The sequence below is a fragment of the Cellulosimicrobium sp. 72-3 genome (assembly GCF_013127315.1).
Classification (GTDB): Bacteria; Actinomycetota; Actinomycetes; order Actinomycetales; family Cellulomonadaceae; genus Cellulosimicrobium; species Cellulosimicrobium funkei.
In genome coordinates this window covers 3,039,219-3,154,561 of record NZ_CP053419.1, presented here as the reverse complement: position 1 = coordinate 3,154,561, position 115,343 = coordinate 3,039,219, and the positions used below count along the sequence as shown (strand labels likewise).

Below are 115,343 nucleotides of genomic sequence, written 5' to 3'. Positions count from 1 at the left end.
CCCTGGTTGACGGAGTAGGTGTCCATGACCCAGGCCATGGTCCGCTCGCTCGTGCCCATGTCGGGCGCCATGATGTCCCGCTCGGGCCCGATGACCGGCATGATCTCCGACGTGTAGCGGCGCGTCACGCGCTCGAGCTCCGCGTCGGAGTAGGAGCGCGGGTCGATCGCGACGCCGCCCTTCGCGCCGCCGTACGGCAGGTCCACGAGGGCGCACTTCCACGTCATCCACATGGCGAGCGCGCGGACCTCGTCGATGTCGACGCTCGGCGCGTACCGCAGGCCGCCCTTGCCCGGACCGCGCGACACGTTGTGCTGCACGCGGTAACCGTGGAAGAGGACGGTGCGGCCGTCGTCGCGCCGCAGCGGCACGGCCACGTTCACCTCGCGGCGCGGGGTCGCGAGCATCTCGTGCAGGCCGTCGTCGTAGCCGAGGAAGCGGACCGCGCCGGCAAGCTGCGCGTGCGCGGTGTCGAGCGCGGACGCCGGGGCGCCGGCGTCGGGGGAGCGGCGCGTGCCGCGGGGGAGATCGGTGCTGTCGGTGGGGGTGGGGCCGTCGCTCGTGGTGGCGGGCGGCACGGACGTCGTCGTCACGGTTCCTCCGGTTCGAGGTTCTCCTCGGTGCCGCGGGGGTGTGCGGCACCGAGGGTCACGCTACCCCCGGCGCGGTCGCTCGCCCCTCACGCGCCCCGGCGGTGCCCGAGGGAGTCGACCGCCGCGAGCTCGTCGGCGGTGAGGGAGAACCCGGTGACCCGGAAGTTCGCCTCGATGCGCTCCGGCGTCACGGACTTCGGGATGACGACGAACCCGTGGTCGAGGTGCCAGCGCAGCACGACCTGCGCAGGGGTGACGCCGTGCGCGGCCGCGACCTCGGCGAGCACCGGCGCGTCGAGGTCGGTGCGCTTGAACGGGCTGTACCCCTCGAGCACGACGCCGCGCTGCGCGAGCTCGTGCACGACCCGGTGGTCGTAGTCGGCCGGGCTCCACGGGATCTGGTCGACGGCGGGCGTCTCGCCGACCTGCTCGGACAGCACGTCGACCTGCTCGACGGAGTAGTTGCTCACCCCGATCGAACGCACCTTGCCCTCGTCGCGCAGCTCGACGAACCGCTCCCACACCCACGGCGACGCCTCGCCCGCCGGCGGCCAGTGGACGAGCCACAGGTCCACGTGGTCCGTGCCGAGGTCGTGCAGCGACGCCTCGAGCGTCTCGCGCTCGCGGCCCGCGGCGTCCGGCGGGAGCTTGGTCGTGACGAACACGTCGGCGCGGTCCACGGACGAGTCGGCGAGCGCGCGCCCGACCTGCGCCTCGTTGCCGTAGCCCGTCGCGGTGTCGACGTGCCGGTAGCCCACGTCGAGCGCGTGGCGCACGGCGCGGTAGGCGTCGTCGCCCTCGGACTGCCAGGTGCCGAGGCCGAGCAGGGGCATCGGGCCGCCGGGCAGCTCGACCGTGGGGACGGGGGCGGTGTCTGCGGAGGTCATGCCGTCAGTCTCCGTGCCCGACGCCGTCTCTCGCCACCGCGGGCGCGCGCGGCACCGCGGGCCCGCCCGTCGTCGCGCGGGCGGGAACGGGTCAGCGCCGCGTGCGGCGCCGGTACTGGGCCGGGGTCTCGCCCGCGAGGCGCGCGAACGTGCGCGTGAACGACGGCTGGTCGTAGAACCCGCTCGCCGCCGCGACGTCGCCGATCGACACGGCGCTCCCCGCGAGCAGGCGCGTCGCGTGGTCGACCCGGGTGCGCAGCACGAGCTGGCGCGGCGTCACGCCGTACACGCGCCGCACGCGCCGGTCGAGCACCGCGGGCGTGCACCCCGCCGCCTCGGCGAGCCGCGCCGTCGTCCAGCGCGCCCCGAGGTCCGCCTCGACCGCGGCGACGAGCGCGGCGAGGGAGTCCATCGTCGCGTCGTCCGCCGCGCCCGCGCGCAGGTCGTGCGAGACCGAGACGATCCCCACGAGGTGACCGGCGTCGTCGTGCACGGGGAGCTTGGAGGTGAGGAACCAGCCCGACGTGCCGCCGAGCCGCCGGATGCGCTCGAGCTCGCCGCGCAGCGCGCGCCCGCGCAGCACCTCGGCGTCCTGCTGCTCGTAGCGCTCGGCGAGCTGCGCGACGAACAGGTCGCGCGCGCGTCGGCCCAGCACCGCGCGGCGCGAGCGCTCGTTCGTCCGCGCGACGAACACCGGGTTGACCGCGACGTACCGGCCCGTGACGTCCTTCGCGCAGAACATCGTGTCCGGCAGCTCGTCCATGAGCGCGACCATGGCGGGGCTGAGGGCGGCGAGGAGCTGGTCCGCCGCGGGCGGCGAGGTCTCGGCGTTGTCGCGGACGGGTGCCATGTCGCCCTGGATCGTACAAGACGAGCCACCGCGACCCGAGGCACCCTGGAGGGATGAGCAACGACGCGCCCGCCCGGCCGCTCCCCACCCCCGGAGCCGTCGGCGACACGAGCCTCACCTCCCCGGACGACCTCGTCGAGGAGGCCGTCGCGCTGGCCCGGCGCTGGCTCGCCGCCAGCGAGGGAGCGGGCGACGCGCGCGCCCGCAAGACCGCCGAGCGGCTCGGTGCGCTCGTCTCCGACCCCGCGGGCCTCGAGCTCGCGGTCCGGTTCGTCGACGACGTCGCGCGCCCCCAGGACGTGCACGTCGCCGCGCGCGCGCTCGGCCGCCTCGGCGAGCTCGCGGGCAGCGCGGGGTCGTTCCTCGGGCCGGTCGACCGGTCGCTCCTGCGCGTCGGGGCGGGCGTCGCACCGGTGCTGCCGCGCGTCGTCGTGCCGGCCGCGCGCGTGCGCCTGCGCCAGCTCGTGGGCCACCTCGTGGCCGACGCCGGCCGCGGCCTCGGCCCGCACCTGGCCCGCACCCGCGCGGAGGGCTACGCGCTCAACGTCAACCTCCTCGGCGAGGCCGTGCTCGGCGAGGCCGAGGCGGACGCTCGCCTCGAGCGCACGCTCGCGCTCGTGCGGCGCCCCGACGTCGACTACGTGTCGGTCAAGGTGTCGTCCGTCGCGTCGCAGCTCGTCACGTGGGACCTCGACGGGTCGTGCGCCCGCGTCGTCGAGCGGCTGCTGCCGCTGTACCGGGCGGCGCGCGACCACGGCGTCTTCCTCAACCTCGACATGGAGGAGTACAAGGACCTCGCGCTCACGACCGCGGTCTTCCGCGAGATCCTCGCGCACGACGACCTGCACGACCTCGAGGCCGGGATCGTGCTCCAGGCGTACCTGCCCGACGCGCTCGGCGCGCTCGACGGGCTCACCCGCTTCGCGACCGAGCGCGTCGCCGCCGGGGGAGCGCCGATCAAGGTGCGTCTCGTCAAGGGTGCGAACCTCGCGATGGAGGCCGTCGAGGCCGAGCTGCACGGCTGGCCGCAGGCGCCCTACCCCACGAAGCCCGACGTCGACGCGAACTACGTCCGCCTCCTCGACCACGCCCTGCGCGCGCCGCGGACCGACGCCGTGCGCATCGGCGTCGCGAGCCACAACCTCTTCCACGTCGCGCTCGCCGTGCTCCTCGGCCGGGCCCGCGGCGTGAGCCACGCGCTCGACGTCGAGATGCTCCAGGGCATGGCCCCCGGCGAGGCGCGCGCCGTGCGCGACGAGGTCGCGGCCGACCGCGTCGAGAGCGGCCCGCACGCCGGCCGCGGCGGCCGCGTCGTGCTGTACACGCCCGTCGTGCGCGACGAGGACTTCGACGTCGCCATCTCCTACCTCGTGCGCCGCCTCGAGGAGAACGCCGCCGAGCAGAACTTCCTGCACGCCATGTTCGCGCCCGACGGGTCGCCCGCGGGCAGCCCCATGGAGCGCCAGGAGGCCGCGTTCCGCGCGTCGGTGCGCCACGGGGTGCACTACGCCGAGACCGACGTCGCGCCGCGCCGCACGCCCCGGCCCGCCGTCGGCGGCGGGACCGACGCCGGGTTCGCGAACGCCCCCGACACCGACCCGGCCGTCGCCGCCTCGCGCGACTGGGCCCGCCACGTCACCGGGACCGGCTCCGGGTACGTCCCCGTCCGCACGCCCGAGCTCACCACGACCGCCCAGGTGGACGACGCCGTCGCGACCGCCGTGCGCGCGACCGCCGCGTGGTCGCAGGTCGCCCCGGCGGCCCGCGCCGCCGCCCTGCGGGCCGTCGCCCGGCGCCTGGAGGAGGCGCGCACCGACCTCGTCGCCGCGATGGTGCACGAACCCGGCAAGACCGTCGCCGAGGCCGACCCCGAGGTGAGCGAGGCCGTCGACTTCGCGCGCTACTACGCGCGCTCCGCCGAGGAGCTGGACCACGTGCCCGGCGCCCGGTTCGCGCCCGACGGCGTCACGCTCGTCACGCCGCCGTGGAACTTCCCCGTCGCGATACCCGTGGGCGGGGTGCTCGCGGCGCTCGCGGCCGGGTCGGCCGTGCTCGCCAAGCCCGCGCCGCCGACGCCGCGCTGCCTCGAGGTCGCCGTCGAGGCGGTCCACGCGGGCCTGCGCGACGCGGTGGCGGCGGCACCCGGTGACTTCCCGGGGCTGGACGCGGGCTCGGTGACCGACGTCGTGCAGTACGTCCGCGTGCCCGACGACGAGCTCGGCACCCGCCTCGTCACGCACGACGACGTCGCGCGCGTCGTGCTCACGGGCTCGATCGAGACCGCGCAGCTCTTCGCGCGGTGGAAGCCGTCGCGCCCGGTGCTCGCCGAGACGTCCGGCAAGAACGCGCTCGTCGTCACGCCGTCGGCGGACCTCGACCTCGCGGTCGCGGACCTCGTGCGGTCGGCGTTCGGGCACGCGGGGCAGAAGTGCTCGGCCGCGTCGCTCGCGATCCTCGTCGGCTCGGCGGGCGACCCGCGGACGGAGACGGGACGCCGGGTGCGGCGCCAGCTCGTGGACGCGGTGCGCTCGCTCGCCGTCGGTCCGGCGACCGACGTCGCGACGACCATGGGCCCGCTCACCGAGCCCGCGTCGGGCAAGCTGCTGCACGCCCTGACGACGCTGGAGCCGGGGGAGTCCTGGCTCGTCCGGCCGCGGCTGCTGGACGGCGGCCCCGACCTGGAAGGCCGTCTCTGGACGCCGGGTCTCAAGGAGGGCGTCGCGCCCGGGTCGCCGTTCCACCTCACCGAGTACTTCGGGCCGGTCCTCGGGATCATGACGGCCGCGACCCTCGACGACGCGATCGCGCTGCAGAACGCGGTGCCGTTCGGCCTCACCGGCGGTATCCACAGCCTCGACGACGCCGAGGTCGAGCGCTGGCTCGACGCCGTCCAGGTGGGCAACGCCTACGTCAACCGGCACATCACCGGCGCGATCGTGCAGCGGCAGTCGTTCGGCGGCTGGAAGCAGTCGGCCGTGGGTCCGGGCGCCAAGGCGGGCGGGCCGAACTACGTCGCGCAGCTCGGGCGCTGGAGCGACGCGCCCGGCACCTCGACGAGCGCGTCGGCGTCGGGTACCGACAGCACGCACGACGCGGCGCCGCCCGCGCGCGAGACCGCGCCCGAGGCGTGGCTCGCGTGGGCGAAGGCCGACGACGCGCGCTGGTGGGAGCGGGAGTTCTCGGTGGGCCACGACCCCTCGGGCCTGCACGTCGAGGCGAACGTCTTCCGCTACCGCCCGGTCGACGTGCTCACCGTGCGCGTCGGCGCGGACGCGCTCCCCGTCGAGGTCGAGCGCGTCCTGCACGCCGCGCGCACCGCGGGCGTGCCGGCCGTCGTCGTGCCGAGCACGGGCGACGCCGCGGTGAGCGACGAGGACTTCGCGCGCCGCGTCGCGTCGGGGGCCGTCCGGGGCCGGGTCCGCGTCGTCGGCTCCGCGCCGGGGCTGCACGAGGCCGCGGCCGAGCGCGTCGGCGAGGTCACGGTGCTCGACCACCCCGTCGTCGCGAGCGGGCGCCGCGAGCTGCTCACCGTGCTCCACGAGCAGGCAGTCAGCCGCACGACGCACCGGTACGGCCACGTGAAGCGCTGACCGCTCCCGGCGCGCGGGAGGGGCTCGGCCACCGCCGGGCCCCTCCCGCGACGACCGCGCCGCACCCCGGTCGCTACCGCGCGTCCGGCACCGGCGAGACGGTCACGGACGCCGCGTCGCGGTACGCGCGCAGGCGCTCCGCCTGCTCGGCGACGGCGTCGGCGAGCCCGGCGTCCCACGGGACCCAGGGGTCGGTGAGGACCCTGAGGCGACGGCCCGACGCGCGGGGCCGCCACGTGCCCACGACCTCGCCGCCCGCGAGCACGGCCCCGGGTCGGCCGAGGACCCGCCACAGGTCCTTGGTGCGCGCGCCGTCCGGGACGAGCGTCGCGCGGTCGCGCAGCTGCAGGAACAGGTCGTAGGGGCCCACGAGGCGCACGGCCGGGGCACCGGGCGCGGGTCGCGCGTCGCGCTCGCGCGCGGCGGCGCCCGTGACGCGACCGAGGTCCTCGGCGAGCACCCAGCGCTCGGTCGGCCGCGGACCCGGCTCGACGTCGGCGACCTCGACGCGGACCGCGTCGTCGGGCCACCGGCTCCGGACGTCCTTGACCGGGGCGTCGAGGAACGCGGCGACGTCCTGGACGCTGGCGCCGGGGAAGAACCGCAGGTAGCCGCGCACGACGTCCAGGTGCGGCGGGGCGTCCCCACCGAGGCGCCCGTAGAGCGGCGGCTCGAGGCCGGGGACGCGCCGGAGCACGGGCGGGGACGAGCCCGGCTCGAGCTCGAGCCCGGCCTGCAGGGCGGCGAGGCGGAACGTCTGCTCGTAGCTGTGGGTGGCGCCGCACGGCCCGCACCAGCGCAGGTGCGGCTCCGGGAGCCGCGCGGTGAGCCGCGTCGAGAGGTCGCCCTTGACGGTCGGGGCCTCGACGAGCTCGCGCTCAAGCCGCGCCTCGGTGCGCAGGGCGTCGAGCACGGCGACACCCGCCGCGCGGAGCGGTCGGCTCGCGTCGTAGACGCGCTTGGCGGCGTCGGCCTCGGAGAACGGCGCGGTCGCCGTCGCGACCTCGGCGAGGTCCGCGCGACGGTAGACGTGCGGGGCCCCGCGCAGCGTCCACGCGAGCGCGAGGTCGGGCGGCAGGGTGCCCGGCGCGACGGGCGGGGCGCCACGGACGGCGAGCGCCCACCCGGCGCCGTCGGACCCCGTGTCCTGGACGCCCAGGTCGAGGACGGCGACGTCCGTCAGCGCGGCCGCCGCGCCCGGCGCCCGGTCGAGCTCGTGGGCGTGCCAGCGTGCGGCGAGGACGTCGGCCCGCGAGAGCGTGGCCACCACCGGTTCCGTGGACGGGTGCACGACGCCAGATTACGAGCGACCGCCCACAGCGTCTCGGCTCCCCACGCCTCGGGTGCCGCGCGGCGCCGCGGACGGTGCGGGGTCAGACGGAGTCGCGCTCGACGAGCTCCGGCGCGAGGACCTGCGACGCGATCTCGTCGCCGCGGCCCCCCACGAGGTCGAGCAGAAGGTCGGTCGCGCCGCGCACCATCTCGACCATGGGGTTCTGGACCGTGGTGAGCGGGGGCGACGTCGTGGCGGCGGTGGCGAGGTTGTCGAAGCCGACGACGGACACGTCGCGCGGCACGTCGCGGCCGTGGGCCGCGAGCACGCGCAGCGCGCCCTCGGCCATGAGGTCGGACGCGACGAACAGGCCGTCGAGGTCCGGGTGCGCGGCGAGGAGGCGCTCCATGGCCGCCGCGCCGCCCGCGACGGCGAAGTCGCCGATCTCGACCGCGTCGTCCGGCAGGCCGGCGTCGCGCAGCACCTCGCGGAACCCCGTGAGCCGGTCCACGCCCGCCGTCATGTCCTGCGGGCCGGCGATCGTCGCGATACGGCGCCGGCCCGCCTCGACGAGACGCCGCGCCGCGAGGCGGCCGCCCTCGACGTTGTCCACGTCGACGTACAGGAGGTCCGGCGTCGGGTGGAACGGCCGCCCCACGAACACGGCGGGCAGGCGCGCCGCGAGGAGCGCTTCTTCGAGGTCGTCGTCGCGGTGGTGCGACGCGACGATCGCGCCGTCGACGTGGCCGCTGCTGAGGTACCGCACGATGCGGCCCGGCTGCTCGTCGGGGCGCGCGAACAGCAGCACGAGCTGCAGGTCCGTGCCGCCGAGCGCGGCGCTCACGCCGCGCATCGTGCCCGCGAGGAACGGGTCGGTGAGGATGCGCTCGTCGGGCTCGGGGACCACGAGGGCGATCGAGTCCGTGCGGCGCGTCACGAGCGAGCGGGCGGCGCGGTTGGGCGTGTAGCCGAGCTGCGCGACGGCGGCGTCGACCGCCGCCTGCGCCTCGGGCGACACCCGCAGGCCGCCGTTGATGGCGCGCGACGCCGTCGAGCGCGAGACACCCGCCGTCTGGGCCACCTCGTCCAGGGTCGGCGCGGAGCGCAGGCTGTTCATCGGGACAGTATGGCGCGCGCGCTCCCCGGTCCGCACCGCCCCGCTCACCGTGCCCTCACCGTCGCCGTCACTCGGCCGGGGCGGCGTCCGCGGCCGGCGTCTCGCGCGCCGGGATCGCGTTGTCGCGCGCGACCTGGGCGTACCAGGCGCCGCTCGCCTTGACGGTGCGCTCCTGCGTCTCGTAGTCGACGCGGACGATGCCGAAGCGCTTCGTGTAGCCGAGCGCCCACTCGAAGTTGTCCATGAGGGACCACGCGAAGTAGCCGCGCACGTCCGCCCCCGCGTCGATCGCGTCGCGCGTCGCGCGCAGGTGCGCGTCGAGGAACTCGAGCCGGTCCTGGTCGTCGACCGAGCCGTCCGGGCCCACCTGGTCCGGGTAGGCGGCGCCGTTCTCGGTGATGTACATCGCGACGCCGCGTGGGCCGGTGAAGTCGCGCTGCAGGCGCGTGAGGAGGCGCGTCAGCCCCTCGGGCTGAACCTCCCAGCCCATGTCCGTGCGCGGCAGGCCGCGCGAGTGGGCGTGCACGCCGTCCGCGGCGGGGTAGGGGGACGACGTCGGGCGCACCGGCGCGGCGTCGGCCTCCTCGTCGCGGACGCCCTCGGGGCGCGTGCCACCGCCGCCGTCGCCCCCGGTGCCGGGCGCCGTCGTCTGCGGGCGGGCCGAGACCGCCCCGCCGTTGTAGTAGTTGACCCCGAGCGTGTCGATCGGGGTGGAGATGATCTCGAGGTCCCCGTCCTTGACGTGGTCGAGCAGACCGTAGGGCGCGACGTCCTCGAGGACGTCGGCCGGGTACTCGCCGTGGAAGACGGGGTCGAGGAAGATCCGGTTGAACTGGCCGTCGATCCGGCGCGCGGCGTCGACGTCGGCCGGGTCCTGCGGGTCGACCGGGTCGGACACCGTGAAGTTCAGCGTGAGCCCGAGGTTCGCCTCCGGCGCGCGCTCGCGCAGCGCCTGGACGGCGAGGCCGTGCCCGAGCAGCAGGTGGTGCGCGGCCGCGAGGCCGTCCTCGCGCGACTGCCGGCCGGGCGCGTGCACGCCCGCGGTGTAGCCGAGGAACGCGGAGCACCACGGCTCGTTGAGCGTCGTCCACACGCCGACGCGGTCGCCCAGCGCCTCGTGCATCGTCACCGCGTACTCGGCGAAGAGGTACGCCGTGTCGCGCGACGTCCAGCCGCCCTTCTCCTCGAGCGCCTGGGGGAGGTCCCAGTGGTAGAGCGTGAGCCACGGCAGGACGTCCGCGGCGAGCAGCTCGTCCACGAGGCGGTCGTAGAACGCGAGCCCGGCGGGGTTGACCGCGCCGCCGTCGGGGCGCACGCGGGCCCACGACGTCGAGAACCGGTACGTCCCCAGGTCGAGGTCGCGCAGGAGCGCGACGTCCTCGCGGTACCGGTGGTAGTGGTCGCACGCGACCATGCCGTCGTCACCGTTCACGACGGCGCCCGGCACGCGGGCGAACGCGTCCCACACGGAGTCCGTGCGCCCGTCGGTGTGCCCCGCGCCCTCGATCTGGAACGCGGCCGTCGCGGCGCCCCAGAGGAAGCCCGGGGGCATCTCGACGCGTCCGGTCGCGGTCGCCGGGTTCGGGGGGAGGGGCGCGGACGGGACGAAGCTGGTCATGGTCGATTGTCCTTCGAGAAGTCGCGGGATGGCACGCGGGCGGGCCGGTCGGGCCCGCCCGCGCGACGGTGGGCGCGCAGCACGGACCGCGCCCACCGGGTGGTGGGCGGGTCGTGCGGCGCGGGGCGCCGGGCGTCAGCCCTTGACGGCGCCCTGCATGATGCCCGCCACGAGCTGGCGGCCGGTGAAGATGAAGATGACGATGAGCGGCAGCGTGACGAGGAAGATCCCGGCCATGACGAGCGAGTAGTCGACGAAGAAGTTCGACTGCAGGGACCGCACCACGAGCGGCAGCGTCGGGTTGTTCTGGTTGAGCACGATGGACGGCCAGAAGAAGTTCGTCCACTGCTGCACGAACGTGAACAGGCCCAGCATCGCGGCGGCCGGGCGGGCCGCCGGCAGCGCGATGGACCAGAACGTGCGGATCATGGACGCGCCGTCGACCCGGGCCGCCTCGATGAGCTCGTAGGGGAGCGCCTCGCCGAGGTACTGCGTCATCCAGAAGACGCCGAACGCCGTGACGAGCGCGGGCACGATGACGGCCTGGAGCTTGCCGATCCACCCGAGGTCCGACATGAGGATGTACATCGGGATGACGCCGAGCTGCGTGGGCACCGCCATCGTCGCGATGACGAACACGAGCAGCGGGCCGCGGCCGCGGAACCGGAGCTTCGCGAACGAGAAGCCGGCGAGCGTCGAGAACAGCACGACCGAGAGGGACGTGAGCACCGCGACGACCACCGAGTTCCAGGCGGCCTTCCAGAAGTTGATCGCGTCCGAGCTCATGACGTCGGCGAACCGGTCGAACAGGCTCGCGTCGGGCAGGAGCTGGGGCAGCGCGCTGCGCGAGATCTCCTCGGGCGTCGAGGAGCCGAGGATCAGCGTGAAGTACAGCGGGAACACCGAGATCAGCAGGACGATCCCGAGGATGGTGTACGTGACCCAGCGCGGGCGGCGCTGCGTGCCGCCGACGTTCTTCCCGGCGCTCCGGCGGCGGGACGCGGCGCGGGCCGCGCCCGGGCCGGCGGTCTGGGCGATGACGGGGACGGAGCTCATCGCTTCCTCCGGTCGGTCGGGCTGGCTGCGGTCGGGACGGACGCCTCGGTCCCCGCGGCGGAACGCTGCGCGGACATGGCGTCCTCGGCGCGCAGGCGCTTGCGCGCCTCCTGGCGGCGACGCACCCAGCGTGGCGGGCGCGGCTGCGCGTTCGACGTGGCGATCCGCCGGGTGACGAGGAAGTTGACGATGCCCACGAGGATGATGAGCAGGAACAGCAGCCACGCGACGGCGGCCGCACGGCCGAAGTTCTTCTGGTTGCCCCACGCGACGTCGTAGAGGTAGAGCACGGTCGTCATCCACTGCCGGTCGGCGCCGCCGAGACCCTGCGCGTCGAACATGCGCGGCTCGTCGAAGATCTGCAGGCCGCCGATCGTCGACGTGATGACGACGAAGATGATCGTGGCGCGGATCTGGGGGACGGTCACGGAGAAGAACTGGCGCACGCGCCCGGCGCCGTCGATGATCGCGGCCTCGTAGAGCTCGCGCGGCACGGCCTGCATCGCGGCGAGGAAGATCAGCGCGTTGTAGCCGGTCCAGCGGAAGTTCACCATCGACGCGATGGCGACGTGGCTCGCGAGGGCGTCGGCGTGCCAGCGGATCGGGTCGACGCCGACGAGGCCGAGCAGCTCGTTGATGAGCCCGTACTGGTCGGCGAACAGGCGGCCGAAGATCATCGAGACCGCGACGGGCGCGACGACGTACGGCAGCAGGACGCCCATGCGCCAGAACGTCGCGGCGCGCAGGTTCTGGTCGAGCAGGGCCGCGATCGCGATCGCGGCGATGACCTGCGGCACGGACGAGAGCACGAAGATCGAGACGGTGTTGCGCAGGGACTTCCAGAACGTCGGCTGCGCGAGGACGTCCGTGTAGTTCTGGAGACCGACGAAGTCGCCCTGGCCGCCGAGCAGGTTCCAGTCGTAGACCGACACCACGGCGGTGTACACGAGCGGGAAGAGTCCCGTGATCGCGAACAGGATGAAGAAGGGCGAGATGTAGAGGTAGGGCGAGACCTTGACGTCCCAGCGGCTGAGGCGCTGGGAGAAGCCGACGCGGCGCGGCGTGCGCGGCGGCGGCCCGCTGAGCCCCGGCGAGGGCTGGGTGGGCGTGAGGACGGCCATGTGGGATTCCTGGGCTGCTCGGTGGCGCTGGGTGGCTGCGGGTGCGGGGCGTCGTCCGCGGGCGGACGCGCGCGGGGCCGGGAGCGGCAGGTCGTGCCGCCCCCGGCCCCGTCAGGTCACAGGCCCAGGTCCTGGAAGGACTGGAGCGTCTTCTGCCACGAGGAGGCGGCGTCGTCCGTCTTCTCGACGTCCACGCGCTTGATGCCGTCCTGGACGGTCGTGTGGATCGAGAAGTAGTTCGCGCCCTTGAACGGCGCGCTGTCGATCGCGAGCGCACGGTTGACGAAGATCGTGCCGACCGGGGCGTCGTTGAAGAAGTCGTTCGTGAAGGACTGCACGGCGTCGGACTCCTGCGCCTCGAGCTGCGACGGGAACGTGCCCGCGTTCTCGAAGGCCGTCGTCTGCTGCGCCGGGTCGGTCAGCCACGCGGCGAGCTCCTTGGCCGCCTCGGCGTTCGGGCCGGAGGCCGGCACCGTGAGGAACGAGCCGCCCCAGTTGAGGCCGCCGCCGGGGAAGACGTCCGCGACGTTCCAGCCGGTGACGCCGCCCGAGCGCTCCTCGACCGGGCCGGTCATCCACGCGGGGCAGATCATCGTCGCGAAGCCGTCGTTCTGGAACGCGGCGTCCCAGTCGCCCGACCACTGCTCGAGGCCGGCGGAGAGCTCGTTCGTCGTCGACTGCTCGAGCACCGTGTCGTAGATGTCGATGATCGGCTGGTTGGACGCGAGGTCCTTCGGCGTGCCGTCGGACTCCTCGTAGGCGTTGTCGATCTGGTTGACCATCGCCTGCGAGATGGACATCGCGGAGTCGTACCAGGCCGCGTCGCTCGCGGCGACGAAGGTCTTGCCCGCGGCGAAGTAGTCGTCCCACGTGGCGTCCTCGCCACCGAGGAGCTCCGCCACGCCTGCCGGGTCGCTCGGGAGGCCCGCAGCCTCGAAGAGGTCCTGGCGGTAGCAGATCGCGCTCGGGCCGATGTCGGTGCCGTAGCCGATGAGCTTGCCGTCGGTCGTCGTCGCCTGCTGGACCTTCCAGTCCACCCAGCGGCCGTCGAGCGACGAGTCGGTGAGGTCGGTGAAGAGGTCGGGGTACTGCATGAGCTCCGGGAGCCAGTCGACCTCGATGGCCTCGATGTCCGCGAGGCCCTCGCCGCCGGCGGCGAGCTTCGTGGTGAGGTTGGTCCGCGCGTCCTCGGACTTGGCGGCCTTCGTCTGCTTGACGGTCACGTTCGGGTGCTCCGCGGTGTACGCGGCGAGGAGCTCGTCCGTGTAGCCGAAGTCGTTGAACGTCGCGACGGTGAGCGTGATCTTGTCTCCGTCGCCGGAGCCCGTCGCGTCGTCGTCCGAGCCGGAGCCGCTCGAGCACGCGGTCAGGGTGAGGGTGATGGCCGCGAGGCCTGCGACGGCGGTGATCGCCTTGCGGGGCCGGCGGGTCGTACGGGTGCTGCTCAGCACGGTGACTCCCTTGTCGGTGGGGCGGGGTCGTGGCAGCGCTCCCACCACCAATGTGGTAGCGCTTCCACACAACGGCCTGATCGTGCGTTCCCGCCCGAACCCGTGTCAAGCCTGGGTCGGGTCCGCACGGGTGTGGTCGCGCTCCCACCGACGTATCGCCGCAGGTCAGGGCGTTACGGCGACCTACCAGTTGGTCGGGTTCTGTGGAAATCGTTACCGGTTCGAGACCGGTCGCCGGGCCGGCGTCGCCGGGTCGCCGATCAGGTCGGGCCGGGCGCCGCTCGGTCGGTGGTCAGCGCGACAGCCACGCGAGACCGGCGGACTCCTCGGCGGCGAGCGCCGTCCGCACGGCCTCCGCCGCGGCCTGCTCGATCGCCCCGCCGAAGAGCGGCACGTTGGCCTTGACCTCGCCGTCGTAGCGCTCGACCGTGCCGTCCCCCTCCGGGGAGAGCGTCACGGTGCCCGTGAGCCGCACCGGTGCGCCCGTGATCTCGAGCGACACCGTGCCCGACCGCTCGCCGTCGCGCTCCGGCTCCCAGGCCTCCGCCTGCCGGATCTCGAGACGACCCCCGACGAACGAGCGGACGTGCGCCGGGATCTGGTCCGTGGGCAGCGTCCGTCGCACCGTGACGGTGAACCCCTCGTCCGGCCCGCCGGTGACGTCCACCTGCTCGACGTGTGCGCCCTCGCCGCCCGAGCGGGCGGCGCGCCAGCGGACGAACTCCTCGTCCGCGAGCATCGCCCCGACGGCGTGGACGGGGGCGGGGTAGCGGAGCTCGACGCTCAGGTGCACGGGACCTCCTCGGGCCCTGCGCCGGCCCGTGACGGACCGGCCGACGGGACGGCTGACGGTTCGGGCGACCGCGCACGCGGGCGCTGAGGGGACTCTACCGGTCGCGCCCCTCTACGCTGGGGTCCGTGTCTGCCATGAGTGACCTCATCTCCCGCCACGCCGACCTCAGCCCGGCGGACAACGAGTGGTTGCACCTGCTCGTGGGCGACTGGCAGGTGATCTCCGACCTCGCGTTCGCCGACCTCGTGCTGTGGCTGCCCACGAGCGACGGCAACTTCGTCGCCGTCTCCCAGTGCCGGCCGTCGACGGGCGCGACCGTCCACTACGACGACATCGTCGGGTCGTTCGCCCCGGAGGGCCAGCGCCCGCAGCTCGAGCGCGCGCTCACCGAGGTGCGGTCGCAGCGCTCGCGCGAGCCACGCTGGTTCGGCGCGTACGCCGTGCGCGAGGAGGCCATCCCGGTCCTGCACTCCGGGAAGGCGATCGCCGTCGTCGCGCGGCAGACCAACCTCGGGAGCGGGCGCACGCCCAGCCGCCTCGAGCTCAACTACGTCGAGGCCGCGGACGACCTCATCGCGATGATCTCGCGCGGGGAGTTCCCCTTCCCGAACGCCGCGACCGGTCCGCGTCGCGGCGCGCCGCGCGTCGGCGACGGCCTCATCCGGCTGAACTCCGAGGGCGAGGTCCTCTACGCGAGCCCCAACGCGCTGAGCTGCTTCCACCGCCTGGGGGTCATCGGCCCGCTCGTCGGGCGGTCGCTCGCCGAGGTGACGGCCGACCTCATCGAGCACCAGACCCCCGTGGACGAGTCGCTCCCGCTCGTCGTCATGGGCCGCGCGCCCTGGCGCACCGAGATCGAGGCGCAGCGCGTCGCGCTGTCGCTGCGCGCGCTCCCGCTCACCGAGTCCGGCCAGCGCATCGGCGCCGTCCTGCTGTGCCGCGACGTCTCGGAGCTGCGCCGCCGGGAGCGCGAGCTCATCACCAAGGACGCGACGATCCGCGAGATCCACCACCGCGTGAAGAACAACCTCCAGACCGTCGCGGCGCTCCTGCGGCTCCAGGCCCGGCGCATGGACGTCCCCGAGGCGCGCGCGGCGCTGGAGGAGGCGATGCGCCGCGTCGCGACGATCGCGCTCGTGCACGAGAGCCTGTCGCAGACGCTCGACGAGGAGGTGGAGTTCGACGACATGGTCGGTCGCGCGCTGCGCCTCGCGGCCGACGTCGCCTCCGCCGACACGAGCGTGCGCACCGTCCGCACGGGGAGCTTCGGGCTCGTGCCCGCGGAGGACGCGACCCCCCTCGCGCTCATCCTCACCGAGCTCGTCACGAACGCCGTCGAGCACGGCCTCGCGAAGCAGGAGACCGGCACGGTCGAGGTCGCGGTCGAGCGCGACGGCTCGGCCCTGCGGATCGTCGTGTCGGACGACGGTGTCGGCATGCCCGACGGCGACGTCGCCCGGGCGGGCAAGGCCGCCAAGAGCGGCCTGGGGTCGCAGATCGTGCAGACCCTCGTGACGAACGAGCTCGGCGGCACCATCGAGTGGTCGCCGCGGCCCGGCGGGGGCACCCAGGTCGTGCTCGCGCTCGTGCTGCGCGACGGCAACCGCCAGGGCTGACCGGCCGGCACGACGGCGGCCGCCGCGCGGAGGTGCGCACGGCACGGGTCGCGGAGCGGAGGCACCGCACGACGACGGGCCGCCACCCCGGAGGGTGACGGCCCGTCGTGCTGCTCGACGCCCGGAGGCGGAGCGGCGTGTCAGCCGGCGCGGCGTGCGCGCGCGGTGCGGCGCTTGAGGGCGCGGCGCTCGTCCTCGGAGAGACCGCCCCAGACGCCGGCGTCCTGGCCGGACTCGATGGCCCACTTGAGGCACGTGTCGACGACGTCGCAGCGGCGGCAGACGGCCTTCGCCTCCTCGATCTGGAGGAGCGCAGGGCCGGTGTTCCCGATGGGGAAGAACAGCTCGGGGTCTTCGTCGAGGCAGGCTGCGCGGTGGCGCCAGTCCATGTTCGTCGTCTCCTTCGGGCAGAGGGGAGCCTGGTCGCGAGGTGATGACTCGTCGCTGGGCGACCCGGCAGGGGGCTGCCCGGGCCAAGGGCTCGAGGCGGGGGGTGATTGATGCTTGAACCAGGTTCACACCTCGTGAAGCACAGCACAAGGGGTTACGAGAAAGTTTCCGTCGCATGAATCGTGAGGCCTTCGTCACACGGGTGTGAAGCCGCAGGTCGGCGCGTACGCTGGGTGATCGTGCCCTCCCGCGAGCCCTCCGGAACCCCGCCCGAGCCCCGCCCGACGCCCCCGGGACCGTCGTCCGACGGGGGGTCGCGGCCGCCCGCGCTGACGGCGCTCGTCGCCGGGGTCGGCATCGAGATCGCCGCGCTCGCGGTGGGCGCCGTGCTGATCCTCGTCGAGCTCCTCCGCGGTGGTTCGCAGTCGTTCGGGGTGAGCGTCTTCCTCGTCGTCTTCGCCCTCGGCGTGGGGGCCGTGCTCGCCGCGAGCGTGCGCGGGCTGCTGCGCGGGCAGCGCTGGGCGCGGTCGCCCGTCGCGACCTGGCAGATCCTCCAGGGGGTCGTCGCGGTCAGCTCGCTCCAGGTGGGCGTGACCCCGTGGGTCGTCGTCGCGCTCGTGCTCGCCGTCGTGGTGCTCGTCCTCCTCATGCTGCGTCCCGTCGTCGAGGCGACCACGCGCGACGTCCGCCCGGCTGCCTGACTCCCGGCGCGCTGCTCGATTCCGGCGCGCACGCCTGCGGCCCGGCCTGTTCGCCTGACGGCCCCGGAGGACCGGCCCTGCCCCCGCCGTGGCCGACGCTGCGCCGGGCGCGGCTCTCGTCCGTCACGGGCGGGCGACCTGGAGCGGCGCCAGCCACGCGCCCTGGACCAGCACCCCTCGGCCCGGTCGGGGTCGGCCGGGTTCGGTGAGCCACTCCAGCCCGTGCCCGAACACCTCGGCGCTCCCACGTTCCCGCGGCGCGAGGACGATCCCGCTGCGCGCCCCGCGCAGGTCCGCGAGCGGACCGCGCAACGCCGAGGCCGCGGCGCCCGTGGTCGCCGACGCGAGCAGCACGAGCCCGTCCCGGCACAGCGCCGCGAGCCGGTCGGCCTCCAGCACGCAGAGCTGGGTCAGCACGTCCAGGTCGTCGACCACCACGACCCGCGGCGCCGTCGCCCTGCTCGGGAACGTCGCAGCGCCCTGACCTGCCTCCAGCGTGTCGAGGAGGCGCGCGACGTCCGCCGGCGTGTACCGCCGCACGACGATCGCCCCGTTCCGGTTCCCGTTTCCGTTCCCGTTTCCGTTCCCGTTCCGGATCCCGTTCCCGCTCTGGTTCCCGTTGCTGCTGCCGCTCGCTCTCCAGTCGGTCGTCCCGCTCCCGTCCCGGTTGCCATGGCTGTTGCTGCTCGCCCTCCCGTCTTTCCTGCCGTTCCCGCTCCTGGCCCGGCCGGTGGTGCGCGCGGTGCGCCCGGGGGCAGGCATCGCCGCGCTCGCCAGCACGTCGTCGCGGCTCACGACCGCGCGGAGCGAACCGGTGGCGGCCGCGTGCCGGGCGAGCAGCGCGAGCGTGCTCGTGCGGCCGCTCCCGGGCGGCCCGACGACGAGCGCGCCCCGCGCAACGTCCATCCACAGCGTCCGGCCGTCGTCGCCGCCCCGGCCGACCGCGACGTCCGCGGCGCCTCGACCGACCGGGCCGCAGGTGGGTCTCGGGCCGGGCGCGACGTCCGTGCCGTCACGGTCAGTCGAGGCGACCGCGAGGCCGGGGTCCGTCACGACGAGGACGGTGCCCGCGTCGATCCCGCCCGGCGCGTGCCCGGCCACGTCGAGATCGGCGGTCCCGACGTCGTCGCGCAGCGGGTGCAGCCGGAACGCGCCCCGCCGGGGCGGCGCCGGGCGTCCTGATCGTCCTCGCGCGACGGTCGGTGGCAGCACGACCTGGCACACGAGCGGGTCGCCAGGCCCGAGCCACACCGCCCGGCCGGGCGGTCCGCCCTGCCCGGCGAGCGCTGCTGGCACGCCCAGCGACACGTCGTCGTGGCGGTCGCGCGAGGCCAGCACCGCTCTGACGCCGACGAGCGACGCCAGGCCGCCGACCGTCGGCCCGCTCGCGCTCACGGCGACCGCCGTGGGGGAGTCGGCGAGCACGTCGGCGAGGGCGTCGGCGCCGGCCCCGCCCGCGACGCCGGCGAGCACGCCCCGCACGGCCTCGACGTCGTCCACGAGGAGGAGGGTGCGTCCGGTCGTGCGGTCGAGCCCCGCGGGTCGGGACTGACCGTCGTCGTGACCGGCCAGGAGCCGGAGAAGGCGGACGACACGGCGCGGGTCGCTCCGGTCCACGACCGTGCCGGTGCCGGGGTGCGCCGCGAGGTCCGCGAGCCCCGACCCGATCGCGTGGACCGCCCAGCCGCGGTCGAGCGCGGCCAGCCCGACGGTGCGCAGGGCCGTGGTGCGGCCCGACCGGGGTCGGCCCTGGACCGCGAGATGACCATCGAGCGGGTCCCAGCGGACCACCGTGCGGCGCTGCAGGGCCGGCAGGTCACCGAGCGCGACGGGCAGCGTGCGGTCGTCGGAGCGCACCGCCTCGCCGTCGACCCTGGCGATCCCGTCGATCCCGTCGACCCCGTCGACCCTGGCGAGCTCGTCGGGCCCGACGCGGGCGGGCAGGGCGGGGAGCCACGGCGCGGGGTGGGCGCGCAGCCCCGACCGCGCCGCGACCTCGCGTGCCGCCGCGACGAGGAGCGGCAGATGGTCGTCCGCCGAGTTCGGCGCGGGCCCGCACGGGCCGCGTCCAGCGCCCCACGGGTCCGCGAGCCGCACGCGCGCCTCCGGCAGGGCGAGCGGCCCGCCGGCTCGTGCGCACTGCACGGCCACCGGTGGCTCTGCGCCGCGGCGCAGGACCAGGCGCCCGGGCGTCGATGCCGGGACGCGAGCCGCGTGCGGCGAGTCCACCACGTCGCGCGAGTCGGCGACGTCCACGACCCGGAGCGCGAGCCGCAGCGTGACGTTCGCCCGCACGTCGGCGCTGACGGCGCCCGCGGGCCGCTGCGTCGCGAGGACCAGGTGCACGCCGAGCGACCGGCCCTGCGCGGCGACGCGCAGCAGCCCGGGCACGAGGTCGGGCAGGTCGTCGGCGAGCGCGCGGAACTCGTCCACCACGACCACGAGCCGCGCGAGCCGTCCCCGGGGGAGGGCGTCGATGCTCGCGACGTCCGCCGCGGCGAGGATCCGCTCGCGCCGGTGCAGCTCGGCCCGGAGGCCGGCCAGCGCCCGTCCCGCGAGCCCCGGGTCGAGGTCGGTCACCTGGCCCACGACGTGCGGCAGCCGGCCGCACGCCCCGAAGCTCGCGCCACCCTTGAAGTCGACGAGCGCGAACGACAGCTCGTCGGGCGAGCGTCCGAGCGCGAGCCCGGCGACGAGGGTCTGCAGGAGCTCGGACTTCCCGGCGCCCGTCGTGCCGGCGACGAGCACGTGCGGGCCGTCGTGGACGAGGTCGATGGCGACCGGCGCGCCCCCGGGTCCGACGCCGAGCACGGTCCGCAGGCCGTGCCCGTCCCGGCGGGCCGCGTCCTGCCAGCGCTCGGCGACCCACGTCGCGAGCCGGTCCGGCGCTCGCGGAGCGCCCAGTAGCGGACCGAGCGCGACCGCCGACGGCAGCGACCGCGCCGTGGGGTCGCCCGGGTCGGGCTCACCCGCACGGTCGCCGTCCCCGGTGCCCAGCCGGCCGAGGTGCTCGGCCGCGGCGAGCCGCCGCGCGAGGCCGAGCGCCCACCCGGCGCTCACGCCGACGTGCTCGCGCGGCGTCCGGGCTCCGTCGGGACCCGTGACGACGGGGACGGCTCCGGTGACGTCGACGAGCGTCCGGCACCACGCCGGGACCTGCGTCCGGTCCCCGAGCACCAGCAGCACGTCCGTGCCCGCGGGTGCGCACCTATCCCACACCCGGGCGAGCTCGCCCGCAGGCACCGGGCCGTCGACGACGACGAGGCCGGGCGGGTCGGCGGCGGCCACGGCGTCGAGCGTCCGGACGGCGCGGGCGTGCGGCAGCCAGCGGCACCACGACCACGCGGGTGCGTCCTGCGCCGCGGGCCGCACCGTCAGTGGCGCCCCCGACGCGAGGACCTCCACGAGCAGGGCCCGGGCCGCGGCGAGCGCGACGTCCCGGGGCCCGACGACGGCCACGCACCCGTCCGGCAGCCGGACCCGCGACGGGCTCGTCCCACCCGGCGCCGCGAGCGGCGCCCCGCCGCCGGCCGCGCCCACGGACCCGCCCGACGTCGTGCCGACGGTCGTTCCCGGCGCCGCCCCCGACGACCCGGCGCGCGCCGAGAGAGCGCCCGCCGCCCCCGCCCCCGCCAGGTCGGCGCCCGGGGCGAGCCGGGCGACCGTCGCCCAGAGCAGGACGTCGGCGGGCCGGGGGTGCAGCGGGTCCACCGGCACGGTGCTGGGGGCGGCCCCGACGTCCGGCGGGGCCCCGGACGGCGCGGCGCGCTGCGCGGCGCGGCGACGGCGTACCTCGGCGAGCGCGGGACCGAGGACCGCGAGCGGCCCCACGAGCGCGAGCAGCGCGAGGAGCGGCTGGCGCAGCGCCACCGCGAGCCCGATCGACGCGACGGCTGGCACGAGCGCGGTCGCGAGCTGCGCCGTCCCGAGGCGGCCGGCCTCGACGGGACGGTCCGGACCCACGGCCGGTCCGGACCGCGGACCGTGCACGAGCGCGGGCCGCGCGCGCAGGGCGTACGCGCCGTCGGGCGTCACCAGGGCGCGACCGTCGCGCCAGCGCACCGCGCGCCACGAGCCCACCCGCCGACCGGCCCGGGCCGGTCGCGCACGGAGGAGGGCCGCGTCGTCGGGCACCCGGCGCGTGCCGCGCGGCACGCGCACCCGTACCCGGGGGCCGCGCCGCGTGGTGCGCCAGCGGACGTCGAGCCGGTCGACGCGGGTGCGTCCCCGGTCGCCGTGCCCGACGGCGACGAGCCGCCCGGCGTCCGGGCCGCCCAGGACCGCGACGTGCCGGGGCGCCGCGAGCACCCCCTCCGGCACCGGCCCGTCGTCGCGGCCCCGGGGGTCCGACCCCGCCCGCACGACCGTGACCGTCGCCCCGGGCAGCAGCGGGCGCGTGCCGCAGCGCTGGTCGTCGTCGACGGGGACGCCGTCCACGGCGAGCGGTGCCGTGCGCAGCTCGGGACGGCACCCGAGGTCGGCGAGAGCGGGTCGCGCGTCGCCGAGGCGCGTGCCCGCGGCGAGCAGGACGTCCGTGCCCGGGTGGACCGTCACGCGCACCCACGCCCCGCCGTCGGTCCCGGGCGCGGGCGTGCCGCCCGGCGGTGCGCCGGGAGCGAGGGGCGGGGCGGGGGAGAGCACCCGGCGATCGTGCCCGACGGCGGTCCGCGCGGGCCGCGCACGACCGCGCCCCTGTGGACGGGGGTCCGTCCACAGGGGCGCGCGTCGGCCGACGGCCGGTGGGGCGTGTCGCTCAGTCCACGGCGAGCGCCGCGACGGGCGACGTCCGGGCCGCGGTGCGGCCGGGGACGACGGAGGCGACGAGCCCCGCGACGAGCGCGACCACGAGCACGAGCGCGATGTCGCGCCACGGTACGGCGAGCGACACGTCACCCATGACGCTCAGCGCCGTGGCCGCTCCGGCCCACCCGTAGAGGACGCCCAGGACGATCCCGAGGACCGCCCCGACGCCCGCGATGAGCATGCCCTCGATCGCGAGCATCCAGCGCAGCTGGGAGCGGCTGAGGCCGATCGCCCGGAGCGTCGCCGACTCGCGCCGCCGCTCGATGACCGAGAGCGAGAGCGTGTTCGCCACGCCGATGAGCGCGATGACGACCGCGACCGCGAGCAGCCCGACGATGACCCCGAGGATCGTGTCGATGACGCTCTGCATCGCCGCGCGCTCGACGGCGATCCCGGCGACCTCCACGGGCGTGTCCGACTCCACGACGGCGTCCTGGATCGCGGGCACCACCTGCGCGGCGGTGCCGGTGTCGTCGAGGCCGACCCACAGCCGGGACATGAGGCTCGTCGGGTCGACGGCGCGCGCGTCGTCGACGGTGAGCAGCCCGCCGGAGCCGATCCCCCCGGTGCGGACGACCACGTCGAGCGTCTCGCCCGTCGGGCCCGTGAGCTCGGCGGTCTCGCCGTCCGCGAGACCGTAGTTCTCCGCCTCGCCCTCCGAGAGGAGGAACGTCCCCGGACCGAAGGCCGCGAGGTCGTCCGGCGTCCGCACCACGGAGCGCGCGGCGTCGGGGTCGACCCCGTGGAACGACGTCTCGGTGCCGTCCGGCATGGTCACCGTCGCGGCGTACAGCTCGACGACGCGGGACACGCCCTCGGTGCCGGACACGGCGCGCACGACGTCCGACGGCACCGGCTCACCGGTCGACCCGTACGCGTCCGTCGCGAGCATGACGTCGACGGGGTACTGGTCGTCGAGCGCGGCGTCGAGCGAGGTGCGGGCGCTCGCGGCGCCGGTCGACATCATCGCGACGAGCGTGACGCCGATGAGCAGCGCGGTGCTCGTCGCGGTGGTGCGGCGCGGGTTGCGCAGCGTGTTCGCGGTGGCGAGGCGCGCCGTCGACCCGGTGCCCGCGAGCAGGCGGCCGACGAACGACACGACGGCGGGCAGCCAGTAGACCGCTCCGACGAGGACGCCCACGAACGACAGCGCGCCGCCGGCGACCCCGGCGAGGAGCCCGATCTCGGGCTTGTCGGTGAGCCCGAGCCAGATCCCGCCCGCGAGGACGGCGACGCCGCCCAGCGTGAGCAGGGACGCGATGACGAGCCGCACGCGGCCGCCGCCGCGCAGGATGCTCGGCGCGTCGGCCGGGCGCAGCGCCTCAAGCGGGGCGACGCGGGTCGCGGCGCGAGCGGGGGCGAGCGACGCGACGACCGTCACGAGCGTGCCGACCACGAGCGGCACGAGCACCACCACGGGCGTGACCGTGATGGTCGCGGGGACCGGGACGCCCAGGTCGGCGCCGCGCGCCACGAGGAGCGCGATCTGCGTGAGCAGGGCGCCCAGGACGATGCCGGCGAGCGACGACACGACGCCGAGGATCGTCGCCTCGGTGAGGACGGACCGGGCGAGCTGCGACTTGTTCGCGCCGACCGCCCGCAGGAGCGCGAGGGTGCGCGTGCGCTGCGCGACGAGGACCTGGAACGTGTTCGCGATGACGAGCGCGGCGACGAGCAGCGCGACGGCGGCGAACGAGAGGATGACGTACGTGAAGACGTCCTGGTCGCCGGTCATCTTGCGCGCCTGCTCCTGCGCGTGCTCGTCCGGCGTGACGGCCTTCGCCCCGTCCGGCGAGGCGGCGACGAGCTCGGCGCGCGCCGTCTCGAGGTCCGTGCCGGGCGCGAGGGCCACCATCGCCGACGAGTAGGTGCGGGCCGGGTCGTCGGGCGTGGCCTGTGCGGCCTCCCAGGCGGCGACGTCCTCGGCCGGGACGACGACGGCGCCGCCCATCTGGGCGTACGCGCCGTACGGGTCGTCGGTCGTCCCGACGACGGTCAGCTCGTCGCGGACCTCCGTGTAGTCGCCGCCGTCGGGCGCGGTCTCGTCCCACACGTTGCGCGAGCTCGTGACGGTGTCGCCGATCCCGACGCCGAGGCGCTCGGCCACGGCGGTGGGCAGCGAGACCTGGCCCGACGCGGTGGGCATCGAGCCCTCGACCACCTCGAGCGCCTCGAAGCGCGGGTCGGACGGCGCCGGGACGCCGAGCTGGAACACGCGCTTCGCGCCGTGCGAGAGGTCGAGGTAGGTGAACGCCGTGGCGTCGACGGCCTCGACGCCGGGCACGGAGCGCAGGGCCTCGACGTCGGGCGCCGTGAGGTCGTCCGGGGCGGACACGACGAGGTCGGCGTCCGCGTACTGCGCGGCGATCGAGTCGTTCGTGGTCTGGGTGATGACGTTGCCCGCGATGAGCGTCGCCGTGACGAAGGCCGTCCCGATGACGATCGCGACGCCGGCCGCGACGAGGCGGCCGATGCTGCGGCGCATCTGCGCCAGGGTGAGCCGGAACATCAGGCGCGCACCGCCTGCGACGCCGTCGGGGCGGGACCGTCGGTGCCGGCGTCGAGCGTGCGGAGCGCGTCGAGCCCCGCGAGCACCGACTCGGGCGTCGGGTCCGTGATGTCGCCCGCGATGCGCCCGTCGGCGATGAGCACGACGCGGTCCGCGTAGGCCGCGGCCGTCGGGTCGTGCGTGACCATGATGATCGTGCGGCCGAGCTCGCGCACCGAGCGGCGCAGGAAGCTCAGCACCTCCGCGCCCGAGCGCGAGTCGAGGTTGCCCGTCGGCTCGTCGGCGAACACGACCTCCGGGCCGGCGATGAGGGCGCGGGCGATGGCGACGCGCTGCTGCTGCCCGCCGGACAGCTCGCTCGGACGGTGGCTCAGGCGCGCCTCGAGGCCGAGCGTGCGCACGAGCGTCTCGAACCACGCACGGTCGACCTTGCCGCCCGCGAGCTCGACGGGGAGCGTGATGTTCTGCTCCGCCGTAAACATCGGCAGGAGGTTGAACGACTGGAACACGAAGCCCACGCGGTCGCGGCGCAGCTGCGTGAGCGCGTTGTCGTTGAGCCCCGTGACTTCGGTGTCCCCGATGAAGGCGTGCCCGCTCGTCGCGGTGTCGAGGCCCGCGAGCAGGTGCATGAGCGTCGACTTGCCCGAGCCCGACGGCCCCATGATGGCCGTGAAGTGCCCGCGCTCGAAGTCCACGTCGACGCCGTCGAGCGCGTGCACCGCCGCCTCGCCCGTGCCGTAGGTCTTGCGCAACGTGCGGGCCCGCACCGCGGGCGGGCCGGCGGGGGCCGGGTCGGTGGGTCGGTACACGGTCGTGTCCACGTCGTCTCCTGGTTCGTCGTGCCGCACGCGGACCGGTGGTCACGGGCGTGCGTCGGGATCGTGGACGACGCTACGGAGAGGGCCCGGCCCGCCGCGTCCGGCGACGGTCGGGTCATGGCCGCGGGCCGGGTCATCCTCTGGTCGTAGGAGTGCCCCGCCCAGGGTGGACACGACGACGCCCCACCGGTCGGGGACCGGTGGGGCGCGGGCGGAGCGGGTCAGGCGCCGGGGCGCACGAGCCCCGTCTCGTAGGCCGTCACGACGGCCTGCACGCGGTCGCGCGCGCCGAGCTTGGCGAGGATGCGCCCGACGTGCGTCTTGACCGTCGCCTCGGCGACGAACAGGTCGCTCGCGATCTCGGTGTTGGAGCGGCCGCGCGCCATGAGCACGAGCACCTCGCGCTCGCGCTCGGTGAGGCCCTCGACGGCCGCGTGCGCGGGCGAGTCCTGGACCTGCTCGGCGGGCAGCGCCGTCACGAGGTGCTCGAGCAGGCGCCGTGTGGACGACGGCGCGATGACCGCGTCGCCACGGTGCACCGTGCGGATCGCGGCCAGCATCTCCTCGGGCGGCGCGTCCTTGAGCAGGAAGCCGCTCGCGCCCGAGCGGATGGCCTCGAGCACGTACTCGTCGAGGTCGAACGTCGTGAGGACGATGACCTTGGGGGCGTGCGCGCCGTCGGCCGCCGCCGCGGTGAGGCGGGCCGTCGTCTGGAGCCCGTCGAGGTGCGGCATGCGCACGTCCATGAGCACGACGTCGACCGGGTGGTCCGCGAGCAGGCGCAGCGCCTGGAGCCCGTCGCCCGCCTCGACGGCGACCGTGAGGTCGGGCTGGGAGTCGATCACCATGCGGAAGCCCGCGCGCACGAGCTGCTGGTCGTCGACGAGCGCGATGCGCACGGGGGCGTGCGGCTCGGTGGCGTACGCGTCGCCGGGCACGGGGAGGGCGTCGGTCATGGTGTCCTGTCGGTCGGTCCGGTCGGAGGGCTCGCGCGCGGGTCAGGGGGGCGGCGGGGGCGGGGCGAACAGGCCCGGCGCCGGTCCGGTGGCCGTCCTGCCCGGTCCCATCCTGCCCGACGGTCCCGACCTGCCCGGCAGCGCGGGCCCCGACGGCACGTGGCCAGACGGCGCGGGGCCCGGCGGCACAGGTCCCGACGGCGCGGGTCCCGACGGCGCGGGGCCGGGCGGCGCGGGCGCGCGACCGGCGACCGGCGGCACGGGCAGGCGCAGGTGCACGCGGAACCCGCCGCCCGCGCGCGGCCCCACCTGGACGGACCCGCCGAAGAGCGCGGCCCGCTCGCGCATCCCGAGCACGCCGTAGCCGCCGGAGCGGGCGTCCTGCCGGGCCTCCGCCGCGCTGGAGGCGCCCCGGCCGTCGTCCTCGACCTCGAGGTCGAGGGTCGTGGCGCCCCAGCGCACGACGACCGTGACCTCCGGGTCCGGGCCCGCGTGCTTGAGGACGTTGGTGAGCGCCTCCTGGCAGACGCGGTAGACCGTGAGCCCGGCCCCGGGCGGCAGGGTGCGTGCCTCGCCCACGCGCACGAACGACACGCGCATCCCGCTGTCGCGCACCTGGGCGACGAGGCTCTCGAGGTCGGCGGCGTCGGGCTGCGGCGCGCGCTCGAGCGCGGCCGGCGGCGGGTTCCCCGGGAGCTGCTGCGTGGCCGCACCGGGTCCGGACGGCGAGCCCGGGCCGGGGACGCCGCCGCGCCCCGCGGGCAGCGCCAGGGTGCCCGCGGGCCCGACGGCGGCCCCCGGCGCGGGCGGGCGCGGCGGCTCGGACCGCAGCACGCCGAGCAGACGGCGCATGTCGGCCAGGGCGGTGCGTCCCGTCTCCGAGACGGTCGCGAGCGCGCGGGCCGCGGCGTCGGGGTCGTTGGCGGCGGCGTACCGGCCGCCGTCGGCCTGGGCGATGATGACGGACAGCGAGTGGGCGACGATGTCGTGCATCTCGCGGGCGATGCGCGCCCGCTCGGCGGCGGTCGCGATCTGGGCCTGCTGGTCGCGCTCGACCTCGAGCCGCTCGGCGCGGTCGACGAGCGCGGCGATCGTCTCGCGCCGGGACCGCCGCACGAGGCCGAACGCCCAGACGGCGAGGAACGTCATCCCGCCGAACGCGGACGTCAGGAAGACCATGAGCGCGAGGTCGGCGAGCCGGCCCGACAGCAGCCCGAGCGCGACGCCCAGGACCACCGCGCCGACGAGCGAGGCGACGATCGCGGTGCGGTGCGCCCAGCGCGGCCCGTAGACCGTGACCGAGTAGAGCGCGACGAGCACGGCGAAGTCGGCGGGGAAGATGAGGAGGTAGCCCGCGAGCAGGTGCACGAGCGCGACCGAGTACACCGTGACCGCCGACGCGAGCGGGTGCGAGCGTCGCCAGGGGAGCGGCGCGAGGAGCAGCACGGCCCAGAACGCGGCCCAGCCGCCGCTCGTGCCGACGCCGCTCGCACCCGACGCGGAGAACGCCGCCGACGCGGGCACGAACACCACCGCGAGGACGAGCGTGACGGTGAGGTCCACACCGAAGCGGTGCTCGTCGGACCACTGCCCGAGGCGCTCGTACCAACCCATGCGTCCAGCCTAGGCAGGGGGCGGTCGCGCGGCGTCCGACCAGGGTCGCAGAGTTCACCGGGCACGATGGGACCGAAGTCGTACTGATGCCCTAGCATGAGCGAATGACCCACGTACTGCTAGCGGAGGACGACCCGGCGATTGCCGAACCTTTGGCGCGCGCACTGACACGTGAGGGTTACAACGTCGTCGTCCAAGGAACTGGTCAAGGGGCGATCGACTCGGCCAGCGGTGCGGACATCGTGGTGCTCGATCTGGGCCTTCCGGACATGGACGGCCTCGACGTCGCACGCGAGATCCGTCACAAGGGCCTGACCACGCCCGTGCTCGTGCTCACCGCGCGCGCCGACGAGGTCGACCTCGTCGTAGGGCTCGACGCGGGCGCCGACGACTACGTCACCAAGCCGTTCCGCCTCGCGGAGCTCCTCGCCCGGGTCCGGGCGCTCCTGCGGCGCTCGCACGGCGAGCAGGTCGACGAGGAGGAGCTCGCGGCGCAGGACGTCCGCATCGACGTCTCCGCGCACCGGGCGTTCCAGGGCGAGCGCGAGCTCCACCTGACCACCAAGGAGTTCGAGCTGCTGCGCGTGCTCGTCGCGAGCGCGGGCTCGGTCGTCGTCCGCGACGCCCTGATGCGCGACGTGTGGGGCTCGGAGCCCGTCGGCTCGACGAAGACGCTCGACATGCACGTGTCGTGGCTGCGCCGCAAGCTCGGTGACGACGCCAACGCGCCGCGCTACATCTCGACCGTCCGGGGCCTCGGCTTCCGCTTCGAGACCGGCGAGAGCTGACCGTCCCCTGACGGGACGAGGGACACGGGGAGCGAGGAGCAGCGTGCGGCGTCGGATGCTGCAGGCGACGGTGGCGGCCGTGGCCGTCGCCGTGATCCTCCTCGGGTTCCCCCTCGCCTTCTACGGCGCCCGGTTCGTGCTCCAGGGCGAGGTCGACGACCTCTCCTCGCGCGTCGAGCGCCTCTCCCGGTCCATCGACGCGCGCCTCGCGACGGGTGACGAGATCCCGGACCACGTCATCGAGGACGCGGTCCAGCCCCGCGCGAGCGACCCTCCGGCGCACGTCTACGTCGCGCTGCCCGACGGCACGGTGCTCACGGCGGGCGACGAGGTCACGGGCCGCGAGATCGAGCAGCCCCTGCACTCCGACTCCGGCGCGCTCGTGACCCTCACCGTCTCCTACTGGGACGCCTACCTCCGGGCCGCGCAGGTCGTGCTGCTCGTCGTGGCCGCGGCGATCGTCGCGTTCGCCGCGGGCATCGGGATGGCCGTGTGGCAGGCGAACCGCATCGCCGCGCCGCTCGTGTACCTCGCGGCGTCGGCGGAGCAGCTCGGCTCGGGGCAGGTGCGCCCACGGCTCGAACCCTCGGGCGTCGAGGAGATCGACCTCGTCGCGGCCGAGCTCGCGCGCAGCTCCGACCGGCTCGCGGGCCGGCTCGCCGCGGAGCGCCAGTTCGCGGCCGACGCGTCGCACCAGCTCCGCACGCCCCTCACGGCCCTGAGCATGCGGCTCGAGGAGATCTCCCTCGCGTCCGACGACCCGGCCGTCCAGGAGGAGGCGCGGATCTCCCTCGAGCAGGTCGAGCGGCTGGTCGGGGTCGTCGACGACCTCCTCGCGTCGTCCCGGCGCGCGCAGGGCGGGACGACGGAGGCGGTGAGCCTGCTCGACGTCGTGCACCAGCAGGAGGAGGAGTGGGTGCCGACGTTCGCGAAGGCGGGGCGCCGGCTCGTCGTCGACGTGCCCCCCGAGTACCAGGTGCTCGCGACGCCCGGCGCGCTCGCGCAGGTCCTGGCCACGCTCATCGAGAACTCCCTCAAGCACGGCGGCGGCACGACGACGGTCCGTGCGCGCCCGTCCGGCACGAGCGGCGCCATCGTCACCGAGGTGTCCGACGAGGGCGCGGGCGTCCCCGACGACCTCGCGCCGCGCATCTTCGAGCGCGAGGTCACCTCGGGCGCGGGGACCGGTCTCGGCCTCGCGCTCGCCCGGGACCTCGCGGCGTCCGACGGCGGTCGCCTGGAGCTCGCGCAGCGTCGGCCCGCGGTCTTCGCGCTCTTCCTCGCGGGGGTGCCGCGACGCCTCGACCCGCGCGTCGTGCTGCCGACCGGGACGGCGGTCGCGGCTGGCGGCCGGCGCAGGCGCCGTCGCGGCTGACACGTCCGGGACGCGCGCGGCTCAGTCGGCCCGCACGTCCGTGGTGGGGCGGGTCGCGCCGTCCGTGGCTCCCGTGGGGGGCTCCACGTCGGGGCGGTCTCCCGTGAACACGAGGTGGCGGTACGCGACGTAGCGGAACGCCGTGCCCAGGGCGAGCCCCACGACGTTCGCCGAGACGTTCTTGGCGAGCGGCGACGTCAGCCCGAGCGCGTACGTCGAGATCGCGAGGCACCCCACCGCGATGAGCATGCCGCCCACGTTGACGACGACGAACGCCGCGAGCTCGCGCCCGCGCGACTGCGTGCGCCGGTCCGAGAACGTCCAGTACCGGTTGCCGACCCACGCCACGAGCGTCGCGACGGCGACGGAGACGATCTTCGCGGTGAGCGGCTTGTGCCCGAGCAGCTCGCCCGGGCCGAAGCTGAGCAGGTTGAACAGGCCCAGGTCGACGACGTACGCGAGCGCGCCGACCGACCCGAACTTCGCGAGCTCGCGGACCCGCGCCAGCACGCGCTCGCGGCGCGACCCGGACGTCGCGGACGTCTCCGCTCGCCGGTCCAGGTCGTTCACCACCCCTCGAGGCTACCGGCCGGTCCTGGGCCCCGCCCGGGTGCCGTCCGCCGTCCGTCCGACGGGCGGTCGGGGGAGGGCCGCCCCGCGGCCAGGCACTAGGGTGGGTGCACGTGGCAGCCCCAGTGATCGCCGTGGTCGGCGGAGGACAGCTCGCACGCATGATGGCCCCCGCGGCCGGAGAGCTCGGCGTGCACCTGCGCGTGCTCGTGGAGGCCGCGGACTCGTCCGCGGCCCAGGTCGTCGTGGACGCGCCCGTCGGCGTCGCGTCCGACGAGGCCGCGGTCCGCTCCCTCATCGCCCCCGCGGGCGCCGCCCCGGCGGACGTCCTGACGTTCGAGCACGAGCACGTCCCGAACGCGCTGCTCACCGACCTGCTCGAGCACGGCACGCCCGTGCGCCCGGGCCCGGACGCGCTCGTTCACGCCCAGGACAAGATCGTCATGCGCCGCCGGCTCACCGAGCTCGGCGTGCCGTGCCCGCGCTGGGCCGCGCTCCCCACGGACCCGGCCGCCGCCCGGGCCGCGCTCACCGACTTCCTCGCCGAGGTCGGGGGCGAGGCCGTCGTGAAGACGGCGCGCGGCGGGTACGACGGCAAGGGCGTCCGCGTGGTCTCGGCCGCGGAGGGTGGCCCCGCGCAGGTGGCGGAGTGGATCGAGGCCGCCGCGACGGACGGCCCCGAGCTCCTCGTCGAGGAGAAGGTCCCGTTCACGCGCGAGCTCGCCGTGCTCGTCGCCCGGCGCCCGAGCGGCGGCGCGGACGGGCGGGGCGAGGTGCGCACCTGGCCCGTCGTGGAGTCGATCCAGCGCGACGGCGTGTGCGCCGAGGTGATCGCGCCCGCGCCCGGCCTCACCGACGCCGAGGCGGAGCGCGCACGCGACGCCGCCGTGCGGATCGCCGAGGGGCTCGGCGTCACGGGGGTGCTCGCGGTCGAGATGTTCGAGGTCGCGGGGGAGGAGGGCCCGCGCGTGCTGGTGAACGAGCTCGCGATGCGCCCCCACAACTCCGGCCACTGGACGATCGACGGCGCGGTGACGAGCCAGTTCGAGCAGCACCTGCGCGCCGTGCTCGACCTCCCGCTCGGCGACACCGCGGCGACCGCGCGCTGGACCGTGATGGCGAACGTCCTCGGCTCGACCCTCGACGAGCTCACCGACGCGCTGCCCGACGTCCTCGCCGCGTTCCCCGACGCCCGGGTCAACCTCTACGGCAAGGGCGTCCGCCCCGGGCGCAAGCTCGGCCACGTCAACGTGAGCGGCGACGACCTGGACGACGTCCGGCGTCGGGCCCTGGCCGCCGCCGCGACCCTGCGGGGCGAGCACCCCGCGACCGACCCGAACGAGGAGCGCGCATGAGCCAGAACCCTGTCGTCGGCATCGTCATGGGGTCGGACTCCGACTGGCCCGTCATGGAGGCCGCCGCCGACGCGCTGGCCGAGTTCGACGTGCCCGTCGAGGTCGACGTCGTCTCCGCCCACCGCATGCCCGTCGAGATGATCGACTACGGCCGCACCGCCGCGGAGCGCGGCCTGCGCGTGATCGTCGCGGGCGCCGGGGGAGCGGCCCACCTGCCGGGCATGCTCGCCGCCGTCACGCCCCTGCCCGTCATCGGCGTCCCCGTGCCGCTGCGCCACCTCGACGGCATGGACTCGCTCCTGTCGATCGTGCAGATGCCCGCGGGCGTCCCCGTCGCGACGGTGTCCGTCGGCGGCGCGCGCAACGCGGGCCTGCTCGCCGCGCGCATCCTCGCCGCGGGCACCGACGACGACGCCGCGCGGCTGCGTGAGCGCATGGTCGCCTTCCAGACGGACCTGGGGGACCAGGCGCGGGCCAAGGGCGCACGGCTGCGCGCGTCGCGTGCCGGCGAGCGGCGCACCGGCTTCGGCGCCTGAGCCACCGGCACGGTCGCGCCTCACGGGGCGCTGATCACGACCGATCCGTTCGCGCGGACCACCACGGACCCTCGCTCGAAGCGCTGGCTGCGGTCCGTCCCGACGCGCACCTCGTCCGCGAGAGGGAACCCGAGGCGGGCCTGGTTGGTCCGCCAGGCCTGCGCGATCTCGGTCCTGAGCCGCAGCACGGTCGCCTGCGGCGTGAACACCAGCACTCCGCGCTCGAAGTCCTGGAGGGTGTGGGAGCCGGACCGGCGCTCCGCCCCCGTCGGGAACCCGAAGGCGCCGGACTCCGCACCCTCCTTCTGCCACGCCGTGTGCAGCGCACCGATGACGTAGATCGTGGGGGTGCCGGGGCGGTAGGTGAGGGTGCCGCGTTCGAAGCGCTGGGCGCACGCGCCGTCGGTGCGGCACTGCTCGGGGCCGAGGGGGAAGCCGAAGTAGCCGGTCTGCCCGCCTTCCTTCTGCCAGGCGGAGTGGAGGCCGCCGATGACGTAGACCGTGGGGGCGCCGGGGCGGTAGGTGAGGGTGCCGCGTTCGAAGCGCTGGGCGCACGCGCCGTCGGTGCGGCACTGCTCGGGGCCGAGGGGGAAGCCGAAGTAGCCGGTCTGCCCGCCTTCCTTCTGCCAGGCGGAGTGGAGGCCGCCGATGACGTAGACCGTGGGGGCGCCGGGGCGGTAGGTGAGGGTGCCGCGTTCGAAGCGCTGGGCGCACGCGCCGTCGGTGCGGCACTGCTCGGGGCCGAGGGGGAAGCCGAAGTAGCCGGTCTGCCCGCCTTCCTTCTGCCAGGCGGAGTGGAGGCCGCCGATGACGTAGACCGTGGGGGCGCCGGGGCGGTAGGTGAGGGTGCCGCGTTCGAAGCGCTGGGCGCACGCGCCGTCGGTGCGGCACTGCTCGGGGCCGAGGGGGAAGCCGAAGTAGCCGGTCTGCCCGCCTTCCTTCTGCCAGGCGGAGTGGAGGCCGCCGATGACGTAGACCGTGGGGGCGCCGGGGCGGTAGGTGAGGGTGCCGCGTTCGAAGCGCTGGGCGCACGCGCCATCGGTGCGGCACTGCTCGGGGCCCAGGGGGAAGCCGAAGTAACCGGTCTGCCCGCCTTCCTTCTGCCAGGACGAGTGCAGCCCGCCGATCACGAGCGTGATACCCGTCCCCGGGCGGTAGGTGATGGTGCCGCGTTCGAAGCGCTGGGCGCACGCGCCGTCGGCGCGGCACTGCTCGTTGCTCGTCGGAGCGCCGAAGTAGCCGTCCCTCCCGCCGTTGCTCGACCACGCCGTCGCGATCGCGCCGAAGACGCTGTAGGACGTCGACCCGAACCAGTCGGTGAAGAGCCGCCAGAAGTTGCGGTTGCCGTAGGCGGAGCACGAGTCGCCCGTGCCGTACAGCCGGGCCAGGGCGGCAGCGTTGGGCTGGTAGGGCGTGTAGATGTACAGGCCGGCGGTGGCCTGGTTCTCGATGTAGACGTTCGACCCGCCGCACGCCTGGTTCGGGTTGTACCGCACGTAGTTGACCCGTCCGGCCTGATACCCGTACCGGGTGGGGTTGGCGCGGTACACCTGGTACTGACGGGCGGCGCGGTAGACCTGGTTGAAGAAGCCGTAGTACTCCGCGTTGCACGGTGCGGTGTCGGGACAGCCGAAGCCCGTCGCCGTCTGGTAGGCCCGCTTCGTCGGCCGGGTGCGGGTGACGAGGCTCTGTTCCTTCTCGAGCAGCACGAGGAGCACCCGCGGGTTGATCCCGCACGCGGCGGAGACGCCGGCGATGATCTGCGCCGCGCTCTCGTTCGCCCTGCCGGTGTAGCCCCGGCACACGTTGGGCTCCACGGGCCAGTTCCGCGTGGTCTCACGGAAGTTCTTCAGGCAGGGCGCCTCGCCTGCCACGCAGGACGCCCCGCGCTGGTTCAGGAAGGTCTGGATCGCCGCGACGGACATCGAGCCCGAGTGGTAGAAGACGGCGTCGGAGACGATGTTCCCGGGTCGGAACTCCGATCCCGACACCGCGGCGGGCACCGCCGTGGTGGCGACGGGCGCCGTCGGGACCTCCGCCGTGCGAGGCTGCGCCGTCCCCTCCGCGGGCATCCAGGCGAGGACGAGCGTCAGGACGGCGGCCAGCGTCGCCGTCACCGTGCGACGGGTCACGGGACCTGCACCTCGACGCTCTCCGACCGTCCCTCGGAGGTCGGCGAGCTGTAGCCCACGACCACCTGCCAGCTGCCGGGCGAGAGATCCGCCACCGCGAAGGTGGCCTCTTCGCACCAGGTGGTGGTCGCGTCAGGCACGGCGACCGACTCCGCCTCGACACGCTCGTCCCCGTTGGTCATCTCGACGACGCACGTCCCGTCGCCCTCGACGATCTCGGCGACGTACGCGTCGACGCGGACCGCCTGGCCGGTGTCGTCGAGCCCCGCGTAGACGACCACGGGCGCAGCGGACGCGAGCGTCGCGGTGCTCTCCGTCGGGTCGTCCGCCGTCGTACCCGGCTGCGCGCACGCCGTGGCCGACGCCAGGATCGCGAGCAGCACCACCGCCCGACGACCTCGTCGCAGCACCGTTCCGTGCACCACACGCACCCCCAGCTCGGAGGCGGGGCCCCCGTCGTCTTGCACTTGTCGCCCCGAGCCTAGGTGAGGGCTCGGCGTGCCGCTCGGCGACCTCGTGTGGCGCGTACCACCGCGCCAGGCCGTCGGCGAGGACACCGTCCCCGTCGCGTCGACCAGGCGTCGCCGCGATTTCATCCGGAGGTCACCGCGCGGATCGTCGTGGCTCGTAGCGTCACGACCCGTCGGCAGGTCCGGTCCCGGACCGCCTCTTCCCCATCCACAGGAGCCGGACGCCACGGTGGTGCTTGTCGAGTCGCGGGACGACGAACTGGTGCGCCGGGCGACCACCGGACGGACGCCTGCGCGCCACGTGCGGCCCCGGCAGGGAGACGGGCGCCGGACGGACCTCGACGGTCTGCGCGCGGTGGCCGTCCTCCTGGTCGTCGTCTACCACGTCTGGGCCGACCGCGTCTCCGGCGGTGTGGACGTCTTCCTGATGCTCTCCGCCTTCTTCCTCACGGGTTCGTTCCTGCGCACCATGACGCGAGGTCGGCCTCTCGCGCTGGGGGCCTACTGGGCGCGGACGTTCGCGCGTCTCGTCCCGACGTCGGCCGTGGTGCTCCTCGCGGTCCTCGTCACGGCGCACGCGGTGTACCCCGCGTCTCGGTGGCCCGGCATCTGGTCCCAGAGCTGGGCGTCGCTCTTCTCCGTCCAGAACTGGCAGCTCGCCCGCGAGGCCGTCGACTACTACGCCCGGGACGCCGCGACCCTGAGCCCGCTGCAGCACTACTGGTCCCTGTCGGTCCAGGGTCAGGTGTTCGTCCTGTGGCCCCTCCTCCTGGCCGGGTGCGCGACGGCGGTCCGGCGCCTCGGCCTGCGCGCGGAGACGGTGCTGCTCGTCGTCTTCGGCGCCGTGCTCGTGGCGTCGCTCGCGTTCTCGGTGGTCGAGACGTCGACGGAGCAGGACGTGGCGTACTTCGACACCCGGGCGAGGCTGTGGGAGTTCGCGCTGGGGTCGGTCGTCGCCGTCGTCCTGCCCCGCGTGCGGCTCCCGCACCGGGCGGCCGGCATCCTGGGCTGGGTCGGCCTGGCGGCGATCGCCGCGTGCGGGCTGGTCCTCGACGTCCGCGGCGGCTTCCCCGGCTACCTCGCGCTCTGGCCCACGGTGGGCGCTGCCGCCGTCATCCTCGCCGGTTCTGCCGGGCCCGGCGTCGGCGCCGCCCGGCTGCTCTCGCACCCCGCCCTCGTCCGGCTCGGCGGCGACGCCTACGCGCTGTACCTGGTCCACTGGCCGCTCCTCGTGACGTGGCGGCTGCTCGACGAAGGGCGGCAGCCGTCGTTCGTCGCCGGGACGGTGGTCGTCGTGGTGTCGCTCGTGCTGGCCCGGGTCCTCACCGCCGCGGTGGAGCGCCCGCTCCGCGAGGCGACCGGGGCGGGTCGGAGCACCGTGCGGAGGACCGTCGTGGTCGCCGTCGCGCTCGTGCTCGTGGCCGTCCCGCTCGCAGGGTGGCAGGGCGTGGAGCGAGAGCGGGCGGCGGAGCTCACGGCGGACACGCCGGTGGACAACCCGGGCGCCGCCGTCCTGCTGGCCGGGTACCGGGCGGAGGGAGATCCCCGCGCTCCGGCCCGGCCCCTCGCCACCGCGCTCGACGAGCAGTGGGTGGTGCTCCCCGAGCCCTGCGCCGACGAGCTGGTGGCCGGAGCGACGGCGGAGGTCGCCGAGCGGTGCCACGAGCTGACGCCGACGTCGGCCCCGGCGCCCACGGTCGTCGTCCTGGGCGACTCGCACAGCGAGCAGTTCATGGGGGCGCTGCTGCCGATCGCCGAGCGCGAGGGGTGGCACCTCGTCTCGTTGCTGAAGGGCGGGTGCTCCCTCGGCCTCGGGGAGCACCCCTGCGCGGCGTGGAACGAGGAGGCGTTGCGCTTCGTCGTCGGTCTGCGGCCCGACGCCGTGCTCACCGTCGTGACGGCGGCCGAGCCCGACGGTCCCGGAGAAGGGTTGGTGACCGGACAGCAGGAGGCGATCGACGCGCTCGCCGCGTCGGGCATCGACCTGATCGGCGTGCGGGACAACCCGCGGTTCTCGTTCGACATGTTCGCGTGCGCGGAGGCTCACGGGCCCGACGCCGGGGAGTGCCGACGCGCGCTCGCGACGGTGAGCGCGCAGAGCGACCCCGCGTCGGACCTGGACCTCACCGACACGTCCGTGCTCGTGGACCTGTCTGCCGAGACGTGCCCCGGCGGGGTCTGCTCACCCGTCGTGGGCAACGTGCACGTCTTCCTCGACGACAACCACCTGACGTGGGACTACGCGCGCACGCTCGCCCCGTTCCTCGAGGAGCGCCTGGCACCGTGGCGGGACGGCCTCGCTCTCGAGCCCTGAGAGGTCGGCCGGCGTGCCTCACGGCCGGGGGAGGCCGCCCACCTGACCGGGCGCGAGGTTGCCGTCCCGGATGTCGACCCAGAACTGGCCGACCGTCTCGGGGTCGAGCTGCACGGTCGACCCCAGGTTGCCGCCGGGGCGGAAGTCCGGGTTCGAGATCGGCGGGGTGCCGGTGATGCCGTCGGGCCCGTTGGCCTTGCGGAAGGCGAGCGCGAGCTTGCCGAGGTCCACGATGCCGGTCTTCTCGTCGACGGTGAGGGCCCCCAGCCCGGAGTCGAGCAGCGAGACCTGGTCGCCCGGGCGGAAGAGGATGCCGGGGTCGGCGGCCTGCGAGCTGATCGCGCCGATGACCTGGCGCTGACGCTCGGCCCGTCCGATGTCGCCCTGCGGGTCCGAGTACCGCATGCGCGAGAACGCGAGCGCGGTGTGCCCGTCGGCCACGTGGCAGCCCGCCGTCCAGACGAGCTCGCTCTTCGGGTCGTCCACGTCGTAGTCGAGGCACAGCTCGACGCCGCCGACGGCGTCCACGATCCCCTCGACACCGCCGAACCCGACCTCGACGTAGTGGTCGACCGTGAGGCCGGTGAGCTGCTCGACGGTCTGCACGAGCAGCGCCGGACCGCCCCAGGAGTACGCCGAGTTGAGCTTGCTCGACCCGTTGCCCGGGATCTCCGCGTACGTGTCGCGCGGCAGGCTGATGAGCGCGACCGGCCCGCTCGGCGGCGCGTGGAGGACCATGATCGTGTCGGTTCGGGCGCCCTCGGTGCCGTCCTCGCTGATGCCGTCCCCCCGCGCGTCCGACCCGGCGAGCAGGTAGGTGTTGCCCGCGGTGCCGGGAGCGCCGGAGAGCGCCTCCACGTGCTGGATCTTGCCGTTGGCCCAGATGAGGAGGCCGACGGGCCAGGCGAGGAGCGCGACGATGACGACACCGGCGACGAGCCCGACGATGCGGCCCTTGCGGACGCGGAAGCCGCCGCCCGGACGGGACGCGCCGGCGGTCGACGGCGGGCGGCCGTCGCCGGGGCGGCCGGGACCGCCCGGGCGCGGACGGGACACCGGTGCGGGGCCCCGTCCCGGGCTCGCGGTCGCGGCGCGCGCGCTCGCGTGCGGGGACGACGAGACGCGGGCGGGAGCCGAGCGCTCGGGCGACCGCGTCGGGGCGACGGACGGGGGCAGCGCCGAGGCCGCGGGCTCGTTCCGGGGGCGCGTGCGCCCTGCGGGCGGCGCCGGCGGCGGCGTGCCCTGGCGGGCCGGGGTCACGGGGATCTCGCGCGACGACTGGCGCCGGATGCGCGGCTCGGCCCGGACGGCGTCGTCGGGCACGGGCCGGGCCGGCGGGCGGGAGCGACCGCTGTTCCCGACGGCGATCGCGTCGTCGGCCGAGGTGGGCCGGGGCGAGCGGCCGCCCTGGGGCGTGAAGCTCGGGGGCAGCGAGCGGGGGTCGCGGGAGTCGGTCATGGGATCACCCGCACTGCGCGGTCTCGTCGGCGGCGGAGAACGCCTCCTTGCCGGCTTCCTTCGTCTGCACCGGCGCGGGCTCGTCCGCGGCGGTGCCGGGCGCCGGGGCGTCGTCGCCCTCGCTCGCCGGTGGCGCGTCGGTCGCGGCGTCGTCGGCCGGCTGGTCGGCCGCGGGTGCGGGCGCGACGATCGGCTCGTCCGCGCGCACCTTCGCCCACAGCTCGTCGGCCTCCGGCGTCCAGACGACCTTCGCGTCGGGAGCCCGCGGGTCCGGCGCGTGGGGAACGGTCATGAAGGTGATGTTGCCACTCGACGTGCCCCGGAGGCTGAAGGCGAGCCCGGCGAGGCTTGGGATCGACGAGAGGTTGTCGCTCATCGTCAGCGACCTGGTGCCCGCGTCGACGAAGCCGTAGATCTGGCCGAGGTCCGAGAGCACGTTCTTCGACAGCACCTGGTTCACCGTCGCGGCGAGGAGCTGCTGCTGCCGGCCGATGCGGCTGAGGTCCGACCCGTCGCCCACCCCGTACCGGGCGCGCGCGAAGCCGAGCGCCTGGGCGCCGTCGAGCGTCTGCCACCCCGCGGCGAGCTGCAGGTCCGCCTTGGGGGAGTCGATCGCCTCGGGGATGCACATGCGCACCCCGCCGATCGCCGACACCATGTTCTGGAAGCCCGCGAAGTCGACGACGACGAAGCCGTCGACGAAGACGTCGGTGAGGCTCTCGACGGTCCGCACCGTGCACGCCGCCGCGGAGTCGACGTCCCCGCCGACCGTCGCCCCGTTGGCGAAAGCGGCGTTGAAGCGCGTGTTCGCCGGCGCGGTCGTCTTCCCGTTCGTCGTGGTGCACGCCGGGACGTCGACGCGCGAGTCGCGCGGGATCGAGATCATCTCCACGCGCGAGCGGTCGGCGGACACGTGCACGAGGATCGTCGTGTCCGAGCGCATGCCCTCGACGCCCTCGACGTCGTGGCCGTTCTCCCCGCCGCGCGCGTCGGACCCCATCACGAGGATGTTGAGGGGCTTCCCGGCGTTCGGGTCGCTCGGGTCCGGGGTGGTCTGCGCGGGACGGTCGTCGAGCAGGTCGAGCGCGCTCGACGACGTGATGTTGCCCTGGATGTTCGACAGCGCGGAGGCGCCGCCGACCGCCCCGAGCGCGAGCACCGCCGTGGCGACGAGGCCGACCGATCGCGCGACCCGGTGCGTGCGCAGCGTCCGGGCGTGCGCGGGGCCGCGGGACGGCGGGGTCGCCGCCGCGGAGCGGCCCTGGGCGCGGGAACGTGACGTCACGGGAGTCGAGCATAGGCGCGGCGTGCGGCGCGGCGGCGAGCGGGCGGCGGGCAGGGGGTGGAGGAGTTGTGTCGGCCCGCGGCGCGGGCGTCGCCGGGCGCCCTCGTCGCGTGCACTATCCTTCGCCTGACAGGGAGTGAGGGGGCTCCTCCGGCTCGACGAAGACCCGAGGTGCTCGTGCGATCGGTCCGCCAGTCGTGGTCCACGCTCCGCTCGCTCGCGCACCGGATCGTGGGTGTCGACGAGCGGACCCAGCGGCTCGAGAGCGTGCTGGACGGCCTCGTCCGGAGGGTCGGCGCGCTCCGCGAGCAGAACGCCGAGCTGGCCCGTCGGACGGACGAGCTGGAGCGGGCCGTAGCCGGCCGGGGCGACGCCCACTCGCGGTCCCTGCGGGTCCTGAACGACACCGTCAACCTCGCGACCCGGCGAGGCGCCTTCGCCCGGCCCGTCGCACGCGTCGTCTTCCTGGTGCACCACATCGAGGCCTGGGACAGCCTCGACGAGCTCTTCGCCGCGATGGCGGCCGCGCCGGACTTCGACCCGGTCGTGGTCTCGTTGCCGCGCCGGTTCGGCGGGGTGGGGCCGCTGCGCGACGAGGACGTCGTGCACGCGGGTCTCGCGGAGCGGGGCGTGCCGCACCTGCGTGCCGCCGGCGACCGGGTCCCCGACGTGCTGCGCTTCGTGAAGCTGCTCGAGCCCGACCTCGTCGTGCGCCAGTCGCAGTGGGACCGCGACGTCGACGAGGGGCTCGCCGTCGAGCTCCTCTCGTTCGCGCGGTTGTGCCTGGTGCCCTACGAGACGATGAACCTCGTGGTCAACGTCCCCGAGCCCCGGTCCGGCACGACGAACACCGCCGTGGACTCCGAGCTCCACCGCGCCGCCTGGCTCGTGTTCTGCGCGAACGAGGAGTCACGCCGGGCCGCGGTGCGCGACGGCGTGACCGCGGGGCGCCAGTTCCGCGTGGTCGGGCACCCGAAGGCTGACGTGCTCCGGGCGGCGGAGCCGAGCTGGCCCGTCGCGACGGCCGGGCCGTCAGGTGGGCGTCGCCCGCGGGTGGTCTGGTCCTCGCACCACTCGATCGGCCAGGGCTGGACACGTTTCGGGCTGTTCCCCGAGGTCGCCGAGGACATGCTGGCATGGGCACGGGAAGGCGACGTCGAGATCGTCTGGATGCCCCACCCCGCGCTCCGGCCGTACCTCGAGCGACCCGAGTCGCCCTGCCCGGTCGAGCGCTACGCCGACTGGAGGACGCGCTGGGACGCGCTGGGCAACACGGCCGTGGTGGAGAGCGAGCGGTACGCGCCGGTGCTCGCCGCGACGGACGTCGTGATCACCGACGGGCTCAGCATGCTTGTCGAGCCCCAGGTCCTGACCACCCCGGTGGTCTTCCTGGAGCGGGCGGGGCACCGGCCGTTCACCGAGGTGGGTGATCGCGTCGTGGCAGGGACCCACGTGGTCGACGACGTCGCGAGCGCCCGGCGGGTGGTGGAGAAGGTGCGCACGGACGGTGACGACCTGGCGTCGGTGCAGCGCCGCAACGTCCAGGAGCTCCTCGGCGCGCCCGGCGCCGCGGAGCGGATCCTGCGGGTCCTGCGGGACGAGATCGCAGCCGTCCGTGGGCTGTCGTCGGCCCCGAGCGGCCAGGACGCACGGTAGCCTGCTCGACGTGTCCGGATCGTCCCCAGCTCCCGCCCCGGCACCGCGTGTCGTCGCGGTCGTCGTCGCCTACAACCGTCGTGACCTGCTGACCCAGGCGCTCGACGCCCTGGCTGCGCAGGACCGACCCCTCGACGCGGTCGTCGTCGTCGACAACGCCTCGGACGACGGGTCGAAGGACGTCGCCGCGGCGCACCCGGTCCGCGCCACCGTGATCCCGCTCGAGCAGAACACCGGTGGCGCGGGAGGCTTCGCCACCGGCATCGCCCACGCCGTCGATGCGCTCTCCGCCGACCTCGTCTGGCTCATGGACGACGACACGATCCCCACGCCGGCCGCGCTCTCCGAGCTCCTGCGCGCACGCGAGAGGTACGACGGCCCGGTCGCCGTCCTCGGCAGCAGGGTGGTCTGGCACGACGGGCGGGACCACCCGATGAACACGCCGCGGACGCGGCCCGGCGCCTCGCCGGGGGAGCTCGCCGCGGCGCGGGCGGCCGGGGCCACGCCCGTGCGGTCCTCGTCGTTCGTCTCGATGCTCGTCGACGCGCGGGCCGTGCGCTACCACGGGCTGCCCGTGGCCGACTACTTCATCTGGAACGACGACTTCGAGTACTCCGCGCGGCTCCTGCGCCGAGGGACAGGCCTCGCTGTCCCCACGAGCGTTGTCGAGCACCGCACCAAGACCTTCGGGGCGACCGACGCCGACCCGGGCGAGCGCTTCTACTTCGAGGTGCGGAACAAGACCTGGATGCTCACGAGGTCGTCGTCCCTCGCCCCCGCCGAGCGCCTGCTGTACGGCGGAGCGAGCCTGCGGCGGTGGGCCCGGACGCTGCGACGGTCGGACCGGCGCGACGTCCTGGTGCGCAGCGGGGCGAAGGGCCTGCGAGACGGCCTGCTCCGGGCCCCGCGCACCAACGCCGAGGTCCTGAGCGGCGCGGGGACGGACGTCGGGCCGATCCTCCGGCTGGACGGCGGCCGAGGCGGGAAGGCGGCGTGACGCCACCGTTCTCGGTGCTCCTGCCCGTCTACCGGGGCGACCGACCTGACTACCTGCGGCGCTCCTTCCGGTCCGTCGTCGACGACCAGGAGCTCCGCCCGTCCGAGGTGGTGATCGTCCGGGACGGACCCGTGGGTCCTGACCTCTCCGCGGTGCTCGCGGAGATCGGGGAGCGGAGCGCGGTCCCGGTGGTGACCGTGGACCTCGACGACAACGTCGGCCTCGCGCTCGCCCTCGAAGCCGGGCTGGCCGCGTGCTCGTACGAGATCGTCGCCCGGCAGGACGCGGACGACGTGAGCCGGCCTCGCCGGTTCGCGGTGCAGGTCCCCCTCGTCGAGGGAGGGCTGGACGTGGTGGGCTCGGCGATCGAGGAGTTCGAGGGCGACGACGAGGCGCAGGCCGGCCTCGTGCGGGTGCCCCCGCTGACGTCCGAGGAGATCGCGGAGACCTCCCGCTTCGCCTCGCCGTTCAACCACCCGACCGTCGTCTACCGTCGTTCGGTCGTCGCCGCCGTCGGCGGGTACGAGGACCTGCCGTTGATGGAGGACTACTGGCTCTTCGCGCGGCTGGTCGGGCACGGGGCGCGGATGGCGAACGTCGCCGAGCCGCTCGTGCGCTACCGGGTGGGCGCGGGGGCCTACGCCCGCCGCGGCGGCACGCAGCTGCTGCGGTCGGAGCTCGAGCTGCAGCGGCGCCTGCGTCGGGAGGGCTTCACGTCCGTGGGCCAGGCCGCGCGGAACGTCGCCGTCCGTGGTGGCTACCGGCTGGTCCCCGAGACGGCACGTCGGTCGCTGTACCGGGCGTGGGTGCGGTTGCGCCGGTCCGGCTGACGCGGAGGCCGGGCCGACCTCCCGCCGGGCGGGCCGGAGGAGGCGCCCCGGTGAACATCGCGTGGCGAAGTGACGCACGGGGCAGCAGGGGAGATCCACCCGCGGCCGTGCGGCTAGTCTGTTCCGGTTGTCATCCCTAACGAGGAGTTTGAGTGGACGCGGATCTTGTCGTCGTGGGGTCGGGCTTCTTCGGCCTGACCGTCGCTGAGCGCATCGCCGAGGAGTACGGCCGGAAGGTCCTCGTGATCGACCGTCGCACCCACATCGGCGGCAACGCCTACAGCGAGGCCGAGAAGACGACCGGCATCGAGGTCCACCGCTACGGGGCGCACCTCTTCCACACCTCGAACGAGCGGGTCTGGGAGTACGTGAACCGCTTCACGGCGTTCACGAGCTACGTCCACCGCGTGTACACCACGCACAAGGGCGAGGTCTTCCCGATGCCGATCAACCTCGGCACCATCAACCAGTTCTTCCGCTCGGCGCACGGCCCCGACGCGGCCCGCGCGCTGGTCAAGGAGCTCTCGGCCGAGCTCGGGGACAAGAAGCCGGAGAACCTCGACGAGCAGGGCGTCTCCCTCATCGGCCGCCCTCTCTACGAGGCGTTCATCCGCGAGTACACCGCGAAGCAGTGGCAGACGGACCCGCGCGACCTCCCGGCGTCGATCATCTCGCGGCTCCCCGTGCGGTACACGTACGACAACCGCTACTTCAACGACACGCACGAGGGGCTCCCGGTCGACGGCTACACGGCCTGGATCGAGCGCATGGCCGACCACAAGAACATCGAGGTCCGGCTCGGCGTCGACTTCTTCGACGAGTCGCAGCCCGTGAGCAAGGGCAACGTGGTCGGCAACGTGCCGGTGGTCTACACGGGTCCGGTCGACCGCTACTTCGACTACGCCGAGGGCGACCTCTCGTGGCGCACGCTCGACTTCGAGGAGGAGGTGCTCCCGGTCGGCGACTTCCAGGGCACCCCGGTGATGAACTACGCGGACGCCGACGTCCCGTACACGCGCATCCACGAGTTCCGGCACTTCCACCCCGAGCGCGACTACCCGACGGACAAGACCGTGATCATGCGGGAGTTCTCCCGCTTCGCGGAGAAGGCCGACGAGCCGTACTACCCCGTGAACACCGCCGCGGACCGCGCGCGCCTGCTCGCCTACCGCGACCTCGCGGCGGGGGAGAGCGACGTCCTCTTCGGTGGTCGGCTGGGCACGTACAAGTACCTCGACATGCACATGGCCATCGGTTCGGCGTTGTCGATGGTGGACAACAAGCTCGCCCCCCACTTCGCCCGGGGGACGCGACTGGAGAGCGGGGGCGTCGACGCATGAGGTGCGTCACGGCCAGCCCTGACGCCGTGTCGTCGCCGCTCGGAGCTCTGACATGAGCTGGTGGGACCTCCTCCCGGAGGTCTGCGTCGCGCTGGCCGTGCTTTTCGTCCCGGGGATGATCGTGCTCGCCGCGGCGGCACCTCTCTCGCTGCGGACCGTGGGGCTCGGTCCCGTCGTGTCCGTGGGGGTCGTCGCGGTGAGTGCGGTCGCGGCAGGGCTCGCGGGCATCGGCTGGTCCCTCTGGGTCCCGTTCGCGACGTCTGCTCTTGTAGCCCTGCCTTTCGGGCTGCTGCGGTTCTTGGCCGCGCGACGACGGGCAACGAACAGGGCCCCCGGCCCGTCTGCGGGCTGGTGGGCGGCCGGGCTGGGGCTTGCCGTCGCGGCGGTGCTGATCGCACGACGATTCGTCTTCGTCGTCGGGAGCCCGGAGAACTTCTCCCAGACCTTCGACAACGTGTTCCACCTGAACGCGATCCGGTACATCCTCGAGACAGGCTCAGGTTCGTCGCTCGACCTCGGCGGAGTCACGTCCATCGCGTTCTACCCGGGTGCGTGGCATGACGTCGTCTCGCTCGTCGTCGCCACGACGGGTACCTCGATTCCCGCCGCGATCAGCGCGACGAACCTGGTGATCGCCACGCTGGTCTGGCCCGCAGGCTGCATCTACCTGGTCTCGGTCCTCTTTCCGGGGCGGGTCTGGACGCTTCCCGTCGCGGGCGTGCTGAGCACCGCCTTCGGATCGTTCCCCCTGCTCCTGATCAACTTCGGAGTCCTGTATCCGAACTTCCTGGCGGTAGCGCTCCTGCCCGCGCTGCTCGGTGCGACCGCTGCGCTGCTCGGGCTCCCGGACGGCGCTGAACCCGGTGGTGTCCTCCGGTTCGTACGGGACGCGCTGCTCGTGCTCGTCGGTCTCGCTGGTGTCGCGCTCTCGCACCCCAACGGCGCCATGTCATGGATCGCGCTCTCAATCCCGCTGCTCGCCTGGTGCGGCTGGCGTCACCTTCGCGCGGCGTGGGGAGGCGGAGCGGGCTCGCGCCGTCGGTCCCTCGCCGTGGTGGCTGTGGCGGGTCTCGTCGTCGTCCTGGCGACCATGGTGCTGTGGCGCAACATCAGGCCGCCGTACGCGGCCTCCCAGTGGCCACCTCCGCAGAGCCAGGCACAGGCCATCGGTGAGTCGCTCTCCGGAGCGCACCTCGACCGCCCGGTGTCGTGGCTGGTCGCTGTGCTGATCGTGGCAGGACTCGTGACCGCTGTGAGGGACCCACGCAGGCTCTGGCTATGCGGGCCCTTCTTCGTGTCGGCCTTCCTCTTCGTGGTGATCTCGGGAACTCCCTACAGCCCGTTCCGATACTGGGTGACCGGGGTCTGGTACAACGACTCGAACCGCATCGCCGCGATCATGCCGACAGGGTCTCTCGTCGTGGCCGTCCTGGGCACCGTCGGCATCGTGGCCGCTGTGAGCTTCCTCGCCGACAAGGCGGGGGACGCGCTGTCTCTCGGTGTGACGGCGCGACGGACGATCTCGACCGGCCTCGCAGTGCTCGGTTCGCTGCTCCTGCTGTGGGGTTCGCAGGGCGAGAACGTCCGCGAGGTCGCGCGACAGGGAGCAGAGCGCTACCAGCAGGCCGCCGACTCGCCGCTCGTGGACGACGACGAAGCGGCGCTGCTCGGCAGGCTCGACGCGCTGACTCCGCCAGACGCGGTGATCGCAGGTAACCCGTGGACCGGTGCGGCGCTCGCGTACGCCCTTGCGGATCGTGAGGTCACGGAGAAGCACATCCTGACGCAGGTCCCGGAGGATGTCCTCGTCCTCGACGCTGACCTGGTGAACATCGACGACGACCCGGAGGTGTGCGCGGCCGTCGTGACCTCGGGGGTCACGCACGTGTTGGACTTCGGCGATCGGTTCGTGAACGACGGACGGAACATGTCCATCGACTACTCCGGCCTGGAGAACTTGCGCGAGGGTGAGCACCTTCGCCTGGTGGACGCCGAGGGCGACGCGCGTCTGTTCGAGATCGTCGGGTGCAGCGACTGACGGTTCCTCGCTGATCGCTGATCGCTGATCGCTGATCGCCGGCGCCTCGCCGGTGACGTCCGGTGAGCCCTGCCGGGTGCGGCGGGGCGGCCCCGCGTAGCATCGGACCGACGTGAGGAGGATTTGGTGCACATCACACGGCGAGACTTCAGCCGGCTCGTCGCCGGGGGGATTGCGGTGGCATCTCTCGGCGGGCAGACCCTGACACGACGCGCAGCGGCCGCGGGGACGGCAGCAGAGCCACAGGTGGTGATCACGGGACCGCGGCACGACTGGCTCGACACTGTCGAGGCCTCGTTGGATCAGATCACGGGTCGGACCGGTCTCTCGGTCGCGGTCCGCAGGATCGACGGTCCCACCATGCAGGACGCTGACTGGGCAGGGACGGACCTCGCTCTGCTGCACGTGGGTGCTGAGGCCGAGGACGCGCTCGCCGCGGGCCGGGTACAGGACGTCGGGTCGCTGGTGAGCACGGGGCGGCTCGACCTCCGCGGACGTACCGGCCTGGAACAGGCCCTCGCGACGGCGGACGCGGGCGGTGCGCTCCCGGGTATCCCGTTCGTGAGCGACGAGACTGTCGTCTATCACCGGGACGACATGCTGACGGCGCTCGGTGGTCGGGAGCCAGAGTCGCTGGACGACCTGATCGCTGCCGCCTACCAGCTGACCGACGACTCAGCCGGGGTCGCGGGCGTCGTCCTCGTGGACGACGCCGCCACGGTCCTGCCCATGGTGTACGCCTTCGGCGGGTTCGTCGCCGAGGACGGCATGATCGGCCTGGCGGGGATCGAGAGCTCCCGCGCTTACGGGTTCCTCCGCCAGATGGTCGTCGACTGCTCCGCTGGACAGGAGCCTGCTCGCGGGCTCGTCGAGGCGGTGGAGCGCTTCAGCTCCGGCCAGGCGCGGCTGCTCGTCGCAGGTGACGGCCTCCTGCCGATCCTCAAGACGCTAGACCCAGACGGCGTGATCGGGTCGACATCACTCCCGGCGGGTCCTGCTGGGAACATCGGGCTCGCTTTGCCCACCTGGGTGCTCGGCGTCGCCTCCTCGTCCACCTTGCCCGAGCGAGCGGTGAAGGTGCTCCAGGCTCTTGCCGACGTGCGGTATGAAGGATCCACCGCGACGCAGGAGGGCATCGAGGTCACCTCGCTCGCGTCCGGAAACCCCGTCGTCGACACCCCGGACGAACTCCGTGACGAGGCTCCGGCGACGACGGCGCGCGCCGACCAGATGGTGGCGCGGATCTTCTCGCGCGAGGGTCAGGAAGCTCTCGTAGCGCCCGTATTCGACAGCGCTATCGAGAGCGGCTCGGCCGCGGCGGAACTCGCTCGCGTCGTCGGCTGACGCCCGTCCGGGCGGAGGGTCGACCAGGGATCAATTCGCCCGCGCGTCGCGGACCAGGTTGTCGAGCGTCCTTCTCTCCACCCACACCACCGGCACACCGGCGTTGCGCAGGTTGTCGTACTCAGCCTTGGTCTGGAGCTCGACCCAGCCTCCGTTGTGACCGAAGATCCCGTAGGGCGTTCGCTCGCCCCCGGCGCGGTAGATGATGGGCATCTCGTCTGGGTTCCATTCTCTGAGGGGCGGCGGCAGGTTACGGACACGCTGGAGCAGGCCGGGAAGCTGCGCGACCCGCCCGTCGCCGGGGCAGACCTTTCCGTTCGCGCCCCAGACCTCGCCGCCAGAGACACGCCACGGGTCGATCCCGTAACGGTGGAGGCCGATCCCGGTGGAGTTCGGCAGCGAGTTGCGCATGTCCGAGACAGGCAGGCTGTAGTACTGGCACAGCCATTTGAGCAACGGCGCCAGAGCGGAGAGCTGGGCCTCCGTCCACGTGCCGTCGCCCTTTCCCTGCGTCTCGATCCCGATACAGCTCGCATTCCCGCTCCGTTGCGTCCATGCGGTGACGCTGGTGTCGAGGTACTGCTCGACGACTCCGTTGTACTTGACGTAGAAGTGGCTCGAGGCGAGCGCCGCGGGATTGTTGAACCACCCGTACAGAGAGTCAGCACCCCCCGCGTCGACATGGAGCACGACCGCGCGGGTGCGAGCGCGATCAGCCCCGTAGTTCTGGCTGATCGGCATCCACCGTGCTGCTTTGTACCGTGCCACGTCGAAACCTCCCGGACCGAGACTAGGTGGTCGACCCACGAATCGCTCGATGGGAGCTCCGTGTGTCTCCTCGTCAGTCTTGGTGGGGCGGTGATGTCCGACGGTCGTTGTCCGAGGCGCCCCCGGCGTCCGTCCCGGAGGGCTGCGGAGGCACGATCTCGTGGGCGCGCAACTCACCCTGCTCGAGCTGGAGCCGAAGGAGCGCCACCTCCTCGGTGAGGGTCCGCACCTTCTCGTCGAGACCGGAGACGCCGACGCTCAGCTGGACGCACACGATGAGCAGGATGAGGATCGCGACGGCGAACACCAGGTTGACGGGCAAGGTCACCCCGACGACCTGGGCGATGCGCTGGGCGACGGTCGGGAAGGCACCCAGGATCGTCACACCGATCGCGACCGCGATCCACAGCCCGGCATACTTCTCCCTGATCCGGCGCTTGCGCAGGAGCTGCACGAGGAAAGCGATGAGAACGAGGCAGAGCGCGACGGAGAACAGGTAGCCGCTCACGGGGTGACCTCCATCAAGTTCTCGCTCGGACGTGAGATGGCGACGACGAGCGCGAGAAGCGCCCGACCGAGGAAGATCGCAGCCTTGAGCGGGCTGTGCGACGGGGTGCCCCCTGCCCGCGGGCGCATCTCGACCCCCACCTGGTCGACACGCAGGCCGGCGCGTGCCGCGATCACGAGCGCCTCGACGGTGTCGCCGAGGTACTCGGCCGGGTAGTTCGACGCAAAGACCCGGATGGCTCTGGTGTTGCTGAGCTTGAACCCGGAGGTCGTGTCGGTCAGGCGAGCCCCCGTGACACGTGACAGCACGACCGAGAGCATCCGCATGGACCAGCGCCGCGGTCCGCGGACGACGTACGTCCCCCGGCCGGCGAACCGGGCTCCGATCACGACGTCGTACGGTCCGGACTCGCACGCCTCGAGCAGGCGGGGGATGTCGCGAGGGTCGTGCTGGCCGTCGGCGTCGAGCTGGACCGCGTACGAGTACCGGTGGTGGCGGGCGTACTTGTACCCGGCACGCATCGCGCCGCCGACGCCCAGGTTGAGGGGAAGGTCGAGGACCTCCGCCTTCGCGGCGCGGGCGACCTCGGACGTGCGGTCCGTCGACCCGTCGTTGACGACGAGGATGTCAGCCCAGGGGACTGTCGCGCGTGTCTCCTCGATGACCTGCGGGAGGGTGACCTCCTCGTTCCACGAGGGAATGATCACCAGGAGGCGTGGCGAGGGCGCGGGCATGGTGACGATCCTATCCACGGACAGGGTGTGTGGATCGCTGTCCGCGCTCGGCCTAGGGGCACGCGGCCCGAACGGCAGTTGCGTTAGCATCGGGTGCCGCCGCCACCGGTCTGGCGAAGCGACGACGACACCTTGGGAAGGCCCACGACGTGCCCCTGGACATCATGCTGCCGTACTGGGGCGACCCGGCCCTTCTCCGCGCGACGGTCGACAGCGTCTTGGCGCAGACGAGCGACGACTGGCGTCTGACCGTCGTCGACGACGCGTACCCCGACGAGGGCGTTCCCGCGTACTTCGCCGCGATCGACGACCCGCGGGTGCGCTACGTGCGCAAGGAGCAGAACGAGGGCATCACGGCGAACTACCGGACGTGCGTCGACCTCGCGACCGAGGAGTACATGATGCTCCTCGGGTGTGACGACCTGCTGCACCCCGAGTTCGTCGAGGTCGTGCTCCGCGCGGTGGGGGCCTTTCCCTCGGCGGACATCGTCCAGCCGGGCGTCGCCGTCATCGACGAGGACGGGCGCGAGGTCTCCACTCTGGTGGACACGGTGAAGAGGTCCGTGACGATGCTCCGGTCGTCCGGCCCGCGGCTGGTCTCCGGCGAACAGCTCGCGGCGAGCCTCCTGCGTGCGGACTGGATGTACTGGCCGTCGCTCGTCTTCCGCCGGGAGAGGCTCGCCGCGACGCCGTTCCGGGACGGGTTCCCGCTCATCCAGGACCTCGCGGTCGTCATCGACATGGTGACGCAGGGGGCTGTCATGCTCCTCGAGCCGACGGTGTGCTTCTCCTACCGCCGGCACCAGGCGAGCGCGTCGTCCGCGACGCTCCTCAACGGCAAGCGCTTCGCGGGGGAGCAGGAGTACTTCCGGCTCGCCGCGCAGCAGGTGGGGGCGATCGGGTGGAAGCGCGCGCGGTTCGCCGCACAGCTGCACATCACGTCGCGGTTGCACGCGCTCGCGCTCCTGCCCAAGGCGGTCAAGAGCCCTGAGGCCTCGCCGAAGCCTATGCTGCGCCACGCTCTCGGGGGTTGGCGCTCCTGAGCCCGCGGCACTGGACCCGACACGTGCGTAACGAAAGGTGATTCGTGTGAATACCGCCCTGGTGACCGGAGGCGCCGGCTTCATCGGCTCGGCGATCTCGACACCCCTGCTCTCTGCGTTCGATCGCGTGGTTGCGATCGACAACATGCACCCGCAAGTGCATGCGACGCCCGAGCGGCCTCGCGGCTTGCACCCGGAGGTCGAGCTCCATGTAGGCGATGTGACGGACGCCGACGCGTGGGACGCCCTCCTGGAGTCCACGAAGCCCGACGTCGTCGTGCACCTCGCGGCGGAGACGGGTACGGGGCAGTCGCTCACCGAGTCGACCCGGCACGGGTCCGTCAACGTGGTCGGCACGACGCAGATGCTCGATGCCCTGCGGCGGCACGACGCGATCCCGCGCCGGATGGTGCTCACCAGCAGCCGTGCCGTCTACGGGGAGGGCGCATGGCGTCGCGTACCTGGCGGTGAGCAGTTCTATCCTGGGCAGCGGACCCACGAGATGCTGGCCGCGGGCCGCTGGGACTTCGACTCCGCGCAGCCGACGGCGATGCGCGCGAGCAGCGTCGCGCCGCAGCCTGCGAGCGTCTACGCCGCGACCAAGCTGGCCCAGGAGCACATCCTGCGCCCCTGGGCCGACGCGTACGGCGTCGACGCGCGCGTCCTGCGGCTGCAGAACGTCTACGGTCCCGGGCAGTCGTTGTCGAACCCGTACACGGGCATCATGTCCTTGTTCTGCCGGATGGCTCGGCGTGGAGAGTCGATCCCCCTCTACGAGGACGGCGAGGTCCGTCGTGACTTCGTGCTGATCGACGACGTCGCCGCTGCGGTCGTCCGCGCAGCGGTCGCGGACTCTGTGGGCCCCGACCCGATCGACATCGGATCGGGGGAGACCCAGACCATCCGCACGGCGGCAGAGCTGATCGCCGAACGCTATGGGGCGCCCGAGCCTCACGTGACGGGGCAGTTCCGCGACGGGGACGTGCGGCACGCCTGGGCTGACGTGACGGATGCGCGCGAGCGGCTCGGGTGGGAGCCGCGGTTCCTGCTGCGCGAGGGCGTGGAGCGGCTCGCCGCCTGGATCGACGACCAGCCTGGGGTCGAGTAGACGCCTGGGCCGTCCGGCGGTCGGCGCAGGGTCAGCCCGCGCCGACCGCCGGACGAGAGGACTCCTCCGGGAGCGTGGTCGGCGCGGGAGCGACGAAGCCTCGGTCGTCGCCACGGACGATGCTCGGCCGGCTCTTCGCCGCGCGCATGACGGGGCGCTCGAGCCAGAACCAGCTCGCCGCTGCGAGTAGCAGCGCGACCGGCAGGGTCACGAGGATGTGCACGGTGACACCCAGCGCGGCCACACCGAGCAGGGTGGCGAGCTGCTGGACGGGGAACGCGTAGACGTACAGCCCGTAGGAGATGTCGTTGCGCTGGAACCAGGACGGCGAGGGCACCGTCCGTCCGATCCAGAGCATCACCACGGCGAAGAAGGGCGCTGCGAGCTGCCCTCCCCACGAGGGCGCGACCCAGACCGCGAGCACCACGAGCGCTGCCGACCCGGCAGCGACGTACCAGCGCAACGGGATGTGCTCGCGCAGCATCCACACGAGCGCACCCCCCAAGAAGTACGGCAAGAGTTTGAAGAGCCATTGGATGTCCGTGTTGCCACCGAAGAGCCGCAGGAGCAGGTCGTTGTTCGCCCGACCCGCCACACTGACCACGAACAGCGTGGCGAGGACCCAGGGGGACCTCCGCGTCACGGCGAAGCTCGCCGCGACTCCGACGACGAGGTAGCACAGGAACTCGTAGTACAGGGTCCAGAGCGAGCCGTTCCAGGCACCGGGGTGGGGTACGTCCGCGAGGGTGCCGGCCACCGAGTAGTCCGACATCCGGAGTCCTGCATTCGCGAACACGTAGTTCGCAGGCGTGTTCGGCGTGGTGAGGAAGCCGGCGAGCGTCCCGTTCTGGCTGAGGTAGCCGAGAGGCGCGAAGCCGAAACCCACGACGACGAGGCAGCCGAGGAACGCCGGGAAGATCCGTGCGACGCGATGGCTGAGGTAGACCCCGAAGCTCGTCCGGAGACGGCTGCCGGTGATGAGGTAGCCGCTGATCGCGAAGAAGCCAATGACCGCCCACCCACCGAGGTTCTCGCCCGCGATGCCCGGACCATCCCCGGCTCCGGCGATCGGGAACGCGTGGGACACCAGGACCAGGGTGGCGAGGACCAGACGGACGAGATTGAGGCTGTTGTTCCTCGAGTCCATGGTTGCCGTCGTCGAGGTCACGCGTCGTGCTCCGTCCGGTCGAGCGGGAGGGGGCCGGAGGTCGCCCCGGCGTCCAGGGTAGTGCTAGAGCGTCCGCGAAGACGGCGACGGAGGACCAGCAAGGAGCGCAGCAGGCGCCAGCGCGAGGCGAAGACCGCCCGCACGCCGCGCGGGCGCGCCGGAGTCTGGTTGTCCCCGTGGAGCCGACGCTCGAGAGAGCGGACGTCGAGGTGCGCGATGCTCCGGGCGAGGTTGCCGCTGAGCGCGATCCAGAGGTCGTGCGACTCCACGAGATAGGCCGGGAAGGGCAGGACGACGTCGAGGTGCTCGCGACGCACCGCCATGGCGCACCCGTAGTACGGGCGGTTCCCGGCGAGGACGCCGAGGACGTTGCGCACGTGCCGGGTGGAGTCGGCCGCGCGCAGCGTCCAGTCGGGCTGACCGAAGGGTCCCCGGAGGGACTCGCCGCCCCCCAGCGTGGCAAGGTTCGTGGCGACGACGTCCGCGCCGCCCAGCGCTTCGACCATGGCCTCGACCCGCCCTGGTCGCCAGACGTCGTCCTGGTCGGCCAGGAAGACGAACCGACCCCGCGCCGAGGACAGCGCGTGCTCGAAGGTGCGGACGTAGCCCCGGTTGCGCGGCGCCCGCGTCAGGCGGACGCGCGCGTCACCGATCTCCTCGACGCGCTGGGCAGTCCCGTCCGTCGACGCGTCGTCGACGACGACCACCTCGTCGTGCGGGCCGAGCTGCTCGAGGATCGAGCGCAGCTGTTCCTGGACGAACTCCTCGCCGTTGTACGTCGCCATGCAGACGCTGACCTGCGGCGTGGTGGCGTCTTCCGGCCCTGTGGTCATTTCTCGACGAGCAAGGTGGTCGAGGGAGTCGAGTTGGAGGGGGTGGTCATGACAATCCTGCTCTCGATGCGTGCAGTACGGAAGCGATGTCGCGGTCGCAGGCGTGGTCGGCCGCCTCCGTAGTGTAGGTGGCTAGGGCTCGGTCGTGGCGGCGATATCCTTTCCGGGCATCTCTCCAGGTGCTCCAACGCGAAGACTCAAGACAACGGAGGTACGGGCGTGGCGGACTCCGGCAAGGCGGCGACAGAAGCGTCGTCCGGGTCCCGGCGGATTTCCGCCGTCATAACTGCGTTCAGACCGGAGAGGTCGCTGCTCGACAACGTCCGTCGGCTGGCGGCGCAGGTGGACGAGATCGTCGTGGTGGACGATGGCAGCGGCGACACGGCTGACGCGGTCCTTGACGAGCTGCGGCGCTCCGGGGTCCAGGTCGTTCGGCGCGAGCACAACCGTGGCATCGCAGGAGCGCTTAACGCCGGTGTTGCAGCCGTCGACCCGGGGTCCGACGACCTCCTCCTCACCTTCGACCAAGACAGCGCGATCCCGCCTGGCTTTGTCGCTGCGCTTGTAGACGCCTGGGACCGGGGCACCGCCGCTGGACTTCGGATGGGCTTGGTGGCGCCCGCAAGGTTTGCCGGACTGCCGCAGACTGAGGGCGAGCAGGTGTTGCCGGGCATCGTGCGAGCGCGTGAGCCTATCCAGTCGGGAACCCTCTACTCTGGCGCGTCCCTCAGCGCCGTGGGGGCCTTCCGAGACGATCTGTTCATCGACCTCGTCGACACCGAGTACTTCCTGCGCATCCGCAACCACGGGTTGGACGCGCTCGCAGTCGTCGGAGTCGACCTGCCTCACGAACTGGGCCGCACGTACGTCGTCCGCGTCTTCGGTCTCACCCTGCGGACGCCCAGCGGCCCCCTGACGACCAGCCTGAGCACACCGTTCCGCTACTACTACCGTGCGCGGAACCGGGTGGTCCTGAATCGCGCGTACGCCTCTCAGTTCACGGCATACACCCGGCGCGACACACTCATGGAACTGCGCCACTTGATTCTGGTGCTCCTTCTCGCGAGGCCTCGACGCGACATCCTCCGGGTCATTCGCCGGGGCCTCGCTGACGGTCGCGGAGGCCGCATGGGTCGCATCCCAGCCGACGTGGAGGCTCTTGCGCGACGTGTGAGCTGGCGAGGCGAGGAGCTCAGGTCCTCGCGGGACTGACCACGCGTGCAGGCAGCAGGCGTAGGGCTGGTCCGAGCAGAAATCCTGCTATGACCAGTTCCGAGAGCGCGAGCCCGAACGCGATCGTCTCACCGCTTCTCCCGATCGCGCCGGCGGCCATCGTCGTCAGCCCGACGATCGAGGAGATCCCGGTCGCGAGGAGCACGTATCGGCTCCGGCCGTGAGGGATTAGAAGGTTGCGGATCAGCGGGGTGGACAGGGAGATGAAGAAGAAGCTCACCCCGAACCACAGGCACAGTGTGGGCGTGGCGGCGACGTCAGCGCCGAAGAACACGCTCGTCGCCCACGGGCCGAGAAGAGCGAGGGCCAGACCGCCGACGAGGCCCGTGGCCGTGTGCGCACCGATCGCCAAGAGGTGTCGGCTGCGCGCGTCTGTCGCGTCAGGGTCGAGCGTCCACCCTTGGAACGCGTTCCCGAGAGCGACGACGACCACCGAGAGCCCGATTCGGTAGGCCCTGTCAGCCGAGCCGAAAGCCGCCGAGTCTGCGTCCAGCAGGGACGCGGTGGCGATCGGGACCGGTGTCGAACCATAGGCGTTGCCGGTCGTGTCGATGGCAGCGGTCGACAACGTCTGACGCATGATCGTCCGAAGTGGCGGCCGCGCGGGCGCGCGTTCCGTTCCTCGCAGCATCCGGCGGGTGAAAGCGGCCGTTGCGATCGCCACGGCGAGGAGGGTGAGCGCGGGATACACCCAGATCGCGCCGGTCGCCAAGAGGATCGGCACGGCGAGCAGTGTCGCCCCGAGCCGGGGTAGGACGTCGTACCTGGCCAGCAACCCGGGCTTCCCGATGCCGATGCAGTACCACGAGGGCAGCAAGCCCGCGGCGGCCATCGCGACGGTCATGAGGATCGAGTCGAGGAGGAAGTCGTGGTTGACGACGGCCACGGTGACCAGCGACGCGGCGGGTGCGGCGAAGGCGAACACCGCTAGTCGGGCAATCAGGCTGTTCCGATAGTACCCGCGTCGTTCGGACTCGTTCGTCGTCTGGCTCACCGCGGGTGGCCCGTAGATGCCCCACCCGAAGGTGACTGCTACCGCGGCCAGTACGCCGATCTGTTGCGCGGCGTTGAAGCTACCCCAACCAGCCGCGCCCGAGATCCGCGAGATGACGGGAAGGATGAGAAAGGGCGCGAGAGCGCTGAGCAGGGGAACGCCGAAGAATCCGGCGAGCCTCACCGTCAGCGCGCTCACAGGTCCAGCTCCCTCGCGTCGCAGGGGCGCGCGATCACTGGCCGGTCTTGGCGTACTTCGCCTCGACGGCGGCCTTGGCGGGCTCCCACCAGCCGCGGTTCTCGCGGTACCAGTCGACGGTCGCGGCGAGGCCCTCGCGGAAGTCGCGGTAGCGGGGCTCCCACCCGAGCTCCGTGCGGAGCTTGGTGGAGTCGATCGCGTACCGCAGGTCGTGGCCGGGGCGGTCCGTCACGAGGTCGTAGGCGTCGGAGGGCTGGCCCATGATCTCGAGCAGGAGCTCGACGACGTCCTTGTTGTTCTGCTCGCCGTCGGCGCCGATGAGGTACGTCTCACCGATGCGGCCGGAGTCGATGATCCTCCAGACGGCGGAGTTGTGGTCGGCGACGTGGATCCAGTCGCGGACGTTCTGGCCCTGGCCGTAGAGCTTGGGGCGGACGCCCGAGAGGATGTTCGTGATCTGGCGCGGGATGAACTTCTCGATGTGCTGGTAGGGCCCGTAGTTGTTCGAGCAGTTCGAGATGGTGGCGCGGACCCCGAACGAGCGCACCCAGGCGCGCACGAGCAGGTCCGACCCGGCCTTCGTCGACGAGTACGGCGAGGAGGGGTTGTAGGGGGTGGACTCCGTGAACCGCTCGGGGTCGTCGAGCTCGAGGTCCCCGTACACCTCGTCGGTGGAGATGTGGTGGTAGCGCACGTCGTGCTTGCGGACCGCCTCGAGCAGCGCGAACGTCCCGACGAGGTTGGTCCGCACGAAGGGGGAGGGGTCGCTCAGGGAGTTGTCGTTGTGCGACTCGGCCGCGAAGTGCACCACGAGGTCGCTGTCGGCGACGAGGCGGTCGACGAGCTCCGCGTCCGCGACGTCCCCCTGGACGAGGGTGATCTTGTCGCCGAGCGAGCTGAGGGAGTCGGCGTTGCCCGCGTAGGTGAGGGCGTCGAGGACCGTGACCTGGGCGTCGGGGCGCTCCGCGACGGTCTGGTGGACGAAGTTGGCGCCGATGAAGCCGGCACCACCGGTGATGAGGATTCGCACGTCTGCTCCGTGGAGGTCGGGAAGGGGAGGGCTCAGGCCCGGGGAAGGTAGGCGCGGGCCTGCTCGAAGGTGGGCAGCAGGCCCGAGGCGGCGGCGTCGGCGAGGGTCGGGGCGTCGGTGTCCTTGGGGGACAGCTCGTAGGTCAGCGGTGTGCCGTCGCGTCCGGTGGTGGGCCACTCGATCCCGAGCGCGGGATCGAGCGGGTTGATGCCGTGCTCGCGGCCGGGAGCGTAGGGGGCCGAGCACAGGTACGTGACCACGGAACCGTCCTCGAGGGAGCAGAAGGCGTGGCCCAGCCCCTCCGAGAGGAAGATGGCGCGGCGGTCGACGTCGTCCAGGAGGACGGAGTCCCACTGCCCGAACGTCGGCGACCCGGTCCGGATGTCCACCACGACGTCGAGCACCGCGCCGCGCGGACAGGTGACGTACTTCGCCTGGCTCGGGGGGACGTCGGCGAAGTGGACCCCCCGGAGCACACCGGCGGCAGAGACGGAGAGGTTTGCCTGCTGGAGGTCGAGCGAGCGTCCGGTCGCCTCCTGGAAGACGCCGTCCTTGAACCACTCGAGGAAGACGCCTCGGTCGTCGCCGAACTGGCGCGGGGTGATCTCCCACGCGCCGGCGATCGAGAGTTCCCGAACCTGCACTGATCCTCCTGGGCTTGGTGGACGTGACGGCGGGCGCCGTCGGGCCGCGATCACGATACCGTGCGCCCGTGCGCAGGCCCCGAGCCCGGGGCCGCCCCGCACGTGCCGGGCGCTGGCATAGGCTGACCCGGCGCCCCGTCCGGGGCGCTCACCGACAGGGACGGCAGGAGGACCACGGCCATGCGATGGGTGCTGACCGGTGGCGGCGGGATGTTCGCGACCGACATGGCGAGGGTGCTCGACAGGGCGGGTGCCGACGTCCGGGTGCTGGCCCGGACCGACCTCGACATCCTGGACGCCGACGCGTGCCGGTCCGCCGTGGAGGGTGCCGACGTCGTCGTGAACGCTGCCGCGTGGACCGCGGTCGACGACGCCGAGACGCGCGAGGCGGACGCGTTCGCCGTGAACGCGGTCGGGCCGGCGAACCTGGGCCGGGCGGCGCGCGAGGTCGGGGCGAGGCTCGTGCACGTCTCGACGGACTACGTGTTCGACGGCACCGCGACGTCCCCGTACGCGGAGGACGCACCGGTGGCGCCGCGGTCCGCCTACGGGCGGACGAAGGCGGCGGGGGAGTGGGCCGTGCGGGCCGAGTCGCCCGACCACCTGATCGTGCGGACCGCGTGGCTCTACGGCGCGGCAGGCCCGTGCTTCCCCAAGACGATGGCTCGGCTCGCCGCGGAGCGGCCCGAGCTGAGCGTGGTCGACGACCAGGTCGGCCAACCCACCTGGACCGTCGACCTGGCGGACCTCGTGGTGCGTCTCGTGACGGCGGGAGCGCCCAGCGGCACCTATCACGGTACGGCTGCGGGCAGCGTCTCCTGGTTCGGCTTCACCCGAGCCGTCCTCGACGGCATCGGCTCGACCACGCACCTCGTCCCCACGACGTCGGACGCGTTCGTGCGTCCGGCGCCGCGACCGGCGTACTCGGTGCTCGGTCACGAGGCGCTGCGCGCGGTCGGGGTCGAGCCGATCGGTGACTGGGAGCAGCGTTGGGCGCAGGCTCAGGCGGAGGTTCTCGCCTCGGTGTGACCGGTCGTGGTCGGCCGAGGCCCGCACCCCGCGCGTGCGGGGTGCGGGCCTCGGGCCGTTCCGGGGTTCGTGGGCGTCAGGAGTCGAGCAGGCCGAGCAGGTAGCTCCCGTACCCCGACTTCACGAGCCGCTCCGCGCGCTCGCGCAGGTCGTCGTCGCTGAGGAACCCGCGCCGCCAGGCGACCTCCTCCGGGGAACCGATCTTCAGGCCCTGGCGGTTCTCGATGGTGCGGACGAAGTCCGAGGCCTCGAGCAGCGAGTCGAACGTCCCCGTGTCCAACCACGCGGTCCCGCGCGGGAGCACCTCGACCTGGAGCCGTCCCTGCCGCAGGTACTCGCGGTTGACGTCGGTGATCTCGTACTCGCCGCGTGCCGACGGCTCGAGGTCCCGCGCGATCGAGACGACGTCGTTGTCGTAGAAGTAGAGGCCGGGCACCGCATAGCTCGACCGCGGCTTCTGCGGCTTCTCCTCCAGGGAGAGCGCACGGCCCTCGGCGTCGAACTCCACCACGCCGTAGGCCGTCGGGTCCGAGACGCGGTAGGCGAAGACCGCGCCGCCGTCCAGGGAGTCGAAACGGGTGAGCTGGGAGCCCAGTCCCGGACCGTAGAAGATGTTGTCCCCCAGGACGAGGGCCACGGAGTCGTCCCCGACGAAGTCCGCGCCCAGCACGAACGCCTGCGCCAGCCCGTTCGGCTCGGCCTGGACGGTGTAGGAGATCGAGACGCCGAACTGGGAGCCGTCACCGAGGAGCCGGCGGAACTGCTCCGCGTCGTGCGGGGTCGTGATGACCAGGATGTCCCGGATGCCCGCGAGGATGAGGGTCGACAGCGGGTAGTAGATCATCGGCTTGTCGTACACCGGGACGAGCTGCTTGCTCACGCCGAGAGTGATGGGGTGCAGTCGGGTGCCGGATCCACCGGCCAGGATGATGCCGCGCATGGGCACCCATCATGCCGCAGCAGCGACCGGACGTCGCCATCAGGGCAGCGGTCGTGCGCCCCTGCCCGACGTGTCGTCGTCGACGCGCTCGTCCCGCACGATCCGGGCACGCCTCGGGTCGTCGCGGTCGAGCTGTGCTGCGGTCGCGGCCGAGAGCAGGACGACGGAGCCGTCCGTGCCGTACGTGTCGAGGAGCGCCCGCAGGACGGCGGCGGCCCCGCGTCGCGCGTCCAGGAGCCGGCGGGCGCGGGCTCCGCCTGCCGGAGCGAGCAGGTCAGCGTGCGCGAGCCGGGTCCGTGGCTCGTCCGCGACGAGCGCCTCGAGGTCCCCGTCGGGTTCCGGTGCCCAGCCGATCTGGTCCCCGTAGCTCATCACCGCCGACGCGGCGTCGATCGCCCCGGGGGGCAGCGCGCCGTCGAACCGGCGTGCCAGGGCAGGGAGAGCCACGGCGACGAGCTCCGCGCCGGAACTCGTCCACACGTCAGGACGGTGGGTGACGACCAGGTCGGCGTGCGTGGTGCCCGGGGCGGTGGCATTCTCGTCGACCAGGACCACGGTGGCTCCCACGCGCCATGCAGCCAACGCCCAGACGACGGTGCGCCAATGCACGGGAAGATCGAGAACGACCCGCGTTCCGGGGCCGGCGTCGAATTCCTCGACGAGCAGGTTCGTCGTCTTGTTGACCCAGTTCTCGAGCACCGCGCCGGAGAGCTCGACGCGCTCGCCGTCGTCCCCGTACCACGTGAGACGGGGCCGACCCGGGTCGCGCGTGACGAGTCGGAGCAGGTCAGAGACGTGGGCAGGACGGCCGTCGCGCGGGGCGGGGGAGTGGGGAGCGGTCACCATGGACACCACCCTAGGGCGCTGATATCGACACCCGAGATGTGGTGGTTTCACCCGGGCCCTCCGCGGGGCTATCACATTTCGGCTTGACGCCCGCGGATGACACGCGTGTAATTTCTTCAATGCAGTTTCCTGCCTGGTTCTCGCTCGAGGCCCGGCGAACGGCATGAAGGGGCGAGCAATGTGGAACATGCTGGACGGGACGGGCGGGGTCTTCCCCTCCGACGCTGAGCGAGAGGTGGAGCGCGTGGCACCGGTGCTGCCGCTCTTCGGTGAGCCGGTCGACGACTCGCTCATGGGGTGGCAGGAGCGCGCGCTGTGCGCCCAGACGGACCCGGAGGCCTTCTTCCCGGAGAAGGGCGGGTCCACGCGCGAGGCGAAGAAGGTCTGCACGGGCTGCGAGGTCCGGGCCGAGTGCCTGGAGTACGCGCTCGAGCACGACGAGCGCTTCGGCATCTGGGGCGGGCTCTCCGAGCGGGAGCGCCGCAAGCTCAAGCGCCGCGTCGTCTGACGACCGGGCCTCGGCCCGGAGGGCTCGTCGGCGTCGCCGACGGGTGCCGTCGTGACGGGTGGCCGACACCCGCCACACCGGGGCGCGCAAATGCCGCGCCTGGAGCCGTGTCCGTCGCATGATCGACGGGACATGACTTCCTCCGACCTCACCACGTCCGCGCGCAGCGCCCGTCCCGGCGACGTCACGCCGGGGGCCGCCGCGCGCGCCGCCGCCGTGCCGGGCGTCGTCGCGGCACCCGGGATCGTCGCCGCCGTGACGGGCGCGCTGCCCGTCGTGACCACGGTCACGGCGGTCGTCGTGACGCGCGGCCGCACCCCGTTCCTCGCCCACACGCTGGCGGCGCTGCGCGCCCAGACGACGAGCCCGCACGAGGTCGTCGTCGTCGACGCCGCGACCGGCGACGCGAGCAGCGAGCACCAGGGCCTCCAGCTCGGGGACGCGCGCTTCGTCGCGGCGCCGCGCGCCCGCTCGTTCGGCGACGCGGTCGACACGGCCCTCGCGAACGTCGAGCCGGGCACGTGGCTCTGGCTCCTGCACGACGACTCGGCCCCTGCGCCCGACGCGCTCGCCGAGCTGCTGCGCGCCGTCGAGCACTCGAGCGCGGTCGCGGTGGCCGGCCCCAAGCAGGAGCGCTGGGTGCCCGGCACCGACGCGCAGCCCGCGGCGCCGTTCGAGCCGGGCACGGTCAGCCGCCTCGTCGAGGTGGGTGTGACCACGACGCCGCTCGGCCGCCGCCTGACCGGCATCGACGAGGACGAGGTCGACCAGGGGCAGCACGACGCGCGCGAGGACGTGCTCGCCGTCGGGCTCGCCGGGGCGCTCGTGCGGCGGTCGGTGTGGCAGGAGCTCGGCGGGACCGACCCCGAGCTCGGCCCGTTCGGCGACGGCCTGGACCTGTGCCGGCGGGCGCGCCTCGCGGGTCACCGGGTCGTCGTCGTGCCGTCGGCCGTGGTGCGGCACGCGCAGGCCTCCCTGCTCGCCCTGCGCGAGCGTCGGCGCGGGACGACGGCGCTCCCCGCCCCGGACCCCGACGCGTCGTCGGCGGCGCGCCGGCACTCCCAGCTCCACGCGCGGCTCGTCGGCGTCGCGGCACCGTGGCTCCCGTTCGTCGCGCTCGCCATGGTCGTCGGCGCACCCTTCCACGCCGCGTTCCGGCTGCTCGTCAAGCAGCCGGGGCAGGCCCGGGACGAGCTGCTCGCGCCGCTGTGGGCGCTCGTGCGGGTCGGGCCCGTCGTGCGGGCGCGCCGCGTGGCGCGCCGGACCCGGACGCTCCCGCGCCGAGCGCTGCGCCCGCTGCGCGGGACGTGGCGGGAGGTGCTCGTCGAGCGGCGCGACCGCCGCCTCGCGCGTGCCGAGCAGCGGCGCACCGCGTGGGCGCCGACCGACATCGAGCGGCGCGAGCTGCGCGCCCTCGCGGTGCGGCGTCGGGCCGGGCTCGCCGGGGCCGCCGTCGTGCTGGCGGGGTTCACCGCCGTCGTGTTCGGGCCGCTGGCAGGGGCTCTGCTCGCGGGCGGACGGCTCGTCGGCGGGTCGCTGCTGCCGGCCACGGGGACGCTCGGGGACGTGTGGCGCGCGGCGACGACGGGCTGGGTCACCACGGGGCTCGGCGCGCCCGCGCCGGCGGACCCGTTCGTGTCCGCGCTGGTCCCGGCGTCCCTGCTCGCCGGCGGCGCCACGCAGACCGCCGTGAACCTGCTCGTCCCCGCGTGCTTCCTCGCGGCCGGCCTGGGCGCGTGGTTCGCCGCGGGCGCGGTCACGCGCTCCGTGCCGCTCCGGGCCTGGGCGACGCTCGTCTGGGTCGCCGCTCCCGCGCTCCTCACCGCCGTGGGAGCCGGCCGGGTCGGCGCGGTCCTCGTGCACGCGACGCTCCCGTGGCTCGCGCTCGCGGTCGTCCGCGCGCTCGGGCTCCAGCGGCTCGACGTCGTCGCGCCCCCGACGAAGGACGTCGTCCGCCGGGCTGCGCGCCGCGAGCCCGGGTCGCTCGCGGCTGCCGCCACCGCGGGCCTGCTGTTCGCGGTCGCCGTCGCCGGGGCGCCCGTGCTTCTGCCCGTCGGGGTGGTCGTGCTCGTCGTCGTGGCGCTCGGGGTCCGGGCGCACCGCCGCTACCTCGCTCTCGTCCCCGTGCCGGCCCTCGTGCTCTTCGCCCCGTTCCTCGTGCACGTGGCCCGCACCGCGGGCGACGGCGGGTGGCGGCTGCTGCTCGCCGACCCGGGCGCGCCGGTCGCGGCGACGCCCGCCGCGCCGTGGCAGCAGCTCCTGGGGCTGCCGACCGCGCCCGAGGCGTGGTTCGGGCTCGACGGGAGCGGCGCAGGCGAGCTCCTCGCGCGCTGGGCTCCGTTCGCCGCCGGCGCGGTCGTGGTCCTGCTCGCCGTGCTCGCCGTGCTGCGCGGCCGCCGTCTGGCCGTGGGCGCGTGGTTCGTCGCGGCGCTCGGGCTGGCCGCCGCCGTCCTCGCCGGGTCGACCGTCGTGGCCGCCGGGGCGTCGCCCGACGCCCCGGTCACGGGGTGGCCCGGCGCCGGGCTGTCGCTCGCGCTGCTCGCCCTGCTCGGCGCTGCGCTCCTCGGTGTCCCGCGATGGCCCGGTGCCGGCGCCCCGGGCTGGCGGGCAGGCGCCGTCGTCGCGCTCGCCCTGGTCGTCACCCTGCTGCCCCTGGGGACCGCCGCGTCGTGGACCGTGGGCGTGCTCGACCGCGACGACGCCCGGGTCGGCTCGGTCGTGGCCACGACCGAGCCGGTGGTGCCGCCGGTCGGCCGCCAGATGCAGTCCTCGCCGCGCCAGGCGCGCGTGCTCACCCTGGAGCACGGTCCGGGTGGCGTCGTCGAGTACGCGGCGCTGCGCTCGGACGGTCCGCAGGCGGTCGACTCGTCGGTCGTCGTGCACGCGTGGCAGGCGGCCGACCCCGCGGTGACCGAGGGCGAGCTGCCCCGGCTCGTCGCGGAGCTCGTCTCCGGGACCTCGGCGGACGTCGCCGACGGCCTGGGCCGTCTGGGCGTCGGGGCCGTGCTCCTGCCCGCGTCCGCGCCGGAGGACCAGGCGCGGGCCGAGCTCGTCGCCCGGCTCGACATGGTGCCGGGGCTCGAGCGCATGACGGAGGGCCGCTCGGCGCTGCTCTGGCGCGTCGTGCCCGAGGGAGGCGAGCCGTCGTGGGCGCGCGTCGAGTCCGGCGCGGGCGTCGAGCCGCTGGCCGCGGACCGCGACGCGCTGCGCCCGGTCGTCACGACCGTGCCCGAGGGGGCTGAGGACCGGCAGGTCGTCCTCGCGGAGGACGCGTCGTCCGGGTGGCGCGCGACGCTCGACGGCCGCCCGCTGGAGGCGGTCGACCCGGCGACGACCGGCGGGCTGCAGGCCTTCGCCCTCGGGACCGACGCCGGGCGGCTCGAGGTGTACCACGCCGCGGACCACCGGTCCGGCTGGATGGCGGCGGCGGGCGTGACCCTGGTCGTGTACGTGCTGCTCGCGGTGCCGGTCCGGCGCCGTCGCGCGGGAACGAGGTAGGAACGGTGTCGACGACGAACGGGACGAGCCCCGACGAGGCTCGGGAGACGGACGCGCGCCCTGGCCGCGCCCGGGCGGTGGTGCGCCGTGTCACGACGACGGGCGCCGGGCTGGTCGGCGTCCTGGCGGTGGGCGCGGTCGTCGTGCTCGGGAGCACGGGCGCGGCGCTCCTGCCCGCGGCCCCGGCCCCGGCGGACGCGGTCGAGGAGGTCACGGTCGAGCCCGCCCAGGAGGTCTCGGTCTGCCCGGGCCCGGCGCGGCTCACCGACCCCGAGACGGTCGGTGACGCGCAGTTCGGTCCCGCCCCGGTCGGTACGTCCAGCAGGCTGCGGGCCGTCGTCGAGGGCGACGGGACCGCTGGGCTCGGCGTGCTCGACGGCGGCGACCCCGAGGAGCAGGAGCTCGCGCCCGGGCCGGGCGCCGAGGTCACCGTGGGCGACGTCGAGGACCCGGAGCACGGCAGCGTCCTGACGGTGCGCCCCGCCCAGGACGCGTCCCCCCGCGTGGCCGCGTCCGTCGGCTCCGTGACGACGGAGGGAGACCTGCGCGGTCTCGCCGCGGCGAGCTGCTCGCGGCCGGGCATCAGCCAGTGGCTCGTCGGCGGGAGCACCGAGATCGGGAGCAGCTCGCAGCTCGTGCTCCAGAACCCCGGTCTCACGCCCGCCGTCGTCCAGGTCCAGGTCTGGGGACAGGGGGGCGAGGTCGTGCTCTCCGGCGGCGGCCAGCAGCTCGTCGGGCCGGGGCAGGAGGTCGTGACGCTGGTCGAGGCCGCGGCCCCCGAGCAGCGCCGCCTCGTCGTTCACGTCGCCGCGTCGGGCGGCCTGGTGTCGGCCTACCTGCAGCACTCGACGCTCGACGGGCTCGTGCCGCTCGGCGTCGACCACGTGGTCCCGGGCGCGGAGCCGACGACGGACCTTGCGCTGGCGGGCGTCACGAGCGTCGGGGAGGCGGTCGACGACCCGCACGCGCCGCAGCTGCGCCTGCTCGCCCCGGGCGAGGAGGCCGGGACCGCGCGCGTCACGGTCTACGGCGAGGACGGCGCCGTGCCCCTGCGCGGGGCCGAGGAGGTCGCGCTCACGCCCGGCGTCGTCACGGACGTGTCGCTCGGCGGCCTGCCCGCGGGCGCGTACGCCGTCTCCGTGCACGCCGACGTCCCCGTCGTCGGCGGTGCGTCCGTCGACCGCCGCGGCGAGCCGGACCCCGACCTGCTCCACGAGGAGCGGCAGTACGACCGCGCCTGGGTCGCGGCGCGACCGCTGCCGCCCGTGGCGGACGCGGCGAGCGCCGACGAGAGCGCCGGGCCCGCCGACGACGCGTCGCCCGCCGGTCAGGTGGCGCTCGTCCCGGGCACGTCCTCCGCGCTGACGCTCGCCGCCGTGCCTGCGGCGCGTGCCGACGAGGACGAGCCGACGGGCTCGCTCGAGCTCCTCGTGCGCGTCTACGACGAGAGCGGCGCGGAGGCGGGCACGACGACCCTGACCCTCCGCGCGGGCACGACGCAGACGCTCGACCCGGCGACGGTGCCGGCGGAGGGGTCCGAGGCCGTCCCCGCGGCGGTGACGGTCGACGTCGTCGGGGAGGACGACGGCCTGCTCCCCGTCTGGTCGCTCACGGCGAGCGCGGGCACGCCGAGCGGCGACGAGGGCGACGGCGCGCCGAGCCTCGTGTCGGTGCTCCTGCCGGTCACGGAGGCGCCCGCCGCGCACGAGGTCGCGGTCCGCGCGTCGGACACGGCCGGGCTCGGACGCTAGGCGACGGTCAGCGGTCGCCCGTGTAGCGCGGGTCGATCTCCTCGGGGGTGCGCGCCAGCAGGTGCGCGACCTGCTCGACGAGCACGTCGCGGACGAGGTCCTCGAGGTCCTCGGCGTCGAACGCGCGCGCCTCGACGGGCCGGCGGTAGACCACGATGCGGGCAGGCTGGCCCGACTCGGCGGGGAAGCACCGGCCGAGCGGCACGCCGCCGTCCTCCCACGGCGCCGGGTCCGACGGCGGCACGTCCTCCACCGCGAACTCCGTCCCGCGCAGCTGCTTCGCCCACGAGCGCTGCACGCGCTCCACGACGTCGAGCACGACGTCGTCGAACTTCTCCGCGCGCGTGCGGCTCGCGGGCGCGGTCGGCGGCAGGAGAGGACCCCGGATGCCGCGTCCCCGGCGGTCGCGCCGTCGGGGCACCGGGCCGTGGCCGCCCGGCCCGGGGGCGCGCGGCGGGATGACGAGCTCGTCGAACGAGACCGGGGGAGGGGTGACGGCGCTGCGACGCGACCAGCGGTCGCGGGCCCGGCGCCCGGCGCCGGCCGGGTCGGGGCGCGAGCCGGGGGACGATGAGTTGCCACGCACACCCCGACTCTAGTCGGCCGCCGCCCGACGCACCGGGGCTCGTCGGGCTCCGGTACGAACCCGGCCGCGACCAGCCACGGCCCGGAGCGGGGGCGGACGGCGTGTGCCGTCTCCAGGACCCCTCCGGAAGGCGTAAGGTCAGGCCGTGAGATCCGTCAGGCAGTGCTCGCGCACGGCGTGCGTCCGTGCCGCCGTCGCGACCCTCACCTACGTCTACGCCGACTCCACGGCGGTCCTGGGCCCGCTCGCGCACCTCGCCGAGCCGCACAGCTACGACCTGTGCGCCGAGCACGCGGAGCGGCTCACCGCGCCGCGCGGCTGGGAGGTCGTGCGCCTGTCGCCGCAGTTCGTCGAGACCGGACCCAGCGACGACGACCTCTCCGCGCTCGCCGACGCCGTCCGCGAGGCGGGCAAGGTCCGCACCGAGCCGGAGCCGCCGGACGTCACCGAGGTCGGGCGGCGTGGGCACCTCCGGGTCCTGCGCGCCGAGGCCGACTGAGCCGTCACGCCCGGGCCGCCGCGCGTCGGTAGGGTGGGCCGCGTGAGCACCGACCTCTCCCCCCTCATCAAGGCCTACGACGTCCGCGGCACCGTCCCGGACCAGCTCAACCCGGAGGTGGCGCGGGCGGTCGGCGCGGCGTTCGCGCAGGCCGTGGTGCTGCCGGAGGCCCCGGCCGGCACGCGGGCCAGCGCCGTGCTGGGGCACGACATGCGCGACTCGGGCCCGGAGCTCGTCGACGCGTTCGCCGCGGGGCTCACGGCCGCGGGGGTGGACGTGACGCGCATCGGGCTGTGCTCGACGGACGGTCTGTACCACGCGTCCGGGGTGCTGGGCGTCCCCGGGGCCATGTTCACCGCGAGCCACAACCCCGCCGTCTACAACGGCATCAAGCTGTGCCGCGCGGGCGCGCGACCGGTCGGCCAGGACACGGGCCTGATCGACGTACGGACCCTCGCGGAGGGGTACCTGGACGACGGTCTCCCGCCCGCCGCCGAGGAGCCCGGCACCGTCACGGACCGCGACATGCTCGCGGAGTACGCGGCGTTCCTGCGCGGCCTCGTCGACCTGTCGGGCATCCGTCCGCTCAAGGTCGTCGTCGACGCGGGCAACGGGATGGGTGGGCACACCGTCCCCGCCGTGCTGGGCACGGGCGCGGGCCTGCCCGCCCTGCCGCTCGACGTCGTCCCGCTCTATTTCGAGCTCGACGGCACGTTCCCGAACCACGAGGCGAACCCGCTGGACCCGAAGAACCTCGTGGACCTGCAGGCGGCCGTGGTGGAGCACGGGGCGGACCTCGGGCTCGCGTTCGACGGCGACGCCGACCGCTGCTTCGTCGTGGACGAGCGCGGCGAGCCGGTCTCCCCGTCCGCCGTCACGGCGCTGGTCGGCCTGCGGGAGGTCGCGAAGGAGCTCGAGGCCGGGCGCACCCCCACGGTGATCCACAACCTCATCACCTCGCGCGCCGTCCCCGACTTCCTCGGGGCGGCCGGCGCGCGCACGGTCCGCACGCGGGTGGGCCACTCGTTCATCAAGGCGCAGATGGCGGAGCACGACGCCGTGTTCGGGGGCGAGCACAGCGCCCACTACTACTTCCGCGACTTCTTCTTCGCGGACACCGGGATGCTGGCGGCGATGCACGTCCTGGCCGCGCTCGGGTCGCAGCCGCACGCGCTGTCCGACCTCGCGGAGATGTACGAGCCCTACGTCGCCTCGGGGGAGATCAACTCGACCGTGGCGGACGTCCCGGCGGCGCGTGCGCGCGTCGTCGAGGCGTACGTGACCCAGCAGGGGGCCGGCCCGGTCGAGGTCGACGAGCTCGACGGCCTGACGGTCTCCCACTGGGGCTCCCACCCGCAGTGGTGGTTCAACCTGCGGGCGTCCAACACGGAGCCGCTCCTGCGGCTCAACGTCGAGGCCGCTGACGAGGACATCATGGAGAAGGTGCGCGACGACGTCCTGTCGCTCGTGCGCACGGACGACGACGAGGAGCGAGCATGAGCCTGCAGATCGACCCCTGGGTGCGCGAGGCGCTGCGGTGCCCGGTGACGGGCGCCCGCCTCGTGGACGGGACGAGCCCCTCCGGCGAGCCGGAGCTGCACTCGACCGAGCCGGGGCGTCCGCTCGCGTACCCCGTGCGCGACGGCATCCCGGTGCTGCTCGAGGACGACGCGCGCGAGCTGTGACACGCCCGGAACCCGGCGTCGCAGTCGGTAGAGTCGGTCCGGTGCTCCGCTCGTCGGCGAGCCGGAGCGAGAGACGAGAGGACACACCGTGAGCAACGCGCCCCAGGTCGTCATCCTGGCCGCAGGGATGGGGACCCGCCTCGGGCGGCCGTTCCCGAAGCCGCTGACCGAGCTGAAGGACGGGCGCACGATCCTTGCCCAGCAGCTGGGCAACGTGCGGCAGGCGTTCGGCCCGGACGTGCAGGTGCTCGTCGTCGTGGGGTTCAAGCTCGAGCAGATCCTCGAGGCTGCCCCCGACGTGACGTTCGCCTACAACGAGATCTACGACCAGACGAACACGTCCAAGAGCCTGCTCAAGGCCCTGCGCGCGACCGGGGACCGCGGGGTCCTGTGGATGAACGGGGACGTCGTGTTCGACCCGCGCGTGCTCGAGCGGCTCAAGCCGCTGATCGAGTCCGGGCGCTCGTTCGTCAGCGTCAACACCGCGGCCGTGGGCGAGGAAGAGGTCAAGTACACCGTCGACGCCGAGGGGCGGATCGACGCGCTGTCCAAGACGGTCGAGGACGCGCTCGGCGAGGCGGTCGGCATCAACTTCGTGGCGCCGGCGGACAAGGCCGCGCTCGTCGCCCGGCTCGACGAGGTCGGCGACCAGGACTACTTCGAGCGCGGCATCGAGGTCGCGATCGAGAAGGACGGGCTCCAGGTCGTGCCGGTCGACGTCTCCGACCTGTACGCCGTCGAGGTGGACTTCGCCGAGGACCTCGAGCGGGCGAACGAGTTCCTCTGAGGGTTCGTCCTCCGCGAGCACGACGGGCCGGTCTCCCCGAGGAGACCGGCCCGTCGTCGTCCCGGGGTCAGCGCGCTGCGGGCGCCTTCGCCGCCGGACGCGGGAAGCGCGGCTGCGGGTTGAAGCGGATGCCCTCGAGGAGTTGCCGCACCATCTGGAGCTGGAGACGGCGGGAGACGCCGCCCTGCCGCATCTTGCCGACCACGTTCTTGACGTAGGTGATCCACGAGAGCTTGCCCTCGTAGTGCCAGCGGTACGAGGACTGGTTGCGGGCGCCGTACTTGAACTTCCAGACGTTCTGGGCCGTGATCTGGCCGTAGTTGACGCCCTTGTTGTCGCCCATGTCGTGCACGACGTAGCTGTCCAGGACCTGGATGCCGGGACGCGTGCGGCCCGAGAGCCGCTTCGTGTACTCCTTGTCGTCGTACCAGATGAAGTACTCGGCGAGCGGCAGGCCGTGCTCCTCGACCGTCCAGCGGGGGAGCAGCACCGAGACGAACGTGCACTCGCGCACCTTGACCGAGCTCAAGCCCTGGACGAGGTAGCGGGGCCAGTCCCAGGTGGTGACGGCCTCGTTCATCTCGCACAGCTGCCCGTCGACGAACTTGACCACCGAGCACGCGAACGGCACGCGGTCGTGCACGTGCTCCTCGACGGCGCGGTGCTCGTCGAGCAGGCGCTCCAGCGCGTCGGGCTCGGGGTAGCAGTCGTCGTCCATGATCCAGGAGAAGTCCGCACCGAGCTCGTACGCCCGCTCGAGGCCGGCGGCGAAGCCTCCCGCACCTCCGACGTTCTTGGGCAGGGACAGGACGTGGACGTCCTCGTCGTCCGCGATGGAGCGCAGGTAGTCGCCCGTGCCGTCGGTGGAGTCGTTGTCGACGAGCACGATCGTCTGCGGGGGCACGCTCGAGGCGCGGATCGCGGCGATGCCCTTCTTGAGCTTCTCGAGGCGGTTGTAGGTCACGACGACTGCCGCGACGTACGGGGTCTGGGTCACTGGAGGCTCGCTGTTCGTCGAGGGGTCGGTGGTCGTCTCAGCTCGACATCGGCCGGCCGGCGAGGCGCGACTCGACGATGTCGGTCAGCTCCGCGATGCGGACGTTGTCGCGGCGGCACTCGTCGATCTCGGCCCGCAGCTCGCGGACCTCGTCGCGCAGGCGCGCCAGCTCTTCGAGGACGTCTGCGTTGCGGGGCGTGCGGATCCTCTGCATGACGGAGGGGGCGAGCTTGTCGCCCAGCCGGATGATCTGCTGCTTCATGATGTCGTCCTCGTCTCGGGTGCGTCGTCTTTCACGGAGGCCAGGACCGGGCGACGGACGGCGTCGCGCGGGTCGCCGGTCAGCGTCCGCGGCGCCTCCAGCCGCAGACCCAGCGGCCCGATCTCCTCGGAGACCTCCTCGAGCGACAGGTGCCAGGTCGTCGGGTCGCGGAACGAGACGTCGGGCGCGTGCTCGGTGTCGACGAGCACGAGCACCTCGCCGCCGGCGCGCACGAACTGCCGGACCACGCGCCACGCCGTCGCGCGGCCGTGATGGCCCAGGCGCTCGAGCACGTGGTTGGCGAGGAGGTGCACGGGACGCTCCTCCTGCGCGAGGAGCGCGATGAGGTCCGCGGTCTCGCGGGTGTCGATGAGGTTGCGGCGGAGCCACGTGATGCGTTCGCCGAGCGCGTCGTCGGTGAGCCCGCGAGCGCGCACGAGGGCGCTCTCCGCGTAGTCGACGCCGACCACGCGGCGTCCGTGGGCCGCCAGGTGCCGGGCCACGACGCCCGTCCCGCACCCCAGGTCGACCACCAGGTCTCCGGGCGCGGTGCGTTCCAGCATCGCGTCGGCGCCCCGCAGGTCCGTCTCCCGGTCGCTCGTCGGGTCGTACAGGTACCGCTCCTCCCAGAAGTCCCGCTGGAAGTTGTAGGAGCCGAACCAGTTGCGGAACCGCCGCGCCGTGGCGCGGGGCGTGCGCAGCTTGTAGCCCGGGAGCGGGGTGCGCCAGTTCTCGTCGTAGTTGACGACCAGCCAGTCCTCCGGCACGGCGGGTGCCGGGTACGTCCTGCCCTCGAGCGTCACGGTCGAGAACGGCACCATCGACTCCCGCCGCATCGGTCCGCGCACGTGGAACGGCTGGTTGATCTGGCCGTCCGGGGTGAAGAACGCGGTGAAGATGTCGACGTAGCCGTCGACCAGACCGTCCTCGCGGCGGAACGTGATCTGCAGGTGCGCGTTGCTGTGCCGGACGATCTCGTACCCGCGCGCCGTCAGCTCGTGGGCGATCCGGGCGTTCTCGACGGCCAGGTCGGCAGGGTGCTGGAGGTCGGAGAGGTACGCCAGGTCGGCGTCGTCGTCGTGCGGCAGGATCCGCCCCGAGCGGACCGCGCCGAGCAGCGTGCCACCCACGACGAAGGGCTTGTGCCCGAGGTCGGTCAACAGGTCGACCAGCGCGTCGGTGCGGTCGAGCAGACGTTCCTGGAGGCCTTCGTCGGCACCGTCGAAGGTCTTGCCGAGCCGCCCCCACTTGTTGAGCGCGACGTGGCGGCCGAGGGCGTCGACGACCGCGACCGGCTCGTCGCTCCGTCCGAAGCGGACGTCCGTCGACCACAGGTGCCGCCCCGAGCTCGAGTCGACGACCTCGACGCGCGCCGTCCCCTCCAGGAACGGACGGAGCGGCAGGGGCCACGCGTGCTCGCGCGCGTCACGCGCCGAGGTGTCCGAGACGAGGTCGATCGACCACGCACGGTTGCCGTTCAGACGGATGTCGACGGAGGCGACCTCGGCAGGGACGCGTGCCGGGAAACGGATGCGCTCCTGGCTGACCAGGAGCCCGCGCGGGTCGACGCGGGTTCGACGGGACATACGTGCCTCTCGGCTCGGTGACGGGGTCCGCGGAACGGGTGGGCCCGCGCGCGGCCTGCCCGAGTTTACGTCAGACGACCTGCGAGGGAAGCCCGGCGACGCGTTCGTGAACGCGGTCTGCACATCCTGTGAACCTCGGCCGTCGCGGCGGCCCGGAGCAGCGTTGCGGGTAACCTGTGCGATCGAGCCGGTCCGCCCTTCTCGAGGGCGGCGCTCGTCGTCGTCAGAGCTCCTTGGTCCCCATCCTGCGAGGAACCCCCGTGATCATCGTCCAGCACGTCGTCTTCCCCCTCGACCTGGACAAGCTGCCGCTCTACGTCGAGAGCCCTCGTGACGCGACGTCGTCGGTGGACGTGGTGTCGAGGAGGTCGGCCCGCCTCGTCGCGGGCAGCGACGCCTCCTTCGCGTCCTACTTCAACGCCTTCCCGCTGATGCACTGGGCCGCCAACACCTCGATGCGCGCCGTGACCGCTGTGCTCGAGCTCTCGGGGCGCGGGCAGGTGCGTCTCGTCCGGAGCGACGCCCGCGGCCGCGCGTCGCGGCTGGAGGCGGTGCGGTTCGACGGCGCGGAGCAGGTGCGTCTCACGGTGCCGACCACCGGCGCGGCCGACGGCGGGTGGTGCTGGTTCGAGATCACCGCGTCGACCGACGTCGAGCTGACCTCCGCGCACTGGGAGGTCGACGAGGACCTCGCCGCGGGATCGGTGACCGTCGCGGTGACCACCTTCAACAAGCCCGACTACTGCGTGCGCACGCTGGGGGCGATCGCCTCCGACGACGACGTGCTCGAGGTCGTGGACCAGGTCGTCGTCGTCGACCAGGGGACGCGGAAGGTCGCCGACGAGCCCGGCTTCGGCGAGGCGCGCGACGCCCTCGGCGGGCGCCTCACCATGGTGGAGCAGCCCAACCTCGGGGGGTCCGGCGGTTTCTCGCGGGGGATGATCGAGGCCTCCCGGGCGGGCTCGACGCACGTGCTGCTCCTCGACGACGACGTGGCCGTCGAGCCGGAGAGCGTCTTCCGCGCGGTCCGGTTCGCGGACGCGTGCACGCGCCCCACCATCGTCGGGGGCCACATGTTCGACATGTACCGGCCGACGAACCTGCACGCCGTGAGCGAGATCGTGCAGCAGTCGAACTTCATGTGGGGCCCCGCGGACCCGGACCACCGCCTCGTCGACTTCTCGGACGAGTCGCTGCGCACGACGCGCTGGCTGCACCGGCGCCCGCGGGCGGACTACAACGGCTGGTGGATGTGCCTCGTCCCGACGGCGGTCGTCCGCGAGATCGGCCTGTCGATGCCGTACTTCATCAAGTGGGACGACGCCGAGTACGGGCTGCGGGCCAAGGCCGCGGGGGTCCCGACGGTGTCGCTGCCCGGCGTCGCGCTCTGGCACATCACCTGGCAGGACAAGGACGACGCGATCGACTGGCAGGCCTACTTCCACGCGCGGAACAGGATCGTCTCGGGGCTCCTCCACTCGGAGCGACCGCACGGTGGCGCCCTGCTCGCGGACAGCAGCAGGCTCAACCTCAAGCACCTGCTGTCGATGCAGTACTACGCCACGTCGCTGCGCAACGCCGCCCTCCGGGACGTCCTGGAGGGGCCCGGACAGCTCCACGCGACGATGCGCACGCGCCTCGGTGAGCTGCGCGCGATGGCCCAGGAGTTCGGCGAGGCTCGCACCTACACGCCGGAGAACCCTGCCCCGCCGGCCGCGCGGCCGGAGACCGAGCCGTCGTCGCGCGAGCGCGGCCCGCGCGGCGCGGCGCTCGCCGTGTTCACGCTCCGGGCCGTCCTCCGCCAGCTCGCGCTGCCCGTCCCGGCCGAGAAGCGCCGTCGTCCCGATGCGCAGCTCGAGCGGGGTCAGGGCGTCTGGTGGGAGCTGCCGCGGCACGACAGCGTGCTCGTGCTCGCGGGCGAGGACCGGACGGGCAGCTGGTACGTGCGGGACCGCCGTGCGTTCGTGACCCTCTGGTGGGAGTCGATCCGTCTCCATCGCGAGCTGAAGCGCCGGTGGCCCGAGCTGCAGGCCGTCTACCGTGAGCGTGCCGCGTCGCTCGTCGCGCCCTCCGCCTGGAGCGCGACCATCGGGATCGACCACGGCGATGACTGAACGTGCTGCCGGGGAGCCCGGCAGGGATAAGGTGTGCGGCGGCCTCGTGCGCGGGGCGTCGAGCACGTGGAGGCACAAGTGAGTGATTCTGGCGTCGTCGCGGCCGTGAACAGGCCGATGGCGCTGTGGAGGGCCCGGTCCGTCCTGGGCCTCCTGGTCCGTCGAGACCTGAAGGTGCGGTACGCCGACTCGTTGCTCGGCTACTTCTGGTCGATCCTCGACCCGCTGCTCATGGCGGCGGTCTACTGGTTCGTCTTCACCAAGATCTTCCCCAGGTCGGTCGGTGAGGAGCCGTACATCATCTTCCTGCTCGCAGCGCTCCTGCCGTGGACGTGGTTCCAGAACTGCGTCGGCGACAGCGCGAAGTCGCTGCAGCAGGACTCCCGCCTCGTGCGCTCGACCCGCCTCCCTCGCGAGGTGTGGCCGCTGCGCGTGGTGCTGTCCAAGACGGTGGAGTTCGGCTTCTCGCTCCCGGTGCTCGCCGTGTTCCTGCTCATCTACCACCCCCACCTCAACAGCCACATCTGGTTGTTCCCGCTGGCGATCCTCATGCAGCTCGTCCTGCTCGCGGGGCTGGGGCTGCTCCTCGCACCGCTCGAGGTGCTCCTGCGAGACATCGACCCCCTGATCCGCGTCGCGATGCGTGTGCTCTTCTACGCCTCGCCCGTGCTCTACGGGATCCAGGACGTGTACGACGCGAGCATCCCCGAGGCGCTCAAGACCCTGTACCTCCTGAACCCCATGAGCGGGATCATCACGGCCTACCGCGCGGGCTTCTTCCCCGAGGCGGTGCACTGGGACGCCATCGCCATCGCCGGCGGGCTCTCGGTGTTCACGCTGGTGTTCGGGTGGTTCGTCTTCGCGCGCAGCGAGCGCGCCATGCTGAAGGAGCTGTGATGACCGCGGGCTTTGCCGAGCTGCCGGACCCGATCATCTCGGTGCGGGACGTCGGTGTGCAGTTCGACCGCGGCCGCCGGAGCGCCGGGCTGCGCCAGATGATCCTGCGCCGCGACCGCGGACCTGCCCGCGACTCGTTCTGGGCGCTCCGCAACATCTCCTTCGACGTCTCCCCGGGGGAGGCGATCGGGGTGATCGGGCGCAACGGCCAGGGCAAGTCGACGCTCCTCAAGGTGGTCACGGGTGTGCTGCTGCCGGACGAGGGCCGGGCGACCGTGCGCGCGGACGTCTCGCCGCTCATCGAGATCACCGGGGGGTTCGTCCCCGACCTCACGGGCCGGGAGAACATCTACCTGGCGGCCGGGCTGCACGGGATGTCGCGCAAGGAGATCGACGCGCGCTTCGACGAGATCGTGGACTTCGCGGAGATCCACAAGTTCCTCGACTCGCCGTACCGGCACTACTCCTCGGGCATGCAGGTCCGGCTCGCCTTCTCCGTCGTCTCCCAGCTCGACGGGCCGATCCTCCTCGTGGACGAGGTCCTGGCCGTCGGTGACAAGGCCTTCCGTGACAAGTGCTACAAGCGGATCGACGAGCTCCTCAGCGCCGGTCGGACCCTGTTCCTCGTCTCGCACAACAACGACGACCTGAGGCGCTTCTGCGAGCGGGGCCTGTACCTGCGCGGCGGCGAGCTCCAGGCCGACGGCCCGCTGGACGACGTCCTGGCGCAGTACGTCAAGGAGCGCTGACAGCCGTCGGCCGCGGGACGGCGCGCGCCGCCCCGCGGCCGTCAGTCGTCCAGCCCGGCCTGCGCGGCGATCTCGGGGCGAGCCCGTGCGAACCGGTTGTCGAGCTGATCGCTGCCGGCGCACGTCGTCGTTTCCGCCTGTCGACCTCCATCGGGCCGCCGAGGACGACGGCGTGGACCCCGACTTGAGCCACGCGCGCCCACGAGGATCCGAGTTCCGGCCTGCTGGGGTGTGCCCGGACCCGGGGAGGCGCGGTGCGGTGAGGCGTGGCGAGGTCCGCGCGCGCGGAGGTCGCCCGTGGTGGAGGTCACCGCACGATGGTCACCGCACGATGATAGAGAAGCGGCGCCCGGCTCCTGTCGGAGCAGGGCGCCGCCCGGGAGGGCAGGGGCGTCAGACGCCCGCGGCCTCCTTGAGGTCGTCGACGAACGTCGGGTTCTCCTCGAGCCACGCCTCGACGGCGGCCTGCTCGTCGGCGTACTCGTCGGAGTTGAACATCATGTTCTCGAGCGAGAACAGCTGCTCGTCGTCGAGGGAGAACGCGCCGAGCATCTTCGTCAGCGTCGGGTAGCGCTCCTCGAAGTCGGACGAGCCCCACATGTGGATCTTCTCCGCCTCGCCGAGCGCGCCCTCGGGGTCCTCGAGGTCGCGGACGGGGAACTCGTCGTAGGCCCAGTGCGGGCGCCACAGCGTGACCGCGATGTTCTCGCCGCTGTCGGTCGCGCCCTTGAGCTCGGCGAGCATCGCGGGGGTGGAGGAGATGGAGTAGTCCATGTCCTCGAGGCCGTAGGTGGGGATGACCTGGTCCTGGGTGATCTCGGTCAGGCCGGCGCCCGCCTCGATGCCGACGAGCTTGTTGCCGTACTCGTCGGACATGGCCGCGAGGTCCTCGAGGGACTGCGCGGGGGAGTCCTCGTTCACCGCGATGGTGAGCTTGGCGTCGTCGTACCAGTAGCCGAGGTCGGTGATCTCGCCGCCGTACTTCTTCTCGTACGACGCGTGCGTGTAGGGCAGCCAGACGTCGAGCGTGAGGTCGAAGTCCCCGCCGACGAGGCCGGTGTAGACGACGCCGACGTCGGCGGTCTGCGTCGACACGTCGTAGCCCTCGTCCTCGAGGATGGTGGTCCACAGGTGGGAGACGGCGATGCCCTCGTCCCAGCCGGACGGGATGCCGATGGAGACCGACGTCTCGTCCTCGCCGGTGGAGGAGGCGCCGTCGCCGGAGCCGCCCGAGCCGGAGTCGGACGCGCAGCCGGTGAGCGCGAGGCCGAGGACGGCGGTCGCGGCGACGGCGGCGGTGCGGGTGGTGCGCTTGCGTGCGGGGGTCATGCGTTCCTTCCGTGGGCCGGGGGGCCCGGTCGGGGTGCCCGACGGCGGGTGCGTGGGGCGGGGTCCCGGCGTGCGGCCGGGGACGGTGGGTGGCGCGGTCAGATGCGCGCCGCGGCGAGGGCGCGCGCCACGGGGGCGCGGTCGCCGAGCGCGGAGGTCACGCGGTCGAGGAACATCGCGAGGATGACGACGGCGAGGCCTGCCTCGAACCCGAGCGCCACGTCGACGCGCTGGAGCGCCGCGACGACGTCCTCGCCCAGGCCGCCGGCGCCGACCATGCCGGCGATGACGACCATGGAGAGCGAGAGCATGATGACCTGGTTGACGCCCGCCATGATCGTCGGCAGGGCGAGCGGGAGCTGGATCTGGCGCAGGATGCGGCCGGGGGTCGAACCGAACGCCTGGCCGGCCTCGACCACCTCCTTGTCGACCTGCCGGATGCCCAGCTCGGTGAACCGGACGCCGGGGGCCATGGCGAAGACGATCGTCGCGATGATCCCGGGCACGGGCCCGGTGAGGAAGATGACGACGGTCGGGATGAGGTAGACGAACGCCGGCATGGTCTGCATGAAGTCGAGCACGGGCCGCACGACGGCGGAGACGCGGTCGTTGCGCGCGGCCCAGATGCCGAGCGGGATCGCGATGGCGATCGCGAGGACGGCGGACAGCAGGACGAGCGCGAGGGTGTCCATCGCGTTGTCCCACTGGTTCACGCCCGCGATGAGGACGAAGCCGACGAGCGTGCCGACCGCGAGCCGCCAGCCCTTGACGACGAACGCCAGCGCGGCAAGGGCGATCGCGACGACCCAGAACGGCGGGCCGGAGAGCACGGCGTCGAGCCCGTCGTAGACGCCCACGAGGACGTCCTTGATGAACCGGAAGAGCGGGCGGAACGTGGTGGTGACCCAGCCGACGAAGGCGTCGACCCACTCGCCGAGCGGGATGCGGGGGACGAGGGTGTCGTTCACGCGGCACCGCCTTCCGTCGGGGCGGCCGCGAGCGGGGCGGAGCCCTCCGCCGGCGCGTCCTGGACGACGGGCGTCTGCCCGAGGTCGATCTCGCCGGTCTTCGGCTGGTCGCCGGGGACCATGGCCTCGAGGAGCGTGACGCGGGGGACGACGCCGACGAGGCGGCCCTGCTCGTCCGTGACCGCGACGGGCAGCGGCGACTCCGCGGCGGGGGCGAAGACCTCCGCGAGCGGGGTGTCGGGGGAGACGGGCGCGACGCCCTGGCGCACGAGGCCGTCGAGGCTGTCCTGGCCCTTCTTCAGGGCGGCGACCGCGTCCTCGTCGCGCACGACGCCCTGGAGGCGGCGCTGGCGGTCGACGACGTACGCTGCCGAGACCTGCGCCTCGCGCATCGTGCGGCTCGCCTGGCGGGGACCGCCGGAGAGCGGGACGACGACGGCGGGGCGCACCATGACGGACGACGCCGTGAGGACGCGCGTGCGGTCCACGTCGGCGACGAACTGGGCGACGTAGTCGTTCGCGGGGTCGGACAGGATCTGCTCGGCGGTGCCGATCTGCACGATCCGGCCGTCGCGCATGACGGCGATCCGGTCCCCGAGGTGCATCGCCTCGTTGAGGTCGTGCGTGATGAAGACGATCGTCTTGCCGAGCGTCTGCTGGAGCTCGAGGAGCTGCTCCTGCATCTCGCGCCGGATGAGCGGGTCGAGCGCGGAGAACGCCTCGTCCATGAGCAGGACGTCGGTGTCGGCGGCGAGCGCGCGGGCGAGCCCGACGCGCTGGCGCATGCCGCCGGAGAGCTGCGAGGGCAGGGAGTCCTCCCAGCCGCCGAGCCCGACGAGGCCGAGCGCGGTGCGGGCCTTCTCGCGGCGCTCCGCCTTGCCGACGCCCTGGATCTCCAGGGGGTAGGCGGCGTTGTCGAGCACGGTGCGGTGGGGCAGGAGCGCGAAGTGCTGGAAGACCATCGACACGTGCTTGCGGCGCAGCGCGCGCATCTGCTTGGCGTCGGCCTGGGCGAGGTCGGTGCCGCCGAGCAGCACGTGCCCGGACGTCGGCTTCCACAGCCCGTTGAGCATGCGGATGAGCGTCGACTTGCCGGAGCCCGAGAGGCCCATGACGACGAAGATCTCGCCCTGCTTCACGTCGAACGACGCGTCGATGACCGCGGCGGTGCCGAGCGGCTTGACGTCGTCGCGGCTCGCGCCCTGCTCGAGGCGGCGGATCGCCTCGACGGGGCGGCGCCCGAAGACCTTGTAGACGTCGCGGACCGAGAGCGCGGTCGCGCGCTCGTCGGTGCCGACGGTCGCGGCGCCGGCGTGCGCGGCCGGGTCGGTCGGCACGGGTGTGCTGAGAGCTGTCATGCGGTGGGTGTCGCCACCTTCCGGTCGTGGACCAGCGTCACGCCCCTCCGGAGCACCCGGGTGCGGGCGCTCGACGAGAGGGCACGGCAGGAGGCCCCGGGTGCGAGGACGTCCTCCCTGGGGTGGCGCGTCCGGCCGGTTGCCCCCGCAGGGGCCGGCGCACACAGGGCCTCACGCTGATCCGATGTCAATCGGTTCGCGCCCACCCTGCCTGATTCGAGGTTCAACTTCTACCCAGGACCCCCGCACCGGGGGCGATTCCAGGACGATTCTTGACCGAGCATCGTTGGAATGGCGCGGATGACGGCGGAACCGGGATCGTTATCCCTTCGTGATCTTGAGATGGTCAAGCGTTCGTGTTACGCGCGCGCCCGGGCGCGCGCGCCGGACGAACGGTGGTGCTGCGGGCCCGGGCGGTCCGCGCCCCGGCCGGACGGCGTCGTCCTCGGTAGGCTGGTGCCGGGCGGGCCGCGGTCCCGTCCCGCGCGGACGGGAGCCCCCAGCGCAGCAACCGACCAGTCATCGGCAGCCACCGCCGAGCCGGCACCACCGGCTCCGCCGGCACCGAGAACGCACAGGAGAACCATGTCCACCACAGCGCAGGCCCCGACCTCCGGCGCCACCCCCGGCTTCGACGAGATCCCCGGCCGGTACAAGGTCCGCGACCTGTCCCTGGCCGAGGCGGGCCGCCACCAGCTCCGCCTCGCCGAGCACGAGATGCCCGGCCTCATGGCGCTGCGCGCCGAGTACGGGGAGTCGCAGCCGCTCGCGGGCGCCCGCATCGCCGGCTCCCTGCACATGACCGTGCAGACGGCCGTCCTCATCGAGACGCTCGTCGCGCTCGGCGCGCAGGTGCGCTGGGCGAGCTGCAACATCTTCTCGACGCAGGACGAGGCGGCGGCCGCCGTCGTCGTCGGGCCGCACGGGACGCCCGAGGACCCGCAGGGCGTCCCGGTGTTCGCGTGGAAGGGCGAGAGCCTCGAGGAGTACTGGGACTGCACCGAGCAGATCCTCGTGTGGCCGGGGGACGAGTCGCCCAACCTCATCCTCGACGACGGCGGCGACGCCACGATGCTCGTCCACCTGGGCCTGCAGTACGAGCGCGCGGGCGTCGTCCCGCCGGACACGCTCCCGGGCGAGCCCGACCACACCCACGAGATGAACGTCGTGCGCGGGGTGCTGCGCCGCGCGCTCGAGGCCGACCCGCTGCGCTGGACGACGATCGCGCAGGAGATCCAGGGCGTCACCGAGGAGACGACGACGGGCGTGCACCGCCTCTACCAGCTCGCCGAGTCGGGCGAGCTGCTCTTCCCGGCGATCAACGTCAACGACTCGGTCACCAAGTCGAAGTTCGACAACAAGTACGGCATCCGCCACTCGCTGCCCGACGGCATCAACCGCGCGACCGACGTCCTCATGGGCGGCAAGGTCGCGTTCGTCGCGGGCTACGGCGACGTCGGCAAGGGCGCGGCCGAGGCGTTCCGCGGCCAGGGCGCGCGCGTCATCGTGTCCGAGGTCGACCCGATCTGCGCGCTCCAGGCCGCGATGGACGGCTACCAGGTCGCCCGGATCGAGGACGTGCTCGGCGAGGCCGACTTCTTCATCACGACCACGGGCAACAAGGACGTCATCCGCGCCGAGCACCTCGTCGCGATGAAGGACAAGGCCGTCGTCGGCAACATCGGCCACTTCGACAACGAGATCGACATGGCCGGCCTCGCCGAGGTGCCCGGGGTGTCGCGCACCGAGATCAAGCCCCAGGTCCACGAGTGGACGTTCGCGGAGCCGGGCCCCGACGGCCAGCCCGCGGGCCGCTCGGTCGTCGTGCTCTCCGAGGGCCGCCTGCTCAACCTCGGGAACGCCACGGGCCACCCGTCGTTCGTCATGAGCAACTCGTTCTCGAACCAGGTGATCGGCCAGATCGAGCTCTACGAGGACGCGACGGCCGCCGCGCGCGAGGGGCGCGAGCGCGCCTACGCACGCCAGGTCTACCGTCTGCCCAAGGTGCTCGACGAGAAGGTCGCGCGCCTGCACCTCGACGCGCTCGGCGTCCGGCTCACCGAGCTCTCGCCGTCCCAGGCGGACTACCTGGGCGTCCCCGTCGAGGGGCCGTACAAGCCGGAGCACTACCGCTACTGAGCACTGCCCCGAGTCGTCCGGCACGCGCTGAGGAGGTCGCATGGACCCGTCGTCCGACGAGCGCACGCCGGTCGTGCCCTCGCCCCCCGCGGGCGAGGGCACGACGGGGCCGGCCGACGAGGTGCGCGACGAGCCGCCGCCCGGCCGGGTGCGGCCGCTGTGGCACCGCGTGGGCGACCGCTGGGAGCGCGAGCCCCCGCACGACCTCCTGTACGGCGCGATCGTCGCGGGGTTCGTCATGGCGGTCTCCAGCGTGCACGCGCCGACGGGCGACCGCGTCGTGCTCGCGACGACCCTCGTGGCGGTGGGCTACTGGCTCGCGCACTGCTACGTGGACGCGGTGAGCGGACGCTTCCACGACACCGGGCACTCGCTGTGGGGCCGCACGGTCGTCGCGCTGAGGTCCAACGTCGGGGTGCTCCTCGGCGCGCTCCCCGGGATCGTCGTGTACCTCGTGGCGCTCGCGGCCGGGCTCGACGCCGAGGGCGCCGCCCTCGTCGCGGTGTGGTTCACCGTCGTCCTGCTCGGCGTGGTGGGGTTCCTCGCCGCGTACCGCGCGGGGGCGCGCGGAGGCCTGCTGGTGGGGGAGACGCTGCTCGCCGCGGCGTTCGGCGGCGTGGTCATCGCGGTCAAGTACCTGCTGCACTGACGGCAGGCACGGGGGTTGTCCCCACCCGGGTGCGGCGGACGCCACCCTGTCGTCGCCGCGCGCGCGCGCCCAGACTGGCACCATGACTGCCGTGACCCCTGACCAGCCGAGCGTCGTGCCCGCGGGCGATCCCTCGCCGGGCGTGCCCGACGCGGTCGTGCCGACGCCGCACCCCTCCGCGGTGCCGTCGTCGCCCGCCGCGCCGTCGGACCCCTCGGCGTCCGCCGTGGCCGCCGCGCCCGGGGTCCCGGGCGCGTTCGCGGGCTCGCAGCCCGACCCGCGGTACGTGGACCACCGCGAGCGGGTCGGCTTCGCGCGCGCGCCGTTCGCGGGGCGCACGTGGCGCGAGTACGGGTACCTCTCGCTCGCGCTCCTGCTGGCGCCCTTCGCGTTCTCCTACGGGCTGTTCTCCGTGGTCTTCCTCGTTGCGATGATCGTGCCCGTCCTGGGCCTCGTCGTCGCGGGGTGGGTCGTGGTCGGCGGGCGCGGCTGGGGCTCGATGTACCGGTCGCTCGCGCGGTCCCTGCTCGGGGTCGACGTCGCCGCCCCCGCCCCGTACACGCGCCGCCGCGGCTTCTGGAGCACGCTGTGGAGCGGGATCGGCGACGGCACGGGGTGGCGGGCCGTGCTGTTCCTCCTCGTGACGTTCCCGCTCGCCATCCTGTCCTTCGTCGTGAGCACGGTGCTCCTCGCCGTCGGGCTGGGCGGCATGACGCACTGGATCTGGTCGCGCTGGCTCCCGCTGCAGCAGGCCGCCGACGGGACGTGGCACCGTGGGGCACAGATCGGCGTCGACTGGTACGTCGACACCCCGGCGCGCCAGCTCGGCCTCGTGCTCGTGGGGGCGCTCTTCCTCTGGGTGTGGCCGCAGGTCACGCGCGCGTTCGCGCACCTCTTCCGCGTGCTCACCGTGGCGCTGCTCGGCCCCACGCTGTCCAGCCTGCGCGTCGCCGACCTCGAGGAGTCGCGCGGCCGCACGGTCGAGGACGCCGACGCGAAGCTGCGCCGCATCGAGCGGGACCTGCACGACGGCACCCAGGCGCGCCTCGTCGCCGTCGCGATGCAGCTCGGCGAGGCCAAGGAGCAGCTCGCGGCGGGCGGCGACGCGGGCGACGCGCTCGAGCTCGTCGACCTCGCGCACTCGTCGACCAAGGAGGCGCTGGTCGAGCTGCGCGAGCTCGCGCGCGGCATCCACCCGCCGGCGCTCGACAACGGTCTCGTGGTCGCGCTCGAGACCCTCGCGGCGCGCTCGCCGCTGCCGGTGACGGTCGACGTCGACCCGGCCGTCGAGGCGTCCGGCCGGCTCGCCCCCGCGGTCGAGTCGATCGCGTACTTCTGCGTCGCCGAGCTCGTGACGAACGCGGTCAAGCACGCGCGCGCGTCGGGCGTGTACGTGCTCGTGGAGCGCCAGGGCGGCGGCCGGGCGGCCCGCCTGCGCCTGCGGGTGCGCGACGACGGCCAGGGCGGCGCGCGCGTCGTGCAGCCGGGCTCCGACGGTCACCGCTCGGGGCTCGCGGGCCTCGCGGAGCGCGTGCGCTCCGTGGACGGCTCGCTCGAGCTCACGAGCCCCGTCGGCGGGCCCACGGTGGTCACGGTCCTCCTGCCCGTCCGGGTCTGACGTGCTGCGCGCGAACGGGACGGTCCTGCCCGGGCGGCGGGGCGGCGTCGGGCAGGATGTCCCCGGGGCACCGCGCCCGCCCGGGCCGCCCGGCCCGCCCGACCGGAAGGACACCATGCGGCTCGTCATCGCCGAGGACTCCGCCATCCTGCGCGACGGTCTCGTCGCGCTCGTCACCCGTCGCGGCCACGAGGTCGCGGCGGCGGTCGCGGACGGCGACGAGCTCGTCGCGCAGGTCGCGCGGCTCGCGGCGCAGGACGCGCTGCCGGACGTCGCCGTCGTCGACATCCGGATGCCCCCGACGTTCACGGACGAGGGGCTGCGCGCCGCCCTCGCGCTGCGCGCGGCGCACCCCGACCTCGGGGTGCTGCTCTTCTCCCAGTACGTCGAGACGCGGTTCGCGAGCGAGCTGCTCACGGGCGGGGCGCGCGGCGTCGGCTACCTCCTCAAGGACCGGGTCGCGGACGTCGGCGAGTTCGTCGACGCGCTCACGCGCATCGCCGCGGGCCAGACCGTCCTCGACCCGGAGGTCGTGAGCCAGCTCATGGGCGCGTCGCGGTCCGACGACGGTCTCGCGCGCCTCACGCCGCGCGAGACCGAGGTGCTCGAGCTCATGGCGCAGGGCCGGTCGAACTCCGCCATCGCGGAGGCCCTGTTCCTCTCCTACGGCGCGGTCGAGAAGAACGTCACCTCGATCTTCGGCAAGCTCGGGCTGCCGCAGGACGCCGGCGACCACCGCCGCGTCCTCGCGGTGCTGCGCTACCTCAAGGTCTGAGCGGCTCTCAGCGCCTCCGGCTCTCAGCGCCTCCGGGTCTCAGCGGCTCCAGGTCCGAGCGGCGGGGGACAACCCCCCGGAACCTGGGTGGACGACCGCGACGCGGTCGGGGGACCGTCCCGTACCGGGACGAAGGGGATGTTTCGAGACTGGTGAGCACCGGGAGACCTCCCGGACCCGCCGACCGAGGAGCATCCCGTGGCCGTCCTGTCGCCACCCCCCGCCCGACCCCGCGCGTCGTCGCCCGTCCTCCCGGCCGCGCGCCGGACCGGGGACGGAGGCCCGCCCGCCCCGCGCCCGGACCGGCCCGGCGCGGCGGCCGCGGCGGGCGAGGGACCGCGTCGCCCGTCGCGCGACGTGTTCGTCGATGCCGTGCGCGCCGTCGCTACCCTGAGCGTCCTCACGGTGCACTGGCTCATGGCGGACGCGACGTGGGACGGCGAGCAGCTCCGGATCGGGAACGCCCTCGCGCACGGCGCCGGGTGGGCCGTGACGTGGGTGCTCCAGGTGCTCGCCCTGCTGTTCTTCGCTGCGGGCGCCTCGGCGGCGTACGGGCTGCGGCGTGCCGGCGGCCCTGGCGGGACCGCGGCCCGGGGCCGGGTCGTGACCCGCCCGAGCGCCGTCGCCGACCTGGCCGACGGCGTCCGCCTCGCGGGCGCCCGGCTACCGCGCCTGCTGCGGCCGGTGGCCGTCTTCGTCGGGGCGTGGGTGGTCGCCGTCGGCGTCCTGCTGGCCGTCGGGCTCCCGACCGACGCCGTCCGCTCGCTCGCGACGCTGGCGCCGCAGCTCCTGTGGTTCCTCGCGGTCTACCTCGGTCTCGTCGTGCTCACGCCGCTCCTGCGTCGGGCGCTGCACGCCGCCGGCTGGTGGGCCGTCGCCGGGCTCGCGGCGGCCCCGCTCGTGGTCGAGGCCCTGCGGTTCGGCGCCGGGCTCGAGCGGCTCGCGCTCGTGAACGTGGTGCTCGTGTGGGCCGTGCCCTACGCGGTCGGGCTCCTCTACGCCGACGCCCGCTCGGGCCTGCGGGTCGTGCGCCGGGGCCGCGTCGTCCCCGTCGCCGTCGTGCCGCGGTCCCGCGTGCTCGTGGCCGCCGGGCTCGCCGCGGCGGCCCTCGCCGCCCTGCTCGTCGCCGTCGGGCCCTACCCGGTCTCGCTCATCGGCATGCCGGGCGACGCGATGTCCAACCTCGGGCCGCCGACCGCGCCCGTCGTGCTGCACGCCGTCGCGCTCGTCGCGCTCGCGCTCGCCGCGCGGGGACCGCTCGTGCGCTGGGCCGACGGCCGGGGGCGGTCCGTCGTGCGCGGTCTCGCGCGGCGCTCGATGACCGTGTACCTGTGGCACCTCACCGCGATGGTGGTCGTGGTCGGGGTCGTCCTCGTGGTGCTCGGGCAGGAGCTCCCGGCCGTGGGCGGCGCCGACTGGTGGGCGAGCCGGCCTGTCTGGTTCGGCGCGTTCGCCCTCGTGCTCGTCGGGATCGCGCGCGTCGTCGGGCGCTTCGAGGACGCTCCGACGGGCCGCCGCGCGCGTCAGCGCGTCGGGTCGGGCACCGAGTAGGGGAGCCGGTGGAGCAGCTCGGCCTGCTCCCGCGCGGCGGCCTGCGCACGGTGGGCCGTCGCGCGGTCCCGGTCGCGGCGCTCGGTGAGCACGGCGAGCAGGAACGTCTCGGGGTGGGTGCCGGGCGGCGGGCCCGGAGCGACGTACCGCTCGACCTGGCCCGCGAGCTCCTGGCCCAGCCGCGCGCGCGACGCCGGGTGCAGGTGGTCGGCGCGCCCGAGGAACTGCCGGGCGGCCAGCGCGAGGCCGTCCGGCAGCCGGCGCATGTCCGCGTGCGCGGCCCACGCGGCGAGGTAGGGCGGCATCGCGAGCGGGGCGAGCGTCGGTCGCCCGCCCCGCACCCGGATCGCGTACGTGCCGGCCGCCATGTCGCCGAGCCGCTTGCCCTTGTCGTTCGTCAGCGACGCGACGAGCGCGACCGAGCCGAACGTGAGCCAGATCTCGCCGACCCCGACGAGCGCCCGCAGGAACGCGTGCCGGAACCGGACCGGGCCGCCGTCGTCGCGCACGACCCGGATGCCCAGCGCGAGCTTGCCGAGGGAGCGGCCGCGCGAGAGCGTCTCGACCGTCGTCGGGATGACGACCATGACGAGGACCGAGAAGGCGATGAGGATCGCGGTGACCATGTCGAGCTCGAGCGTGCCCAGCGAGGCGCCGAGCACGAAGAGCGTCGCGACGAAGAACACGAGCACGACGAGCAGGTCGAGCGCGAGCGCCAGCCCGCGCGTCACGAACGACGCCGGTCGCGCGTCCAGGACCACGCCCTCGCCGATCACGATGCCCTCGCGCACGCCCGCTCCCGTCCTCGCCGTCGCGGGTCCTGCCCGCCCGTCGGTCGGCGCACCGTCGGCACGCCCCGTGTGGCAGGGTATCGGTCGTGGACCTCGACGCCTTCACCGACGTGCACGGCGCGGAGTGGGACCGCCTCGACGCGCTCGTCCGCCGCCGCACGCTCGACGGCGCGGAGGCCGACGAGCTCGTCCGGCTCTACCAGGCCGTCGCGACGCACCTGTCGACCGTGCGCTCCGTCGCGCCGGACCCGGTGCTCATCTCGCGCCTGTCCGTGCTCCTCGGGCGCGCCCGCACGCGCATCGCGGGGGCGCACGAGCCCGCGTGGCGCGACGTCGTGCGGTTCCTCACGGTGTCCCTCCCGGCCGCTCTCTACCGGATCCGGTGGTGGTCGGTCGGCGTGACCGCCGCGTGCCTCCTCGTCGCGCTCGTCGCGGGCGTCTGGGTCGCGACCACGCCCGAGGGCCTCGCCTCCATGGGCCCGCCCAGCGTCCAGGAGGAGTACGTGAACGACGCGTTCGCGTCCTACTACGACCCGGGCGTCGACTTCGCCGCCGTCGTGTGGACGAACAACGCGCGGATCGCGGCCTTCTGCGTGGGCCTCGGGATCACGGGGGTGTTCCCCGCATGGGTCCTGTTCCAGAACGCGGTCGGCATCGGCTCGATCGGCGGCATGATGGCCGCGCACGGCGAGCTCGCGCTCTTCCTCCAGCTCATCGCGCCCCACGGGCTGCTCGAGCTCATGTCGATCTTCGTCGCCGGCGCCGCCGGGCTGCGGATCTTCTGGGCGTGGATCGACCCCGGCCCCCTGCCCCGCTCGCGCGCCCTCGCGCAGGAGGGCCGGGCGCTCGTCACCGTCGCGATCGGCCTCGCGATCGCGCTTGCGGTCTCCGGCGTCATCGAGGGCTTCGTCACCGGGTCGGAGCTGCCGTGGTGGCTCAAGATCGTGATCGGGGCGGTCGCGCTCGCGGCGTTCTGGGTCTACACGATCGTGCTCGGCCGCCGCGCGGTCCGGGCCGGGGAGACGGGCGACCTCACGGCCGACCACGCGGGCGACACCGCGCCCGCCGCGGCCTGACCCGCGACGCCTCAGCCGTCGACGACGACACGCGCCCGCGCGTCCGGCCACCCGCACCGCACCCAGTCCTCGGCGCGCGCGACGACCTCGTCGCGCACCGCGGGGTCGCGCAGGCGGTCGGCGAGGCTCGGCGCCTCGCCGCCGGGCGCGCCGGGGCCGCTCCGTGCGCGCAGCGGCCGCACCTCGACGTGCACGGCGACGTCCGTCCCGTCGGCCGGGCGCGTCCCGTCGGCCGGGTCCGCCGCTCGGGCGCCGCGCGCGGCCGCTGCTCGGGCGCTGGGGGTGCCTGGGTCCGCTGCTCGGGCGCTGCGCGCCGCCGGTGCCGCCGGTGCCGCCGGGCGGGCCGTCCAGGCGCCCGCGACGCGGCCGTCGACGAGGACCGCCGCCGCGACCTGACCGTTGACGCTCACGACGCTCGTGACCGGCAGGTCCCCGAGGACGCGCGTGCGGTCGTCGTGGGACAGGAGCAGGTTGTCGAAGTCGCCCGCGAGGACCACGGGCACGGGCTCGTCGCCCGGCGGGCGCGGCGCGTCGGGCAGGTCGAGGAGCTCGGTGCCGGCCGGGCCGGTGAACGTCACGAGCTCGGGCCGCAGCACGTCGACCGCGGCGCGCAGCCGGGTCAGGCCCGCCCAGCGCTGCGCGTCGGCCACCGACGCCGGGCCGAACGCCGCGAGGTACCGGCGCACGAGCCGCACGCGCGCCGCGAGCGTCGCGTCCGGGTCCGTGGCGTGCGCGACGGCGTCGAGGGCGTCGTCGGACCGCCCGAGCCAGGCCTGCGCCGTCGTCCAGGTGGTCGTCGTGCCCGCGCCGCTCGCGCCCCACAGGCCGCGGGGCGGGACCTGCACGAGCGGGAGCAGGCAGCGCGCCGCGTACGCGAGGTGCTTCGGGTCGACGTCGGGCCACCGCTCCGCGAGTCGCCGCCCCAGCTCGACCGACGTCAGCGGCTCCGCGAGCAGGTCGCGCGCCGCGCGCTCGAGGTCGTCGAGGTCGACGTGCGCGAGCGCGGTCCCGTGCTGGTTTTGCGACCGCAGGTAGGTCGCCAGGCCGGGGCGGGCGAGCGCCGTCAGCTCGAGCGCGTCGTCGGCCGCGACGAGGTGCACCGTGCCGCGCAGCGTCGCGACGCGCACCACCTGGCGGTCGAGCAGGCGGTCGCCCAGGTCGTCCGGCGCGAAGCCCGCCAGGCGCGACCAGAGCGCCGGGTACGGCGACGACGGGACCTGCGACTGCAGGCCGACGAGGTGCCGCACCTCGTCCAGCACGGTCGCGTCGCGCGGGTCCGCGAGGTGCTGGCGCGCGAGCAGCGCCCGGTTGAGGTCGTCGTGGCTCAGCCGCGGCCCGAACCGCTCGTCGGCCATCGGCCCGTCAGGACAGGACGATCGCGAGCGCCGGGACGAGGAACGTCGCGAGCAGCGCCACCACGACGATGATCGCGACGCGACGGTTGCGCCGGACGCGCTGCCGGGGATCGGTCGGCTGCCAGGCCACGGGAGCCTCCTGAGGTCGGGATGGACGTGCTGGACGACCCTACCTCCCGCCCCTGACGGTCGGGGGAGAGGGCCCCTGCACCACCTCCCGCGAGGTAGAGGCCTGGTCTCCCGAGGTAGAGCCGTGGTTCCGCGAGGTAGAGCCGTGGTTGCGCGAGGTAGAGCCGTGGTTCCGCCAGGTGGAGGCGTGGTCGCCCAGGGTGGGCCTGCCCACGCTCGAGGGGACGACGACGTCGGGCCACCTCAGACGGGTTGCGCGCCCACCGGATGGTCGTGGCGCCCCCGACCGGGCGCCTCTGGTGGCCCGGCGCCGCAGACGGAGCCGGGATCCCTGCTCGGCGATCCCGGGCGCCCTCATCTCGTGGGACCGGGCCTCTACCTCGCGCGGCCTCGGCTCTACCTCGTGGGACCGGGCCTCTACCTCGCGCGGCCTCGGCTCTACCTCGTGGGACCACGGCTCTACCTCGTGGGACCGGGCCTCTACCTCGCGCGGCGACCGTCTCGGGCGCGGTGGGCGGGCGCGGGGCTCAGAGGCGGCCGGCCGCCTTGAGCGCGAGGTAGGTGTCGGCGAGGCGGGGGGCGAGGTCGTCGGGGAGGGCGTCGACGACCTCGACGCCGCGCTGGCGCAGGACCGTCGTCACGGCGGCGCGCTCGATCTCGCCGCGCGCGGCGGCCGCGGCGTCGTACACCTCGGCGGTCCCGGTGCGGTCGTCGCGCAGGGCGGCGACCTCGGGGTCGCCCGCCGCGGCGAGGACGACCTGGTGCTTGGCCGTGAGCTGCCCGACGACGGGCAGCAGGCCGGACTCGACGGCGGCGGCGTCGAGCGTGGACAGGAGCACGACGAGCGCGCGCTGCGACAGGCGCTCGTGGACGGTGCCGACGAGGCCGGGCCAGTCGGTCTCGAGGAGCGCGGGCTCGAGCGGCGCGAGGGCGTCCGCCATGGCGGGCATGAGGCGCGGCCCGGCGGCCCCCGCGACGCGCGAGCGCACGGTGCGGTCGTAGGCGACGAGCTCGACGCGGTCCCCGGCGCGCCCCGCGAGCGCGGCGAGCAGGAGCGCCGCCTCGATGCTCGCGTCGAGGCGCGGCGCGTCCCCGACGCGCGCCGCGGACGTGCGGGACGTGTCGACGACGATGAGCACGCGGCGGTCGCGCTCGGGCCGCCACGTGCGCACGACCATGTCCCGGCCGCGCGCCGACGCGCGCCAGTCGATCGAGCGGACGTCGTCGCCGAGCACGTACTCGCGCAGCGAGTCGAACTCGGTGCCCTCGCCGCGCACCTGCACCGCGGCGCGCCCGTCCATCTCGCGCAGGCGCGCGAGGCGGCTCGGGAGGTGGCGTCGCGACGCGAACTCGGGGAGCACGCGCAGCCGCCCGGGCACGGGGATCGACGCCTGGCGCGCGGCGAGCCGCAGCGGGCCGAACGAGCGGATCGTCACGCGGTCCGCGACGCGCTCGCCGCGGCGCGTCGGGACGAGCACGGTCGTCACGCGCGTCGCCTCGCCGGGCGGCAGATCGACGTCGTGCCGGTTGACCTGGGTCCCCGCGGACGGCGGCCACGCGTCGCGCACGAGCGCGCGCAGCCGCCGCGGGGCGAGGTTCGTCAGCGTGAGCCGGGACGCCGTCGCGTCGGTGAGCCGCACGGAGCCCGCGACGCGCCGCTCGATCGCGACACGCCGCGGGGACGCCGCGAGGGCCGCGTCGAGCGCGCACAGCGCGACGACGAGCAGCGTCCACACGAGCACCGTCCCCGGCACGGGGACGAGCAGCACGGGGACGATCCCGAGCGCCGCCAGCACGACGGCGCGCCACGTCAGGGCCACGAGCGACGCCTCAGCGGGGGACGGGGACGGACGCGAGCACGGTGTCGAGCACGCTCTCGGCCGTCACGCCCTCCAGCTCGGCCTCGGGCCGCAGCTGCACGCGGTGGCGCAGCGTGGGGTGCGCGAGGGCCTTGACGTCGTCCGGCGTCACGTAGGAGCGGCCCGAGAGCCACGCCCACGCTCGCGACGTGGCGAGCAGCGCCGTCGCGCCGCGCGGAGACACGCCGAGGGACAGCGAGGGGGAGTGGCGCGTCGCGCGGCACACGTCGACGGCGTAGCCGAGCACCTCGCGCGCGACCTGGACGCGTGCGACCTCCGCGCGGGCGCGGTCGAGCACGTCGCGCCCGGCGACGGCGCGCACCCCGGCGCCCGCGAGGTCGCGCGGGTTGAAGCCGGCGGCGTGCCGTGCGAGCACCTCGACCTCCTGCTCGCGCTCCGGCAGCGGCAGCACGACCTTGAGCAGGAAGCGGTCGAGCTGCGCCTCGGGCAGCGGGTACGTGCCCTCGTACTCCACGGGGTTCTGCGTCGCGATGACGAGGAAGGGGTCGGGCAGCGGGCGCGGCGTCCCGTCGACCGAGACCTGCCGCTCCTCCATGGCCTCCAGGAGCGACGCCTGGGTCTTGGGGGGCGTGCGGTTGATCTCGTCGGCGAGCAGCAGGTTCGTGAAGACCGGCCCCTCGCGGAACGAGAACTCGGCGGTCCGCGCGTCGTACACGAGCGAGCCCGTGACGTCGCCGGGCATGAGGTCGGGCGTGAACTGCACGCGCTTCGTGCCGAGGTCGAGCGACGCGGCGAGCGTGCGCACGAGCAGCGTCTTGGCGACGCCGGGCACGCCCTCGAGCAGCACGTGGCCCTTGCAGAGCAGCGCGATGAGCAGGCTCGTCACGGCGCCGTCCTGCCCGACGACGGCCTTGCCGACCTCGCTGCGGACGGCGGCGAGCGCCTGCCGCAGCTCGGGCGACGGCGCGGGCGGGGCGTCGTGCACCGGTGCGGGGGTCGCGGTCGGGGTCGGCGCGGCGGGCGCGTGGTTCTGGCCGTACGGCGACTGCGGGGCGGGTGCCTGCGGTCCGGGCCGGTGCGCGGGCTGGCCGGCGGCCGCGCTCACGCGGTCGGCGACGCCCTGGTCCTGGGCGGGCGGCGCGTAGCGGTCGGGCTGCGGCACGGAGCCGTCGGGGTGGTGCGTCACGAGTGGTAGACCTCGCTCTCGATCCGGTCAAGGTGACGCGCGAGCTCGAGCAGCGCCGCGTCGTCGGCGGGTGGTGGTCCGTACAGGAGCTGGGCGACCTGGTCGCCCGGCCGACCCGTCGCGCGGGCGACGGCGTCGACGACGGTGGGGGCGTCGGCCGAGCGGGGCAGGCCGAGGCGGTGCGCGAGACGGTCGGCGGCGCTCGCGCGCAGCCCTGCGGCGGCGTGGCCGCGCGCCCCGGCGCGTCGGTAGAGGCGGCCGCGGCCGCGCGTCGTCTCGGCGGCGCGCACGATCACCGGCAGGTCCTCCGTGACGAGGGGGCCCAGCCGGCGGCCGCGCCACAGCACGACCACGAGCAGCACGACGAGCGCCTGGAGGGCGACGACGCCGAACCACGGCGGCAGGGACAGCCCGGGGGTCGTGCTCCCGTCGTCGGCGAGCGACGTGTCGAACGGGTCGGGCACGAGCCACACGAGACGGTCGTGCGCGCCGAGCGTCCAGAGCGCGAGCGCGGCGTTGCCGTCCTCGGTGACCGAGTCGTTGCGCAGGACGGCGGGCGTGTCCACCGCGCGCACCGTGCGCCCGTCGGCCTCGTGCACGAGGTAGGCGCCCAGGGACGGGTCGTCGGGGGAGGGGAAGCAGAGGACGGTCGCGTCGTCGAGCGCGACGAAGCCGACGCCGTCGGAGCGGATCGAGCCCGCGGCCTGCGCGGCCGGGTCCGCGCAGCGCGCCGGTCGTGCCGACCCGCCGGAGCCCCAGTCGTACGCGAGCTCCGCGCCGCCGTCGGTCGCGGCGGCGAGCAGGTGGTCGGGCGGCGCGACGAGCACGAGGTCCGTGGGGGTCCCGACGAGCGCGTCCACCTGCTCGTCGAGCAGGTAGTCGCCCTGCGCGACGAGGAGCGTGCCGCCCTCCTCGGCGGCGCGCACCGCGTCGGCGACCGTGCGCACGTAGGTGACCTCGACGCCCTGGTCGCCCAGCACCTGCGCGACCGCGCGCGCCCCGGCGGGGCCCGGGTTGTCGGGTGCGAGCGGCGTGGCCGACGTCGCGGGGCGCGCGAGCGCCGTCAGCCCGGCGAGCAGCAGCAGCGCGCCGACGACGGCGACGGGCCAGCGCGCCCGGCGCCAGCGGCTGCGGGCCCGCGAGCGGGCGGTCGTGCCGTCGCCGACGACGGGCACGTAGGCGGTCGTCACGGCCCGCGGGTCGCCCGACGCGCCCGCGGAGGGCGCCGCGCCGGGCGGTACGGAGGACGTCGTCGGGGCGCTCATGCGCCGTCACCGGGCGCGGACGCGGCGAGCTCCGCACGGAGCGCGGGGCGCGTCGCGAGCGTCCGCTCGTCGAGCGCGCGCAGGAAGGCGTCCGCCTCCGGGCCGACGGTCACGGCGCCGTACGCGACGTCGTCGAACAGGTGCGCGCCGCGCTCGAGCCCGTCGGCGACGTCGGGCAGGCGCTCGCCCGCCGTCCGCGCGGCCTCCCACGCGGTCCGTCCGGGACGCGGGTCGAGGACCGCGCGCTCCTCCAGCGAGCGCACGACGCCGCGGAAGCGTTCGAGCGCGGCGGTCGCCCAGTCGGCGCGCGCCGCGGCGGCGTCGGCCGCGGCGCGCATCTCGGCCGCGGTGCGCGCGTCGTCGTCGAGCACGACCACCGAGGCCTTCGCCCGGCGCGACAGGCGCACCGGACCGGCGACCCAGTAGGCCACCGCCGCGACCAGGGCGACCGCCACGACGACGACCACCGCCGTCAGCGGGCCGCCGAGGTCGAGCGTGGGCGCGCCGTCGAACAGTCCCTGGAGCCACTCGAGGAACCGCTGCAGGAGCGACGGGTCCGTGCGGTACTCCGGCCCGGCGAGCTCGCCGACGAGCCACCGCCGGGCCTCGTCGGCGCCGGGCTGCACGGGCACGTCGGCCGCGAGCGACCGCACGGTCATGCGGGCGGCTGCTCGCTCGCCGCCGCGGCGAGCTCGACGTCCAGGCCCTCGCGGCGCATGCGCACGTCGATGTAGAGCAGGGCGACGATGCAGCCCAGGAAGACCGAGGTGAGGATCATCGAGAGCGCGACGCCGATCGCCTGCACGAGGTGGTACAGGAAGGTCTGGCCCGCCATGAGCAGGAACGACGCGGCGAGGCTCGCGGGGTACGCGACGATGCCGGAGACGAAGCTCATCGCCACGAGGGCGAGCAGGTAGATGCCGAACAGCCGCCAGAAGCTGCCGCGGGTGAGGAGCCACGCCCGCTTGACGGTTTGCCAGAACGGCTGCCCCTCCAGCGCCAGGGCGGGAGGCACGAGGCCGGTCCGCGTCCCGACCCAGACGAGGAGCACGGGCCAGGCGAGCAGGGCGACGACGATGAGGAACGCGCCGAGCCCCTCGGAGACCGCGAAGCCCGCGACGACGAGGAGCGTGGCCAGGCCGAGCGCCACGGACGCGGCCAGGCCGGTCAGCAGGGGGAACGCGATGAGGAACCACGTGCGCCGTCCGACCTGGGACCAGACCTCGCCGACGCCGGCCTTGCGCCCGATCGCGGACTGGCCGACGGAGACCGTGAGGAGACCCGCGATGATCGGCGCGGCGAAGAACGTGGTCACCTGGATGCCGAGGGAGCTCGCGAGCGTCGTGGCGAAGCTCTCGTCGAAGCCGGGGAAGGTGGCCTCGTCCAGCACGACGTCGAAGTACTGGGCGACGTAGCCGGAGAACGCCCAGCCGAGGAAGGTGCCGAGCAGCGTCGCCACCACGACGACGAGCGCGCTCATGCCGAGCACGACCCGGGGGTTGTGGCGGATCGCGCCGAACGCGCCGTCGAAGATCTCGCCGAGCGACAGCGGGCGCAGCGGGATGATGCCGGGCTTCGCCGCGGCCGGCGCGTAGGGCGCGCCCGCGAGGCCGGGCGGCGGGCCGTAGCCCGGCGCGCCGTACTGCTGCTGCCCGTACTGGCCCTGCCCGAACTGCTGCTGGCCGTAACCGGGCTGCTGGCCGTATCCGGGCTGGCCGTACCCCGGCTGCTGGCCGTAGCCGGGCTGGCCGTACCCCGGCTGCTGCTGGCCGTACCCCGGCTGCTGGCCGTAGCCCGGCTGGCCGTACCCCGGCTGTCCCGGAGCGGCGCCGGGCGCACCCCACGCGCCGGGTGCGGGCGGCTGGTCCGTCGGCGGGTGCTGACCGGGCTCCTGGCCGGGCGCGTACTGGCCGTACCGCGGCTGGGGCGCCGACGAGCCGGGCGCACCGTAGCCGGGGGCGCCGTACGAGGGCGCGCCCCAGCCGCTCGCGTCGCCGCCCGGACCGGGCGCGGCGGGCGGCGTGGGGCCGGGGGCCGCCGTCGGGTCGGGCGTGGCACCGTCCGGCGTGCCGGAGGTGTCGGGTGTGCTCATGTGCTCGTGGTCCCCCGCGATCGGCTCGGGCGTCGGTCCAGGCCGCCGGGCGAGGATCGGCAACGGCGGCGAGGCCACCCTAGTACGCGGCCCTGCGCGGCGGCCGACCGGCTCGCGCCGCCGGGTGCGCCCCGCCCGCGGGTTCACCCTCGCCGCGGGGCCCGGCCGCCCCGACGTCGGGCCCGTCGATGGCAAGATGTCCGCATGAAGGTTCGTGTGCTCGTGGTGGACGACGACACCGCCCTGGCCGAGATGATCGGCATCGTCCTGCGCTCCGAGGGCTTCGAACCGGTGTTCTGCGCGGACGGCGACCTCGCGCTCGAGACGTTCCGCACCACGCAGCCGGACCTGGTCCTGCTCGACCTCATGCTCCCGGGCAAGGACGGCACGGAGGTGTGCCGCCTCATCCGGGCGGAGTCGGGCGTCCCGATCATCATGCTCACCGCGAAGAGCGACACGGTCGACGTCGTGCTCGGCCTGGAGTCGGGTGCCGACGACTACATCTCCAAGCCGTTCAAGCCCAAGGAGCTCGTCGCCCGCATCCGGGCGCGCCTGCGCCGCACGGAGGAGCCCGCCCCCGAGCACCTGTCCATCGGCGACGTCGAGATCGACGTCACGGGGCACCGCGTGTCGCGCGGCGGCGAGCAGGTGTCCCTGACCCCGCTCGAGTTCGACCTCCTCGTCGCGCTCGCGCGCAAGCCGTGGCAGGTCTTCACGCGCGAGGTGCTCCTCGAGAAGGTCTGGGGCTACCGGCACGCGGCGGACACGCGGCTCGTCAACGTCCACGTGCAGCGCCTGCGCTCGAAGATCGAGCACGACCCGGAGAACCCGGAGATCGTCCTCACGGTGCGCGGCGTCGGCTACAAGGCGGGCGCGACCCGCACGTGAGCACGACGGCCGGCTCCGCCGACGGGCGCGGGCGAGGGCTCTGGCGCCGCGTCCGGCGCCGGGCGCGCGCGACCGTCCGCCGCGTGGTGTGGCGCTGGCGCTCGTCGATGCAGCTCCGTGTCGTCACGTCGGCGCTCGTCGTCGGCGTGCTGACCGTCGGGGCGCTCGGCGCCTACCTCACCGACGCCATGCGCGACGGCCTCTACGAGCGGCGTGCCGCCGAGCTCGACCAGGAGAGCGCCCAGTCCACGCAGCAGGCGCGCCGCACGCTCGACGCGTCGCCCGCGTCGACGCCGACCGAGGCCCAGTCGCTCCTCTTCGACCTCTTCTCCATGCTCCAGACCACCGGGTCGTCGCGCGACGTCTTCCTCTGGCAGTCCGGCGGGTCGGGCACGGTCGGCTTCCTCGACCAGTCGACCGACCAGCAGCTCGACGGCCTCGTGTCGCCCGAGATGCGCGCGGCGACCGTCGCGGCGGACGGCGAGCAGTACCTCCAGTCCGTGGCGATCCCGGTCGACCCGGCCCACCCGGAGTCGTCGGGGGTGGTGCCCGGCATCGTCGTGGGCTCGACCGTCGAGGTGCCGGTCGCGGGCACGTACGAGCTCTACTACCTCTACGACCTCGAGGCCGACCAGGAGACGCTGCGCTTCCTCCAGTCGGTCCTGCTCGTCGGGGCGCTCGTGCTGCTCGCCCTGCTCGTCGGGATCACGGCGCTCGTCACGCGCCAGGCGGTGCTCCCGGTGCGCCAGGCCGCGAGCGTCGCGGAACGGCTCGCGGACGGCCGCCTCGACGAGCGGCTCCCGGTCAAGGGCCACGACGAGATGGCGTCCCTCGCGCACTCGTTCAACGAGATGGCGCAGAGCCTCCAGGAGCAGATCGGGCGCATGGAGGAGCTGTCGATGCTCCAGCGCCGGTTCGTCTCGGACGTGTCCCACGAGCTGCGCACGCCGCTCACCACGATCCGCATGGCCTCCGAGGTGCTGCACGCGTCGCGCGAGGACTTCGACCCGGTCTCGCGACGCTCGACCGAGCTCCTGCAGGCCCAGCTCGACCGGTTCGAGGACCTGCTCGCCGACCTGCTCGAGATCAGCCGGTTCGACGCCGGCGCCGCGGTCCTCGACGCCGAGCGGCGCGACCTGCGCGACGTGGTGAACGCCGCCGTCGACCACGCCGCCCCGCTCGCCGAGCGCAAGGGCGTGTGGCTGTCGGTCCACCTCGGCGACGAGCCCGTCACGGCCGACATCGACCCGCGGCGCGTCGAGCGCATCGTGCGCAACCTCGTCGTCAACGCGATCGAGCACGCCGAGGAGCGGCCGGTCGAGATCACGGTCGACGGCGACGGGCACGCCGTCGCGGTGACGGTCCGCGACCACGGGGTCGGGATGACGACCGACGAGGTCCAGCACGTGTTCGACCGCTTCTGGCGTGCGGACCCCGCTCGCGCCCGCACGACCGGCGGCACGGGCCTCGGGCTCGCGATCTCCCTGGAGGACGCGCACCTGCACGGCGGGTGGCTCGAGGCGTGGGGCCGCCCGGGCCGGGGCGCGAGCTTCCGGCTCACGCTCCCGCGGCGCGCCGGGATCCGGCTCCAGTCGTCCCCCCTGCCGCTCGTCTCCGAGGCGGCCACCGGCCGCGGGCTGCCCGCGGAGTGGAGCGTGCGGACGCCGGTCGTCGAGGACGTCGAGGGCACGGCGGGCCCCGCCGACCTGCCGTCGGTCACGGGCGGCATCCCCGTCGTCATCCCGCGCGACCACGCGCCCCAGCCCGGCCGGGCGACAGTGCCCGGCTCCGGCGGCGGTCCGGCCGCCGGCCCCGACGACGTCCAGGAGGGGCGATGACCACGACGGGGACCGTGCGGCGTCCGACCGCCGGGCAGGCGGACCTGCGGCACCGGGTCGGGCGCGCGCTCGCGGCCGGGCTCGCGGCCGTGGGGGTCGCCGCGCTCGCAGCGTGCGCCTCGATCCCCACGTCCGGGCCCGTGGTCGAGGGCGAGGCGACGCCGGAGGACCCGGGCCAGCCGTTCGTCAGCGCCGCCTCGCCCCGCCGCGACGCCTCGCCGGACCAGATCGTCCGCGGCTTCCTGGCCGCCCAGGCCCAGGGCGCGCGCGGCTCGTTCGACGTCGCGTCCGAGTTCCTCACGCGCGACGCGCAGGACGACTGGTCGCCCGTCTCGCAGGTCGCGATCCTCGAGGACGTGCCGCAGCTCGACGTCGACGAGGCCGCGATCGAGGGCGGCACGACGACGGTCCGCGCCACCGCCGACGTCGTGGGCACCGTGGACGAGCGCGGCGTCTACACGGAGCAGGCGCCCGGCCGGACCACCGAGGTCTCCTACGGCCTCGTCCGCGACGCCGACGACCAGTGGCGCATCGACGTGGTCGACGACGGGCTGACGATCACGGCCACGAACTTCGCCCGCACCTTCAAGCAGGCCAACCTCTACTTCCCGACCCTCGACCGGGCCTACCTCGTGCCCGACGCCCGCTGGTTCCCGAGCCGGAACTGGCAGGCGCTCGCGGTCCGCGAGACGCTGCGCGGACCGGCGGACTGGCTCGCAGGGTCCGTCGCGACGGTCGCGCCCGAGGGCACCTCGCTGAGCATCGACTCCGTGCCCCCGGGGGAGGGCAGGGTCGCGGTGCCCCTCACCGACCCGGTGACCGCGGCGTCGCCGGCCGACCGCGCGATGCTCATCGCGCAGCTCCAGGCCTCGCTCGGCGTGCCCGTCGACATCACGGTGGGCGTCGGCGGCTCGGAGCTCTCGGCCGACGACGTCCCGACCATCGGCGTCGCCACCACGCCCGACGAGCCGGTCGTGCTCTCGGGCGACCAGGTCATGAGCCTGGAGGGGCGCACGACGCGCGCGGTGACGTCGGCCGCCCCGCTCGCCGGGCTCCAGCCCACCGCGCTCGCCTTCCGCGGCCGGGCCGACGACGCCACGTACGTCGTGCGGGACGGCGCCGCGCGGCTCGTCACGGCGCCGACGGCGGAGGCCGGGCCCGTCACGCTCCTCACCGGGACGAGCCTCGTCGCGCCGTCGATCGACCGGTTCCAGTACGTCTGGAGCGGCCCGCAGGTGCAGGCAGGGTCGCTGCAGGTCGTGGACCTGCGGGAGGCCGGCAGCGACGCGGCGGTCTCCGAGGTGGCCGCGCCGTGGCTCGACGGGCGCACCGTGATGTCGCTGCGGGTCGCGCCCGACGGCGCCCGGGTGGCCGTCGTCAGCGACTCGGGGTCCGGGGCGCAGGTCCACGTCGCGGGCATCGTCCGCGACGAGACCGGCCGGCCGACCCAGCTCTCCGCACCGGTCCGGGTCGGGCAGCCGATCGCCGCCGCGACACAGGTGACGTGGGTCGACCGCGCGCTCCTCGGGGTGCTCGGCCGGGCGTCCGGCGAGTCCGAGGTCGTCGTCCAGCGGGTGCCCGTCGGGGGGCCGACGGTCGCCGCCTCGCCCGTCGAGGGCGCCGTCTCGCTCGCGTCGGCCACGGGCGTCGGGACGACGCTCGTCGGGACGAGCGACAGCAGCCTGTACGCCGCGGGCACGTCGAGCCTCTGGACCAAGATCGCCACCGAGGTCCGGCTGCCCACATACCCCGGCTGAGACGCCGCGCGCCCGGCGGCGCGCGGCGCGCCGGGCGACCACAGGCTCCCGGACGGCGCGGGTCGGGAGCCCGCGGTGCGCGCGTCGTCCACAGGTGGCCGGTCCGCCGGTGCCGGACGCTCGCGCCACCGGGCACGCTGGCCCGGTGCTCCTCGCCGCCCTCGTCGACGTCGCCCGCCTCGTCCTACCCGTCGCGTGCCCCGGCTGCAACGCGTCCGACGTCCGGTGGTGCGAGCCCTGCCTCGCGCCGCTGCGCGCCCCGCTCCGGCGGCGCGAACGTGGCGCGCCCCGCCTCGACCGGCTCGACGGCGTCGCGCCCCTGCCGGTGTGGGCGCCGGCGGCGTACACGGGGCCCGTGCGCGGCGTCGTCGTCGCCTGGAAGGACCGCGGTAGGGCGGACCTCGACCGGCCGCTCGCGGACGCCGCGTGGCGCGCGGGCACCGCGCTGGGGCCGGTGCTCGGAGCCGTGCTCGGGCCGGGGCGCGGTCCCGCGCACGGTCCCGCGCTCGGGTCTGGGGTCGGGGCGGTCCTGGGGGAGGGGTCCCGGGGGTGCCCGGTGCTCGTCGTCCCGGCACCGACGACGCGGGCCGCGCGTCGCGCCCGCGGGCGCGACCCCGTCGCTCTGCTCGCGCGTGCGGTCGCCGCCGGCCTGGACACCTCGGGAACCCCCGCCCGGAGCGCCGCGCTCCTCGTGCACCGCGGGCGCGCCCGAGACCAGGTCGGGCTCGGCTCGCGGGCGCGCGGGGCCCGGCTCGGCACGGTCGCCGTCGCCCCCGGGAAGCTCCTCGGGGCCGGTGCCGGAGGGCTCGTCCGACCGCTCGTCGGACCGTCCGTCGCAGCGCGTCGAGGACGGCCCGGGCGGCGCCCGTCGACCGGTGCACCGGCACCGGTCGTGGCGTGCCTCCTCGTCGACGACGTCGTCACCACGGGAGCGACCCTCGCCGCGTGCGAGAGGGCTCTGACCAGCGCGGGCGCTCTCGTGCTGGGCGCCGTCGCGCTCGCCGCGACCCCGTCGCCGGGCGAACGACGGCGGTCCGCCGGGCAGCCTCCGTGAGGTCCGCGCGGCGGGGGTCGAAGGTCCCCTCGTTCACCTCCCGTTGGTGCTGCCGACACCCCGGACCCGGGGTTAGGCTGAGGGCCAGTCGCCGCGGACGACGGACGTGCAGGACACGTGCGCCGCCGCGCGAGCGTACCGAGCGCGCGGCCCTGCGCCGCAAGGAGGTGGTAGCCCACCGCACCCGGCAGCGGGTGCTCCTACCGAATCCGAACGAGGCGCCCGGACGCACCGGGCCGGGCGTCGCACTAGATCCTCGCGGAGGCTCACATGGAGATCGTCGTCGTCGGCAGGCACACGGAAGTGGCAGACCGCTTCCGCCGGCACGTGGAGGACAAGCTCGCCAAGGTCCAGCAGCTCGCGCCCACGGCGCAGCGCGTGGACGTCGAGGTCACCCACGAGAACAACCCGAGGCTCTCGGGGGTCCGCGAACGCGTCGAGCTCACCGTGCGGGCCAAGGGACCCGTCGTCCGCGCCGAGGCCGCGGCCGACGACCGGTTCGGCGCCCTCGACCTCGCGATGGACAAGCTCGCGGAACGGCTGCGCCGCGCCCGCGACCGTCGCAAGGACCACCGCAACCACACCGTCGTGCCGCCCGTCGACGTGCGTCCCTACGACCCGGCCACGCACGAGGCACCCCCGCCGCCGGCGCCGACCGCGCCGACCGCGCCCGGGGAGGCCGTCGAGACGACGCTCGGCGACTCGCCCGTCGTCATCCGGCAGAAGCTGCACACCGCGGAGCCCATGACGGTGGACGACGCGCTGTACGAGATGGAGATGGTCGGCCACGACTTCTTCCTCTTCGTCGACATCGAGACGTCGCGCCCGTCCGTCGCCTACCGCCGCCGCGGCTGGACGTACGGCGTCGTCGCGCTCGACACGTCCTGCGACTGCGCCGACTCCACGGTCGAGAAGAGCGCCTGACCGCACCCGACGCGCCCGGACCCTCGAGGGTCCGGGCGCGTCGTGCTGTCCGGACCCGTCGCCCGCTGACCCGCCCCCGCTGCCCGCTGCCCGCTGCCCACCGTCCGCCGCCCGCCGACCGCCGACCGCCGCCCGCCGACCGCCGCCGACCAGGCGATCCCGGTCGGCCGAGCAGGTGGTCGTGGCGGGTCCGGCCGCCGGGACGCGCCAGGACCGCCTGCTCGGCGGGGGCGGGGGGCGCCGGGTGGGCGGCGGGTGGGCGTGTGGGTGGGGGCGGGCAGGATCGGAGGGTGGTCGCCACGCCGTCGAGGTCCGAGTCGATGTCCCTGTCCCAGGCGCGCCGTGTCGCGCTCGCCGCGCAAGGGCTGCACCGGGAGCGCCCGGACGTCGCCGCGCGTGCCGGGTCCGGCGGCCGCGCCCCGACGATGCGGCAGGTCCAGGGGGTCATCGACCGCCTGGGGCTCCTCCAGATCGACTCGGTCAACGTGCTCGCGCGGGCGCACCTCATGCCGCTGTACGCGCGGCTCGGCCCGTACGACACGGCGCTGCTCGACCGCGCGGCGGGCCGTGCGCCGCGTCGGCTCGTGGAGACGTGGGCGCACGTCGCGTCCTACGTGCCGCCCAGCACGTGGCCGCTGCTCGAGTGGCGCCGACGGCGGTACCGCACGGAGGCGTGGGGCACGATCAGCGCGGTCGAGATGAGCCACTCCGAGGCGGTCCAGGACGTGCGGCGGCTCGTCACGGAGCGCGGCCCGATCACCGCGAGCGAGGTGCACGAGATCCTCGAGGCCGAGGGGCGGGCGCACCCGCGCGACCGCTCGCAGTGGGGGTGGAACTGGACGGTCGCGAAGCGCGCGCTCGAGTTCCTCTTCTTCACGGGGGAGATCACGTCCGCGCGGCGCAACGGCGCGTTCGAGCGCTGCTACGACCTCACGGAGCGCGTGCTCCCGCCGGAGGTCGTCGCGGCGCCGCCGGTCGCGGACGCCGACGCCGTCCGGGCGCTGCTCGAGATCGGCGCCCGCGCGCACGGCGTCGGGACGCTGCGCTGCTTCCGCGACTACTTCCGGCTCAAGGGGCCCGCGGTGCAGACGGCGCTCGACGAGCTCGTCGAGGCGGGCACCCTCCGCCCGGTGACCGTGCGGGGGTGGGACGAGCCGACCTACCTGCACGCGGACGCGGCGCTCCCGCGGCGCGCGACGGGGACGACGCTGCTCAACCCGTTCGACCCGCTCGTGTTCGAGCGGACCCGCCTCGAGCGGCTGTTCGACGTCCACTACCGGATCGAGATCTACGTGCCCGCGGCGAAGCGGGTCCACGGCTACTACGTCCTGCCCTTCCTCGAGGGAGAGGCGCTCACCGCGCGCGTCGACCTCAAGGCCGACCGTCGGGCCGGGGTGCTGCGCGTGCAGTCGGCGCACCGCGAGCAGGCGGCCGGGCCGCAGACGGCGGCGCGCCTCGCCGCCGAGCTGCACGTGCTGGGCCGATGGCTGGGGGTGCCGGAGGTCGACGTCGCCCCGGTGGGGGACCTGGCGCCCGCGCTCGCCGCCGAGGTCGCGGCGCACTGACGTCGTCGCGGCCGTTCCCGTCGCTGCCGTCGCCGTCGCGGTCGTCCCGACCCTCGCGTCGGCGGTGGACGAGGCGCCCGGCCCGGGTGGCCCTCGCCGTAGGCTGGCGGACGACGTCGCGGGGGAGAGGTTCGTCGTCGGCGAAACCCGGACGGGACCGGCGCGGCCCCGACTCCCCTACGATGTTGTGTGACGTTGCCGACGTCCGCTGCCGTGCGCGCCCGCGCGGCAGAGCGTCGGCTCTGCTCCCGGACCACCCGGCCCGGGCACCGATCGATACGGGAGTCCTGCGTGCCTTCGATCCTCGACAAGGTCCTTCGCATCGGCGAGGGCCGGATCCTCAAGAAGCTGTCCGGCATCGCCGACCAGGTGAACAAGCTCGAGCCCGGCTTCGAGGATCTCACCGACGAGGAGCTGCGGGAGGAGACCGACCGCTTCAAGGCGCGCCTCGAGGCGGGCGAGACCCTCGACGACCTGCTCCCCGAGGCGTTCGCCGCGGTGCGCGAGGCGTCGCGGCGCACGCTCGGCCAGCGGCACTTCGACGTCCAGCTCATGGGCGGCGCGGCGCTGCACCTCGGCAACATCGCCGAGATGAAGACCGGTGAGGGCAAGACCCTCGTCGCGACGACGGCCGCGTACCTCAACGCGCTCGAGGGCAAGGGCGTCCACGTCGTCACGGTGAACGACTACCTGGCGAAGTACCAGTCCGAGCTCATGGGCCGCGTGTACCGCTTCCTGGGCCTGTCGACCGGCGTCATCCTGTCCGGCCAGACGCCGGCGCAGCGGCGCGAGCAGTACGCCGCCGACATCACGTACGGGACGAACAACGAGTTCGGCTTCGACTACCTGCGCGACAACATGGCGTGGTCCACGGACGACCTCGTGCAGCGCGGCCACAACTTCGCGATCGTCGACGAGGTCGACTCGATCCTCATCGACGAGGCGCGCACGCCGCTCATCATCTCGGGCCCGGCCTCGGGCGACACGAACCGCTGGTTCGGCGAGTTCGCCAAGGTCGTGCGCCGTCTGAACCCCGGGACGGACTACGAGGTCGACGAGAAGAAGCGCACGGTCGGCGTGCTCGAGCCCGGCATCGAGAAGGTCGAGGACTACCTCGGCATCGACAACCTGTACGAGTCGCTCAACACGCCGCTCATCGGGTTCCTCAACAACGCCATCAAGGCGAAGGAGCTCTTCAAGCGCGACAAGGACTACGTCGTGCTCAACGGCGAGGTCATGATCGTCGACGAGCACACGGGCCGCATCCTGCCCGGCCGCCGGTACAACGAGGGCATGCACCAGGCCATCGAGGCCAAGGAGGGCGTGCAGATCAAGGCGGAGAACCAGACGCTCGCCACGATCACGCTCCAGAACTACTTCCGCCTGTACTCCAAGCTCGCGGGCATGACCGGTACCGCCGACACCGAGGCGGCCGAGTTCCAGGGCACCTACAAGCTCGGCGTCGTGCCGATCCCGACGAACCGCCCGATGCAGCGCGTCGACCAGCCCGACCTCGTCTACAAGAACGAGGAGGGCAAGTTCGACGCCGTCGTCGCGGACATCGTCGAGCGCCACGCCCAGGGCCAGCCGGTGCTCGTCGGCACGACGAGCGTCGAGAAGTCGGAGCTCCTGTCGTCCAAGCTGAAGAAGCAGGGCGTGCCGCACGAGGTCCTCAACGCGAAGCAGCACGAGCGTGAGGCGGCGATCGTCGCGCTCGCGGGCCGCAAGGGCGCCGTGACGGTCGCGACGAACATGGCCGGCCGCGGTACGGACATCATGCTCGGCGGCAACGCCGAGTTCATGGCGGTCGCGGACCTCGCGGCGCGCGGCCTGGACGCGGCGGAGAACCCGGAGGAGTACGAGGCCGCCTGGCCCGACGCCCTGGAGAAGGCGAAGGCCGCGGTCGCCGCGGAGCACGACGAGGTCCGCGAGCTCGGCGGTCTCTACGTCCTCGGCACGGAGCGGCACGAGTCGCGCCGCATCGACAACCAGCTCCGTGGTCGTTCCGGCCGTCAGGGCGACCCGGGCGAGTCCCGGTTCTACCTGTCCATGCAGGACGACCTCATGCGCCTGTTCAACTCGACCCTCGCCGAGTCGATGATGAACCGCGCCGGGTTCCCCGACGACGTGCCGCTCGAGTCGAAGATGGTGACGCGCGGCATCGCGAGCGCGCAGGGCCAGGTCGAGTCGCGCAACTTCGAGATCCGCAAGAACGTCCTCAAGTACGACGACGTCCTGTCGCGCCAGCGCACCGTCATCTACGACGAGCGCCGCCGCGTGCTCGAGGGCGAGGACCTGCAGGAGCAGGTGCAGCACTTCCTCACCGACGTGGTCACCGCGTACGTCGAGGGCGCAACGGCCGAGGGGAACCCGGAGAGCTGGGACCTCGAGGGGCTGTGGACCGCGCTCAAGGCGGTGTTCCCCATCTCCATCACGGTGGACGAGGTCGTGGAGCAGGCCGGCGGCGAGACGCGCCTCACGAGCGAGATGCTGCTCGAGGAGATCCTCTCGGACGCCCGCATCGCCTACCAGAACCGCGAGGAGCAGCTCGGCGCGGCGAACATGCGCCAGCTCGAGCGCCGCGTGACGCTCTCGGTGCTCGACCGCAAGTGGCGCGAGCACCTCTACGAGATGGACTACCTCAAGGAGGGCATCGGGCTGCGCGCGATGGCGCAGCGCGACCCGCTGGTCGAGTACCAGCGCGAGGGTTTCCAGCTCTTCCAGGCGATGACCGAGGCCATCAAGGAGGAGACGGTCGGGTACCTCTTCAACCTCGAGGTCAAGGTCGCCGAGCCGGGTGCGGCCACGGGCCAGGCGCCGGCGATCTCCGTCGCGGGTGCGGCGCAGGCCGCGCAGTCGGCTGCGGGCCAGGCGCTCGGCGGCGCGGCGGGTGCCGCGTCGGCGGGTGCGGCGGCGGGTCTCGCGGCGGCGGCGCAGCGCGACGCGGCGCCGACGCAGGACTCGCCCGTCGACGGCGCGCCCGTCGCGGACGAGCCGGTCGAGGACGCCTCCGTGGAGGACGCGCCCGTCGAGGACGCGCCGGTCGCGCCGGAGCCGGTGGCGGCACGTGCCGCGGCCGAGGGCCCGGGCGGCGACCGCCCCGGCACGCTCATCGCGAAGGGCCTCGACGGCCCCGACCGCCAGGTCCCGCTGTCGTACACCGCCCCGAGCGAGGACGGCACGGGCCAGGCCGTGGTGTCGGGCGACGCGGGCCGACGCTCGCGCCGCGCGCTGCACGGCGAGGCGACGGCGGTCGAGAGCGACGGCCGGACCTTCCCGGGCACGCCCCGCAACGCGCAGTGCCCGTGCGGCTCCGGCAAGAAGTACAAGGTCTGCCACGGCCAGAACGAGGCCTGACCGGATGCCCGTCCGCCGGGCACCCTGACGACGACGGCGAGGCGTCCACCTGCGGGTGGGCGCCTCGCCGTCGTCGTGCCCAGCCAGGAAGGCCGCCGGGGATGTCGGGTCCGGGAAGGGCGTCGTCGTGCCCGGTCCGGGAAGGGCGTCGTCGTGCCCGGTGCGGGAAGGGCTCAGCCGATCTCGAGCGCGACCACGCGCCAGGCTCCGCGGCGCGCCTCCAGCCGCGCCGCGGCGGCGCGGACCCGGTCCCCGTCCTGGACGACGACCGTCCCCTCGGCGACGCCGTCGCCGATCCGCAGGACCCGTGCGCGGCGGACGGCGACCGGGCGGGCCGGGGTCTCGCCCGGACCGTCGGCCACGAGCCGGGCGCGCCGGGCGAGCGCCTCGTAGATCTCCGGCGACACCCACCGTGCGAGCTGTCCCACCGTGCGCTCGCCCCGGACGACCTCGACCGCCGCCCGGACCACGGCGCAGCACAGCGCGGTCGGGTCCGGCAGGGGCACGGGCGTCGTCGGGCGCCCGAGGGGACGACCCCGGACGACGTGCTGCGGCACGCGGGCCGCCGTCGGGTCGGTCACGTCGACCGTGGCGACGGTCGGGTCGCCGAGGCAGCGGAGCAGCCGCGCCGGCGGGGCGGACGGGACGCTCGTCGAGCGGAGCGGGCGGACCGTGGCCCCGCTCGTGGGAGGGGCCGTCGGTGCGGCCGCAGGTGTCACGGTGGTGACCGGGGCGTGCGCGCCGGCCAGCAGGGGAGCGGTCATGGTGGGGCTCCTTCGAGGTCGGCGGTGGTCAGGCGGACGGTGCGACGAGGACCTGGCCCGGCCGGACGAGGTCGGGGTCCGCGCCCACGACGTGGGCGTTCGCCGCGTGCCAGCGCTCCACCGCCTCCGCGACCTGCGCGTCGGTGGACCCTGCGGGCAGGTGCCGGGCGGCGATCGACCACAGCGAGTCGCCGCGCACGACGACCACCTCCGGCGCGGTCTCCGGGCCGGGCACATCGCGCGTCACGGCCAGCGCCGCGTCGCGCTGGCGGGCGGCGTCCGACGAGGTCCCCTCCGCGGCGACCGTCGGTCCCGCGGCGCCGGAGGCCTCTGCCCCCTGGCCGACGACGCCCGCCCCGGCGGCGTGCTTCCCTCCGGAGCCCGCGGCGTCTCCCGCACCAGCACTCTCGGTGCTGGTCGACGGCGGCGCGTCGGTCGCTGCGGAGGTGGCACCGTGCGAGCGGTGGGGGTCCTTCGACGTGCCGGCGTCCCCCGGCACCCCGGAGGGCGGCACCGAAGGCGCCGGCACGGACGATGCCGGCACCGAAGACGGCGGCACCGAGGTGACCGGCGCGGGCTGGCCTGGCGCGGCGTCCGCCGCGGTGCCCGACGGACCGTCGGACGCCGCCGTGGAGCCGTCCGCCGTGGCGGACGAGCCGCCGGGGGTCGCCCGGGACGTCGAAGCTGCCCTCTCCGACGCGCCGTTCCCCGAAGCCGTACCCTCGTCCCCGGCGACGGCACCGCTGGGTCGCCACCCAAGATCGACGGCGACGACGCCCGGGTCGTCTGCCGGGGCGGCCGCGTGCGCCGCCCCGCCGGCGACGAGCAGACCCGCGCCGACGGTGGCGCCGACGGCGGCGCGCGCCGCGTGCCGGACGACGGCCGGCGCCGCACGGCGCAGGAGTCGTTCTCCCGTCGTCCAGGACCGCCCGGCGGCACCGGCAGCCACGCAGGCCAGCGCGACGAGCGCGCTGAGCGCGACCCAGAGAGCGGCCAGCGCGCCCACCGACACCGCGGCGAGCTCCACCCAGGACTCGACGCGGTGCGTCGGGAGCGCGGTGACGAGGTGCAGCGCCCGGAGCGACAGGACGGTCGTCGCGCCGCCCAGGGCGAGGACGAGCGCAAGGAGGGCGAGCAGACCCCCGGCTCGTCGGGATGCAGCAGTACCCCGGTCCATCGTTGCCCCCTGCCTGCCGTCGCGCACTCGACGGCTTTTGATGTCGTTTGGTGTCGTTTGATGACGACACATCGATCTAAGCGCGCAGGATCGACGCCTGTCCAGGCCCGTCCCGTGATGTGGACGACGGAGGGTCGGGTGCGGTGGCACCCCGCTACGGTGTGCCGATGCGATGGGACGCCCTGTTCGACGACCTCGCGGCGCAGCTCGCCGCGGCGGAGTCGCAGGACCGCGTCGCCGCGGTCGCCGACCTGACCCGGGCGGAGCACGCGACGGTGCTCCTCACCGAGCGGCTGCGCGCCGCGCCGGGGCCCGTGACGCTCGAGCTCCGCGACGCGTCGGCGGTGACCGGCGAGGTGCGGGAGGTCGCGCAGGAGTGGGCGCTGGTCGTCGACGGCCGCCGGCAGCACCTCGTCCCGCTGGACGCCGTGGTCGCGGTGCGAGGTCTCGGGCGGCACGCCGACCCGCCGCGCTCGTCCCGGTCGGCGACGCTCGGCCTCGGGCACGTGCTGCGGGCGCTCCAGCGGGACCGGAGACCGGTCCAGGTGCGGACGACCGCCGGGTCCTGGTCCGGGTGGGTCGCCAGGGTGGGGAAGGACCATCTCGACCTCGAGCCGTCGCCCGGCAGCGCACACGGCGCGCGGGTGGTCCCCTGGTCGGCCCTGGTGTGCGTCAGCGAGGCGGAGACGGGGTACGTACCGAGGTGAGCGCGCGGCAGGGGGAGCCGAGGGAGCGGAGACGTCGTCGTGCTACGGCGTGGGGACGCGGTACAGGGCCGCGGAGGCGCGACGGCGCGCCGTCAGCCGTCGAAGTCGCCCGCCTCGATGCGCTGGCGCGTCTGCGCGTACATGCGCTGGATGTACGCCTCGAGCTCGCTCACCTCGACCCGCCACTGGCCGCGTCCGCCCACCTGGATCGCGGGCAGCTCTCCCGACCGGACGAGCGCGTACGCCTGCGCCGCCGAGATGTTGAGCTCGTCCGTGACGTCGGCGAGGGTGAGGAACCGCTGGGGCATGGCGTCAGTCTGGCACGCGCACGCCCCACCGCGGTGCTCGTCCACAGGCCCTGCCACGCGCCCCGCCGACCGGGGATCATGAAGCCGCGGCACGGGCGACGTGCCGACCACCGAGGGGGAGATGGATGACGACGACCGTGGAACGACCCGTCCCGGGGGCCGCGACGCCCCCGCCCGCCGCGCGGCTGCGGCGGCCGGGCTGGAAGGACCCGCGGCTGCTCGTGGGGGTCGTCGTGGTGGCGCTGTCCGTCGCGCTGGGGTCCTGGGCCGTGAGCAGCGCGAGCCGGACGGTCGCGGTGTACGCGGCCGGCACGCCGCTGACGCCCGGCACCACCGTCGGTGCGGCCGAGCTGCGCACGGTCGAGGTGCGGCTCGGCGCGCAGACCGACCGCTACCTGCTCGTCGAGGACGGGCTCCCGGACGAGGCGGTCGTCCTGCGGACGGTGGCCGCGGGCGAGCTCGTCCCCGCGACGGCGCTCGGTGCCGCCACCGACCTCGCGGTGCGGGCGGTCGCGGTGCCCGTGACGTCGGGCCTCTCCGAGCGGATCGTGGCCGGCGCCGACGTCGACCTCTGGCACGTCCCGGAGGCCGCCGCCGCACCGTCCCCGGACGCTGCGCAGGACGTCCCGGACGGCCCGGGCGCCGTGCCGGAGATGCTCGTCGGCGGCGTCACGGTCGCCCAGGTCGACGAGGGCGAGGGCACGCTCGTGGTCGGCGGGCCGACGACGGTGCACCTGCTCGTCGAGGTCGACCACCTCCCCGCCGTGCTCGCCGCCGTCGCGGGAGAGGGGACCCTCGCGCTGGTCCCGGTCGGCGGTGCGGGGTGAGCGGCGCGACCACGGTCACGACGGTCCTGTGCGCGGTCCGCGGGGCGCGCGAGGCGGAGGTCGTCACGACGCTCGACGCGTCCGGGCTGCGGGTGACGCGGCGCTGCGCGGACGTCGTCGAGCTGCTCGCCGCGGCGGCCGCGGGGGCCGGGCGGGTCGCCGTCGTCTCGCACGACCTCCCGGCGCTGGACCGGCAGGCCGTGGCCGACCTGCACGCGCACGACGTCCGGGTCGTCGCGCTCGCCCCCGGGGGCACGTGGGAGGAGGACCGGCTGCGGGCTCACGGGGTGGACACCGTGGTCGACGTGGACCGGTCTCCGGGCACCCTGTGCGACGCCGTCCGGGCGGTCGTGCCGGCGCGCACCGCGCACGCGGGCCCGCCCGGCGCGCCCGCCCGCGTCCCGGCGCCCGTGCCGGCCGACGGCGAGGGCGACCGGCGCGACGGCCGGACCGTCGTCGTCTGGGGCCCGACCGGGGCGCCGGGCCGCACGACCGTCGCGACGAACCTCGCGGTCGAGCTCGCGGGCCCGGCACCCGCGGGGCGGCCCCGTCGGCGCCGCGCCGCACGCCGCGCGCGAGAGGTCGACGCGGCTCCCACGGCCGCCGTCGGGCCTCCGGCCGAGGTGCTGCTCGTCGACGCGGACACGTACGGCGGGACGGTCGCGCAGCGCCTCGGGCTGCTCGACGAGTCCCCGGGGCTCGCCGCCGCGGCCCGCAGCGCCGGTCAGGGTGTGCTCGACGCCGCGGGCCTCCGCGCGCTGGCCCCGGTGCTCGTGCCCCGCGTCCGGGTCCTCACGGGCCTCGCCCGGGCGGCGCGCTGGCCCGAGCTGCCGGGCCCGTCGCTCGACGTGGTGTGGCAGGTGGCGCGGTCGGTCGCGGACTGGACCGTCGTCGACTGCGGCTTCGGCATCGAGCAGGACGAGCTGCTCAGCTACGACACCCGCGCCCCGCAGCGCCACGACGCGACGCTCAGCGCGTTGGGCGCCGCGGACGTGGTCGTGGTCGTGGGCGGCGGGGACCCGGTCGGGCTGCAGCGCCTCGTCCGCGCGCTCGACGAGCTGGGAGAGTCCGGGGCGGCGGCCGCCGCGGCCCGGGTCGTCGCCGTGAACCGGGTGCGGGCGAGCGTCGTCGGGCCACGGCCCGAGCGCGCGGTGCGCGACGCGATGGCGCGGTACGCCGGCGTCGAGGACCTGCACGTCGTCCCGGAGGACGCCGCCGTCGACGTGGCGCTCCGGGAGGGGAGGACGCTCGGTGAGACCGCCCCGGCGAGCCCTGCCCGCCGCGCCCTGGCTCGGCTCGCGGAGGCAGTGCGGGAGGCCGCCCCGTCCGGGCGTGGTGCGGCGCCCGGTCCGGTGCTCGAGGCGGCACACTGAACCCATGCGCATCTATCTCCCCGCGACGCTCGACGAGCTCGACGCCGTCACCGTGACCGCCGACGCCGCCCGCTGGACCGTCGCCCCGCGCGGCGCCCACGCCGTGACCGCCGCGCTGACACGTGCGCTGCCCGACGAGGACGAGGAGGGCCTCGAGTACGCGGCGGCGCTCGAGGCGGCGGACGACTCGCTCGCGCTCGTCGCGTCGCGCCCGGACGCGCCGCGGCAGCGGCTCGTCGTCACGCTCGAGGTGCCCGACGGCGCGGTCCAGGTCGTGGGGGCCGAGGACTCCGACGACGAGGACGCGCCCGCCCCGAGCGCCGTCGAGGTGCTGCGCACGGTGCCCGACGTCGCGATCGTGTGCGTGCACGTCGACGAGCCGGAGGCGGTCGCGGACGTCGAGGCCGTGCTCGCCGCGGCGGACGACGACGGTCCCGACGTGGACGCGGCGCTCGACGCGGCCATCGAGCGCGTGGGCGAGCGCGACCTGCTCTGGTACGACTGGTCCGAGCTCAAGGACGTGCCGCGCGGCTGAGACCGGGGCGAACCCGGGGCGGACCGAACCTGGGACGCCGCAGGGGTGACGGGCCCCGTCAGCCCAGGCGGCCCAGCACCTCGTCGTGCAGCAGGCCGTTCGTCGCGACGGCGTTCCCGCCCCACGGGCCGTCGGCGCCGTCGAGCGACGTGAACCGCCCGCCCGCCTCGGTGACGATCGGCACGAGCGCGGCCATGTCGTAGAGCTCGAGCTCGGGCTCGGCGGCCGCGTCGACCGCGCCCTCGGCGACGAGCATGTACGACCAGAAGTCGCCGTAGCCGCGCGTGCGCCACGCGCCGCGCATGAGGTCGAGGAACGGCTCGAGCTTCCCACGCTCCTCCCAGCCGTCGAGCGACGCGTAGGCGAGCGACGCGTCGGACCACGACGAGACGCCCGAGACGTGCAGGCGCGACGCGGCGGCGAGCGACTTGCCCGTCCACGCGCCGGTGCCCTTCGCCGCCCACCAGCGCCGGCCGAGCGCGGGCGCGGACACCAGCCCGACGACGACCTCGTCGCCGTCGGCGAGCGCGATGAGCGTGGCCCACACGGGGACGCCGCGCACGAAGTTCTTCGTCCCGTCGATCGGGTCGACGATCCAGCGGCGGGCGCCGTGGCCCGTCTCGCCGTACTCCTCGCCCACGATCGCGTCGCGGCCGCGGGCCCGGCCGAGCTGGCCGCGGATGATCTCCTCGGCCGTCCGGTCGGCGTCGCTCACGGGCGTCGAGTCGGGCTTGGACTCGACGTGCAGGTCGAGCGCCTTGAAGCGCGACAGGGTGTGGGCGTCGACCTGGTCGGCGATCACGTGGGCGAGGCGCAGGTCGTCGTCGTAGCCGCGCGTCGAGGGGGGCGTCATGGCTCACACCGTAGCGGTGCGCGCACGGGCCGGGGGAGGCGCCGCGCGGGGTGCGGGCTCAGGCGGCGCCGGTGCG

The 115,343-nt window shown here is 74.4% G+C and carries 96 protein-coding genes (2 of these 96 cut by a window edge); 45 read left to right on the top strand and 51 right to left on the bottom strand.

Translation table 11 applies throughout. The annotated features are described in order from the left end of the window. From HKK73_RS14135 to HKK73_RS14125, 3 genes are all read right to left on the bottom strand, one after another. On the bottom strand, window positions 1-593 hold the start of the coding sequence (locus tag HKK73_RS14135; protein ID WP_249355976.1) for a Glu/Leu/Phe/Val dehydrogenase. Its footprint begins 754 nt before the window's first position; the window shows 593 of its 1,347 coding nt (coding positions 1-593); the start codon lies at window positions 591-593; its stop codon lies off the left edge, out of view. Between the two features lie 86 nt (window positions 594-679). Next, window positions 680-1,480: an aldo/keto reductase gene (locus tag HKK73_RS14130; protein WP_043653359.1), complete on the bottom strand. Its 801-nt coding sequence runs from the start codon at window positions 1,478-1,480 to the stop codon at window positions 680-682. Between the two features lie 91 nt (window positions 1,481-1,571). Further along, a complete protein-coding gene (locus tag HKK73_RS14125) occupies window positions 1,572-2,330 on the bottom strand; it encodes an AraC family transcriptional regulator (RefSeq protein ID WP_043653362.1) in 759 nt (252 codons plus the stop codon). Between the two features lie 53 nt (window positions 2,331-2,383). Between HKK73_RS14125 and HKK73_RS14120 the strand changes: the two genes are divergently transcribed. Continuing rightward, window positions 2,384-5,920 (top strand): bifunctional proline dehydrogenase/L-glutamate gamma-semialdehyde dehydrogenase, encoded by a 3,537-nt coding sequence (locus HKK73_RS14120; protein ID WP_171468241.1) that lies wholly within the window; start codon window positions 2,384-2,386, stop codon window positions 5,918-5,920. A 73-nt stretch (window positions 5,921-5,993) separates the two neighbouring features. Here HKK73_RS14120 and HKK73_RS14115 read toward each other — a convergent pair whose 3' ends face one another. The 7 genes from HKK73_RS14115 to HKK73_RS14085 form a co-directional block, all read right to left on the bottom strand. After that, the gene (locus tag HKK73_RS14115) at window positions 5,994-7,187 is read right to left on the bottom strand and encodes a DNA glycosylase AlkZ-like family protein (protein ID WP_216607994.1); all 1,194 of its coding nucleotides are present in this window, start codon (window positions 7,185-7,187) and stop codon (window positions 5,994-5,996) included. Between the two features lie 106 nt (window positions 7,188-7,293). After that, complete coding sequence (locus tag HKK73_RS14110; protein ID WP_061267473.1) at window positions 7,294-8,310, bottom strand: LacI family DNA-binding transcriptional regulator; 1,017 nt, start codon at window positions 8,308-8,310, stop codon at window positions 7,294-7,296. A 67-nt stretch (window positions 8,311-8,377) separates the two neighbouring features. Then, the gene (locus tag HKK73_RS14105) at window positions 8,378-9,928 is read right to left on the bottom strand and encodes a glycoside hydrolase family 1 protein (RefSeq protein ID WP_051027889.1); all 1,551 of its coding nucleotides are present in this window, start codon (window positions 9,926-9,928) and stop codon (window positions 8,378-8,380) included. 135 nt (window positions 9,929-10,063) lie between these two features. Continuing rightward, window positions 10,064-10,984 carry a carbohydrate ABC transporter permease gene (locus HKK73_RS14100; RefSeq protein WP_034651858.1) on the bottom strand — a complete coding sequence of 307 codons (921 nt, stop codon included), beginning with the start codon at window positions 10,982-10,984 and terminating at the stop codon, window positions 10,064-10,066. Beyond that, complete coding sequence (locus HKK73_RS14095; protein ID WP_051027891.1) at window positions 10,981-12,105, bottom strand: carbohydrate ABC transporter permease; 1,125 nt, start codon at window positions 12,103-12,105, stop codon at window positions 10,981-10,983. Before HKK73_RS14095 ends, HKK73_RS14100 begins: the two co-directional genes overlap by 4 nt. Before the next feature lie 116 nt (window positions 12,106-12,221). After that, the gene (locus HKK73_RS14090) at window positions 12,222-13,556 is read right to left on the bottom strand and encodes an ABC transporter substrate-binding protein (protein ID WP_043653372.1); all 1,335 of its coding nucleotides are present in this window, start codon (window positions 13,554-13,556) and stop codon (window positions 12,222-12,224) included. 292 nt (window positions 13,557-13,848) lie between these two features. Beyond that, entirely contained in the window at window positions 13,849-14,349 is a 501-nt protein-coding gene (locus tag HKK73_RS14085) for a DUF2505 domain-containing protein (protein WP_021481970.1), read from the bottom strand. A 134-nt stretch (window positions 14,350-14,483) separates the two neighbouring features. Between HKK73_RS14085 and HKK73_RS14080 the strand changes: the two genes are divergently transcribed. Next, window positions 14,484-15,965, top strand: a complete 1,482-nt coding sequence (locus HKK73_RS14080) for a sensor histidine kinase (protein ID WP_085387501.1) — start codon at window positions 14,484-14,486, stop codon at window positions 15,963-15,965. Between the two features lie 140 nt (window positions 15,966-16,105). On the opposite strand, the gene HKK73_RS14075 is transcribed toward HKK73_RS14080, so the two are convergent. Further along, window positions 16,106-16,354: a WhiB family transcriptional regulator gene (locus HKK73_RS14075; RefSeq protein WP_021481972.1), complete on the bottom strand. Its 249-nt coding sequence runs from the start codon at window positions 16,352-16,354 to the stop codon at window positions 16,106-16,108. Between the two features lie 240 nt (window positions 16,355-16,594). On the opposite strand from HKK73_RS14075, the gene HKK73_RS14070 reads away from it, so the two are divergent. Beyond that, on the top strand, window positions 16,595-17,056 hold the full coding sequence (locus tag HKK73_RS14070; RefSeq protein WP_228485038.1) for a hypothetical protein: 462 nt from the start codon (window positions 16,595-16,597) through the stop codon (window positions 17,054-17,056). 123 nt (window positions 17,057-17,179) lie between these two features. Here HKK73_RS14070 and HKK73_RS14065 read toward each other — a convergent pair whose 3' ends face one another. From HKK73_RS14065 to HKK73_RS14045, 5 genes are all read right to left on the bottom strand, one after another. Continuing rightward, window positions 17,180-21,697, bottom strand: coding sequence for an FtsK/SpoIIIE domain-containing protein (locus HKK73_RS14065; protein WP_171468240.1), 4,518 nt, complete (start codon window positions 21,695-21,697; stop codon window positions 17,180-17,182). 112 nt (window positions 21,698-21,809) lie between these two features. Continuing rightward, window positions 21,810-24,368 carry an ABC transporter permease gene (locus HKK73_RS14060; protein ID WP_171468239.1) on the bottom strand — a complete coding sequence of 853 codons (2,559 nt, stop codon included), beginning with the start codon at window positions 24,366-24,368 and terminating at the stop codon, window positions 21,810-21,812. Next, window positions 24,368-25,189, bottom strand: coding sequence for an ABC transporter ATP-binding protein (locus HKK73_RS14055; RefSeq protein ID WP_021482458.1), 822 nt, complete (start codon window positions 25,187-25,189; stop codon window positions 24,368-24,370). Before HKK73_RS14055 ends, HKK73_RS14060 begins: the two co-directional genes overlap by 1 nt. A gap of 218 nt (window positions 25,190-25,407) precedes the next feature. Next, the gene (locus HKK73_RS14050; RefSeq protein ID WP_051876517.1) at window positions 25,408-26,142 is read right to left on the bottom strand and encodes a response regulator transcription factor; all 735 of its coding nucleotides are present in this window, start codon (window positions 26,140-26,142) and stop codon (window positions 25,408-25,410) included. 42 nt (window positions 26,143-26,184) lie between these two features. Beyond that, complete coding sequence (locus HKK73_RS14045) at window positions 26,185-27,756, bottom strand: sensor histidine kinase (RefSeq protein ID WP_171468238.1); 1,572 nt, start codon at window positions 27,754-27,756, stop codon at window positions 26,185-26,187. Window positions 27,757-27,860: 104 nt separating this feature from the next. On the opposite strand from HKK73_RS14045, the gene HKK73_RS14040 reads away from it, so the two are divergent. Together HKK73_RS14040 and HKK73_RS14035 are read left to right on the top strand one after the other, a co-directional pair. After that, window positions 27,861-28,544: a response regulator transcription factor gene (locus HKK73_RS14040; RefSeq protein WP_031316534.1), complete on the top strand. Its 684-nt coding sequence runs from the start codon at window positions 27,861-27,863 to the stop codon at window positions 28,542-28,544. A gap of 43 nt (window positions 28,545-28,587) precedes the next feature. Then, entirely contained in the window at window positions 28,588-29,919 is a 1,332-nt protein-coding gene (locus HKK73_RS14035; protein WP_085387506.1) for an ATP-binding protein, read from the top strand. A 21-nt stretch (window positions 29,920-29,940) separates the two neighbouring features. Here HKK73_RS14035 and HKK73_RS14030 read toward each other — a convergent pair whose 3' ends face one another. After that, on the bottom strand, window positions 29,941-30,492 hold the full coding sequence (locus HKK73_RS14030; protein WP_253705651.1) for a GtrA family protein: 552 nt from the start codon (window positions 30,490-30,492) through the stop codon (window positions 29,941-29,943). 110 nt (window positions 30,493-30,602) lie between these two features. On the opposite strand from HKK73_RS14030, the gene HKK73_RS14025 reads away from it, so the two are divergent. Then, complete coding sequence (locus HKK73_RS14025; RefSeq protein ID WP_171468237.1) at window positions 30,603-31,844, top strand: 5-(carboxyamino)imidazole ribonucleotide synthase; 1,242 nt, start codon at window positions 30,603-30,605, stop codon at window positions 31,842-31,844. Beyond that, entirely contained in the window at window positions 31,841-32,380 is a 540-nt protein-coding gene (gene purE / locus HKK73_RS14020) for a 5-(carboxyamino)imidazole ribonucleotide mutase (RefSeq protein WP_171468236.1), read from the top strand. Before HKK73_RS14025 ends, purE begins: the two co-directional genes overlap by 4 nt. A 20-nt stretch (window positions 32,381-32,400) precedes the next feature. Here the strand turns inward: purE and HKK73_RS14015 are convergent, their stop codons facing one another. Further along, window positions 32,401-34,512, bottom strand: coding sequence for an LGFP repeat-containing protein (locus HKK73_RS14015; RefSeq protein ID WP_171468235.1), 2,112 nt, complete (start codon window positions 34,510-34,512; stop codon window positions 32,401-32,403). Further along, window positions 34,509-34,898: a hypothetical protein gene (locus tag HKK73_RS14010; protein ID WP_144680926.1), complete on the bottom strand. Its 390-nt coding sequence runs from the start codon at window positions 34,896-34,898 to the stop codon at window positions 34,509-34,511. The genes HKK73_RS14015 and HKK73_RS14010 overlap by 4 nt, the downstream gene beginning before the upstream one ends. A gap of 112 nt (window positions 34,899-35,010) precedes the next feature. Between HKK73_RS14010 and HKK73_RS14005 the strand changes: the two genes are divergently transcribed. Further along, window positions 35,011-37,296, top strand: a complete 2,286-nt coding sequence (locus HKK73_RS14005; RefSeq protein ID WP_371810557.1) for an acyltransferase family protein — start codon at window positions 35,011-35,013, stop codon at window positions 37,294-37,296. An 18-nt stretch (window positions 37,297-37,314) separates the two neighbouring features. Here HKK73_RS14005 and HKK73_RS14000 read toward each other — a convergent pair whose 3' ends face one another. Further along, window positions 37,315-38,754 (bottom strand): LCP family protein, encoded by a 1,440-nt coding sequence (locus HKK73_RS14000; RefSeq protein ID WP_171468233.1) that lies wholly within the window; start codon window positions 38,752-38,754, stop codon window positions 37,315-37,317. Window positions 38,755-38,758: 4 nt separating this feature from the next. Beyond that, window positions 38,759-40,039, bottom strand: a complete 1,281-nt coding sequence (locus HKK73_RS13995; RefSeq protein ID WP_253705650.1) for an LCP family protein — start codon at window positions 40,037-40,039, stop codon at window positions 38,759-38,761. A 171-nt stretch (window positions 40,040-40,210) separates the two neighbouring features. Between HKK73_RS13995 and HKK73_RS13990 the strand changes: the two genes are divergently transcribed. From HKK73_RS13990 to HKK73_RS13965, 6 genes are all read left to right on the top strand, one after another. Further along, window positions 40,211-41,695: a hypothetical protein gene (locus HKK73_RS13990; protein WP_171468232.1), complete on the top strand. Its 1,485-nt coding sequence runs from the start codon at window positions 40,211-40,213 to the stop codon at window positions 41,693-41,695. Window positions 41,696-41,705: 10 nt separating this feature from the next. Continuing rightward, window positions 41,706-42,692: a glycosyltransferase gene (locus HKK73_RS13985; RefSeq protein WP_144680930.1), complete on the top strand. Its 987-nt coding sequence runs from the start codon at window positions 41,706-41,708 to the stop codon at window positions 42,690-42,692. Beyond that, window positions 42,689-43,522: a glycosyltransferase gene (locus HKK73_RS13980; RefSeq protein ID WP_114552671.1), complete on the top strand. Its 834-nt coding sequence runs from the start codon at window positions 42,689-42,691 to the stop codon at window positions 43,520-43,522. The genes HKK73_RS13985 and HKK73_RS13980 overlap by 4 nt, the downstream gene beginning before the upstream one ends. A 152-nt stretch (window positions 43,523-43,674) precedes the next feature. Next, window positions 43,675-44,862 (top strand): UDP-galactopyranose mutase, encoded by a 1,188-nt coding sequence (glf, locus tag HKK73_RS13975; RefSeq protein WP_114552672.1) that lies wholly within the window; start codon window positions 43,675-43,677, stop codon window positions 44,860-44,862. 52 nt (window positions 44,863-44,914) lie between these two features. Then, window positions 44,915-46,900, top strand: coding sequence for a DUF6541 family protein (locus tag HKK73_RS13970; protein ID WP_171468231.1), 1,986 nt, complete (start codon window positions 44,915-44,917; stop codon window positions 46,898-46,900). A 126-nt stretch (window positions 46,901-47,026) separates the two neighbouring features. Further along, on the top strand, window positions 47,027-48,244 hold the full coding sequence (locus tag HKK73_RS13965; protein WP_171468230.1) for an extracellular solute-binding protein: 1,218 nt from the start codon (window positions 47,027-47,029) through the stop codon (window positions 48,242-48,244). Between the two features lie 30 nt (window positions 48,245-48,274). Here the strand turns inward: HKK73_RS13965 and HKK73_RS13960 are convergent, their stop codons facing one another. The 3 genes from HKK73_RS13960 to HKK73_RS13950 form a co-directional block, all read right to left on the bottom strand. Further along, window positions 48,275-48,985 carry an N-acetylmuramoyl-L-alanine amidase gene (locus tag HKK73_RS13960; RefSeq protein WP_171468229.1) on the bottom strand — a complete coding sequence of 237 codons (711 nt, stop codon included), beginning with the start codon at window positions 48,983-48,985 and terminating at the stop codon, window positions 48,275-48,277. Window positions 48,986-49,085: 100 nt separating this feature from the next. Beyond that, the gene (locus HKK73_RS13955) at window positions 49,086-49,520 is read right to left on the bottom strand and encodes a DUF2304 domain-containing protein (protein ID WP_171468228.1); all 435 of its coding nucleotides are present in this window, start codon (window positions 49,518-49,520) and stop codon (window positions 49,086-49,088) included. Further along, a complete protein-coding gene (locus HKK73_RS13950) occupies window positions 49,517-50,254 on the bottom strand; it encodes a glycosyltransferase family 2 protein (protein WP_171468227.1) in 738 nt (245 codons plus the stop codon). The genes HKK73_RS13955 and HKK73_RS13950 overlap by 4 nt, the downstream gene beginning before the upstream one ends. Before the next feature lie 149 nt (window positions 50,255-50,403). On the opposite strand from HKK73_RS13950, the gene HKK73_RS13945 reads away from it, so the two are divergent. Both HKK73_RS13945 and HKK73_RS13940 read left to right on the top strand, forming a co-directional pair. Continuing rightward, window positions 50,404-51,297, top strand: coding sequence for a glycosyltransferase (locus tag HKK73_RS13945; protein ID WP_216607993.1), 894 nt, complete (start codon window positions 50,404-50,406; stop codon window positions 51,295-51,297). A gap of 46 nt (window positions 51,298-51,343) precedes the next feature. Further along, window positions 51,344-52,405, top strand: a complete 1,062-nt coding sequence (locus HKK73_RS13940; protein ID WP_171468226.1) for an NAD(P)-dependent oxidoreductase — start codon at window positions 51,344-51,346, stop codon at window positions 52,403-52,405. Between the two features lie 31 nt (window positions 52,406-52,436). On the opposite strand, the gene HKK73_RS13935 is transcribed toward HKK73_RS13940, so the two are convergent. Then, entirely contained in the window at window positions 52,437-53,573 is a 1,137-nt protein-coding gene (locus tag HKK73_RS13935; RefSeq protein WP_216607991.1) for an acyltransferase, read from the bottom strand. Next, complete coding sequence (locus HKK73_RS13930; RefSeq protein WP_171468224.1) at window positions 53,570-54,406, bottom strand: glycosyltransferase; 837 nt, start codon at window positions 54,404-54,406, stop codon at window positions 53,570-53,572. Before HKK73_RS13930 ends, HKK73_RS13935 begins: the two co-directional genes overlap by 4 nt. 219 nt (window positions 54,407-54,625) lie before the next feature. Here HKK73_RS13930 and HKK73_RS13925 point away from each other — a divergent pair, with 219 nt between their 5' ends. Continuing rightward, the gene (locus HKK73_RS13925) at window positions 54,626-55,618 is read left to right on the top strand and encodes a glycosyltransferase (RefSeq protein WP_253705649.1); all 993 of its coding nucleotides are present in this window, start codon (window positions 54,626-54,628) and stop codon (window positions 55,616-55,618) included. Here the strand turns inward: HKK73_RS13925 and HKK73_RS13920 are convergent. The 3 genes from HKK73_RS13920 to HKK73_RS13910 are packed head-to-tail and all read right to left on the bottom strand — an operon-like array spanning window position 55,599 to window position 58,505. Continuing rightward, entirely contained in the window at window positions 55,599-56,831 is a 1,233-nt protein-coding gene (locus HKK73_RS13920) for a polysaccharide biosynthesis protein (RefSeq protein ID WP_171468223.1), read from the bottom strand. The two genes, HKK73_RS13925 and HKK73_RS13920, sit on opposite strands and share 20 nt — an antisense overlap. A gap of 34 nt (window positions 56,832-56,865) precedes the next feature. Continuing rightward, window positions 56,866-57,861, bottom strand: a complete 996-nt coding sequence (rfbB, locus tag HKK73_RS13915; protein ID WP_171468222.1) for a dTDP-glucose 4,6-dehydratase — start codon at window positions 57,859-57,861, stop codon at window positions 56,866-56,868. A 32-nt stretch (window positions 57,862-57,893) separates the two neighbouring features. Further along, the gene (locus tag HKK73_RS13910; RefSeq protein ID WP_144680941.1) at window positions 57,894-58,505 is read right to left on the bottom strand and encodes a dTDP-4-dehydrorhamnose 3,5-epimerase family protein; all 612 of its coding nucleotides are present in this window, start codon (window positions 58,503-58,505) and stop codon (window positions 57,894-57,896) included. 180 nt (window positions 58,506-58,685) lie between these two features. On the opposite strand from HKK73_RS13910, the gene rfbD reads away from it, so the two are divergent. Next, window positions 58,686-59,534: a dTDP-4-dehydrorhamnose reductase gene (gene rfbD / locus HKK73_RS13905; protein WP_144680942.1), complete on the top strand. Its 849-nt coding sequence runs from the start codon at window positions 58,686-58,688 to the stop codon at window positions 59,532-59,534. Window positions 59,535-59,610: 76 nt separating this feature from the next. On the opposite strand, the gene rfbA is transcribed toward rfbD, so the two are convergent. Together rfbA and HKK73_RS13895 are read right to left on the bottom strand one after the other, a co-directional pair. Continuing rightward, complete coding sequence (gene rfbA, locus HKK73_RS13900) at window positions 59,611-60,474, bottom strand: glucose-1-phosphate thymidylyltransferase RfbA (RefSeq protein WP_114552685.1); 864 nt, start codon at window positions 60,472-60,474, stop codon at window positions 59,611-59,613. 39 nt (window positions 60,475-60,513) lie between these two features. Then, window positions 60,514-61,320 (bottom strand): TIGR03089 family protein, encoded by an 807-nt coding sequence (locus HKK73_RS13895; RefSeq protein ID WP_171468221.1) that lies wholly within the window; start codon window positions 61,318-61,320, stop codon window positions 60,514-60,516. 178 nt (window positions 61,321-61,498) lie between these two features. Here HKK73_RS13895 and HKK73_RS13890 point away from each other — a divergent pair, with 178 nt between their 5' ends. The 3 genes from HKK73_RS13890 to HKK73_RS13880 all read left to right on the top strand — a co-directional run bounded on the left by HKK73_RS13890 (window position 61,499) and on the right by HKK73_RS13880 (window position 67,077). Beyond that, the gene (locus HKK73_RS13890) at window positions 61,499-61,828 is read left to right on the top strand and encodes a WhiB family transcriptional regulator (RefSeq protein ID WP_021482334.1); all 330 of its coding nucleotides are present in this window, start codon (window positions 61,499-61,501) and stop codon (window positions 61,826-61,828) included. Between the two features lie 132 nt (window positions 61,829-61,960). Continuing rightward, window positions 61,961-65,326: a glycosyltransferase gene (locus HKK73_RS13885; protein WP_171468220.1), complete on the top strand. Its 3,366-nt coding sequence runs from the start codon at window positions 61,961-61,963 to the stop codon at window positions 65,324-65,326. A 5-nt stretch (window positions 65,327-65,331) separates the two neighbouring features. Beyond that, a complete protein-coding gene (locus HKK73_RS13880; protein WP_171468219.1) occupies window positions 65,332-67,077 on the top strand; it encodes a DUF5719 family protein in 1,746 nt (581 codons plus the stop codon). A 7-nt stretch (window positions 67,078-67,084) separates the two neighbouring features. On the opposite strand, the gene HKK73_RS13875 is transcribed toward HKK73_RS13880, so the two are convergent. Continuing rightward, entirely contained in the window at window positions 67,085-67,663 is a 579-nt protein-coding gene (locus HKK73_RS13875; protein WP_336244565.1) for a metallopeptidase family protein, read from the bottom strand. 145 nt (window positions 67,664-67,808) lie between these two features. On the opposite strand from HKK73_RS13875, the gene HKK73_RS13870 reads away from it, so the two are divergent. The 4 genes from HKK73_RS13870 to HKK73_RS13855 all read left to right on the top strand — a co-directional run bounded on the left by HKK73_RS13870 (window position 67,809) and on the right by HKK73_RS13855 (window position 70,634). Further along, window positions 67,809-68,162 (top strand): DUF3499 domain-containing protein, encoded by a 354-nt coding sequence (locus tag HKK73_RS13870; protein ID WP_009863301.1) that lies wholly within the window; start codon window positions 67,809-67,811, stop codon window positions 68,160-68,162. 42 nt (window positions 68,163-68,204) lie between these two features. Next, window positions 68,205-69,662 carry a phosphomannomutase/phosphoglucomutase gene (locus HKK73_RS13865; RefSeq protein ID WP_114553098.1) on the top strand — a complete coding sequence of 486 codons (1,458 nt, stop codon included), beginning with the start codon at window positions 68,205-68,207 and terminating at the stop codon, window positions 69,660-69,662. Continuing rightward, a complete protein-coding gene (locus tag HKK73_RS13860; RefSeq protein ID WP_171468218.1) occupies window positions 69,659-69,847 on the top strand; it encodes a Trm112 family protein in 189 nt (62 codons plus the stop codon). The genes HKK73_RS13865 and HKK73_RS13860 overlap by 4 nt, the downstream gene beginning before the upstream one ends. Window positions 69,848-69,935: 88 nt before the next feature. Continuing rightward, a complete protein-coding gene (locus HKK73_RS13855; protein ID WP_256380354.1) occupies window positions 69,936-70,634 on the top strand; it encodes an NTP transferase domain-containing protein in 699 nt (232 codons plus the stop codon). A 67-nt stretch (window positions 70,635-70,701) separates the two neighbouring features. Here HKK73_RS13855 and HKK73_RS13850 read toward each other — a convergent pair whose 3' ends face one another. The 3 genes from HKK73_RS13850 to HKK73_RS13840 are packed head-to-tail and all read right to left on the bottom strand — an operon-like array spanning window position 70,702 to window position 73,479. Then, entirely contained in the window at window positions 70,702-71,631 is a 930-nt protein-coding gene (locus tag HKK73_RS13850) for a glycosyltransferase family 2 protein (protein ID WP_144680948.1), read from the bottom strand. Between the two features lie 37 nt (window positions 71,632-71,668). Then, window positions 71,669-71,893: a DUF6752 domain-containing protein gene (locus HKK73_RS13845; protein ID WP_144680949.1), complete on the bottom strand. Its 225-nt coding sequence runs from the start codon at window positions 71,891-71,893 to the stop codon at window positions 71,669-71,671. Continuing rightward, entirely contained in the window at window positions 71,890-73,479 is a 1,590-nt protein-coding gene (locus tag HKK73_RS13840) for a bifunctional 2-polyprenyl-6-hydroxyphenol methylase/3-demethylubiquinol 3-O-methyltransferase UbiG (protein ID WP_171468217.1), read from the bottom strand. Before HKK73_RS13840 ends, HKK73_RS13845 begins: the two co-directional genes overlap by 4 nt. A gap of 260 nt (window positions 73,480-73,739) precedes the next feature. Here HKK73_RS13840 and HKK73_RS13835 point away from each other — a divergent pair, with 260 nt between their 5' ends. From HKK73_RS13835 to HKK73_RS13825, 3 genes are all read left to right on the top strand, one after another. Beyond that, a complete protein-coding gene (locus HKK73_RS13835) occupies window positions 73,740-75,593 on the top strand; it encodes a glycosyltransferase (protein WP_171468216.1) in 1,854 nt (617 codons plus the stop codon). Between the two features lie 78 nt (window positions 75,594-75,671). After that, a complete protein-coding gene (locus HKK73_RS13830) occupies window positions 75,672-76,490 on the top strand; it encodes an ABC transporter permease (protein WP_253705648.1) in 819 nt (272 codons plus the stop codon). Then, on the top strand, window positions 76,490-77,239 hold the full coding sequence (locus HKK73_RS13825; protein ID WP_171468215.1) for an ABC transporter ATP-binding protein: 750 nt from the start codon (window positions 76,490-76,492) through the stop codon (window positions 77,237-77,239). The genes HKK73_RS13830 and HKK73_RS13825 overlap by 1 nt, the downstream gene beginning before the upstream one ends. A 393-nt stretch (window positions 77,240-77,632) precedes the next feature. Here the strand turns inward: HKK73_RS13825 and HKK73_RS13820 are convergent, their stop codons facing one another. From HKK73_RS13820 to HKK73_RS13810, 3 genes are all read right to left on the bottom strand, one after another. Continuing rightward, window positions 77,633-78,568, bottom strand: coding sequence for a glycine betaine ABC transporter substrate-binding protein (locus tag HKK73_RS13820; protein WP_034651706.1), 936 nt, complete (start codon window positions 78,566-78,568; stop codon window positions 77,633-77,635). 98 nt (window positions 78,569-78,666) lie between these two features. Beyond that, on the bottom strand, window positions 78,667-79,536 hold the full coding sequence (locus HKK73_RS13815) for a proline/glycine betaine ABC transporter permease (protein WP_171468214.1): 870 nt from the start codon (window positions 79,534-79,536) through the stop codon (window positions 78,667-78,669). Next, window positions 79,533-80,894, bottom strand: coding sequence for a glycine betaine/L-proline ABC transporter ATP-binding protein (locus HKK73_RS13810; RefSeq protein WP_081600084.1), 1,362 nt, complete (start codon window positions 80,892-80,894; stop codon window positions 79,533-79,535). The genes HKK73_RS13815 and HKK73_RS13810 overlap by 4 nt, the downstream gene beginning before the upstream one ends. A gap of 585 nt (window positions 80,895-81,479) precedes the next feature. Here HKK73_RS13810 and ahcY point away from each other — a divergent pair. The 5 genes from ahcY (at window position 81,480) to HKK73_RS13785 (ending at window position 87,626) form a co-directional block, all read left to right on the top strand. Next, window positions 81,480-83,033, top strand: coding sequence for an adenosylhomocysteinase (gene ahcY / locus HKK73_RS13805; RefSeq protein WP_370512506.1), 1,554 nt, complete (start codon window positions 81,480-81,482; stop codon window positions 83,031-83,033). A 40-nt stretch (window positions 83,034-83,073) separates the two neighbouring features. Beyond that, a complete protein-coding gene (locus HKK73_RS13800; protein ID WP_034651704.1) occupies window positions 83,074-83,682 on the top strand; it encodes a hypothetical protein in 609 nt (202 codons plus the stop codon). 82 nt (window positions 83,683-83,764) lie between these two features. Beyond that, window positions 83,765-85,300 carry a sensor domain-containing protein gene (locus HKK73_RS13795; RefSeq protein ID WP_171468213.1) on the top strand — a complete coding sequence of 512 codons (1,536 nt, stop codon included), beginning with the start codon at window positions 83,765-83,767 and terminating at the stop codon, window positions 85,298-85,300. Window positions 85,301-85,415: 115 nt separating this feature from the next. Continuing rightward, window positions 85,416-86,075, top strand: coding sequence for a response regulator transcription factor (locus HKK73_RS13790; protein WP_034651737.1), 660 nt, complete (start codon window positions 85,416-85,418; stop codon window positions 86,073-86,075). Window positions 86,076-86,273: 198 nt separating this feature from the next. Beyond that, window positions 86,274-87,626 (top strand): acyltransferase family protein, encoded by a 1,353-nt coding sequence (locus HKK73_RS13785; RefSeq protein ID WP_253705647.1) that lies wholly within the window; start codon window positions 86,274-86,276, stop codon window positions 87,624-87,626. On the opposite strand, the gene HKK73_RS13780 is transcribed toward HKK73_RS13785, so the two are convergent. After that, window positions 87,599-88,417, bottom strand: a complete 819-nt coding sequence (locus HKK73_RS13780; RefSeq protein WP_171468212.1) for an RDD family protein — start codon at window positions 88,415-88,417, stop codon at window positions 87,599-87,601. The genes HKK73_RS13785 and HKK73_RS13780 overlap by 28 nt on opposite strands. Window positions 88,418-88,503: 86 nt before the next feature. On the opposite strand from HKK73_RS13780, the gene HKK73_RS13775 reads away from it, so the two are divergent. After that, window positions 88,504-89,493: a stage II sporulation protein M gene (locus HKK73_RS13775; protein WP_171468211.1), complete on the top strand. Its 990-nt coding sequence runs from the start codon at window positions 88,504-88,506 to the stop codon at window positions 89,491-89,493. A gap of 11 nt (window positions 89,494-89,504) precedes the next feature. Here the strand turns inward: HKK73_RS13775 and HKK73_RS13770 are convergent, their stop codons facing one another. The 7 genes from HKK73_RS13770 to HKK73_RS19155 form a co-directional block, all read right to left on the bottom strand. Then, the gene (locus HKK73_RS13770) at window positions 89,505-90,848 is read right to left on the bottom strand and encodes a winged helix DNA-binding domain-containing protein (RefSeq protein ID WP_171468210.1); all 1,344 of its coding nucleotides are present in this window, start codon (window positions 90,846-90,848) and stop codon (window positions 89,505-89,507) included. Between the two features lie 7 nt (window positions 90,849-90,855). Beyond that, window positions 90,856-90,978, bottom strand: a complete 123-nt coding sequence (locus tag HKK73_RS19305) for a hypothetical protein (RefSeq protein ID WP_255179365.1) — start codon at window positions 90,976-90,978, stop codon at window positions 90,856-90,858. Window positions 90,979-91,504: 526 nt separating this feature from the next. After that, window positions 91,505-92,797, bottom strand: coding sequence for a DUF58 domain-containing protein (locus HKK73_RS13765; RefSeq protein ID WP_085387531.1), 1,293 nt, complete (start codon window positions 92,795-92,797; stop codon window positions 91,505-91,507). A 10-nt stretch (window positions 92,798-92,807) separates the two neighbouring features. Next, window positions 92,808-93,782, bottom strand: coding sequence for a MoxR family ATPase (locus HKK73_RS13760; RefSeq protein WP_034656053.1), 975 nt, complete (start codon window positions 93,780-93,782; stop codon window positions 92,808-92,810). A 197-nt stretch (window positions 93,783-93,979) separates the two neighbouring features. Continuing rightward, the gene (locus HKK73_RS13755; RefSeq protein WP_253705646.1) at window positions 93,980-95,248 is read right to left on the bottom strand and encodes a DUF4350 domain-containing protein; all 1,269 of its coding nucleotides are present in this window, start codon (window positions 95,246-95,248) and stop codon (window positions 93,980-93,982) included. Next, on the bottom strand, window positions 95,245-95,907 hold the full coding sequence (locus HKK73_RS13750; RefSeq protein ID WP_085387532.1) for a DUF4129 domain-containing protein: 663 nt from the start codon (window positions 95,905-95,907) through the stop codon (window positions 95,245-95,247). Before HKK73_RS13750 ends, HKK73_RS13755 begins: the two co-directional genes overlap by 4 nt. Then, on the bottom strand, window positions 95,904-97,340 hold the full coding sequence (locus HKK73_RS19155) for a hypothetical protein (RefSeq protein ID WP_253705645.1): 1,437 nt from the start codon (window positions 97,338-97,340) through the stop codon (window positions 95,904-95,906). The genes HKK73_RS13750 and HKK73_RS19155 overlap by 4 nt, the downstream gene beginning before the upstream one ends. A gap of 204 nt (window positions 97,341-97,544) precedes the next feature. Between HKK73_RS19155 and mtrA the strand changes: the two genes are divergently transcribed. From mtrA to secA, 7 genes are all read left to right on the top strand, one after another. Continuing rightward, window positions 97,545-98,228, top strand: a complete 684-nt coding sequence (mtrA, locus tag HKK73_RS13740; protein WP_034655451.1) for an MtrAB system response regulator MtrA — start codon at window positions 97,545-97,547, stop codon at window positions 98,226-98,228. After that, the gene (gene mtrB / locus HKK73_RS13735) at window positions 98,225-100,066 is read left to right on the top strand and encodes an MtrAB system histidine kinase MtrB (protein WP_319946716.1); all 1,842 of its coding nucleotides are present in this window, start codon (window positions 98,225-98,227) and stop codon (window positions 100,064-100,066) included. Before mtrA ends, mtrB begins: the two co-directional genes overlap by 4 nt. Then, window positions 100,063-101,823 carry an LpqB family beta-propeller domain-containing protein gene (locus HKK73_RS13730; RefSeq protein WP_171468209.1) on the top strand — a complete coding sequence of 587 codons (1,761 nt, stop codon included), beginning with the start codon at window positions 100,063-100,065 and terminating at the stop codon, window positions 101,821-101,823. Before mtrB ends, HKK73_RS13730 begins: the two co-directional genes overlap by 4 nt. A 145-nt stretch (window positions 101,824-101,968) precedes the next feature. Further along, window positions 101,969-102,877 (top strand): ComF family protein, encoded by a 909-nt coding sequence (locus tag HKK73_RS13725; protein ID WP_171468208.1) that lies wholly within the window; start codon window positions 101,969-101,971, stop codon window positions 102,875-102,877. A gap of 270 nt (window positions 102,878-103,147) precedes the next feature. Beyond that, the gene (hpf, locus tag HKK73_RS13720; protein WP_043659309.1) at window positions 103,148-103,801 is read left to right on the top strand and encodes a ribosome hibernation-promoting factor, HPF/YfiA family; all 654 of its coding nucleotides are present in this window, start codon (window positions 103,148-103,150) and stop codon (window positions 103,799-103,801) included. A 320-nt stretch (window positions 103,802-104,121) separates the two neighbouring features. Then, window positions 104,122-105,366 carry a winged helix-turn-helix domain-containing protein gene (locus tag HKK73_RS13715; protein WP_171468207.1) on the top strand — a complete coding sequence of 415 codons (1,245 nt, stop codon included), beginning with the start codon at window positions 104,122-104,124 and terminating at the stop codon, window positions 105,364-105,366. Window positions 105,367-105,657: 291 nt separating this feature from the next. Then, entirely contained in the window at window positions 105,658-108,723 is a 3,066-nt protein-coding gene (gene secA / locus HKK73_RS13710) for a preprotein translocase subunit SecA (protein WP_061269158.1), read from the top strand. Between the two features lie 173 nt (window positions 108,724-108,896). On the opposite strand, the gene HKK73_RS13705 is transcribed toward secA, so the two are convergent. After that, a complete protein-coding gene (locus HKK73_RS13705; protein WP_206153949.1) occupies window positions 108,897-109,487 on the bottom strand; it encodes an Rv3235 family protein in 591 nt (196 codons plus the stop codon). 28 nt (window positions 109,488-109,515) lie between these two features. Next, window positions 109,516-110,664: a LysM domain-containing protein gene (locus tag HKK73_RS13700; protein ID WP_171468206.1), complete on the bottom strand. Its 1,149-nt coding sequence runs from the start codon at window positions 110,662-110,664 to the stop codon at window positions 109,516-109,518. Window positions 110,665-110,831: 167 nt separating this feature from the next. Here HKK73_RS13700 and HKK73_RS13695 point away from each other — a divergent pair, with 167 nt between their 5' ends. Next, the gene (locus HKK73_RS13695; RefSeq protein ID WP_043659709.1) at window positions 110,832-111,371 is read left to right on the top strand and encodes a hypothetical protein; all 540 of its coding nucleotides are present in this window, start codon (window positions 110,832-110,834) and stop codon (window positions 111,369-111,371) included. Between the two features lie 92 nt (window positions 111,372-111,463). On the opposite strand, the gene HKK73_RS13690 is transcribed toward HKK73_RS13695, so the two are convergent. Next, complete coding sequence (locus HKK73_RS13690) at window positions 111,464-111,679, bottom strand: helix-turn-helix domain-containing protein (protein ID WP_061269161.1); 216 nt, start codon at window positions 111,677-111,679, stop codon at window positions 111,464-111,466. Between the two features lie 125 nt (window positions 111,680-111,804). Here HKK73_RS13690 and HKK73_RS13685 point away from each other — a divergent pair, with 125 nt between their 5' ends. From HKK73_RS13685 to HKK73_RS13675, 3 genes are read left to right on the top strand one after another with little or no spacing between them, the layout of a single operon-like run. Further along, window positions 111,805-112,506, top strand: coding sequence for a hypothetical protein (locus HKK73_RS13685; RefSeq protein ID WP_171468205.1), 702 nt, complete (start codon window positions 111,805-111,807; stop codon window positions 112,504-112,506). Beyond that, window positions 112,503-113,879 (top strand): hypothetical protein, encoded by a 1,377-nt coding sequence (locus tag HKK73_RS13680; RefSeq protein WP_171468204.1) that lies wholly within the window; start codon window positions 112,503-112,505, stop codon window positions 113,877-113,879. The genes HKK73_RS13685 and HKK73_RS13680 overlap by 4 nt, the downstream gene beginning before the upstream one ends. A gap of 4 nt (window positions 113,880-113,883) precedes the next feature. Continuing rightward, the gene (locus HKK73_RS13675; RefSeq protein WP_144722707.1) at window positions 113,884-114,414 is read left to right on the top strand and encodes a hypothetical protein; all 531 of its coding nucleotides are present in this window, start codon (window positions 113,884-113,886) and stop codon (window positions 114,412-114,414) included. Between the two features lie 58 nt (window positions 114,415-114,472). On the opposite strand, the gene hisN is transcribed toward HKK73_RS13675, so the two are convergent. Next, window positions 114,473-115,267: a histidinol-phosphatase gene (gene hisN, locus HKK73_RS13670; RefSeq protein WP_137281202.1), complete on the bottom strand. Its 795-nt coding sequence runs from the start codon at window positions 115,265-115,267 to the stop codon at window positions 114,473-114,475. Window positions 115,268-115,325: 58 nt separating this feature from the next. Next, window positions 115,326-115,343: the 3' portion of a ribosome small subunit-dependent GTPase A gene (rsgA, locus tag HKK73_RS13665; RefSeq protein ID WP_171468203.1), read on the bottom strand. The gene runs 1,050 nt beyond the window's last position; the window shows 18 of its 1,068 coding nt (coding positions 1,051-1,068); its start codon lies beyond the right edge, outside the window — the gene reads right to left on this strand; the stop codon is at window positions 115,326-115,328.

Coding starts and splice junctions, on each gene's coding strand:
- HKK73_RS14130 (WP_043653359.1), bottom strand. CDS start 1,480: ATGACCTCCGCAGACACCGCCCCCGTCCCCACGGTCGAGCTGCCCGGC.
- HKK73_RS14125 (WP_043653362.1), bottom strand. CDS start 2,330: ATGGCACCCGTCCGCGACAACGCCGAGACCTCGCCGCCCGCGGCGGAC.
- HKK73_RS14120 (WP_171468241.1), top strand. CDS start 2,384: ATGAGCAACGACGCGCCCGCCCGGCCGCTCCCCACCCCCGGAGCCGTC.
- HKK73_RS14110 (WP_061267473.1), bottom strand. CDS start 8,310: ATGAACAGCCTGCGCTCCGCGCCGACCCTGGACGAGGTGGCCCAGACG.
- HKK73_RS14105 (WP_051027889.1), bottom strand. CDS start 9,928: ATGACCAGCTTCGTCCCGTCCGCGCCCCTCCCCCCGAACCCGGCGACC.
- HKK73_RS14100 (WP_034651858.1), bottom strand. CDS start 10,984: ATGAGCTCCGTCCCCGTCATCGCCCAGACCGCCGGCCCGGGCGCGGCC.
- HKK73_RS14095 (WP_051027891.1), bottom strand. CDS start 12,105: ATGGCCGTCCTCACGCCCACCCAGCCCTCGCCGGGGCTCAGCGGGCCG.
- HKK73_RS14080 (WP_085387501.1), top strand. CDS start 14,484: ATGAGTGACCTCATCTCCCGCCACGCCGACCTCAGCCCGGCGGACAAC.
- HKK73_RS14075 (WP_021481972.1), bottom strand. CDS start 16,354: ATGGACTGGCGCCACCGCGCAGCCTGCCTCGACGAAGACCCCGAGCTG.
- HKK73_RS14060 (WP_171468239.1), bottom strand. CDS start 24,368: ATGTTCCGGCTCACCCTGGCGCAGATGCGCCGCAGCATCGGCCGCCTC.
- HKK73_RS14050 (WP_051876517.1), bottom strand. CDS start 26,142: ATGACCGACGCCCTCCCCGTGCCCGGCGACGCGTACGCCACCGAGCCG.
- HKK73_RS14045 (WP_171468238.1), bottom strand. CDS start 27,756: ATGGGTTGGTACGAGCGCCTCGGGCAGTGGTCCGACGAGCACCGCTTC.
- HKK73_RS14040 (WP_031316534.1), top strand. CDS start 27,861: ATGACCCACGTACTGCTAGCGGAGGACGACCCGGCGATTGCCGAACCT.
- purE (WP_171468236.1), top strand. CDS start 31,841: ATGAGCCAGAACCCTGTCGTCGGCATCGTCATGGGGTCGGACTCCGAC.
- HKK73_RS14000 (WP_171468233.1), bottom strand. CDS start 38,754: ATGACCGACTCCCGCGACCCCCGCTCGCTGCCCCCGAGCTTCACGCCC.
- HKK73_RS13970 (WP_171468231.1), top strand. CDS start 44,915: ATGAGCTGGTGGGACCTCCTCCCGGAGGTCTGCGTCGCGCTGGCCGTG.
- HKK73_RS13960 (WP_171468229.1), bottom strand. CDS start 48,985: ATGCCGATCAGCCAGAACTACGGGGCTGATCGCGCTCGCACCCGCGCG.
- HKK73_RS13950 (WP_171468227.1), bottom strand. CDS start 50,254: ATGCCCGCGCCCTCGCCACGCCTCCTGGTGATCATTCCCTCGTGGAAC.
- HKK73_RS13930 (WP_171468224.1), bottom strand. CDS start 54,406: ATGACCACAGGGCCGGAAGACGCCACCACGCCGCAGGTCAGCGTCTGC.
- rfbD (WP_144680942.1), top strand. CDS start 58,686: ATGCGATGGGTGCTGACCGGTGGCGGCGGGATGTTCGCGACCGACATG.
- rfbA (WP_114552685.1), bottom strand. CDS start 60,474: ATGCGCGGCATCATCCTGGCCGGTGGATCCGGCACCCGACTGCACCCC.
- HKK73_RS13895 (WP_171468221.1), bottom strand. CDS start 61,320: ATGGTGACCGCTCCCCACTCCCCCGCCCCGCGCGACGGCCGTCCTGCC.
- HKK73_RS13890 (WP_021482334.1), top strand. CDS start 61,499: ATGTGGAACATGCTGGACGGGACGGGCGGGGTCTTCCCCTCCGACGCT.
- HKK73_RS13885 (WP_171468220.1), top strand. CDS start 61,961: ATGACTTCCTCCGACCTCACCACGTCCGCGCGCAGCGCCCGTCCCGGC.
- HKK73_RS13860 (WP_171468218.1), top strand. CDS start 69,659: ATGAGCCTGCAGATCGACCCCTGGGTGCGCGAGGCGCTGCGGTGCCCG.
- HKK73_RS13845 (WP_144680949.1), bottom strand. CDS start 71,893: ATGAAGCAGCAGATCATCCGGCTGGGCGACAAGCTCGCCCCCTCCGTC.
- HKK73_RS13840 (WP_171468217.1), bottom strand. CDS start 73,479: ATGTCCCGTCGAACCCGCGTCGACCCGCGCGGGCTCCTGGTCAGCCAG.
- HKK73_RS13825 (WP_171468215.1), top strand. CDS start 76,490: ATGACCGCGGGCTTTGCCGAGCTGCCGGACCCGATCATCTCGGTGCGG.
- HKK73_RS13820 (WP_034651706.1), bottom strand. CDS start 78,568: ATGACCCCCGCACGCAAGCGCACCACCCGCACCGCCGCCGTCGCCGCG.
- HKK73_RS13810 (WP_081600084.1), bottom strand. CDS start 80,894: ATGACAGCTCTCAGCACACCCGTGCCGACCGACCCGGCCGCGCACGCC.
- ahcY (WP_370512506.1), top strand. CDS start 81,480: ATGTCCACCACAGCGCAGGCCCCGACCTCCGGCGCCACCCCCGGCTTC.
- HKK73_RS13800 (WP_034651704.1), top strand. CDS start 83,074: ATGGACCCGTCGTCCGACGAGCGCACGCCGGTCGTGCCCTCGCCCCCC.
- HKK73_RS13795 (WP_171468213.1), top strand. CDS start 83,765: ATGACTGCCGTGACCCCTGACCAGCCGAGCGTCGTGCCCGCGGGCGAT.
- HKK73_RS13790 (WP_034651737.1), top strand. CDS start 85,416: ATGCGGCTCGTCATCGCCGAGGACTCCGCCATCCTGCGCGACGGTCTC.
- HKK73_RS13770 (WP_171468210.1), bottom strand. CDS start 90,848: ATGGCCGACGAGCGGTTCGGGCCGCGGCTGAGCCACGACGACCTCAAC.
- HKK73_RS13755 (WP_253705646.1), bottom strand. CDS start 95,248: ATGAGCGCCCCGACGACGTCCTCCGTACCGCCCGGCGCGGCGCCCTCC.
- HKK73_RS13750 (WP_085387532.1), bottom strand. CDS start 95,907: ATGACCGTGCGGTCGCTCGCGGCCGACGTGCCCGTGCAGCCCGGCGCC.
- HKK73_RS19155 (WP_253705645.1), bottom strand. CDS start 97,340: ATGAGCACACCCGACACCTCCGGCACGCCGGACGGTGCCACGCCCGAC.
- mtrA (WP_034655451.1), top strand. CDS start 97,545: ATGAAGGTTCGTGTGCTCGTGGTGGACGACGACACCGCCCTGGCCGAG.
- HKK73_RS13730 (WP_171468209.1), top strand. CDS start 100,063: ATGACCACGACGGGGACCGTGCGGCGTCCGACCGCCGGGCAGGCGGAC.
- hpf (WP_043659309.1), top strand. CDS start 103,148: ATGGAGATCGTCGTCGTCGGCAGGCACACGGAAGTGGCAGACCGCTTC.
- HKK73_RS13715 (WP_171468207.1), top strand. CDS start 104,122: ATGTCCCTGTCCCAGGCGCGCCGTGTCGCGCTCGCCGCGCAAGGGCTG.
- HKK73_RS13705 (WP_206153949.1), bottom strand. CDS start 109,487: ATGACCGCTCCCCTGCTGGCCGGCGCGCACGCCCCGGTCACCACCGTG.
- HKK73_RS13700 (WP_171468206.1), bottom strand. CDS start 110,664: ATGGACCGGGGTACTGCTGCATCCCGACGAGCCGGGGGTCTGCTCGCC.
- HKK73_RS13695 (WP_043659709.1), top strand. CDS start 110,832: ATGCGATGGGACGCCCTGTTCGACGACCTCGCGGCGCAGCTCGCCGCG.
- HKK73_RS13690 (WP_061269161.1), bottom strand. CDS start 111,679: ATGCCCCAGCGGTTCCTCACCCTCGCCGACGTCACGGACGAGCTCAAC.
- HKK73_RS13685 (WP_171468205.1), top strand. CDS start 111,805: ATGACGACGACCGTGGAACGACCCGTCCCGGGGGCCGCGACGCCCCCG.
- HKK73_RS13675 (WP_144722707.1), top strand. CDS start 113,884: ATGCGCATCTATCTCCCCGCGACGCTCGACGAGCTCGACGCCGTCACC.
- hisN (WP_137281202.1), bottom strand. CDS start 115,267: ATGACGCCCCCCTCGACGCGCGGCTACGACGACGACCTGCGCCTCGCC.